The organism is Bellilinea caldifistulae (assembly GCF_001306055.1).
Taxonomy (GTDB): Bacteria; Chloroflexota; Anaerolineae; order Anaerolineales; family Anaerolineaceae; genus Bellilinea; species Bellilinea caldifistulae.
On the sequence record NZ_LGHJ01000007.1, the window covers coordinates 1 to 98,644 of the forward strand.

Annotated in this window: 81 protein-coding genes; 14 read left to right on the top strand and 67 right to left on the bottom strand. The window is 43.4% G+C overall.

Going from position 1 to position 98,644, the window contains the following annotated elements; all coding sequences use genetic code 11:
• The 7 genes from AC812_RS01940 to AC812_RS01970 form a co-directional block, all read left to right on the top strand.
• The coding region (locus AC812_RS01940; RefSeq protein WP_157235377.1) for an ABC transporter substrate-binding protein at positions 1-1,822 on the top strand (1,822 nt) is incomplete at its 5' end.
• Between the two features lie 144 nt (positions 1,823-1,966).
• Positions 1,967-3,163 carry an ABC transporter permease gene (locus AC812_RS01945; protein WP_061916598.1) on the top strand — a complete coding sequence of 399 codons (1,197 nt, stop codon included), beginning with the start codon at positions 1,967-1,969 and terminating at the stop codon, positions 3,161-3,163.
• Positions 3,164-3,172: 9 nt separating this feature from the next.
• Positions 3,173-4,165 carry an ABC transporter permease gene (locus AC812_RS01950; RefSeq protein WP_061916595.1) on the top strand — a complete coding sequence of 331 codons (993 nt, stop codon included), beginning with the start codon at positions 3,173-3,175 and terminating at the stop codon, positions 4,163-4,165.
• Positions 4,162-5,196 carry an ABC transporter ATP-binding protein gene (locus AC812_RS01955; RefSeq protein WP_061916592.1) on the top strand — a complete coding sequence of 345 codons (1,035 nt, stop codon included), beginning with the start codon at positions 4,162-4,164 and terminating at the stop codon, positions 5,194-5,196. Before AC812_RS01950 ends, AC812_RS01955 begins: the two co-directional genes overlap by 4 nt.
• Positions 5,189-6,184, top strand: coding sequence for an ABC transporter ATP-binding protein (locus AC812_RS01960; protein WP_061916589.1), 996 nt, complete (start codon positions 5,189-5,191; stop codon positions 6,182-6,184). Before AC812_RS01955 ends, AC812_RS01960 begins: the two co-directional genes overlap by 8 nt.
• Positions 6,177-6,863: a GNAT family N-acetyltransferase gene (locus AC812_RS01965; RefSeq protein ID WP_061916586.1), complete on the top strand. Its 687-nt coding sequence runs from the start codon at positions 6,177-6,179 to the stop codon at positions 6,861-6,863. Before AC812_RS01960 ends, AC812_RS01965 begins: the two co-directional genes overlap by 8 nt.
• A 200-nt stretch (positions 6,864-7,063) precedes the next feature.
• On the top strand, positions 7,064-9,967 hold the full coding sequence (locus tag AC812_RS01970) for an EAL domain-containing protein (protein WP_169787245.1): 2,904 nt from the start codon (positions 7,064-7,066) through the stop codon (positions 9,965-9,967).
• A 36-nt stretch (positions 9,968-10,003) separates the two neighbouring features.
• Here the strand turns inward: AC812_RS01970 and AC812_RS01975 are convergent, their stop codons facing one another.
• Positions 10,004-12,253: a sodium-translocating pyrophosphatase gene (locus AC812_RS01975; RefSeq protein WP_061916670.1), complete on the bottom strand. Its 2,250-nt coding sequence runs from the start codon at positions 12,251-12,253 to the stop codon at positions 10,004-10,006.
• A gap of 241 nt (positions 12,254-12,494) precedes the next feature.
• On the opposite strand from AC812_RS01975, the gene AC812_RS01980 reads away from it, so the two are divergent.
• Positions 12,495-13,061 (top strand): class I SAM-dependent methyltransferase, encoded by a 567-nt coding sequence (locus tag AC812_RS01980; RefSeq protein WP_061916580.1) that lies wholly within the window; start codon positions 12,495-12,497, stop codon positions 13,059-13,061.
• Between the two features lie 25 nt (positions 13,062-13,086).
• A complete protein-coding gene (locus AC812_RS01985) occupies positions 13,087-14,097 on the top strand; it encodes a DUF2270 domain-containing protein (RefSeq protein WP_061916577.1) in 1,011 nt (336 codons plus the stop codon).
• Positions 14,098-14,101: 4 nt separating this feature from the next.
• Here AC812_RS01985 and AC812_RS01990 read toward each other — a convergent pair whose 3' ends face one another.
• From AC812_RS01990 to AC812_RS02290, 60 genes are all read right to left on the bottom strand, one after another.
• Positions 14,102-14,842, bottom strand: coding sequence for a response regulator transcription factor (locus AC812_RS01990; RefSeq protein ID WP_061916574.1), 741 nt, complete (start codon positions 14,840-14,842; stop codon positions 14,102-14,104).
• Positions 14,817-17,258 carry an ATP-binding protein gene (locus tag AC812_RS01995; RefSeq protein ID WP_061916572.1) on the bottom strand — a complete coding sequence of 814 codons (2,442 nt, stop codon included), beginning with the start codon at positions 17,256-17,258 and terminating at the stop codon, positions 14,817-14,819. Before AC812_RS01995 ends, AC812_RS01990 begins: the two co-directional genes overlap by 26 nt.
• The gene (locus AC812_RS02000) at positions 17,255-18,160 is read right to left on the bottom strand and encodes a hypothetical protein (RefSeq protein ID WP_061916570.1); all 906 of its coding nucleotides are present in this window, start codon (positions 18,158-18,160) and stop codon (positions 17,255-17,257) included. Before AC812_RS02000 ends, AC812_RS01995 begins: the two co-directional genes overlap by 4 nt.
• Positions 18,161-18,255: 95 nt before the next feature.
• Positions 18,256-19,578, bottom strand: a complete 1,323-nt coding sequence (locus tag AC812_RS02005; protein ID WP_061916567.1) for a hypothetical protein — start codon at positions 19,576-19,578, stop codon at positions 18,256-18,258.
• 33 nt (positions 19,579-19,611) lie between these two features.
• Complete coding sequence (locus tag AC812_RS02010) at positions 19,612-20,748, bottom strand: S1C family serine protease (RefSeq protein ID WP_061916564.1); 1,137 nt, start codon at positions 20,746-20,748, stop codon at positions 19,612-19,614.
• A gap of 183 nt (positions 20,749-20,931) precedes the next feature.
• On the bottom strand, positions 20,932-21,300 hold the full coding sequence (locus tag AC812_RS02015) for a hypothetical protein (RefSeq protein WP_061916561.1): 369 nt from the start codon (positions 21,298-21,300) through the stop codon (positions 20,932-20,934).
• Between the two features lie 126 nt (positions 21,301-21,426).
• The gene (locus tag AC812_RS02020; protein WP_061916558.1) at positions 21,427-21,993 is read right to left on the bottom strand and encodes a D-glycero-alpha-D-manno-heptose-1,7-bisphosphate 7-phosphatase; all 567 of its coding nucleotides are present in this window, start codon (positions 21,991-21,993) and stop codon (positions 21,427-21,429) included.
• A 23-nt stretch (positions 21,994-22,016) separates the two neighbouring features.
• Positions 22,017-23,621, bottom strand: a complete 1,605-nt coding sequence (locus AC812_RS02025; protein ID WP_062158757.1) for a polysaccharide biosynthesis tyrosine autokinase — start codon at positions 23,619-23,621, stop codon at positions 22,017-22,019.
• A gap of 97 nt (positions 23,622-23,718) precedes the next feature.
• Positions 23,719-24,909, bottom strand: a complete 1,191-nt coding sequence (locus AC812_RS02030) for a glycosyltransferase (RefSeq protein ID WP_061916552.1) — start codon at positions 24,907-24,909, stop codon at positions 23,719-23,721.
• Positions 24,906-26,243: an ArnT family glycosyltransferase gene (locus AC812_RS02035; protein ID WP_061916549.1), complete on the bottom strand. Its 1,338-nt coding sequence runs from the start codon at positions 26,241-26,243 to the stop codon at positions 24,906-24,908. Before AC812_RS02035 ends, AC812_RS02030 begins: the two co-directional genes overlap by 4 nt.
• A gap of 3 nt (positions 26,244-26,246) precedes the next feature.
• Positions 26,247-27,455, bottom strand: coding sequence for a glycosyltransferase family 4 protein (locus AC812_RS02040; RefSeq protein WP_082149079.1), 1,209 nt, complete (start codon positions 27,453-27,455; stop codon positions 26,247-26,249).
• Between the two features lie 9 nt (positions 27,456-27,464).
• Positions 27,465-28,394, bottom strand: coding sequence for a glycosyltransferase family 2 protein (locus tag AC812_RS02045; RefSeq protein WP_061916543.1), 930 nt, complete (start codon positions 28,392-28,394; stop codon positions 27,465-27,467).
• Positions 28,387-29,805 carry an O-antigen ligase family protein gene (locus AC812_RS02050; protein ID WP_061916540.1) on the bottom strand — a complete coding sequence of 473 codons (1,419 nt, stop codon included), beginning with the start codon at positions 29,803-29,805 and terminating at the stop codon, positions 28,387-28,389. The genes AC812_RS02045 and AC812_RS02050 overlap by 8 nt, the downstream gene beginning before the upstream one ends.
• On the bottom strand, positions 29,805-31,004 hold the full coding sequence (locus tag AC812_RS02055; RefSeq protein ID WP_061916537.1) for a glycosyltransferase family 4 protein: 1,200 nt from the start codon (positions 31,002-31,004) through the stop codon (positions 29,805-29,807). The genes AC812_RS02050 and AC812_RS02055 overlap by 1 nt, the downstream gene beginning before the upstream one ends.
• 15 nt (positions 31,005-31,019) lie before the next feature.
• Positions 31,020-31,805 carry a sulfotransferase gene (locus AC812_RS02060; protein WP_061916534.1) on the bottom strand — a complete coding sequence of 262 codons (786 nt, stop codon included), beginning with the start codon at positions 31,803-31,805 and terminating at the stop codon, positions 31,020-31,022.
• Between the two features lie 60 nt (positions 31,806-31,865).
• The gene (locus tag AC812_RS02065) at positions 31,866-32,783 is read right to left on the bottom strand and encodes a glycosyltransferase family 2 protein (protein ID WP_061916531.1); all 918 of its coding nucleotides are present in this window, start codon (positions 32,781-32,783) and stop codon (positions 31,866-31,868) included.
• 1 nt (position 32,784) lies between these two features.
• A complete protein-coding gene (locus AC812_RS02070; protein ID WP_061916528.1) occupies positions 32,785-33,780 on the bottom strand; it encodes an NAD-dependent epimerase/dehydratase family protein in 996 nt (331 codons plus the stop codon).
• Between the two features lie 12 nt (positions 33,781-33,792).
• Complete coding sequence (locus AC812_RS02075) at positions 33,793-34,899, bottom strand: acyltransferase family protein (protein WP_082149077.1); 1,107 nt, start codon at positions 34,897-34,899, stop codon at positions 33,793-33,795.
• A gap of 10 nt (positions 34,900-34,909) precedes the next feature.
• A complete protein-coding gene (locus AC812_RS02080) occupies positions 34,910-36,001 on the bottom strand; it encodes an acyltransferase family protein (protein WP_082149076.1) in 1,092 nt (363 codons plus the stop codon).
• 12 nt (positions 36,002-36,013) lie between these two features.
• Positions 36,014-37,315 (bottom strand): NAD(P)/FAD-dependent oxidoreductase, encoded by a 1,302-nt coding sequence (locus AC812_RS02085; RefSeq protein WP_082149075.1) that lies wholly within the window; start codon positions 37,313-37,315, stop codon positions 36,014-36,016.
• Positions 37,316-37,371: 56 nt separating this feature from the next.
• On the bottom strand, positions 37,372-38,478 hold the full coding sequence (locus AC812_RS02090; RefSeq protein WP_061916518.1) for an acyltransferase family protein: 1,107 nt from the start codon (positions 38,476-38,478) through the stop codon (positions 37,372-37,374).
• Between the two features lie 66 nt (positions 38,479-38,544).
• The gene (locus AC812_RS02095) at positions 38,545-38,796 is read right to left on the bottom strand and encodes an acyl carrier protein (protein ID WP_061916515.1); all 252 of its coding nucleotides are present in this window, start codon (positions 38,794-38,796) and stop codon (positions 38,545-38,547) included.
• 25 nt (positions 38,797-38,821) lie between these two features.
• Positions 38,822-40,399 (bottom strand): amino acid adenylation domain-containing protein, encoded by a 1,578-nt coding sequence (locus AC812_RS02100; protein WP_061916513.1) that lies wholly within the window; start codon positions 40,397-40,399, stop codon positions 38,822-38,824.
• A 43-nt stretch (positions 40,400-40,442) separates the two neighbouring features.
• Positions 40,443-41,732, bottom strand: a complete 1,290-nt coding sequence (locus tag AC812_RS02105) for a cation:proton antiporter (protein WP_061916510.1) — start codon at positions 41,730-41,732, stop codon at positions 40,443-40,445.
• On the bottom strand, positions 41,732-42,952 hold the full coding sequence (locus tag AC812_RS02110) for a glycosyltransferase family 4 protein (protein WP_082149073.1): 1,221 nt from the start codon (positions 42,950-42,952) through the stop codon (positions 41,732-41,734). The genes AC812_RS02105 and AC812_RS02110 overlap by 1 nt, the downstream gene beginning before the upstream one ends.
• A gap of 6 nt (positions 42,953-42,958) precedes the next feature.
• The gene (locus AC812_RS02115; protein ID WP_061916504.1) at positions 42,959-44,056 is read right to left on the bottom strand and encodes a glycosyltransferase family 2 protein; all 1,098 of its coding nucleotides are present in this window, start codon (positions 44,054-44,056) and stop codon (positions 42,959-42,961) included.
• The gene (locus tag AC812_RS02120; RefSeq protein ID WP_061916501.1) at positions 44,053-45,270 is read right to left on the bottom strand and encodes a glycosyltransferase family 4 protein; all 1,218 of its coding nucleotides are present in this window, start codon (positions 45,268-45,270) and stop codon (positions 44,053-44,055) included. The genes AC812_RS02115 and AC812_RS02120 overlap by 4 nt, the downstream gene beginning before the upstream one ends.
• The gene (locus tag AC812_RS02125; protein ID WP_061916498.1) at positions 45,267-46,256 is read right to left on the bottom strand and encodes a glycosyltransferase family 4 protein; all 990 of its coding nucleotides are present in this window, start codon (positions 46,254-46,256) and stop codon (positions 45,267-45,269) included. Before AC812_RS02125 ends, AC812_RS02120 begins: the two co-directional genes overlap by 4 nt.
• Positions 46,257-46,267: 11 nt before the next feature.
• Positions 46,268-48,115: an asparagine synthetase B family protein gene (locus AC812_RS02130; RefSeq protein ID WP_062158761.1), complete on the bottom strand. Its 1,848-nt coding sequence runs from the start codon at positions 48,113-48,115 to the stop codon at positions 46,268-46,270.
• A gap of 13 nt (positions 48,116-48,128) precedes the next feature.
• On the bottom strand, positions 48,129-48,860 hold the full coding sequence (locus AC812_RS02135) for a sulfotransferase family protein (protein ID WP_061916492.1): 732 nt from the start codon (positions 48,858-48,860) through the stop codon (positions 48,129-48,131).
• Between the two features lies 1 nt (position 48,861).
• The gene (locus AC812_RS02140) at positions 48,862-50,046 is read right to left on the bottom strand and encodes a glycosyltransferase (protein WP_061916489.1); all 1,185 of its coding nucleotides are present in this window, start codon (positions 50,044-50,046) and stop codon (positions 48,862-48,864) included.
• Positions 50,046-51,611 carry a glycosyltransferase family 39 protein gene (locus tag AC812_RS02145; RefSeq protein WP_082149072.1) on the bottom strand — a complete coding sequence of 522 codons (1,566 nt, stop codon included), beginning with the start codon at positions 51,609-51,611 and terminating at the stop codon, positions 50,046-50,048. Before AC812_RS02145 ends, AC812_RS02140 begins: the two co-directional genes overlap by 1 nt.
• 57 nt (positions 51,612-51,668) lie before the next feature.
• Positions 51,669-52,868 carry a sulfotransferase family protein gene (locus AC812_RS02155; protein WP_061916482.1) on the bottom strand — a complete coding sequence of 400 codons (1,200 nt, stop codon included), beginning with the start codon at positions 52,866-52,868 and terminating at the stop codon, positions 51,669-51,671.
• Positions 52,869-52,876: 8 nt separating this feature from the next.
• Positions 52,877-54,085, bottom strand: a complete 1,209-nt coding sequence (locus AC812_RS02160; RefSeq protein WP_082149071.1) for an ABC transporter ATP-binding protein — start codon at positions 54,083-54,085, stop codon at positions 52,877-52,879.
• The gene (locus AC812_RS02165) at positions 54,085-54,930 is read right to left on the bottom strand and encodes an ABC transporter permease (RefSeq protein WP_061916476.1); all 846 of its coding nucleotides are present in this window, start codon (positions 54,928-54,930) and stop codon (positions 54,085-54,087) included. Before AC812_RS02165 ends, AC812_RS02160 begins: the two co-directional genes overlap by 1 nt.
• Positions 54,931-54,959: 29 nt before the next feature.
• Entirely contained in the window at positions 54,960-56,480 is a 1,521-nt protein-coding gene (locus tag AC812_RS02170; RefSeq protein WP_062158765.1) for a sialidase family protein, read from the bottom strand.
• 52 nt (positions 56,481-56,532) lie between these two features.
• Complete coding sequence (locus tag AC812_RS02175; RefSeq protein ID WP_114676102.1) at positions 56,533-59,160, bottom strand: sialidase family protein; 2,628 nt, start codon at positions 59,158-59,160, stop codon at positions 56,533-56,535.
• Positions 59,161-59,207: 47 nt separating this feature from the next.
• A complete protein-coding gene (locus AC812_RS02180; RefSeq protein WP_061916468.1) occupies positions 59,208-60,260 on the bottom strand; it encodes an acyltransferase family protein in 1,053 nt (350 codons plus the stop codon).
• A gap of 12 nt (positions 60,261-60,272) precedes the next feature.
• Complete coding sequence (locus AC812_RS02185) at positions 60,273-62,027, bottom strand: bifunctional sulfate adenylyltransferase/adenylylsulfate kinase (protein ID WP_061916464.1); 1,755 nt, start codon at positions 62,025-62,027, stop codon at positions 60,273-60,275.
• A gap of 94 nt (positions 62,028-62,121) precedes the next feature.
• A complete protein-coding gene (gene nadE, locus AC812_RS02190) occupies positions 62,122-63,114 on the bottom strand; it encodes an NAD(+) synthase (RefSeq protein ID WP_061916461.1) in 993 nt (330 codons plus the stop codon).
• Between the two features lie 19 nt (positions 63,115-63,133).
• Positions 63,134-65,092 (bottom strand): asparagine synthase (glutamine-hydrolyzing), encoded by a 1,959-nt coding sequence (gene asnB / locus AC812_RS02195; protein WP_061916458.1) that lies wholly within the window; start codon positions 65,090-65,092, stop codon positions 63,134-63,136.
• Positions 65,093-65,098: 6 nt separating this feature from the next.
• A complete protein-coding gene (locus AC812_RS02200; protein WP_061916456.1) occupies positions 65,099-66,655 on the bottom strand; it encodes a class I adenylate-forming enzyme family protein in 1,557 nt (518 codons plus the stop codon).
• On the bottom strand, positions 66,652-66,912 hold the full coding sequence (locus AC812_RS02205; protein WP_061916453.1) for an acyl carrier protein: 261 nt from the start codon (positions 66,910-66,912) through the stop codon (positions 66,652-66,654). Before AC812_RS02205 ends, AC812_RS02200 begins: the two co-directional genes overlap by 4 nt.
• A gap of 34 nt (positions 66,913-66,946) precedes the next feature.
• Positions 66,947-68,602: a B12-binding domain-containing radical SAM protein gene (locus tag AC812_RS02210; protein WP_061916450.1), complete on the bottom strand. Its 1,656-nt coding sequence runs from the start codon at positions 68,600-68,602 to the stop codon at positions 66,947-66,949.
• A 44-nt stretch (positions 68,603-68,646) separates the two neighbouring features.
• Positions 68,647-69,852, bottom strand: a complete 1,206-nt coding sequence (locus tag AC812_RS02215) for a glycosyltransferase family 2 protein (protein ID WP_061916447.1) — start codon at positions 69,850-69,852, stop codon at positions 68,647-68,649.
• Positions 69,853-69,866: 14 nt separating this feature from the next.
• Positions 69,867-70,643 (bottom strand): acyltransferase, encoded by a 777-nt coding sequence (locus AC812_RS02220; RefSeq protein ID WP_061916444.1) that lies wholly within the window; start codon positions 70,641-70,643, stop codon positions 69,867-69,869.
• A 103-nt stretch (positions 70,644-70,746) separates the two neighbouring features.
• Positions 70,747-71,898, bottom strand: coding sequence for an SIS domain-containing protein (locus AC812_RS02225; protein ID WP_061916441.1), 1,152 nt, complete (start codon positions 71,896-71,898; stop codon positions 70,747-70,749).
• Between the two features lie 35 nt (positions 71,899-71,933).
• Complete coding sequence (locus AC812_RS02230) at positions 71,934-72,908, bottom strand: GHMP family kinase ATP-binding protein (RefSeq protein ID WP_061916438.1); 975 nt, start codon at positions 72,906-72,908, stop codon at positions 71,934-71,936.
• Entirely contained in the window at positions 72,905-73,837 is a 933-nt protein-coding gene (locus AC812_RS02235; protein WP_061916435.1) for an NAD-dependent epimerase/dehydratase family protein, read from the bottom strand. Before AC812_RS02235 ends, AC812_RS02230 begins: the two co-directional genes overlap by 4 nt.
• Before the next feature lie 14 nt (positions 73,838-73,851).
• On the bottom strand, positions 73,852-75,366 hold the full coding sequence (locus tag AC812_RS02240) for a sugar transferase (RefSeq protein WP_061916432.1): 1,515 nt from the start codon (positions 75,364-75,366) through the stop codon (positions 73,852-73,854).
• A gap of 485 nt (positions 75,367-75,851) precedes the next feature.
• The gene (locus AC812_RS02245) at positions 75,852-76,613 is read right to left on the bottom strand and encodes a LamB/YcsF family protein (RefSeq protein ID WP_061916429.1); all 762 of its coding nucleotides are present in this window, start codon (positions 76,611-76,613) and stop codon (positions 75,852-75,854) included.
• On the bottom strand, positions 76,610-77,608 hold the full coding sequence (locus AC812_RS02250) for a 5-oxoprolinase/urea amidolyase family protein (RefSeq protein WP_082149069.1): 999 nt from the start codon (positions 77,606-77,608) through the stop codon (positions 76,610-76,612). The genes AC812_RS02245 and AC812_RS02250 overlap by 4 nt, the downstream gene beginning before the upstream one ends.
• Positions 77,586-78,263: a 5-oxoprolinase subunit PxpB gene (gene pxpB / locus AC812_RS02255; RefSeq protein ID WP_061916668.1), complete on the bottom strand. Its 678-nt coding sequence runs from the start codon at positions 78,261-78,263 to the stop codon at positions 77,586-77,588. The genes AC812_RS02250 and pxpB overlap by 23 nt, the downstream gene beginning before the upstream one ends.
• A 51-nt stretch (positions 78,264-78,314) precedes the next feature.
• Positions 78,315-79,577, bottom strand: coding sequence for a glutamate-5-semialdehyde dehydrogenase (locus AC812_RS02260; RefSeq protein ID WP_062158767.1), 1,263 nt, complete (start codon positions 79,575-79,577; stop codon positions 78,315-78,317).
• A complete protein-coding gene (proB, locus tag AC812_RS02265) occupies positions 79,570-80,703 on the bottom strand; it encodes a glutamate 5-kinase (protein ID WP_061916423.1) in 1,134 nt (377 codons plus the stop codon). Before proB ends, AC812_RS02260 begins: the two co-directional genes overlap by 8 nt.
• A gap of 15 nt (positions 80,704-80,718) precedes the next feature.
• On the bottom strand, positions 80,719-82,188 hold the full coding sequence (locus AC812_RS02270) for a phosphoenolpyruvate carboxykinase (RefSeq protein ID WP_145962558.1): 1,470 nt from the start codon (positions 82,186-82,188) through the stop codon (positions 80,719-80,721).
• A gap of 328 nt (positions 82,189-82,516) precedes the next feature.
• Positions 82,517-83,821: a citrate (Si)-synthase gene (locus tag AC812_RS02275; RefSeq protein ID WP_061916421.1), complete on the bottom strand. Its 1,305-nt coding sequence runs from the start codon at positions 83,819-83,821 to the stop codon at positions 82,517-82,519.
• A 22-nt stretch (positions 83,822-83,843) separates the two neighbouring features.
• The gene (locus tag AC812_RS02280; protein WP_061916419.1) at positions 83,844-84,590 is read right to left on the bottom strand and encodes an amino acid ABC transporter ATP-binding protein; all 747 of its coding nucleotides are present in this window, start codon (positions 84,588-84,590) and stop codon (positions 83,844-83,846) included.
• Positions 84,574-85,461, bottom strand: coding sequence for an amino acid ABC transporter permease (locus AC812_RS02285; protein ID WP_061916416.1), 888 nt, complete (start codon positions 85,459-85,461; stop codon positions 84,574-84,576). The genes AC812_RS02280 and AC812_RS02285 overlap by 17 nt, the downstream gene beginning before the upstream one ends.
• A gap of 67 nt (positions 85,462-85,528) precedes the next feature.
• The gene (locus AC812_RS02290) at positions 85,529-86,419 is read right to left on the bottom strand and encodes a substrate-binding periplasmic protein (protein ID WP_061916413.1); all 891 of its coding nucleotides are present in this window, start codon (positions 86,417-86,419) and stop codon (positions 85,529-85,531) included.
• Positions 86,420-86,906: 487 nt separating this feature from the next.
• Between AC812_RS02290 and AC812_RS02295 the strand changes: the two genes are divergently transcribed.
• Both AC812_RS02295 and AC812_RS02300 read left to right on the top strand, forming a co-directional pair.
• The gene (locus AC812_RS02295; protein ID WP_061916410.1) at positions 86,907-87,554 is read left to right on the top strand and encodes a 50S ribosomal protein L25; all 648 of its coding nucleotides are present in this window, start codon (positions 86,907-86,909) and stop codon (positions 87,552-87,554) included.
• 146 nt (positions 87,555-87,700) lie between these two features.
• On the top strand, positions 87,701-90,616 hold the full coding sequence (locus tag AC812_RS02300) for an EAL domain-containing protein (protein WP_061916407.1): 2,916 nt from the start codon (positions 87,701-87,703) through the stop codon (positions 90,614-90,616).
• Here AC812_RS02300 and AC812_RS02305 read toward each other — a convergent pair.
• From AC812_RS02305 to AC812_RS02325, 5 genes are read right to left on the bottom strand one after another with little or no spacing between them, the layout of a single operon-like run.
• Complete coding sequence (locus tag AC812_RS02305) at positions 90,613-91,209, bottom strand: CoA pyrophosphatase (RefSeq protein ID WP_061916404.1); 597 nt, start codon at positions 91,207-91,209, stop codon at positions 90,613-90,615. The genes AC812_RS02300 and AC812_RS02305 overlap by 4 nt on opposite strands.
• A 20-nt stretch (positions 91,210-91,229) precedes the next feature.
• Positions 91,230-92,084 (bottom strand): tRNA (adenine-N1)-methyltransferase, encoded by an 855-nt coding sequence (locus tag AC812_RS02310; protein ID WP_061916402.1) that lies wholly within the window; start codon positions 92,082-92,084, stop codon positions 91,230-91,232.
• A gap of 7 nt (positions 92,085-92,091) precedes the next feature.
• Positions 92,092-92,355, bottom strand: coding sequence for a hypothetical protein (locus AC812_RS02315; protein ID WP_145962557.1), 264 nt, complete (start codon positions 92,353-92,355; stop codon positions 92,092-92,094).
• A gap of 29 nt (positions 92,356-92,384) precedes the next feature.
• Entirely contained in the window at positions 92,385-93,485 is a 1,101-nt protein-coding gene (mnmA, locus tag AC812_RS02320; protein WP_061916397.1) for a tRNA 2-thiouridine(34) synthase MnmA, read from the bottom strand.
• A gap of 1 nt (position 93,486) precedes the next feature.
• Positions 93,487-94,671, bottom strand: a complete 1,185-nt coding sequence (locus AC812_RS02325; RefSeq protein WP_061916394.1) for a cysteine desulfurase family protein — start codon at positions 94,669-94,671, stop codon at positions 93,487-93,489.
• 141 nt (positions 94,672-94,812) lie between these two features.
• Between AC812_RS02325 and AC812_RS02330 the strand changes: the two genes are divergently transcribed.
• Genes AC812_RS02330 through AC812_RS02340 form a run of 3 tightly spaced genes read left to right on the top strand, consistent with a single transcriptional unit; the run spans position 94,813 to position 98,011 of the window.
• Positions 94,813-96,237 (top strand): phosphoglucomutase/phosphomannomutase family protein, encoded by a 1,425-nt coding sequence (locus AC812_RS02330; RefSeq protein WP_061916391.1) that lies wholly within the window; start codon positions 94,813-94,815, stop codon positions 96,235-96,237.
• Positions 96,234-97,043, top strand: coding sequence for a TatD family hydrolase (locus AC812_RS02335; protein ID WP_061916387.1), 810 nt, complete (start codon positions 96,234-96,236; stop codon positions 97,041-97,043). Before AC812_RS02330 ends, AC812_RS02335 begins: the two co-directional genes overlap by 4 nt.
• Positions 97,044-97,102: 59 nt before the next feature.
• Positions 97,103-98,011 carry a polyprenyl synthetase family protein gene (locus AC812_RS02340; protein ID WP_061916385.1) on the top strand — a complete coding sequence of 303 codons (909 nt, stop codon included), beginning with the start codon at positions 97,103-97,105 and terminating at the stop codon, positions 98,009-98,011.
• Positions 98,012-98,120: 109 nt separating this feature from the next.
• Here the strand turns inward: AC812_RS02340 and AC812_RS02345 are convergent.
• Positions 98,121-98,644, bottom strand: a 524-nt coding sequence (locus AC812_RS02345) for a transposase (RefSeq protein ID WP_157235380.1), incomplete at its 5' end; no start/stop codon positions are given.

The following is a 98,644-nucleotide window of genomic DNA, read 5'->3' on the forward strand; positions in this document are numbered from 1 at the left end:
AGTTGTCAAAACGGAAGTGGTTGAAAAGGTTGTTGAAGTTGAAAAACAGCCTACAGAAGAACAGTCCTTTTCCACTCCGCATCCAATTCTATCTGATGTGCGAGTGCGGCAAGCCATGGCTTACTGCACCAATAAGGACGAAATCATCCAGGCGGTGTATCCTTTCCTCTCACCGGAAGAGCGGAGCGAGTTGGTCATGGATACATTTATCCCCAAAAATCACTGGGCTTATGCCGGAGATGAAAATGTGACCATTTATCCATTTGATCCAGAAAAAGGGAAAGCCTTACTGGATGAGGCTGGCTGGACGGATGAGGATGGTGACAACGTCCGCTTGAATGCGGAAGGCGAGCCGTTGATGTTAGAACTGTTGTTGACCGAAGCTCCCCACCGTAAAATCCTCGCACCAGTCTGGCAGCAGCAAATGAAAGCATGCGGTATTCGTATCACCGTCAATCATGTACCGTCTACCTGGTTATATGGTGATACCACAGGTCTGGCTCGCCGTGAATTTGAGCTGACCGACTATGCCTGGGTAGGTCAATCCGATCCGAGCGGTAGAACATTGTACGCTTGTGATCAGATTCCCACCGCCGAAAATAACTGGGAAGGCCAAAATGTTATGGGCTGGTGTAATCCAGTCGCTTCTCAGGCCATTGTGAAAGCCACCAACACTCTGAATCAAGAAGATCGAAAAGAGCCGTACAAAATCGTCCAGCAAGAGTTCACCAAAGATATGGTGTCTCTGCCCATCTACAATCACCTGGAAATTTTTGCCTCAAATCCGAATTTGAAGGGTTTCAATCCTCAACCGGGAGAGGAATACTACACCTACAATGTTGCAGAATGGGAAATTCCGGGTAAAGATACGATTGTAATTGGTTTTACGCAGGAACCTGCCTCGATGTTTGCACTGGTGGAACAGGGTGTATCTGCCATAATTGCCAATTCCCTTATCCATGGGCTGGCGTTCTCGACGGTCAATTACGACTTCCAGGGAATTGCTCAGAAGGTGCCATCCACCTTGGAGAGTGGTTTGGCTCAAAATCTGGATGTTGAAGTCAAGGAAGGTGACCTGGTTTATGATGTAGATGGCAATCCTACCGAACTAAAACCGGGTGTTGAAGTTTATAACGCAGCCGGTGAGGTGGTGAACTTCGATGGTACGCCCCTCATGATGAAGCAGTTGACCGTAAATTATCAGTTCCGCGATGATATGGTCTGGTCTGATGGTACGCCGGTCAGTGCAGCCGATTTTGATCTGCGCTTCAAGATTGATTGCGACGAGAACTCAGGGGCAACTTCGTTCAACACTTGTCGTTCTATTCAATCCTATGAAGTCAATGATGCCGGTTACACCGTAACCTATCTGCCAGGAGTTCAGGACCCGCTTTACTTCCGAGCGCTGATGGATCCACGTCTCTCGAATGTGTATCCTGCTCATCGAGTTCTTTCGGATGGACGTAAACTGGCCGATGTGCCGGCTGAAGAATGGGCCACCTTGCCAGAAATTGCCGAATTTCCAATTGGTGTGGGGCCGTATGTTTTGAAGGAATGGGTCAAGGGAGAAAAAATGGTATTTGAGGCCAACCCTTACTACTACGGAGGATCTCCCAAGACAAAGACTATCGTTATCTCGATCATCACTCCAGATAATGCCGAGGCTCAGTTGCTGGGTGGACAGGTGGATGTGCTTGACAGCACGACCCTCAATACCATCTCGGACACAATGAGGAAGGCGGCTGACGAAGGCAAAATCAACCTTTACACATTGCCCGGCGGTACCTGGGAACACATTGATATGAACCTATATTTGCCGTAACCCCTTTTTATAAGAAGGGATTCGGACAATCGGTGTGGCGCTGCAGGGCGCCACACCGACCCTGTAATCGAGTTCTGGGGGGGTGACCCTGCACGCCCTTCAAGAAGTCCATTACAGGAACCCCGAAAGTAAAGGAGAACCTCTATGCTTGGGTATATTGCTCGCCGTTTGGTGCAGATGGTGGGTGTGGTGTTGATTTCAGCAGTTGCGACCTATGCACTCCTGAATCTTGCGCCGGGTGGACCAATGACCGGTTTACGTCAACAGCAACAAGGCCGCAATCGCATCACCGCAGCGGATATTGCCCGAATCCGGGCTTATTATGAGCTGGATCTTTATTTACCGGTGCGCTTCAGCCGCTGGTTGATCGGCCATCCTCGCGGACCGATTACAGTGGGAGGAACAGAGTGGTTTGCGAATACACCTATTGGCTGCCGGCAACCCATCGAGAAAAATGTCCGTAACGAGAAAGGCAAAATCGAAACAAAAGTTGTCGGATGTAATGAAAATGTATATTTACGAGATTTAGAGGGTAGAAAAGTCAGCCGCGGGATTTTGCTGGGCGATTTTGGGGCATCGTGGAAACTTTTGCGAGACCGCCCGGTAAGCGATTTGATTATGAGCCGTCTCCCGAAAACGATCGAATTAATTGGTCTCTCCACTTTACTTTCTTTGCTCCTGGGAATTCCTCTGGGAATTTATTCAGCTGTTAAACAGTACTCTCGTTTTGATTATATTTTCACATCGCTGGCATTCCTCGGATCTGCTATGCCGACCTTTTTCTTCGGTATTTTGATGATCCTGGTTTTCTCCATTTTGCCAAAATCGGCGGGTTTACCTTATCTCCCGCCGGGTAGTGCATCTGCGGTAAGGGAATATGTGGTTCCCCTTATTGGAACTATTCAACCTGATACCATTGCCGACCGACTGATGCATCTGGTTTTACCAGTAATTACCTTAACGATTGTCAGTGTGGCTTCGTGGAGCCGATTTATAAGGGCAAGTATGCTGGAGGTATTACGGCAGGATTATGTTAGAACTGCCAGAGCCAAAGGGCTCAAGGAAAAACTGGTTATTTTGAAACACGCCTTGAGAAATGCCTTAATTCCCTTTGTAACCATTGTGGTTTTTTCTATCCCGTCTTTGTTCGGGGGTGCCATTATCACTGAAACGATATTTTCGTGGCCCGGGATGGGACGATTGTACTTTTTGGCGCTGGGTGATTCAGATTTCCCGGTAGCGATGGCAATTTTGTTTATTACTGCTGTTTTAACCGTGATTGCCACCTTGATTCGAGATCTGGTTTATACCCTTATTGATCCGCGCATTCGGTACAGTTAGGAGACCAGCATGGCTGCTCAAGTTGACTCGATTTCGCTTTTGAATGATTACCCCAAAGAAGAAAGTCCGTGGAGGTTGGTTTTTCGCCGCTTTCGGAAACACAAATTGGCGATGATTTCGCTTGGGGTAATGTTAGTTTTATTCTTGATTACATTATTTGCCCGTCAAATTGCGCCTTTCGAGGTGGATGAAATTACGGTTGGTAATTATTTCCTAAAACCGGGATCAGTCCAGGAAGCCACTGGCAGAGTTCATCTGCTTGGAACGGACAATCTGGGGCGTGACTTGTTCTCGCGTTTGATTTACGCTGGAAGGATCTCCTTAACGGTTGCTTTGCTGTCTGTGGTGATCTCCAGCATTATTGGAGTAACAATTGGAGCAATATCGGGATACTATGGCGGTTGGGTAGATAATCTTTTAATGAGAATCGTTGAGTTTTTTCTCACAATTCCTTCGCTTCCCATTCTGTTGATAATATCGGCAATGCTCTTGAAGAATCAGGATGCGATTCCGATTCCCCAGTTTTTGTTGGAGTTAGCCGGTAAACTCATGTTGTTGGAGGTTAGAGAAGCACGACAAGCCGTTTTGATCATCCTCGTTCTTGCTGGTTTAGGCTGGCTGACTTCTGCTCAATTGATGCGGGGAATGGTGCTCTCGCTTCGTAATCAGACCTTTGTGGAGGCGGCGAAAGCCATGGGAGCAGGCGGCGCCTGGATCATCCTAAGACACATGATTCCCAATGCCATGGCGCCTATTATTGTTGATGCTTCATTAAACATGGCGAATTATGTTGTGGCTGAGGCTGCACTCTCTTTTCTCGGTTTCGGAATTCAAGAACCTATTCCGACATGGGGGAATATGCTTTCGGCAACCCAGGCCTACATGCTGGATATGCCCTGGCTGCCGTTGATTCCCGGTTTGCCAATATTTTTATGCTCGCTGGCTTTTAATTACATTGGGGATGGTCTTCGAGATGCCCTGGATCCGAGGTTAAAACTATGAAAATTCAGAACGAACAACCCGTACTGACTGTGCGGAATTTAAAAACCCATTTTTTCACCGAAGATGGTGTGGTAAAAGCGGTAGATGGGGTTGATTTCGATCTTTACCCCGGAGAGATTTTGGGGTTGGTTGGAGAATCGGGCTGTGGAAAGAGTGTAACTTCTCTGTCTATCCTGAGGTTGGTCGGCGTTCCCGGGAAAATTGTAGATGGGGAAATCTGGTTTGAGGGAAAAAATTTGCTTTCGCTGACGGAAAATGAGATGGTTGCGATGCGTGGAAATCGCATGTCAATGATCTTTCAACAACCACAAACCAGTTTAAACCCAGTGTATAAAATTGGCGATCAGGTAGCTGAGGTTTTTACCATTCATAAAAATCTGCCCAAAAAGGAAGCGTGGGATAAAGCGGTTGAATTATTACATCTGGTAGGTATCCCCGATGCCGAGAAGAAGGCGCATGCCTTTCCTCACGAAATGTCGGGCGGGCAGGCTCAACGGGTGATGATCGCTATGGCGCTTGCGCTCAACCCGACCCTGTTAATCGCCGACGAACCCACTACTGCATTGGATGTGACCATCCAGGCGCAGATAATGGACTTAATCCTTGAATTACGCGAAAAAATGGGGACGTCGGTTATTTTAATCACCCACGATCTTGGAGTAATTGCAGAGATGGCCGATCGTGTTGCAGTGATGTATGCAGGTCAAATTGTGGAGCAGGCAACTGTTCAAGAATTGTTTGCCAGGCCGCACCATCCTTACACGAAGGGATTGATGGGATCAATTCCGGTGCTTGGAAAAGTGACCCGACGGTTGGAGGTTATACCGGGTTCTGTTCCTAACCTGATTAATTTGCCGCAAGGATGCCGGTTCTCACCACGCTGCAAGGCTAGAATTGAACAGAGTCTGGAAATTTGTTTACACGAGAATCCCATGCTGGTAGAAACGGGTTCCAATCATTTGTGCCGTTGCTGGTTATATGACGGGCAGATGAAAAGCGCGGGTGATTTAATGGAGGCAAACCATGAATGAGCCTTTAAAGACGCATACTGCACGTATGGAATTAATTCAGGTGCGCAATTTGAAGAAATATTACACGATTCGAGGTGGTTTCTTTCAGCGGATTAAATCCTGTGGCAAAGCGGTTGATAATGTATCTTTTGACATTTTTGACGGTGAAACTCTTGGACTGGTTGGGGAATCGGGTTGTGGTAAAACAACAATCGGTCGAACCATGTTGCGATTGATCGAGCCGACTGGTGGTGAAGTCTACTATGAGGGGAATAACATATTCAATCTTTCGGGTGGAGCATTACAGGCGATTCGTCGGAACATGCAGATCATTTTTCAGGATCCCTTTTCATCGCTTGACCCGCGAATGCCAGTAGGTGAGTCGATTATGGAAGGGATGCGAATCAATCGGATCGGTACGCGAAAAGAGCAATTTGATATGATGATTGATGTGCTGCGGAAGGTGGGGCTGGAAGATTATCATGCACGGCGGTATCCTCACGAGTTTTCTGGTGGACAACGCCAACGAATTGGAATTGCCCGGGCGCTGGCGTTACGTCCACGTTTCATTATTTGTGATGAACCCGTCTCCGCTCTGGATGTTTCCATTCAGTCTCAGGTGTTGAACATTCTCAAGGATCTTCAGGAAGAATATGGCTTGACTTATTTATTCATCGCTCATAATCTCAGTGTTGTGGAGCATATTTCAGATCGGGTGGCGGTAATGTATCTTGGGAAAATTGTTGAACTGGCTCATCGAGCTGAACTCTTTTACAACCCCTTACACCCCTACACTCAGGCGTTGCTCTCTGCTATTCCAATTCCTGATCCTGCAGTCAAAAGAAAGCGAATCACCTTGAAAGGTGATGTACCCAGTTTATTTAACCCGCCAAAAGGTTGTCGTTTCCACCCCCGTTGTCCTTTTGCTAAAGATCAATGCTTAGTAGAAGCCCCGCCTTATCGAGAGGTGCAGAAAGGACATTTCGCAGCCTGCTGGTTGAATGAATAATGGGCGTATAATTTTCACTGTGGAATCAGAGATTGTCATTCGTCCATACCATCGGGGTGACCGCGAGATGGTGTTGAATATTGCAGCAGACACGGCTTTTTTTGGTGAGCCGGTTGAAAAATTTATGGAAGACCGTCGGATATTTTTGGATGCTTTTTATGTGTACTATACCGACAAAGAATCGGAACATTGCTGGGTTGCAACGCATGATGAAAATGTGATTGGTTTCTTAACGGGTTGCTTTGATACACGTATTCAGCGTGAATATACCGCAAAAGTTTTGGAACCCCAAACTTTTATAAGGCTTCTCGGTGGAAAGTACCGGATTGGCAAAAAATTTATCCGCTACCTGCTTCGCTACTTCTCAACCAAACTAAGATCGCCAAAAGATGATCTGGATTTATCTCAATATCCGGCCCATTTCCATATCAACATAGTAAAAGAGTGGCGGGGTTACGGAATTGGGAGAAAACTGATCGAAAGTTATCTGGAACAATTGAGGTCAGCGAAAATCGGCGGAGTTCACTTGCAAACAACGAGCTACAACAAAGTGGCTTTGATTCTTTATAAAAATATGGGGTTTGAACTTCTTCAGTCAACTCGTTCCCATTTATGGGAAGGTCATGTAAATGAGCCAATATATGAACTAACCTACGGATTGAAACTTTATACAGGATGAGAATTTACAACTTTATGCAAAAATTAATTTGCATATCCTTTACAATTTTGATAGGATGATGTATAGGCAATTGCACGAAAGAATGATAAATAGAATTAAAGGGATTGGTGGAAAAAATCAATTGCCTGTAGAGATAAGTTGAAAATGGACTTATGATTTCTCTAATTCGGAAGCGAGGGTCAAACAGCATTCGCAGCCAGATGCGTATGATTGTTCTGTTGCTGCTTGTTGCTTTTTTGATCATTGATGGACTGGGAATCTGGTTTTTTATATACCGGCTTGAAAAAAACACCTGGAAAGAAAGACAAAATGAAGCTGTAGTCAACGCCAGTAACACAATTTCACAAACATTAAGACAGGTTCGTTCTGCCCTCTTCTGGCTTGGAAACTTTGGTGATCCGGCAAGCCTGCAAGATCCGGTGGTTATTCGAACCCTGACAAGTCAGCTACCTGACTTACTGGAATTTGTTTACTTTGATCGTAATGGTGAGTTGCTATCGAATGTTTCTTTTGATGAAGTATCTTTCCTTGGGACTTCTGAGCAGGTCATCTATACTAACTGGTTTTTACAGGCAAGAAACAACAAGGTCTTTATTGGGAATGTTCAATATTCCTCAACAAATCAACCTTTTATTATTTTTTCTGCGCCAGTTTTCAGGAATGGCAATATTATCGCAGTAAGGTTGAACGCTGAATTCTTGAGAGAAGTAATTGAAGGTATACAGATTGGTGAGCAAGGTAAAGTATATTTATTGGATCAAGACGGTTCAATCATCGTTCACTCAAATCCAGAAGTTGCTGATGATCAACTAAATATTCGCAATCGGCCCGAGATAGTAAATATTTTTAGAACAATCAACCGAATTTGGGAAGGCGAATATGTCAATTTTGAGGGAGTATCAGTTTCAGGGGCCAGCATGCCAATCCCTGAATCCAGTTGGATATTAATTGTTGAAGTGCCTTTATCCGAAATCTACCAAAACACTCGACTCGCTGCATTTTTGGTGATTGGCGGCATGGTGCTTCTTGGATTGATATTATTTCCTATTTTTAATTTTTGGTTTGAACGATTGTTTATGGAGCCATTGGGTGATCTGATATCTGGTTCGAGAAGGATTGGTAAAGGGGATTTGGACTATCGAGTTCCCGATTTGCCAACTGCGGAATTCAATGACCTGAGTGCCTCGATCAATCAGATGGCGGCTGATTTAAGGGAAAGAGATACAGAGCTTCAAATTCAGTATCAAACCTTACAGCAGGAAATAAAGGATAGACAAAAAGCGGAGGATGCCCTTCGAATCTTAAATCAAGAATTAGAGCGGCGCGTTGAAGAACGAACTCAGCAATTAGTGGTGATAAATGAGAATTTGAAGAACGAGATTGAGGAAAGGGAAAGATTGGAGCGTTTATACCAGAATCTAGTTGAAAAAATGCCAGCGGTATCTTATGTGATGAATCTTGAAAAAGAATTCTCCTTTACTTTTGTAAGTCCTCAAATACAAGTATTGACCGGATGGGATCCGAAAGATTGGATTGACATCGAAGATTTTCGATTGAAGTGTATTCACCCAGAGGACGTTCATGAATTTGTGGAAGCCTTAAAAAGATCCATAAAAAATCACGAACCGTTTCATCATGAATATCGTCTCATCCATCGAAATGGGGATGTTGTTTGGGTAGAAGATTTTGCTTCTCCATTATTGAATGGCAATAATATGGTTGAATCTTATCAGGGGGTGATTCTCGATATCACCAACAGAAAGAAAGCCGAAGCCGAGTTAATTTACAACGCTTATCATGACGTCCTGACTGGTCTTGTTAATCGGGCTTATCTTGTTGAGAGATTAAACCAGATATTATCTCGTCGGCATCCGTTCAGCGAGCAGCCTCTGTTCAGTTTGTTATTCATGGATTTGGATCGGTTTAAGATTATCAACGACAGTCTGGGGCATCGAATCGGTGATCAATTGTTGATTGAAGCAGCCCATCGGTTGCAAAACAACCTCTTCCCAACAAGTACTCTTGCGCGTTTTGGCGGAGATGAATTTGTCATACTGGTGGAAGGGGAAGATCCTCGCCGGGATGCGGTCCAGTTGGCGGACCAAATTTTACTTGATTTTCAATCGCCGTTTTTACTTGATGGTAAGACCCTCTTTACGACTATCAGTTTGGGATTAGTGATTGATAATGGGGAATATACAGAACCGGATGAAGTACTTCGAGATGCGGATATTGCCATGTATCGAGCTAAAGCCCGCGGAAGGGCATGTTATGAGGTGTTTTCTAAACCTCTGTTGGATCAGGTTATCAATCGGCATCAAATTGAAGCCTTGCTGCGCGACGCACTGAAGAGAAATGAATTTAATTTATATTACCAACCGATTGTTGCGCTAAAAGATGGTCGAGTGGTTGGATTTGAGGCGTTGATTCGATGGATCACACCTCAGCACGGTTTAATTCAACCGTCTGAATTTATCTCATTGGCAGAAGAAACCGGGCTTATTCATCAAATTGACCGTTGGGTGATGCATGAGGCCTGTCGTCAAGTGCAGCAATGGTATCAGTATGGTCTATCTTCTTTTCCATTCACCGTCAGTGTAAATTTGTCAGGGAGTCTGTTGCATCAGGGAAATGTGGTTCAAATGATCAGTGAAATACTGGCAGAAACAGGTATCTCCCCCCAATCTTTGAAAATTGAATTGACGGAAAGTGTATTTTTAGAAACTAGCCCTTCCGTCAATCAGCAGATTCAAAATATTCGTGATCTTGGGATCCAATTACAAATTGACGATTTCGGCACAGGATACTCATCCTTGTCTTATCTTCAGCGTTTTCCAATAACTGCGATCAAGATTGATCGTAGTTTTATCAGCAGAATTGATGCACAATATTCGGGGACGGAGATTGTTCAGGCAATCATTACCCTCGCAAAAGAGTTGGGTTTGGAAATTATTGCCGAGGGAATAGAAACCGTCAGCCAGCTTCACTGGTTGAAGGAGGCTGGCTGCGATTATGGACAGGGTTATTTGCTCTATCGCCCGATGGACGCCGAATCTACAGAAAAACTTCTCAGGAACATTGGAAAAGGCGATGAGGTCATGTAAAGTGTTTTGACTTTGGGTGCAGGTTAAGTTACGGCATTAATGTAAGAACATGCCGATCAGTCCCTGACCATTTCCAAAGGCAACAATTAGACCCGCAAAAACCACCGAGACCATAGACATCAACTTGATCAAAATGTTCAATGAAGGTCCGGCAGTATCTTTGAGCGGATCGCCGACCGTATCACCCACAACAGCGGCTTTATGAGCCTGGGAACCTTTTCCGCCAAATTCTCCAATTTCAATGTACTTTTTAGCGTTATCCCATGCGCCCCCCGCGTTAGACATGGTAATCGCAAGAGCAAAACCCGTTGCAAGGGTTCCGGCGAGTAAACCCAACACCCCGGCAATCCCAAAGATGACACCAACAACTACCGGCACAATGATTGCAGCAAGCGCAGGTGCAATCATTTCTTTTTGGGCAGCAGCTGTACTGATAGCAACACAGCGGGCATAGTCGGGTTTTTCTTTCCCCTCTAAAATACCGGGTGTTTCGTGGAACTGCCGGCGAACTTCTTCAACCATTCCGGCGGCGGCTCGTCCGACCGCGCGCATTGTCATAGACGAAAAAATGAAAGCGGTTCCAACACCCGTGAACAGCCCAGCTAAAACAGCCGGATTAAGCAATGTCACATTGTAGTATTCCATGAAGTTTTGCATCGTCATTTGGGTTACATTGACCACCTGATTGCCAATGACGACCTCATTTACACCGCGCAATTCAGTAAGCACCAGCCGTACTTCTTCCAGGTAGGCGGCTAATAGCGCCATTGAAGTCAAGGCAGCAGAGCCAATAGCAAATCCCTTGCCAATTGCGGCGGTGGTGTTACCGACTGCGTCCAATTGATCGGTGCGTTCCCGCACAACTTTATCCAACCCGGCCATTTGCGCATTTCCACCGGCGTTATCGGCAATTGGCCCGTAGGCATCTGTGGCCAGGGTGAAGCCCAGAGTAGAAAGCATTGCAACCGCAGCAATACCAACCCCATAAAGACCCATCAATAAATTGACAGCTCCACCGGCTACATAGTAACTGAAAATGATACCAACTACAATCGCTGCGATAGGTAGTCCACCCGATTCCATGCCAACAGCAAGGCCTTCAATCAAGGCAGTTGCCGGGCTGGTGTGAGCCTGTGCCGCGATATCCCGGGTGGGTTGAAACGCATGGGAAGTGTAATATTCGGTAGCTTTACCCACAACAATGCCCACAATTAATCCGGCAAGGATACACAACCAGATGGCAAGCCAATTGGGAAGACCCAGCAGGAAAACAATTGGAAGGGAAAGTACGGCAATTCCAATCGAACTCAGGTATAAACCACGACTTAAAGCGCCGATTAATGCGGCTTGATCGGCATCTTCACGCGTCCTCACCAGATAAATTGCGAATATGGAGAGTAATATCCCGAGGGCAGCCAGTGTAATTGGGGCGGAAATGTAGGCTAAACCGGCTTGCAATTCGGTCTTGCCATCTAAAAAAGCCACCCCAGACAGGCCGACCGCGGCTACACCTAGGGCTGAGGTGGCCAGGATCGAACCAGCGTAGGATTCATACAAGTCTGCACCCATACCGGCAACATCACCGACATTATCTCCAACATTGTCAGCAATTGTGGCGGGATTGCGGGGATCATCCTCGGGGATATTGGCTTCAACCTTACCAACCAGATCGGCGCCAACATCGGCGGCTTTGGTATAAATTCCACCCCCAACCCGGGCAAATAAAGCCTGAGTAGAAGCACCCATACCAAAACTCAACATGACCGCAGTGATCTGGGGAAGGGGATTTGCAGCGAGACTGATGAAACTTTCGGGAAGAAAGACGGGGAATAAATAATACAACAATAAAAACCAAACCGTAATATCCAGTAGGGCAAATCCTACGACAACCAATCCCATCACGGCTCCGGCACGGAGGGCAACCTGCAAACCGTCATTGAGGCTTTTGCTGGCAGCGAATGCAGTGCGTGCAGAAGCGTTAGTGGCGGTTTTCATGCCGATAAAACCGCAAAGGCCGGAAAATAAACCACCAGTGATAAATGCAAATGGTACGATTGGATTTTGGAGTTTGAAGTAAGACAGGATCAGGAAAATTCCAAACAAGACAGCAAATACAACGCTCACCACTCGATACTGGCGGGATAAATAAGCCATCGCACCTTCACGCACGGCCTGAGCGATGAACTGCATCTTTTCGTTTCCTTCGGAAAGTCGCATCATTTGCTGGTAAAAAAGGCGGGCAAATCCTAAAGCAATGATGGCTGCGACAGGTCCAAGCCACCACATCGGGGGGATGGTCTCGCGTGCAGCAAGGATTTGTTTGTTTAAAACATCAAGAAGAGGGTGCATGGTATTAATCTCCACCTAATTTGTATTATTGATTTAATATGTCTAACAATTTAGCGAAAAAATTATAATGGAAAAATCTTAATAAATCAAAGTTTGTAGAGGAAAATTGACATTATTTTTACCAAACAAACACCGCTGAGATATAATCTTAAAAATTTGATTTATAGGGTAGTCATTGATGTTCAAATTAAGACACTTTGATTGGTTGGCTCCGATTTATGAAAAAGTTATCTCAGGTGAAGCCACCGATAAATTGAAGGAGACCCTCGATTTAAAATCCGACCAATGGATATTAGATGCTGGTGGTGGGACAGGCCGTATTGCTGCCAGTTTACGGGGTGAGCGAAGAAAAATTATTGTTGCAGATATTTCTTATAAAATGCTTTGGCAAGCCCATCAGAAAAATGAATTGCTTTGTACAGTTTGTGATGCAACAAAATTACCTTTTGAACATCATTTTTTTGATCGTATTGTTATCGTAGATGCGTTTCATCATATTCCCGATCAACCACAGGCAATGAATGAAATGTGGAGAGTTCTCAAACCCGGTGGAATTTTGACCATTGAAGAGCCGGATATCTCCCACACAAGTGTAAAAATGATTGCTCTAATGGAAAGAGTTCTACTGATGGGAAGTAAGTTTTTGAAAATTGAGGAGATGGTCAGGATGATTGAATTTCATCAGCCTCAAAAAGTAATGGTGTACAATGAAAATCATTCCTATTGGATCACTGCAATCAAATAATCCACCATGAAAGGCCAATTTAACCATGGCAGATGAGAAAAAAGAACCAGTTTGGAAATTCAGGGGATACGAACTGCGACCATCCGAGTTTACCACTGCGATGGTGCATTATTACCGTGCTGAAATTCAACGGAGTAATGTGTGGCGGACCAGGCTTGACTCTACTACAAATTGGGCAGTGGTAACTACAGGAGCAACTTTATCGTTTGTTCTCTCCAGTCCAGACAATCATTTTGTCATTATCCTCTTAACTACCATTTTGATTGCGGTTTTTTTGTGGATGGAAGCCCGTCGCTATCGGTATTATGAGTTATGGAGTTATCGAACACGATTATTGGAAACAGATTTTTTTGCCGCGATGTTAGTTCCGCCATTTGCTCCGCATGCAGAGTGGGCAGAGAGTCTGGCGCAGTCTTTGTTGCAGCCCGACTTTCCAATCACGATGTGGGAGGCGATTGGGAGACGTTTAAGGCGTAATTATTTTTGGATATTTATTGTTTTGCTGGTTTCGTGGATCATAAAAATTGGGTTACATCCCTATCCTCTGACCAGTTTCCAGGAATTTATCCAAAGATCAGCCATAGGGGGTATTCCGGGGGAAATTGTGATTGCCGGTGGGGTATTATTTTATCTTGGATTGATCCTTCTTGCGGTATGGACAGCCCGTTTTCATCAGGCGAGCGGAGAAGTATTACCCAAGTATGATGTCTTCAGTCCTCCCGAAAAATTTTTCCCTCGGAGGCCAGAGTTTGCGAAAAGAAAACAGTTGTTGGTGTGGATTGTCACAGACATACCCGATCAAATCTCCAGATCCATCATGGAAACAATGCACCGTGGAGTTACCTCAATCAGTGGAACAGGCATGTACACAAAAAAAAGCCATTCAATCTTAATGGTGGCTGTTACTGTGACCGAAATTGCCGAGTTGAAACGAATTGTCCAAAACATTGACCCGCAGGCATTTATTGTAGTCAATCCTGCGCAGGGAGTTTTTGGCGGAGGTTTTCAGCCGTTGACCTTAGATGAAGAAAAATGATCCCCTAACTGGATTGAATTTCAGCACTTTTGGACTGTGAGTCTTTCTGATTCTGGTCAGAAAACCAGTATCCGACTCCCCATTTTGTAATGATGTAGCGTGGATTGCTGGCATCCGGTTCGATTTTTTCTCGAAGATAGCGAACATATAAGGAGAGACTGGCAATGGCATCTGTGTAACCTTCTCCCCAGGCTTCTTTGAGAAGATCTTCGTGAGTGACCACTGCGCCAATGTTACGAACCAGACAGGCCAAAAGACGATATTCGGTGGGCGTCAGGTGAAGCATTTTACCGTTACGGTAAACATGTTTGGTCTCCAGGTTGATTTTCAAAAAACCATCATCATACTCCAAAATTGACGGAGCGGGGTTGGTCGGGGTTTTTTTGCTACGCTTAATCAGCGCGGAAATACGAGCCTCTAGTTCCCGCAGGCTAAAAGGCTTACGGACATAATCATCTCCGCCAACTTCAAATCCTTTGACCAGATCTTGTTCGCGGCCTTTTGCAGTTAAAAATAAAATGGGTGCTTCAGTAATTTTCCTTAACCTTTTGCAAACTTCATACCCGTCCTGACCCGGCATCATGATATCCAAAATAATTAAATCTGGCCGATTTTTCTGAACAGCAAGAATTGCTTCGTTGCTATCATTTACGCCGATGACCTCATAACCGCGGGGCGTTAAATTGACCCTTACCAGTTCGCATAAAGTTTCGTCATCATCAATCATTATGATTTTGGGTTTCATCGGGGTTCTCCATAATGGGTAAGGTAAATCGAAAACAACTTCCTTTGCCGGGTGCGCTTTCAACATCAATTTTGCCACCCAACGATTCCGTCAGCATTTTGGCAACATACAGACCGATGCCGTGCCCGTACACTTCCTGAGAATCGCCGCCAGTTGCTCGATAGAAGCGGTTGAAAATCAGAGCCTGTTTGTCTGGCTCTATCCCCAGCCCATGATCAACCACGCGAACTTCCGCAGTACGATCATCGGCTATGCTCAGGATTACAGATATTTCACTATGCTCAGGTGAATACTTAACCGCATTATCCAGCAGATTGCTGAAGATGGAGTTAAGCGCATTTTCATCCGCCATCACCCAAACAGGTCTCGATGGTTTATGTATTTCAATGCGGCGGTTTGGTGCAATGATGCGCCATTCTTCTACCAGGTTTTCGACGACAAAGGTCAAAGGCAAGGGGCGCAATTCAACTTGAAATTGATGGGTTTCAAGTTGATGAACATCCAGGATGCGATCCAAAAATTGAGATAAGCGCTGGCTTTCTGCAGAAAGTGTATCCAGGAATTTTCGGTCAGGCAAGGGCTCATTCTTTTCTAGAGTATTGGCTATCAATTCGCTGATAGATTGAATTTTTGTTAAAGGGGTGCGCATTTCATGAGAAATTGAGGAAATCATCTCTTCTTGAAGCCGGTTTAACTCTTCTCGTTCGGTTATATCTCTTAATAACACAACAGCACGGGAGGGGGTCTGATTCTCTTCAAAAACCGGCGCTGCGGAAAGGTTAACAATGCGGCGTTTTGATTGATTGGGGCTAACAGGAATGGATTCCATCGTGAAGGAGGAGTTGTAATTCCACGCTTTATTTAATTCATGGAAAAACTGGATACAAGTCTCATTTGTAAGACCAAATACTTCACAAAAGTTTGCCCCGATCACGGCGCTTTCTGGCAATCCCACCTGTTGGATTGCCGCTGGATTTGCCGTGAGAATGTTGCCATTTCGGTTTATCGTAATTAACCCATCTGTTACCGACTCGATGATCAGGTTGGTTTGTTGTTTTTCTTTATAAATTTCTTGAAACAAGCGAACGTTTGTTAAAGAGGTGGCAGTGTGATCGGCCAGTAGAGAAAGGATCCAGTGGCTGGTACGGTCAAAGGCTTCCACCCGGGAGCTTTCGGTGATGATAATCCCCATCAACGATCTACCATGGGTTATATAACAGGACAACTGTGAAGCGGAAGACTTGAAGATGAAAGGGAATGACAATTCAAGACCATTAGTGTGTTCCAAAAAAGAGACCGACAGCGCTTCTTCGAGAATTTGTCGGGTGCGATCGGGGTCAATTTCATCCCCATTCACTCTTTGAATGAACTGCCCACCGTTAAAATTGACGAGGATTACCCCTGCTTCCGCCTGAGTTATATCCAGAGCGGTTGACAGGGTCAGTTCGACCACTTTTTCAGCATCCAGTAAATTGTTTAAGACCTGACTGGTTCTTTGGATCGTGGAAAGCTGGGAAATTTGGCGTTCTAAGGCATAGTCGGTTCGAGTGTAGCGGAAAGCCTGTTCAATTGCTTTTTCAACGGCGGGTACAAATTCGTTCAGTCGTTCAATATCCTGTTCGTAAAAGTAGCCGGTAATTTTGTTGATCAGGATGATGCGCCCCATCTCGTTGCCGTTTGATTGGTACATCATTCGGCTCATCACACATGTGATGGTGTTGGGAGGGGGAAGGTTTTCGATCAAGATGGAGTTGGGATCATCAAGATTATTCAATATGAATGATTCGTTTTGAGAGAGAATATAACTTCCCAGGGTTGGGGATTCTGTTTCGGATCTGGTTCTTAAGGCGGCTCGGCCTTTGGCCGTATAAATTTGCCATTGTTTGGTAATGGGGTTTTGTAAAACAAGGCAGACCTGTTGAACACGAATAATTTGATGAACCTGCGTAATAACGATTCTGGTGATTTCTTCGAGGTTAAGGGTCTGACTCAAGAGAGTTTCACGGTTTCTTAACGCAATTTTCAAAGAAGTTCTTTGCCGCACGGAATTGGATAAATCTCCAATCACCAATGCGGAGATAAACAAAAGCAAGCTCACACCGACCCTTTCGATGGAATCGAAGGTGTAGCCATAAGTTTGAATTACAAAAGGAATCTCTACTAAAAATAAACTACTGAATATGATTGCACCAATTAACCCTGCAATTACTCCAAAGAAGTATGCCATTGAAATTACCGGTAACAAAGAAATCAAGTGAGAAAATGATGATGTGCTCAAATTGTCGGCTAGATTAAGATGATAAACGCCGATGAGTGCCATACTGATGAACGAAACAAACAACAGCGCAAGATCGCGGGGGCGAATGCGTTGAGGTAGCTCTCTTTGAGATGAAAGATGGTTATTCGTAACGCTCATAAATAGAATGGTTGGATCATCAAAATTGAAAATGCCAGATTCGCGGCAAATCCGACGTAAAGATTACGCCACCGATAGACGATAAAAACCGTCACGGCGGATAAGATAAATTTGTATATAAAGGTTATTACACCAAATGAGAGCATGCCTGGGTTTCTGGATAGATAAACCAAAGCGGGTAAGTAAACAATGAGATTTAAAAAACTTATCCAGAGAATGGTCTTTTTGAGGGAAATTGCTTTTTCGTCAAAGAGTAAAGAAAATAACTTGCCTCGAAAGAACAATTCCTCGGCAGGTATGATTAGACCGCTAAAAAGACCAAATAACCAGACGAATTTTTCGGTATTCAGTGCCGGAAGGGGGAGGTTGAAATTGGGTAGAAATCGTGCAACCAGCAGGGCATGTAAAGCCAGCCCTGCTCCCATAAAGGCGCCAGAGGCTATATGAAGAAATGGATGATGAGGAGTAAGACTATATCTGCGAGCCTGAGGCAAATTCCTTTCAAAGATCCATGCCAGCATGATCCAGGCAATTATTATTGCTGTTAATGCTCCCCATCCAGATAAGGGGAAGATGACCGGGGTAAGATCGGGATTGGTAAACCAAGTGAAGGTGGAAAGGGCAGTTAGGACCAGAAAAAATGCTAACACTAGAATATTCTTTTGAGGCAGTCCGATAAAAAATTTATTGAGACTTTGTAAATATAAAACAGGTGAAAATAGATAGATCAGCAACAAATTGTGAGACTGCCAATCTTTAATGAAAGGAAAGATCATCAATAATCCAACTGGAATGGTAAAAATAAGAATTAAAAGATTGCGCCATTCTCGGTTTTGTTGAGTAGTGAGGGCCTGGCGATGTCCCCGTAAATCGTTGCGGATCTTAAGAAGCAATGCTTCCATGTTGTTCGATTTTGAATAAGTAAATAACCATGACTATATTATTAATAATTATACTCGGAACTAAATTATGGATGCACACCTTGAGAAATGGACTGTTATTCAATCAATTCCCATAATACTGGTCTGTTTTTTATATCTGAAATTAACCAAACATTGCTGTGGTTGTCCTGAGCTACCAGATCAAACTTGTTATCCCCCAGCAAAACCCAGCCGGTTGGGGTGAGCAGAAAAAGTTGATTAATCCTGAAACAAATGACAGAGCCGCTTGATGTGAAAAAGATTTGTGGTTGGGCAAACCCTTCTAGGGACGAGACCATCTTCAGAGTTGTTCCCGTGTAATGAAACAGAATATATTGAGTTACAAGCCCATTGAGATTGATCAGTTTCGCCAAAAACCAGGGGGACTCTGAGTGGTCCATCCAAACCTGGCTGATTCGATAGGTGGTATTTTGGGGGAGATTTTGGATTTGTGGCGAAAAAATTTCACTCCAGGCCTGACCATCGTATACCCAAATACTTGTTGGCGTTGTGAAGAATCCGCTTCCGTCAGAACTGAAGATGATGCTCGTTATGCAAGGGTTTTCCTCCGGAAAATCGCTTCTTCGCCATGTTTTTCCGTCAAAATAAAAAGGAACAGAGCCACCAACCTGGCGAGAGTCTTGCCAGTAGCATGCTGCTGTCCAAATATATCCATTAGAAGGGTTGGAATTGATCGTGAATATGGACTCAACGCCGACTTTATATGGTAATTGGATGCCGATTTCATTGGCCGTGAAGATTCGCCAGTTCTCACCATTATAAAATCGTACATCACTGGAGGTTGCCAGCCAAATTTTTTGACCTTCGTTAAAAAATGAAGTTCTTTGTTGGGGTATTGGTGGATTAGAAAATTTTGCTGGTAATATCCATCCTTGTTCTTTGCGGTATTCAGTGGTCGTTTGACCGTCCCATCGGAAAATTGAGGTTGAATTATCGGTGAGGTACCAAATTTGTGAGCGATTGTCTATTCCAACGGGTGTATTTCTGAATCGTTTGATTGGGGTTTGATTTTGATCCAAATCAAGAATTGCCAGACCGTACGAGCCCAACAAAAAGATTTGATGATTTCTTACAGCAAAATTTTGGATAAATCCTATTTGAATTTTATCGAGCCGAAATTTTAATTTGATTAAGGGGGCAGGATCATTCTGGTAGGATGTTTGGTTCAGAACCACCTTCTCGTCAGCATGAGTTTGGTCAACGTTCAAGGGAGAGTAAAAACTAATTAGAGGAGTATTGATCCATAAATTAATTGCTCCACCTGCATTTTTGATGGGCGATGCAATAACCAGGATAGTTAGAATAGAAAACAGGGCAAATAAACGAATTCTTTGGAGCAAGAAACATCTTAACCAACCCGCTGAGATACCCAATTTCATTATTGAATTGTACCTCAGCGGGCGAATTTTGGTTTACCGAGAAGTTCCAAGGGTTACATTCAATTCGAAAATTTTTCTTTGCCGGTAAATTTTGATCGTTACTGTGTCTCCCGGTTGTTGAGCAAATAGCGCATTTAGATAAGAGCGCTGTTGATTAATTTCCAAATCTCCGATTTGCACAATAATATCGCCCCTCTTTATACCGCCGCGGTCAGCTGGACTACCGGGTTCCACACTGGTTACATAAGCGCCCCATTCAACTGGCAGCTGATACCTTCGGGCAATCGTCGGATTGATGCCCTGCCAGGTAATGCCTAAATAAGGTCGAGCAAAATAACCTCGGGTGATGATTTGTTCGCTGATAAGACGAACGGTATTAGAGGGAATTGCAAATCCCAGACCTTCTGCAACGGTGGTTGTCCCCATACCGCCCCGTACAATCAGAGTGTTGATGCCAACAATTTCCCCATTGAGGTTTACCAATGGACCGCCCGAATTCCCCTGATTGATTGCGGCATCGGTTTGAATTAAGTCTTCCATCGCATATCCCTTGCCGGTGTCTAATACTCTACCAGTTGCGCTGATCACCCCTACCGTTACGGTGTTGCGAAATTCACCAAGGGGTGAGCCGATTGCGATCACGGTCTCACCGGGGTTGAGCCGATCGGAATCACCAAAAATGGCAACGGCCGGCATCTGGCCCTCTGCTTTCAACACCGCGAGATCTGCATAAATATCCGCATTAATTAAATTTGCTTTAACTTGCTCGCCATTTGAGAGGATTACATAAATGTCACTGGTGCCTTCGACAACATGATAGTTTGTCACAATATGGCCTTCTTTGGAAATGATTACTCCGCTGCCGCTCACTGTTTCATCTGGAGCCTTTCCAAAGAAGGTCATCTGACCGGGAATCGTACCGACTACGGTCACTACGGCTGGAGAAACCTTTTCTACTGCCTGAGTGATAGACGTTTGAATGTCTGTTTGAGAAAAATTTAAAATCGAAGCTGTGGGGATTTGAGTATCTAAGATGGGCTCTGTCGAGGAATTATTTTTTGAAGTTTGATTGAGGACAAATAAGCCTCCACCAATTGCCCCAAAGAATGCACTGATACACGATAGCACCACAGCTAAAATGCCGATGACTAATCCTTTACGAAGAGACATATCCTGACCTCCGAAGAAGGATTATATGCCGACATTGTTAGGAAATTATTAATAGATTATTGAAAGAGTATATAAAATTCTCCAAAAATGATCGAAAAATTGACCAGATTGTGGCGATAATTGGAGGGATTGTTGTTCTAAAAGCGGAAAATTACTATTGATTTTTATTCATTCATTGTTGTGTCATTCAAAATGGATTTTTTTCAATTGATTACGAAGTTGAATTATCTGGTCTGTAACGTGTTGAATATGGGCGAACAATTCTGCGTTGTGTTTAATCCCTTCGTTGATGAGTAGAGCGGCTGCCTCGGAGCGGCTCTTTGCAATTTCGGCTTCGACCAACATATCCAGATGTTTCAATGTTTCATCGTTAACCCTTACCATGACCACATTACCTCTGGATTGTAGGGCTTCGCCAAGTGTTTGTCCGATATTTTCCACCTGTTTCCATGCTTCACGTAAAGGATCAGAAGTTTGTTTACCAGATTTGGGCATTTCCATTTCAGGATTTACTTGATCTTTTTGAGATTGTTCATCGAAATGCTGGTACATGTATGTAATTTTCACTCCTTTGTAAGTGTATTACATGTAATATTATAACACATAAAAAAATCAATTTAAATTAAAAAACGCGAATTCGATAGAATCGCGTTTTTTTTCTGAAAGCAAAAAGGGGTATTAAAAGAGGGTTTTGATTATTTCGAACAAATTATTAAGGACACGAACCTTTTTTGAATAGGGCTGCTGTTTTATATAGGCGATCTGGTCTTTACCTCTTCCTGTGGTTACCAGATATAAATCAGGAATACCAGCATTCAAACCGGCTTCAATGTCCGATTGAGCGTCGCCAATCAGGATTGAATACTTCAAATCAATTCCGAATTGCCTGGCCGCTTCAAAAATCATGCCGGGTTTAGGTTTTCGACAATCGCAATTTTGTTCTGGTGTATGCGGGCAGAAAAAAACCTGATCAATCATCCCCCCGTTGTTCAGGATTTCTTGTTGAATTTTCTGGTCTATCTCCCGGTATTGTGCAAATGTCAATAAACCCCGTCCGATGGCGGATTGGTTGGTGATGATAAAAATTTTTGGACGGTTTGGAGTTCGATTAATTATCTGAAGAGCGCGTAACGAAGATGAATAAAACCTGACATCTTCCCAACGACAAACATAACTGGCCCGATTATGAATGATTACCCCATCTCGGTCCAGAAAAATTGCCTGCAGGTGCGAATGATTTCTCAAAGACTTGACAGAAGGTGTAGATTTTATGGATTCTTTACTGAGTTGCCTTTTACCTCTTTACTCTCCATCGTCTTCCCGTTTGAACTCTCTTTTTTAACCCCTGCGTAGTAATAATGGCTGTAATAGGACGCACTCTTAGGGGAAACGCCATTGATGATATAACCCAATATGTTGGCATTGGCTCGATTTAGTTGGTCTTTTATTTTTTTGAGTACATCCCGGCGGGATTTTCCTAAACTGATCACCGCCAGTACTCCATCAACCCGGGCCGAGAGTACAAGAGAATCGGAGATGATAAAAGGCGGACCGTCAATAATGATGACATCCGCAATTTCCTTCAGCATTTCCAGAGTACGAAGCATTTCCTGAGACCCCAATTGTTCAGAAGGATTTGGGGGAGTTGTACCCGAGGGAAGTAGGAATACCTGATTTTTGAATAATGGGATCAGACACTCTTTTCCAATCTTACCGTCCAGTAATAAGTCACCCAACCCTTTTTTGTTTTTTAATTCGAATTTTTCATCCAACTCCGATTTATAAAAGTCAGCGTCAATGATGATCACGCGCTTTTTTGCCTTGGCTAAAGAAAGAGCCAGGTTGATAGCAATGGTCGTTTTCCCCTCCGAATCACCAGGACTGGATATTAACAAAGTTTTGATGGTGTTTCCCAGTCCGAGAAATTCAAGATTGGTGCGGAGCGAACGAAATGAATCGGTGATGGGTGAAAAAGGCTCTTCGTTGACATAACTGAGGGTCTCAACATCTTTGGGAAAGCGAGGTATCTCTCCTAATTGAGGCTTCTGAATAATCCTATCAACTTCCTCCGAGGAATGGATCGCCTGGTCAATCCATTCAATAATATAGGCGCTTGCTGCAGCCAGGGCAAATCCGATCAATGCTGATGTCAATACGGTGATCAAGCGGTTGGGTCCTATCGGCCGGCTGGGGATTTCGGCTGGCTCAATCACACTAAGGGTATTCAACGCTCCTCGAGAGCTGCTGGACAATAAACGCCCGTAGTTTTCTTGAAGACTGGAGAGCTTGTTTTCGAGCGCGTTGATTTTTTGTTGGGTCTCGGTAATCAGGCTGGCACTGTTCAGACTTCCCAATTCAATTTTGAGTTTTTCTATTTCTGCGGTGGTGTCCGATATATTTTTTTCGAGGGTGGTCAATTGTTGTTCAATAAAGGATTGCCTTTCCAAGTCATTATCCTGCATACCGGAAGGGCCGCGCTTGATGAGCTGTTTTGCAATTTCAGAGGCAACCGCTTGAGCGCGAACCGGATCGGAATCTGTGACGGTAATTTCAATCAATTGAGTATCCGGTAAGGCGCGTGCTGTGTAGGGCGGTATCCAGGTGAGATTCAATGACTCCATCACTGCCTTTCGTACCGGTTCACGGGTTGCCATATCGGCATAAATGGAAGCCAATTGTTGTTCTAAAAAGAATTGTGAGGTGTTTGGGTTGGGGTTTGTGAGGGATTGACCAATAATAAGTGTTGTTCTGGATTGATACATGGCTGGCTGACCCAGCGTGATAATAAAACTGGCTGCTGCAGCAATCAGGGAAGCTGCTAAAATCATCCACCACCACTTTAAAAGCGGGGCGTAGTATGGCTTTAAGTCCATTGTTGATCCTTCTCTAAATTCAATCGGTAACCCTCAATATCACCAAAATTGTAACCGGTTTTTTTTATAAATTCTATAAAATTTCTATAGAAATTGCTTATAATTTGGTCTCTGTGGTCTGACGATATAAATCTTCGAGTTTTTTTGCCACTTTCTTCCATGAATGTTCTCTTTCCACATACTCTCTTCCGGCGTTGCCAATCTGGTTTCCAAGTTGAGGATTAGATAACATTTTTAAAATCGAATCAGCGTAGTGCTGAGCATCTTCTGCGATCATTACTTGAACACCATCCGAGACGTTTAGAGCAGAAACAGCCAGGGGCGACGCAATGACGGGGGTAGCGCATGCCATTGCTTCCAACACCTTATTTTGAACACCTGCGCCATAGTTGAGCGGCGCAAGAGCAATGGAGGCTTTTTGAAGATAAGGCAGCATTTCGGGAACCGTTCCGGTGATTTTTATCTTGGGATTGACAGAGTACTGTTGAAGGGATGATGGCGGATCTTTCCCGACTACCCATAGTTCAACTTCTGGATTGATCTTCCAGACAAGGGGCATTATCCGGTTGATGGTAAATAATGCCATGTCAATATTGGCGTGATAACTCATTTTTCCGCTGATAAGAATCACATTCTTTCGCCGTGTCTCTGCAGGTGGAGGAGAAAAATAATCTGTATCGACTCCATTGGTGAGGATCTCAACCGGACTGGAAGGCGAGAGTCGGATAAATTCATCTCGATCTTTTGATGAGGTCACCAGAATTTTATCGAATTGTGCGGAAAGGTAGCGTTCATACTTTTCTGTTCGCTGGAGTTCAAATTTCATTAACCAGCGAATGAGTTTTTGGGGGTGATTTTTTTGAGTTTGGCGGAACAGCAGGGTAATCGAATCGACGCTGTCCCAAATAATGGGAATACTAACGAGATTTTTGACTGCAAGTCCGTACTTTGCACCTCTTAAGTGTTCCACATGGACTACATCAAATTCTTGGCTAGCGAGGATTTTACGAAGATTTTTTGATAAATCCTTGCTCCAACTATAGACGGCTTGAAGGGGTTGATCGCTAGGCAAAGCAGACAGGCAGTTGAGCATGGATCTCCAAACTGGCAACTTAAAACCAAATAATTCGAGGGTTTCGGCGCTGATAAGTTTTTCTGATGAGAATTCTCGTTCTTCCAGGTATAAAAGAGTAACCTTATGTCCAAGATTTAAAAACGATTTTATAAAATTGAACGAGCGAACTCGAATGGGGCTGGGGGTGTAAGGTACAACAAATAAAATATTCATGAGTGTTTGAAGGCTTTGCCGTTTTGAATTTTTAGGAATAACTCAGAAACTCCAACTGCTGCAAATAAAATCAAAACCGCATCCACCGGTAAACGATATCGAATTAAAGTCCAAGTAAAAATATGAATAAGGCTGTATATGACAATAAAAAGAAATATCAAAAAGACCGGGGAATATATATTTACCTTTTTTTCCCCCTTCCTCGCGAGAGTAGTGATGATGCCCAATAGCATAAAAGGCAGGAAAAGTCCAAAGCTCCCGACGCGAGAGATGTTGCTCAAAATTGAGGAGTGGGGCGATGGCCAAAACATGAAATAAACAGGGATACGGCTCAAGGACAATAAAATATAGCGGACTGGCTCTTGAAAGACAAACTGCATGCCTCGTTTCAACAACTCGCTATCGAGCGCTGCTTCATTCAGACCGTACAGCTCTTTGGGCAATAAGTCCAGGTAGGTGGATTGGGTCAATATTCCCTCAAAATGTGTGCCATAAATGGGATGATTTGCCCAGTAAAATGCAAAACCTGCGTTCGTATTCAGTAAAACAAATTGACCGAATCGCTCGTAGTTATAGATCGTAAATGGCAGGATAAACATGAGTATTACAAGAAAACTGATCGCACTAAATCTTATGGTTGATGCGAAATATTTTTTCTTGAGAACAAATAGGAGCCACAAATACAAAAAGGGCAAAAATAAAATAAAAGCCTGTCTCAACAGGATGGTCAAAGATGTTGAGATTCCTAAAAGAATTGCAAAAAGAATGGATTGACGGCGATTTTGCATAATTCTATCGGAGTTTCTGGTAATCCAAATGGAAATCAGCAGGATTACTAAAATACCGGTTATGTAAAAAGGTTCGGTCATTAAGGTTGCCGAATAATAGACAAAATAAATATAGACGGCTGTAATTGCAGCAGCTAAAAGACCAACAAATGAATTAAAAGATAGTTTTCCAATGGAAAAAATTAAAACAGGGTGTAAAACTCCAACAATTAGTGCCTGCATTAAGCGAACCATCAATGGATGTGGGCCGAACAGCCAGTAGATGGCTGCAACAAAAAAGGAAAAAAGATAACTCCAGTGGGCAGTGGGTTCACCGGCCTGTGTTGCTGGCCACCAAGGGCGGTCAAACGTAAAACCCCAACCTTGCGAAAGGCGGATACCCAGTGTGTGATAACTGATTTGATCGGAAACCCCGGGCATATCATTGATTTGATTTCCAAGAAATAAGGCTGCCCCAATTCGCACCATCACAGAAAGGGTGGTAATTATGATCAAGATTTTTAAGGTGTTTTTATTGTCACTGATCCAAAGGTAAAAGTTTCGCATAGTTTATAATTGGTAAATCTGATCGAGTTTTTTCAAAACAGCTTTCCAGTCGTAAAGTTTAGTTACCAATTCTCTGGCATTGTTTGCCAATCGAAGTTGTTCGTCAGGAGTTTCAATCAGGTGTTTCACTTTTCTAGCAAATTCAGCAGGGTCGTCCGCCACCAACACATGGGAGCCATTTTCAGCGGCAATGCCCTCCAGCCCAATGGTTGTGGTCACCACTGGGATTCCTCTTGCGAAGGCTTCCAGTATCCTTACCCTCATTCCACCCCCAGCCAGAACAGGCACGACCATCACAGTAGAATTTTCCAAATAGGGGGTCAAGTCCTCAACATAACCAGTTATATCTATATCTGTTCCGAAGGGTTCGGCAAGAGAGAAAAAGTCTTTTGGAGGATTTTTTCCAATTACCGTCAAAGTTACATTGGGTATTTTTTCTTTGACTAATGGAAATACCTCCCGTAGGAACCACCTGATTCCGTCAGCGTTGGGAGGATAGTTTAGGGAGCCAATTGTCAAAATTTGATGAGTGTTCTGTTTCCGTTCCACGGGTTGAAGTTCCTGGGTGTTTACTGCAATTGGGATAACATGGATTTTGGACTTGAGAAAATCACCATCGGAATTGGGGAGTAATAAACTGCGGTCAAATTCGGTTACGGTTAGCACATGATCTACTCTTTGAACCAGCTGCAACTCGTAATTTTTTAGTTTTTTTGCCTCTTGGGCAAGAAATGGACGTAATAATAGAGGGGAGGATGAACGCATACGCTCCAATATAATCCAGGTAGCGTTATGCGCATCGAAGATTGTTTTTAAGTCTGGAGAAATCCCGTTCGGGCGTAAGATAAATTGCGCCATATTGACCTGGTCAATGTGGATTACATCAAATTTTTCATCAGTTAGCAGATTCTTAATAGCGCCAGCCATGGATGAACGATAGTCTCTTTCGATTAAAAAGGGGGTTCTTTTTAGTTGACTGATTAGCAGTGAATAAGCATCACGTAGTTTTGTCCGTCGGAGAGATATTGGGATAACATTCTCGCATATTTTACGAATCTCGGGTAGAAATTTTTTTTCTTCTAAGCGAACAAAAGTTACCAATGTGATGGAATGACCCCGTTCTGCAAGATACTTAAGAACATGCCAGGTTTTGATTCGAGGACCGGCATCAGGAGGATAAGGAACGATTTGTGTAAGAAACAGGATTTTCATTGGATTGATTTATAAACGAGGAAGTGAAGAAATTAAGTATTTATAATTTTCTCGAATTTGTTTTTGGTGATCCTTTTGCCGAGGGGTGATCCTGGCGCTTATTGGAGAAAAAGAAATTCGAATCAGCGATGCAACCAGCAAAATCAATTTGTAAATACCGGCTGCAACTTGACCTTGATGCTTCTTGAAAAATTGAGTTTTCGCCCGATAAAGTTGTAAAAACATCTCTCTGGCAAATTGCGAAGTGCTTTGACCTCCATAGTGAATTACTTTCGATTGGGGCACCCAATAACACTCAAAGCCCGCCTTGGCCAGTCGGTAACAAAAATCCACCTCTTCGGAATACATGAAGAAATTCTCGTCGAGTCCCCCTAACGAATCCCAGGCGATTTTTTTAATCATCATACTTGTTCCCTGGATAACATCGCACTTGTGAGGCAAATTTCTGTTCCAGGTTGTTTGTGGATAAAGACCGATTGGAATCAGTTTATCCAGATGGAGTAACCGCCAAAGTTCTCGAAATAAGGTGGGGAATGGATAACAGGACATTTGAAAACTGCCATCAGGGTTTTTCAGGTAAGAACCCACTGCACCCGCAGAAGGATTTTCAGAAAGGAAATAAACCAGCTCTTCGATTGCCTTATCTTCAACAATCGTATCCGGATTAAGCAACAAAAGATACTGTCCTTTTGCAATGGTGGCGCCCAGGTTGTTTGCAGCAGCAAACCCCAAATTTTTAGAGGATTGGATGACAGGAATTTGCGGAAATTTTTGTTGGAGAGAACAAACGCTGTTGTCGATGGAGTTGTTATCCACAACAATGATTTCAAAAGGAACTTTACATGAATGCCCAACCAAACTTTCGATACAACTGGTCAAGTAATTTTCTACGTTGTATGAAACGATAATTATCGAAACAATTGGATCGAATTTATTCATTCGCTTGAAAATTCTGCTTTTTCCTTAATTCGATAAATACCAAAGCACCCATAAAAACCCAGCCCAAAACACTTGCCCGGAATCCTTCCATGCCCACATTGTAGACAAAGGGAATAACCCAATCACCAAACATACCTGCTGCTAACACTCCACCCACTCCCCCTAACGCAGAGTAAACAAAGGCATATTCAAAATTTTGGTTTTCGATTAATTTTCTGGCGCGCCATCCGGATGAAAAAATTTCGAATATGAGCCAAAAATAGGCAGCCAAACCCAGAAGTCCAATCTGAGCCACAATGTCAATGTAGTTATTGTGTGAATTGAAACTGACCGAATATCCCAAGATTCTGTAGAAAGGTGTAAAAAAGTAATAGTTTGAAGGCCCCAGCCCGAAAATGGGATTTGCTTTAATAATTTCCCCTAAAATTTTCCATGCCTCAAGCCGGGTGACTAAACTATACTCGTTATCACCGCCCATAATCAGGTCGTTGGTAAACTGCGAGGAGATTAAGAAGAGCAATCCTCCAAGGCCTATCAACGGAATGGTCAATTTCGGTCTGGTAAAGAGAACCACAAAAAAGACTGCTACTAAAGCTGGAAACCATCCTGATGTCCAGGATTGTTTCATAATAAACAGATTGTAAAGTATTGCAATGGCGCTAAAGCCTAATAAAATTCGTAATTTCGGTGAAAGACCATGATTTAAGTAAGCCTGACCGAATGTCAAAACCAATAACCAGAGCCAGAATAGACTGTCCAAAACTGCTCGTTGAAAAAAACGATTGACATAAGGGCGAAATGGAGGGATAAGAAAAGCAAAATTATAAATTCCTCCCAGGATGATAAATACCCAAACCGTGGCTTGCAACCACTTCAGGTCGGTTAATCGGTGGATGGTAACAATTAAGGTTAGGGTTAGCAAAATAAATAACGACAGACCGCCCAGTTGGGAGAAAAGTGAGGCGGATCTGCCCGGATACCAGGGTAATTGACCAAAGAGAAAGGCAATTATCGCCACTATAATCAATACAATTGACGGTTTAATTACAGCCGCAGGTAACAGGCGAATTTGTTTTTGCCTGGTGAGCATATCGAATACCCATAATCCAATCATGCCGATTGAAACAATCATGGCACTATTGATACTGGTTTGGGTGCCTGTGCTGATCCGAATAGGTACGATAAGACTTGCCATTATTAATATCGGGAAGCCGGCGCCGGGCCATTTCAGGAGTACCAATGCACCGAGGATCACCACGAAAAACCCGATAAAAAAATAAGCCAGTAGATTGCCCATCGCCAGCATCGGCGAGAGAATGGCGATAAGAATTAGCAAAACCGGGATCACAATCCATTTGAACAAAGGATGATCGGGATTGAAAAATTGAGCTGAGTTTGGAATGGATTTCATTATGAATTGGTAAGCGAATTTATCGTCTGGTTTAACTTTTGTCCAATGACACGCCAATCATAAACTTTTTCGACTAACATGCGCCCTTCCTGCACAATTTTTTCTCTAAAGTTCTGGTCTTGCAGGATTTGAACAGTTTTATTTGCAAAATCTTCAGGGGTATTTGCCAGCAAAAGATGTTGACCATGGTTGACTTCCAGCCCCTCCGCACCTTTTGGGGTTGTGACCACAGGGGTACCGACTGCCATGGCTTCCAACACCTTCAGACGAGTGCCTGCGCCATGGCGTAATGGTACCACACAGGCAGCGCACGAAGATACCAAAGCATGAATATCTTCGACAAACCCGGTGAAAATTACCTTGCCTTGATAGTCGGGAAGTTTGTGTGTATCCACGGCGTCATTCTTCCCCGTAATTAGAATTTCGCAATCGGGTATTGATTTTAGGATGAGGGGAAAAATATCAGAAAGGAAATAATCCATCGCGTCGAAATTTGGCCAGTAGCTCAAGGAGCCATTAAAAATCAATTTATGATTGAATTTATGGATGGTTCGAGGTGGGGACAACTTAATTTCTATACCGTTTGGAATTGGAACTATTTTTTCTTTGCTAAGATCAATATATTCAACAGCACGGGATTTATCCAGGTCCGAGCAGACCAAAGCCAAGTCAAATTTTTGGTAAAGGTGATTTTCGTAATTCTTAAACTTCCGGTAAGCCAGATAACGCCTTTGTTTTTGGAAAAAACCCTGAGCATTTATGTACAAATCTCTTAACATCAAAGCTAATAAGTTGTCCATATCCACAACCCGAAGGGTTTTGGTAATTTGTAATGCATATGGAGCGGTTACAAATGTTAGAGCAAAAAGCAAATCGGGTTTCCATTTCCTGGCAAATTCTTGTACGGCTCCAGCCATTTTTGCGGAATAACCAGCAACAACTGCGCTTGGTCGAGTGGAAAAAAAGCCCAGCCACGTTTTGAATTTTGAATAATGAAACGGATTTTGGTCAACGATGATTACCTCTTTGCAGTATTGATGAAGATGTTCAATCCATTCGTCTTTCACATCCATGTCTTTAAACGATATCACCGCAACCTCGTGTTCCTGACTGAGGCTGCGGATCATGTTATAAGCCCGGATTTTGCTTCCTTGAATGGGGGGATATGGGAACCAGGTTGATAATATCAGAATTTTCATCGTTATTGGGTTTTATTAATCTTCAAAAAAGGTTGACCATTCGGTATTCTGAAACTTGATTTTCAAGTCTTCGTAGTTTTGGATAATTTCCGAAAGAGGTTTTTGGATTTGTTTAAAGGTTTGGGCTTGAACTGGATATTCTGGGAGACCTAAAAACTGTTGGATTTTCTGAATTTGTCCAGTGGTATTTTCAGAAAGGTCTTCATAAATGACTTCAATCATTGGATGGTCTTTAAAAAACGAGTCGGCTTCCTGTTCCCATTGGCGTGTTTGAATAAAATCCTTCAAAAGAGCATCGTAATCGAGTTGGTAGGATTGAAGATGAGTTTCTTTACCGTTAGTATTGACCCACTGGCCAGTTTTTACCGCATTCTCACGGGAAAGATGGGTTCTGAGAATGTTTCTTCTTTTGATATGAATGATGCGAATATCTTTTTGATTATTGATAGTATGCCAGATTTGGGCAAAGGGATTTTCTCTTGCATGGTAATAAAATAACTTAAAGCCCAATGCTTGATATTTGGCTGGTATTTTACGAAAGACAATTTCCTCAAGAAATTTTTGAGGATCGTTTTGATAAACTTTGACAATTCTTGTAGTGGTTGGGAATTCCGGGTGGTCAAAATCAATTGCATCCTGGTTGCGAAATATTTCCCCTAAAACCAAAGCGGCAGGATGAGAATTGAGCAGACTTCGTAGAAAGTTACTTCCAGTGCGGGAGCGTCCCAAAATAATGAATTTTGTATAGGTGCGGGTTGTGGGGAAAAAACCAAATTCCCATGCAATTTCTTTTATTTTCATTCGTTGTTTATGGAAAAATTGTCTCATATTGACCCATGAGGTAACCGATGGTGATAATGGTTAATCCAGAATTTTGATTTTTCTTCTAGCCCCGAAGTGATTAGAGTAAAAATCAATCATGCCCTGTAACAAAGCATTTCGGTGAGGTTTTTTATTTTTCCAACGAGGTAGAAAACTCCATGCTAACAAAGTTCGAAATAATGCGATGTTGACGCCAACTCGATCTGAAAAAGAGGCACGGTGTTTGGAGAGCGTCAACAAGCGATTGCGAGTGGCGTAGTAGGTAACATTTGGGGAGGGTTGATAGTTTCTCTGCACGCCTTTGTGCCAGATTTTTGCTTGAGGAACCATCCACACCTGCCATCCGGCAGAACGAGCACGAATACACCATTCGGTTTCTTCCCAATAATAAAAATATCTTTCATCAATTCCACCGACCTGCTCAATCACTTCTCTTCTAATCAATATGGCACATCCTGAAATCCAATCCACTTGGATTGGCTGGATAAATTGCCCCTGATCCTGTTCATTTTGACCAATATGGATTGCCTGCCAACTTTTGGTAATTTTTCCTCCGGCGCTTTGAATTATTTCAGGTTCATCAAAATGGTAAACCAGAGGCCCTAAAATCCCAGCTTGCTGGTTAGAAATACCAAATTGGATTAAGTGCGAAATTGAAAGAGGATCAAGGATGGTATCTTCATTCAGGACGAAAACCCAATCAGCGCCAGCCTGTAAGGCGGCGTGGATTCCTGCATTGTTGTTGCCAGCATACCCTTTGTTTTCGGTTAGTCGAATAATTCTGGTTTGAGGGTATTGATCACAAATTGCTTCAACCGAACCGTCAGAAGAAGAATTGTCCAGTACCCAGGTTACAAGATTCGGATAGCGGCAATTTTGTAGAGAAGATAAACAGGCTAGGGTATCGTCTTTTCGATTGGTGTTGAGAATAATAATGCCAATAAGAGGATCACTCATTTTACTCTAGCCAGACGGCGGGTAAATTTTTACGGATTTCAATGTGCTTGAATTTTTGGGACTGGCGAGAGCCAAATTGCTTGACCCACGCAGCCATTGCATTTAATCCGTCTTCCAGTGAGGTGACAGGACGCTTACCAAAAACTCTTTGAATTTTTTCATGAGACGAATAGGCATCTTTGACTTCGTTACGGGGTGGCAGATGAAGGATTTGAGGTGACACGCCCATCGCTTTGGCTACGGACAATGCCAGCTCATTAACCGAGTAAGGCTGATCAGCGCCGATGTTAAACACCTGGTTATAGGCATCAGGAATTTGAACGGACTCCGCGATAAGCGGGGCAACATCTTTTATGTAACTGAATGCCCGGGTTTGAGTACCGTCCCCAAATATGGTCATCGGCTTGTCTTGTAAGATCTGGTTCATAAAGATGCCAACAACATTTCTATAACGGTCACCAATATTTTGTTTTTCCCCATACACATTATGAGGGCGGAAAATGATGTAATTCAAACCAAACATGTCATGGCTGACGCGTAACTCCTGCTCGACCGCCAATTTAGATATTCCGTAAGGGTCTTCTGGATGAGGGGTATCCTCTTCGCTCATCGGCAATTTGGGACTTGCTCCATAAACAGCAATGGAGGAGGTAAATACAAAACACTTAACTTCGTGATTGATGGAAGCATTAATCAAATTAATACTTCCGAGCAGGTTATTCGTGTAGTTGAAGTGTTTGATAAAGTGGCTCAACCCTTCGGCTGCATAAGCAGCCAGGTGAAAAACATAATCAAATTTTTCTTCTTGAAAGATATGATGGATGAGTTGTTGATCTGTAATGCTTCCGTGAATAAAGCCAGCTCCTTTGACGATATTATCTTCAAAACCACCTGAAAGGTCATCCAAAACAATCACATCGTATCCACGGGCAATCAATTCCTCGCTGACATGCGAACCAATGAATCCCGCACCGCCGGTAACTAAAACTTTTGTCATTTATACCCTCATTTATCCAAAAAGATATGTGTAGATTGGTTTCAGGAAAGAATTAATGGTCATTTTCATCAAAACCAATGGAATTGATAATCCAACAACGACTAAAATCAGGAAGAAAAGGAGGGGAAGCCCCAATAATTGTGGAAAAAAGTGATAAATTCCCCGCGCAGCGATTATCAAGAAAAGAGAATGAGCAAGAAAAACCCCAAAAGATTTCGGTCCTAATTCTTCGATCTTTTTACTGAAAGGGAAGCGAATGTTGAAGAAACCAATAAAAGCCGATAAAATTGCTGCGGAATACAGGTTGTCTATGAGCGTCTCATGGGGGCCGATCCATGTTTGACCCGATTGGATTAACAGCCACTCCCATTCGAAAATACCCGCGATGAAGAAAACAACAGAGATGATCAATAAAAGCCAGCGTATTTTGTGAAAATTTTCCTTGATCTCAATTTGACGAAAGCCAATGATCATTCCGAATGAAAACCAAAATATATGACCAATGAAAAACCACCCCGAGTTAATGAAGGAAAAGAAGGGGGTAAGGGGCAGGTTCATACCAATAATCACGGGATAATCCGCCAGCTTTGTAAGTGCTTGTAGCAGGGCAGTGGATGCTAGAAGGATTTTCCAGTTCCAGTTGACCAGTCGGATCAACACAGGGGACAAAAGATAAAGAGAAATGAGTAACGGAACAAAATAATAGGCTTCGGCAGCCTGACCGGTAAGGTACATGCGCAATAATTGGATTAGAGTATAACGGGTATTTTGGAGTGCATTGAAAATGATCATCAGGGTTGACCATAACAAGTATGGTATTGCCAGATACTTGACACGGCTGACAACAAAATTCCAATCTAAGGCTCTCTTTTTGCCGGCGCTAAATGCTGCAAAAAAACCCGAAACCATCAAGAAGGCCGGAATACTCGGAATTATCCATTGTTCCAGCGTTCTAAGAAGAAAGTAAGTAGATGAGTATAGTTGAGAGAAGTCCGGTGAACTAAGGGCGGTATACCGATGAACCCACCAAAACATAGCAACATACGTCCACCCAATCGAGTGATTGATGACCACATTAATAATCGCTATACCATTCAGTAATAAAAACCGTTTTGACATAAAGGATCATTCACCCAAACAAGTAACCATAAATTGGTCGCAATTTTGTAGAAAAAATAATTTGCATTCCCAACAAGGGTATTCCAAGACCGGCAATAAAAATCAAGGCAAAAAAGAGTAGATGATTGGGTAAAATCCAGGGGGTAAATAAATAGATCCCTCTTGCAAAAATTTCCATGACCGGAACGTGAGCCAGATAAATTCCAAAAGATTTTGCACTGAGAAAATTAAAGGTCTTATTGAAAGGTAATTTGATCTGATCGCCGAGAGATAAAAAGAAAAGCAAAATAGCAATCTGATAAAACCCATCAATGATTGTTTCCCGGCTCTGGAGTGGACCCTTAAAAACCTCCCACTCGATGAAGCCTGCTATCAAAAAGAAGATGGAAGCCAGACCAAAAACCGTATTCATTCTTTGAAGCGATGGTTTGAATTTTGATAAATGCAATCCCGCCACTATTCCTGCTGAAAACCAGAATACTCTTGTGATAAATATCCATTTGGGAATTTGAGGTAATGATTGGATCAATTCCCCCTGAAATCCCCAAAGTGATAATGTGACCGGTAAATGAATAAAAACTTGAATCAGACCGGTGACAATCAGTAGAACTTTCCAGTTTTTCCTGGCTGCGAAGATAAGCAATGGGGCAATCAAGTACAGTTGAATAATGAGTGGTACATAATAATAGGCAGGAGTTGTTGAACCAATTAATAAATTGGTCAAAATTCGTCCGGGGCTAAAACTTTTTCCCTCCACCAAACCCAGACCAAGAAAAAAGATTGACCAAATCAGATATGGAATCAGCAGTCCTCTAATTCGTGTAAAGGTTTGTTTAAAATTGAATTTGGAGGTATGCCGTCCTGCCAAAAAAGCAGCGAAATACCCGGAAACAAATATAAAGGCCGGGATACTGAAAACAACCACTTGTTCAACCGCCCGTAGAAAATAAAAAGATGGACTCGAGGCGAGGGCTTCGATAGGGATGCTGATTGGGTAACGATTACTCCAGGAAAACATGGAGGTCATTACCCAACCGGCACTATGAAACAGGATCACGCAAAATGCGGCGATACCATTGAGGTAAAGAAGGTTTTTGCTCAGAGGAGATCCTTTTTAATCCTGAGATAGTTGAGTAAATTCCGGTAAATCATCAATCGGAATACTGGTCAATTTTGACCGGAGAAGGTGATTCTCGGTTTTCTCGACGGTTTCAATATACTGCCTCATGGCGGCCAGAACGGGAACTTCCTTACGGTCGTAGACCTCTCCTTGAAGGAGACGAAGGACTTCTAGTCGGTACTTTTTGGATTGAATAAAGTGGGTGAAAAGGGGCAGCAATTTGTAATAAAGTCGTATGAATTCATACCAGACACTTACTCCTGCTCTCATTTTTACTTCGTAAGGTTTGAAAGCAGCTTCGCTGAAATCGCCGGTTTCGAATGCTTGCTGGATGAATTGGGAACCGTATTTTGCCGAATACAAGGCGATACTGACGCCAGAGGAAAAAATGGGGTCAACAAAGCGTGCAGCATCCCCAACCAGAATGAAGCCATTCCCTACAAATTTTTCCATCGAATATGAATAGTCGCCTTCTTGTTTAAATTCGTTGATTCTTCGAGCTTCAGAAAGAGCGTATTTCAACCCCTCATTTGAATTTGCGTATTTGTTGAAATAACCCTCTACATCTCCTTTGGATTCCATAAATACTTCCTTCTCGGCGACAACACCCATTGAGGTGATTTTATCGGTGATCGGGATTTGCCATGCCCATCCTCTTTCCACCGGAAGGAAGTAAATATGGATAAAGTCTGCTGTTTCCGGTTCACCGCGATTTACATTCTCAAACCAGGCATGAACTGCGTATTGATTGAAAATTGGATCCTTTTTCTTTATTCCCAACTGTCTACCCAGAAGCGTGTTTCTTCCGCTTGCATCAACAATCATTTTAGCGGCCAAGTCAACTTCCTGGTCGGCAATTTTCACGCGCACGCCAGCAGCGTACCCTTTTTCATCAAACAACACCTGTTTAACTGTAATTCCCTGATAAACTTCGCTTCCAAGTTTTTCGGCGTGTTTGAGTAAAAGTAAATCCAGTTTTCCGCGATCAACATGGTATGTGTAGGGTTGATTGATACCCTCTTGGGGAAATTCATCAAACCAAATATGAGAAGCGCCTCTGCCTTTAATATCATGCCATGATGCACCATACTTGTGCGGAAAACCTTCTTTTTCCAGGATGGGAAGAAAGCCGATTTCCTTGTACACCCGCGTGGAGGACGTAACCATTGACTCGCCCACATGAGGACGCGGATGGATTGCAGACTCGAGAATTATGTTCTTGATGCCGGCCATGGAAAGATAACTTCCCATGACCGAGCCAGCAGGACCACCACCGATAATTATTACCTGATTCATTTTATGCCTCCGCTTAGAGTGTTGAATAGAGTTATTTCAATTCGACAGGGCGAAAATTAACCCCATAAATAAGAATAGATGGGCTTGATCGGAAATTTTCTCGAGAGGTGCATCATCAGTAATGGGATAGTGATACCCATGAAAACTAAAATTCCGAGCAAGATCACGGTTTGACCCAAAAGAAAGGGCAAAACATGGTAAATCAATCTGGCGCAGATTTCAATCACAATGACATGGCTCAGATAAATTCCATACGAATTGGCTCCTAAAACTTCAATATTGGAGGAAAGAAAAATATTCTTCCCCATAATGACATAAGCTAGAAGAAGCAGCGAATACAACCATTTGGTTATGAGGGATGACTGGGAATTAATCCAATCGTTCCCACTTGCATTAATCAATAACTGGAATTCGATCTGTCCAAAAATCACGAAAAATGCAATAAGAAAAAGAATCCACCAGCGATGATTTTTTAAAAATGATGTAATTTTTTCACGATAAATGAACAGTGATAACCCGGCTATAAACCACAATAAATGGGAAAGAAGGTAACCGCCTTTGAATAAGTTTAAAAAGTTCAATGATTGCGGCAAGCTAACATTCAGAATCTTGAAGTACCAGGTAATACCGGATAGAAATTGGAGTAAAAACCCGATTCCGACGGCAACAAGAGGAAATTCCTTGACGGCACGAAACAGGAATGGAGATAATAGAATCAATTGGATAATTAGTGGAACGTAATAAAAAGGACCATCCGCCTCGCCGAGAAGAAATACCCTGGCCAATTTTGTGAGGGAATAACTATCGCCTTCCATTAGCCTGAATACAACTGTAATTGATGACCAAATGATATAAGGAATCAACAGATAAATTATTCGTTTTTGGAGAAACCGGTAACTCTGGCGGATTGATTGATGATTGAGGGAAAATCCATATAGAAAACCGGACACAAACAAAAAAGCGGGTACAGCAACACCGGCAATCTGATCGGTTATCCTGAGAAAAATTGAAAAAAGATTGGGAGAGAATAGGGATTGGGGGGTGGCATTGCTCACAAAGCGGTGTCCCCAGAAATTGATGGCTGTTATTGCCCAATAAATAGAATGATGATATACAGCAAAAAGGATGGCAATTCCATTGAGCAAAAGCAGTTTTCTTATCATTAGAAAATTATCCACCAGCAGCAGAAAATGAGCTCCACCCTGCTTTTCTGCCAGCCAGAAAGGTTATTAGTGCTTTGCTGCCAGTTTTTGATCAAGATAGCTGCTCAGCGCATTCACGCTCATAAAGTTTTCTATTACCACGTCTTCATCTGGGACGGTGAAGTTAAATTTTTCTTCGATGAACGCTACCAATTGAAGAATTCCGAGAGAATCGATTATACCCTCGGCAAGCAGGTCTTCATCGTTGTTAATCGTCTTTTTCCGGCCTTTGGCAAGTTCGTTAAGAATAAAATTGTTTATGATCATTTGTGTTTCCATTTCCAGTCCTCCGTTTGGTTTAAAATTAAAAATTTTTAATCGCTCTTTCTTGCAATTCCCGCCTGTTGATTTTACCGGTTGATGTTCTCGGAAAATCATCGGATATAACGATTTTGGCTGGAATTGCGTAGTTTGGCAATCGCCCGGAAAGGTGTTTAACTAAGTCATCCTCACTCAATTTCTCTCCTTGAACCAAAATGATGGCAGCTTCAATTAAATTGCTGCCTTCAACATCAGGGACGGGATAGGCCGCGGCTTCATGTACGGCGGGATGGGACAACAATGCTGCTTCAACCTCATCCAGTTCAACCCGATAACCCCTGGTTTTGATCTGCCGATCCTTTCTTCCCAAAAATTTGTAATTTCCGTCAGGCATTTTTTGAACCAGATCGCCCGTTCGATAAAAAATATCTTCACAATAACCAAACATCGAGCGCCGGAAAAATCCTTTTTCGGTCAGATCCGGTCTTCCCCAGTAGCCTTTCATGACCGTCCCGCCCCTGATCAATAATTCACCGATTTGGCCGTCAGGTAAAGGTTTCCCTTCAGTGTCAATGACCAGGTCCTCTGTGTTTTCACAAACAATGCCAATCGGGATTGGCTCATCGGAGTCTTCCGATAAAGGAGCGACATGGTAGTAGGTACAAACATTGGTTTCGGTAGGACCGTAAAGATTTGAAAAGCGCGCCCATGGGAGTGTCTTCATAAGATTTCTTAGATGCTTGGTTGGGAAAGGCTCGCCAGCAAATAAAACCCATCGTAAAGACGAAAGGTTCTTTGAATCAAGCCCGCCCCTTTCAAGCATTTGAATCAACGCAAAAGGTACGGAATACCAAATTGTGATTTTTTCATCTTGAATCCACCTGGCCATGCTGGCAGGTAATTTGGTTATTCCTTCTGGAATAATGACGGTGGTGGCGCCGGCGATTGCGGCAGCAAAGAAATCGAAAGTGGAAAGATCGAAATGGAGTGGGGCGTGATTACTGATGTGATCAGAGGATGAGATTTGATAAGTTTGCACCGCCCATTCTGCAAAAGAAAGTCCACTCCGGTGAGTGTGCATGATTCCTTTGGGGGTGCCCGTTGAACCGGAGGTATAAAGGATATAGGCCAGATCCTGTTCAACCAGATTTATCGAGGGTTGTGAGGATGGATGACGGAAAATTTGATTCCAGGAATATGAAGGAACATTAATTTCTACGTCATTTTGAATTCCAATGATTCCCTCGAGAGTTGTCTTTTCGATGATTTCCTTGAGGTTGTCTTTTCTGGATTCGTTCGTAATTAGGAAGCGAATTTGACAGTCATTTATAACAAAGATGAGGCGATCAATGGGTGCGAATGGATCTAAAGGCACATAGGCGGCACCTGCCGACAAAATGCCATAAATGGCTACGGCAGAGTTGATATTTTTATTCATATAAATTCCCACGCGGTCACCCCGTTTTACGCCCAGATCAACTAAGAAGTTTCCTAATTGGGCTGAATTTTTAGCTAATTGATCATAAGTTAATTCTTCCTTCTGAAAACGGACTGCTGGATGTCTTGGGCGTAATAGAGCATTTTCATAAATTGCAGAATGCAAGAGGTAGCGGTAGCTCATTTTTTCCTCGCGTATTCGTAAGTTAAACTACAAATCTACTGATCTACTGAATTGTGGAAATCGAAGGATCATTTTCTGTGAGCGATATTGATTTTTTTTCACCCAGGAAATAGGTCATTAATGGGCCGGCGGCCACTGAAGTGATAATGGCGGTGATAAATAAAGAAACAAAAATTCGTTCATCAATTAATCCATTGGAAAGACCGATCCCTGCAAGAATAATTCCAGTAGCACCGCGCGCATTTAATCCACTGGCTATTGCAAATACGCGGCGATTGATTTTCATACCGGCTATTTTTGCGCCTAAGAGGACGGAGAGAAATTTTGAAACAATAGCGCTAAGTAGAATAACTGTGAGCAGGGTAAAGTCAAAATTAATAATAAAATTAGCTTTCATACCAATTGAAACAAAATAGATTGGTGCGAAAAATGCCATGACAAATTGAGAGATGACGGTATGGGCTTGTTCTGCTTCGGGATGTTTCCCCGCAACTACCGCCCCGAGTAAAAATGCCCCTAAAAAGGCGTGTATTCCTAAAAATTCTGCTACGGATGCGACTAATAAAATGGCTAAAGTAGTAAATGCTATAAAACCACTTGGCCACGAGACGGATTTTCTAATGAATCTCAGAGCTTGCGGCGCAAACCTTCTACCGAAAGTCAGCATTAGAATAAAAAATGAAAGGATTAAGAAAATAGTTTGATCAGCGCCGAGAGAAATTTCCCCAGCCTGGGGGCGATGAGTAAAACTCAACATGATTGCAAATAAAGTCCATGTGATTGAATCGTCAATCACCGTGGCATTGAGGGTGATTAACCCAATTTCTTTTTTTAGAAGACCCAGATCCTGAAGAATTCGTATAATAACAGGATTGGCGGTGTTCGCCAGGTTAATTCCAATGAACAATCCAAAAATAATCAAGTTTTTCTGTGCAATCGGTCCCCAAAGGGCTGAGGGAAGCAGATACACCAGTCCAACTCCAAACGCAATGGGAAGTATTGTGCCAAACAAACCAATAAAAAATGCGTATCGGCCAACATGATTTGTGTTTGAAAAATTAATCTCGAGGCCAGCAATGAACAAGAAAAATAGCATTCCCATTTTGATGGACGCATCACGTAAAATACCAACTTCCAAAGAAGATTGGAAAAGCCACTCAAAGAAATCGGGAAATAGCCAACCGAGGATAGTTGGACCAAGTAGGATGCCGCCAATCAATTCACCTAACACAGAAGGTTGTCGAAAGCGCCGCATGGTTTGTCCCATGACTAATGCGCAACCCAACATGAGAGCAATTTGAAGAAAGAACTTAATCAAATCTTGATTACTCATTAAAGTTGTGGTTTTCTCTCGACGGAATTAATAAAATTGCACTCGATATTCCTTACAGCCGCATCCCAACTCCACTTTTCCTGAACGCGCCGATACCCATTTTGACCATATTCAAGTGATGTTTGGGGATTTGAAAGAAATTCAAAAACTGCACGAGCAAAGATTTCTTCGTTTCTTTCGACCAGTCTTCCGCTGATTCGATCCTGGATGGTTTCAAGTAATCCACCTTCTTTTACTCCAACTACGGGGGTTGCACATGCCATTGACTCGAGAGCAACCAGTCCAAAAGGTTCTCGATGTGGGGCATAAGCCGTCAAAACCGCCTGATTATATAATTCGACCAATTTTTCGTCGGGAATGCCTTCTAGGAATTGGACTTTTACACCAAGTTGATTGGCGAGATTGTTCAAGTAGTGAAATTCTTCCGGGTTTGAAAAATTACTTGAGATAACCAATATTGGTTGGTGATGAGGGGGTATTAAAGAGATTGAGCGAATAATGAAATCAAATCCTTTTAGCGGGGTTAATGAGCCAACCGAGATGATCATATTCGTCTTTTGGACCCCCGTAAGGGGTTTGAACTTATCCGTGTCCACGCCCAGGTAATTGACTTCAGCATGGATTTGATAAATTGACTGGACCTGAAATTTCGTATAGCCAGAATTAACATATACATGACCGGCTTTTTGAATATTAAAAAGATCATTACGTTTCGCCATTGCTTTGTAATAGATTAAAAAGGGATCGACTCGGTTAATGGCTTTCCGCAACCTTGTTTCATCTTTGTAATATGGGCGTTGAGGGGCTTGTTCATAAAGAACTCGAAAGGGTTCATGGCAATAGTAAACGTTGGGTAAATCGGACAGGAATCTTATGAGCGAGGGGGTGTTTTCAAAACGACAAGGTTCAACGAATACCAGATCCGGTTGTTGATTGATGATGTCTTGTGCAATAATTTCATTGAGTTTCCTTAGTCTGACCAAATCGGAAACTCGGATAATTGAATTCAATCTTCCCCAAGGGGAACGGAATAATTTCCCGGATCGAAAACCGTAGACATTATGAGACTTTACCAAAGGACGTATGTCGCAAAAATCGTGATCGGCGCTTGAAAGGGAAAACACGTTGATTTCATGACTTTTGGAAAGTCTTTTTACGATTTCAAACAAAGATCTTTTTGCCCCGCCTGATGATAAATTATGATAGATCGCTATTTTCATAGGTTGTCAATTCGAGAAGGGAGACACAGGGGCGGTTTCCGGTCGTAAATTTTCTCTAAATTTGAGGATGGAATGCAAAATAAGGGGGCTAATGGTGTACATCAATCTGATAAGATAAGTTTTACGATCCTGGGGACAGAGGAGCACGGCTTTTGACAACCACTTTTTGAGATAGATTTTTCCGGCTGAATTTTGGATGAGACGTTTTATTACTGCAAGTCTGATCAATCGGTTTTGTTCGCAGGCAGGGATTTGAGAAAAGGCGGGATGAGACATTAATTCTTCAATTTCTTCCTCATTTAAATTTAGATTGATGAACAGATCGTAAAATACATAAACTCTGGTTTCCTGTTTGCATTGATTGAATCTCGGTAAATCAATCATTTTTCGCCGGCAATATTTTAGAGATTGGTTTTTTCTATCGTTCCCGGTTGTAAGCGTAATGTTTGTTTGATGAACGCGGTAATAACATATCTGTTGATTGAGATAACCGAACAGGATAAACTGAGATAAGCGGGTAAAAAAATCCCAGTCGGGTCCAATGACAATCCGTTGATCAAATTCAATTCGTGACGAGAGCGTTTTTTCACTCCGTAACATAACGGTCATGGGTGGGCCGAACACATCGGAAGCTCTCACAAGTTGTTCGAATAGATCACCCTCAAATGGGCCTCGCCTGTAGTTGGAAAGAGACGAGAGAATTTTATCGTTTGAATCAACATAAAAGCCATCACAATAAACCCCATCTTTTTCTGGATGTTGATTCAAGTAACTAACCATCAAGGCTAAAAAGGAGGGATGATAGAAGTCGTCAGCGTCTAAGAAAGCAAGAAATTCTCCCTGAATATGAGTAAGTGCGTGATTACGGGCAGCAGCTTCTCCGGAATTCTCTTGATAAAAAACTCGTATGCGTGGGTCTGTAAATTCCGCAATGATCTTTCCGGTTTGATCGGTAGAGCCGTCATTAATCAGGATTAATTCCCATAAATGATAGGTTTGATTTAGCAGGCTTGTAATGGCTAATCGGATAAATCTTTCTGCATTATAGGCGGGCATCATTACTGAAACCAAGCCAGCCTTCAATGATGGGGTAAGCGATGTCATTTTCTCTGTTCTATAACTTGATTGATGATAGAGATGATGTTTTCAGCGGTTTTTCTCCACGTATGCATTTCCTCGGCTTCCATTCGTGCTTGCTGACCAAGTGATATCGTTAATTTGCGATCGTTGGCCAGTAACTTTAGCGCGTCAAGAAGGGCTTTTTCGTCACACGGGGGGATGATCAGTCCGGTTTTGTTATGAACGAGGGTTTCAGGCTGTCCGTTTTGACCAGAGGCAATGATTGCCAGACCAGCAGCTTTATAGTCAAATAACTTTAGGCCAGAAAATTCACTCCAGCCGCAATAAGGAGATAAACCAATTTCGCAAGTTGCCAGGATTTCGGCATATTCCTCTGGTGATAATGAGCCAGTAAAGGTAACTCGATCCTCAATGCCCAACTGTTTGGCAAGGGTTTGGGTCTCTTGCAAATCGCTTCCTGAACCAATCATAAACAAGTGGGCGTTTATTCCGCTCCTTAACAATTCTCGAAAAGCATTAATGGCGAGTTTCGTGCCGTGCCACGGAAAAAAACTTCCCAGATAGACAATTCTAGTTTCGGCTTGAGGATTTTTATTCTGAAAATTTGCCAACTCGTTTCTGCGAAGCAGATTGACTAAAACGGTTCCGTTCTCAACCACGCTTATCTTGTCTTGAGCTACACTCCATTTTTCGATCAAGTTTTTTTTCCATCCCTGACCAGAGGCGATGATGTGGGTTGCTTGTCCGAGCGTAAAACGGAAAAGGGCTTTGGAGATTATTAACTGCAAACCACCCGGTATTTGCCCTTTGGATTTGAGATCAAGCAAGGGGTCTCCATTAAATTCCAGAATCAGGGGGAGCCCCCTTTTTTTTGCAGCAAGCAGGCCTCCGTAGCTCATCCAACTAGTTCTTTCGTATAGCCAATCTATACCACTTAAATTTTCTAAAATTACATCAGAAAAACGCTGACTTTCATAGTAATTCACATACGGAAGGCGAGAAAGGGTTTGAAATTTTCGAATGGGGCGTTCAAGAAATTTTTTTTGTCCATTCCGAATACTCGAAAACTCTTTTAAATCCTTGCTGATCCAATAATCGTTTCCCATTCCACCGATAAACAGGATTTGATGCCCCATCTCTTGCCATTCGTGAACGATATGACGAATATGATTGGCGGGGCCATCAAATGGGGGAGTGCGAAGTTCGGGGCTCAACTGGGCAAGGTAACCAATTTTCATTGCAGTGCGACTTCTTCAATACTCTTCCGGATATTTTCTCTAACCAAAGCGCTATTACACTTCTCCAAAACGCGATCACGAATATTTTTTTGCTTTTGAATCTTTTCATTGTTAGAAAGATTTTCATATTCTAAAATTTTGCTCCCCAATTCTCTGTCGGTAAAAAAAAGATTCTCTTCGGGGAGTAATTCTTCTGCTCCTGGCCACTGATGTGCAAAACAGTAACAACCACTTACAATGGCTTCCATTGGGGAAACCTGTAGTCCTTCCGAGTAACTGTTTGAGATGAAAATATCCACCTTTTTATAGAACTCTAAAGGGTTTTGGATGTGTCCATAAAAGGTAACTTTATTGTCGTTACCCAAACGCACGGGCAAATTGATAACTGCATCATGGTAATCGAGGAAACGTGGGTGAGCCCCCCCTCCAATATGTAAGTGATATCCTTTTTTATCCAACCCCAATTCATAAAAAGCCAGAATGAGTTCATAGACTCTTTTTCGGGGAGTAAGATGTCCTAAAATTCCGATATTTTTCTGGAATATCCGTGGTTCATAAGGAAATCTTTCTGGATTTATTGCTTCAGGTAGCACACAAATTTTCCGCTCATTTCCGGGAAAACGAGCATTAAACTCCCTCCGCTTTGCTTCACTGACCAAAATTATTTGGTCTACCTTTGACCAATCTACTTGATTGGCCCACTGGTAGAGTTCATAACGATGTAATCGCGTAACAATTGAGGTTGTCTTTGGAAGTTGGGTGGCAAATGCTAACAACTCGCTTGCCCACTCAAAAAAAACGACTTGGTGATTGGATAAAAAATTACGCAATTGATATTCAAATTGTTTTTTTTGAATCCGCTCACGAAAGAACGGAAACTTAATTTTTGGGGGTTCAAAGACATCTACAGCATGATGTTTTTTTAACTCCTGATAGATTTCATCAAAAAAAGCCCATGTTTCGTTAATAACAATACCGATTTTCATGCTTTGGATCTTCAATCTATGTAGTATTTATGCCAGAGTTCAATAGCCATCAACGCCCCAATTTTTACGGCATTATTTTTTCCACCCATGTGATCCTTAACAACTTGGCGGATGCTTTCTGGTTTAAAGTAACCCCTTTCCAGAGAAATGGAAGAAAGAAGTGTTTGTTCAACCCATTCGCGCAGTGCAGTGCGAAACCAGGTTTGATAATCTTTGTAAGGACGATGTTCGGGACCAGCGAGCCAACCGAATCCGGCTTTACGTAGGTGCCACTTGATAAACTGGCCATTTCGGATCATGACCTCGCGGGCACAATGGGTCAAAGGTAAGTGATCGCGTGGGGTTGGAATGCGAGCCAGCCGGGGATATGCACGAATAAAACTATCTATCATCAACTTCCTCTCAAAGGCAAGATACGGCGGCACGGTCATCGAAAACTCAACCAAATCATTATCGGTAAAGGGCAGCCGGATAATTGCCCTATCTCTTGCCACAAGGACACCATTGATGGTCATGCGAGGAACGCGTTGGGTAAGATCAAAAAATAATCTTTGGGTTGCCATTTGTCTTACTCCGGCGGAGCGTACTCCCTGTTTGTAATCTTCAACCAGACCATCTCCAACGTCTCTTAAGAAAGATTCAGTGAATAATCCCGCGTGTTCCGGGATGTCAAAGGTGAGAACACGATAGTCGCGGTAGGCTTGCAAATGCTCGTGTATCTCTGTTTCGCGATCATAATCAGCCCAAAATCGAGGACGCAAGCCAAAACCGAACATGGCATCACCCATGAAGCCTTTGTAAATTATCTGAGCAATTTGAGTTTCATCGGCCAAATTGGCAATGGCATGAAGATTGACCAGATTACCCATGCCGTCGGTTAGCTTGACCGCTTTTTCGCCTTGTTTCAACAGCCAGTCAGGCTTCAGTTCAAAAAAGTGATGTGGTGTTCCAACTACGCCGGCCGCCTCTTTTGCATAACGGGCATCATCCGACCCCGGTATACTCCACGTAAAAGTATGAAGGTTAGAAGGACCTAAAATATCGGCAAGAACGGCTAATAAAAATCGAGAATCTAAACCACCTGAAAGCATTATCCCTTTTGCCTGACTGCCGCCGATCTGTCGTTGAACAGCCTTTTTAATTTCCAATAAAAATCGTTCCTGATAAGAAGGTGGCTCACAGAAAGGGTAAATATCAAGAAATTGAAAATGAAAGTATCGCTTGAGGGTTAATTTACCGTTTTGATATTTCAGGATGCTACCTTGAGGAAGCAGATTTACATCTTCGAGTAAGGTATTTTGATGTAAAAGGTGGTCAAATGTGAGGAATTCTTGAATCGCAACTCGATTCACACGTCGCGGCGTAGTCTGATCTACCAATATTCCTCTGACCCCAGAAGCAAACAAAAAATTCGATCCAAAATTTGCATAATAGACTGGATGTAGTCCCAGCCGGTCGTTCATAACAATAATGGTGTTATTTCGATTATCAAAAAATGCTGCAGAAAAAGCCCCATTTAATTTAATTGAAAAGGAGTCGCCTTCGAGTAAGTACAATCCGAGCAGAATTTCTTCATCTGTTTCACATTCAAAATTGTGTTGATTAAGTAAATTTTTCAATGGTGTCGTATCGTACAATTCTCCTTCAAAAACCAACCCAACGTTTTTGTTCTTATCCCATAAAGGCTGGTGATTTTGATTGAGAATCCCCAATGAATTTCTTCCCAAACCCCACCCTTGTCCACTTTCAAATTGTCTCAAAAAGCGATCCTCCCAATCCAATGCAACGGACATTTTCTCAATGAGGGTCTGGCTTTCGTTTGTTGATATATCTTTCTTAAAGCCGTAAATTCCCGGCATGATCATTTACCTTTCAAACTAAAACTTCATCAAACATTGATTCGAATGGCGTACCCAAATACTTTGAGCGGATCTGCTCAAAATTTAAAACCACTTCTCTTAGGTCGTCGCTGGTATTTTTTAAGGTCTTCCCTTCAACGGGAAATGGATCTACACCTAAAAAGTCAAAAACCTTTGAAAGAACTTGATCCCGGTTGATTAGCAAATCCTCGTACACCATTTTTAAGGTGGGCAAATTGAGCTTTTTTGTGAAATTAGTTAATTCTTCATCTGCCTGAATTCTTTCCAATAAGTATTGGTGAAAGACTTGCGGGTCTATTTCAAAAGCAGGCAAGCGTTCTTTTTCATTGTATAAATTCCAATTACCGGTAACATCATGCAAGCGCCTGGCATTGATTCTGGAAACTACGGCTTTGACTTGATTTCTTCGTTGCATTTGGATAATACGGACTTTTTTTTCAATCAACAATTGCATAAAGGAGCTTTTATCCAAAATATCCACTAGCTTGGTCTTAAAACCTACAGCACCATATTTCGTGACCAACGGCGGACTAAAAAATCTTCTTGCCCATTCAATCTGATCTTCTCCGCTTGCCCCTTTTTGCTTCATCACAGCAAAACGTTCATAAACAGATTGAATTTGAGGATGGGATGTCAAAAGGCTAATCATGTAGGTGCTGCCATCCCGTTCTATGAATAATATTACGTATGGGGTGACTTGCGAACGTAAGAAAAATTTACGCATGTTAACTGTCCTCAATTTGAGAATTAAGTAACGGAACCGGGCTTTTCAACACCGATTTCACCAACACGGTAAATGCCCCAAAATTTTTATACAAAGTCGGAAGGGTAAAAAGCGCTTTCCAGGCAGATTTGCGTGCTTTTGAATAGTTGTGATTGTGATAATAGATAAAAGCCTGGTTTAAAGCTGCCATTCCGATAATTTGACGGGATTCTTTTTTCAAATCACTCAGTTCTTCTGGAAGATTTTTATAAATACGTTCTAAAAAAGAAACGGGATCCTCCGTTTTTGGAAGGTCAGTCCAACCAGAAAATATATTTCTTAGTCTCAGGTAGCCTTCCTCGGATAAGGTTGGATCAAGTTTCAGCGCCATTCGAATGTGTTCATGAGCAAATCGAAAATCGGATGATAAAAATCCATGTGCCGCGGCTCTCAAATGCGCATGAGCATAAGCTTTAGGTTTCATTTTTTGCCATTCCTGGCTTAAATTGGGGTTAGTAAAGGTTTTTTCCAAAACGGCTAAATTGGCTGTGGTCATTTGCTCACCGTTACGGGTCATTTGTCCAGTGTGAAAGCGGTATTTAGACACTGCAACTGGAACAACTTCCATGTTACACCCCTCGATGGCTAATCTCAGCCAATAATCCCAATCCTCATAGGAGCGTAGCGTTTCATCAAAATAACCAATTTTTTCTTGCCATTCCTTTTTGATCATGACACTGCCGACATGAAAAGGATTACCCAGAATCAGGTTTTGAATGGGAGAAGGGAGAAAGGTTTCAAATTTTTTTGGTATAACCTTCCCACGTTGATCAATGAGTAAAGCATGGCCAGCGACAAAACCCAACTCTGGATTCGCTTTAAACTTATCCATTAAAAGCTCAATTTTTGGGGGTAAAAACATGTCATCCGAGTCAAGAAATGACAGATACTCACCTGAGGCAGCGCGAATGCCAGCGTTCCGTGCACTGGAAAGCCCTCCATTTTGTTTGTAAAGATATTTGATTTTAGGATTATTGTAAGAATGAGCCACTTCTTGTGTGTTGTCGGTTGAGCCATCATCCACAACAATAATCTCGATGTTGGGATAGGTCTGATTTAAACAACTTTGGATGGCTTCTCCCAGGTAATAACCCTGGTTATAAGCTGGGATGATGATTGTTACAAGCGGTGTGGTGTTGTTTTGCATCAATCAGCGCTTCCGATCAAGAGGCCATCTGAATATTCAACTCTTCGGATCGAGGTTGGCAATAACAGATTGATATCTGTTAAATCTGGAAATGCCTTGCTCCGAATTGATGAAAAATATGCAATAATCGCATCCCCTTTGGTTATTTCATTACTCATCTGGGTCATATATTCCTGGAAATTTGGATTGGGTATCTGCCGAGTTAGATCTATTTTGCGGGGAAAAGGGGCAGAGATTTTACCGGTCAATAAATAAATTCCTTCTGGAGAATTGGTGTAGATAGTTAAATCCGAAGGAATTTGCTTCAATTGATTAATTAATTCGGATTCGCGCCAATTTTGATGCGAGAAACCAATACCCAACTTATGATAATTCTGAAAAACAGATATTCTTTGTGTAAAACTAATCATGCTAAACGAGAGGACAATCAGGCTTATGGATAGAATCTTAAAAACAGGCGAAGTTCTTAATACATTAAAAAAATGTCCAACCCCAGCAGTCACCAATAACCCCGATGCAACAAAAAAAGGGGAAAGGATTCGATCGTCCAAAGGTGTGTTTGCATCAATAAAGGAGATAGAAATCAAAAGAAATATAAGATAAATGATTGAAAACATTATCAGTATCAAGAAATTCCATTTCGTTTCTTCCGAAAAATTCTTGTAACGTTTCTCCAGAACAACCAGGAGAGGAATTGCAATTAAAACCAGGATTCCTGACTTGGCTATCCCCGGTAATCCGAGAGGGATCAAATACCAGCTGGCAATTGTGTCGAGCCCTTGTTGAAGTTGGTTTATCCCGATGGGGTGAAAACCAAAACTGCGGTTGGCAAGGTTTCCACCAATTATGATCGTCCACATTACCCAAACACTCAATAATACCACCCCGGGTGTGGCTGCGTAGACTGCGGTTATAAACCTGTCAAAAAATTTTCCCTTATGATGTAAGAAGATTGCCCCTGTTACTGAAACGATTAGCGCCACACCACTATAACGGGTGAGACATGCTAAACCGAGCGAAACACCACCAATAAATACCAAACTTTTGCTTTCTTTACTTAATCCTTTGGCAATCAGAAACAAACCCGTAAAACCCGTTAATAGAAAAAGCGCCTCAGACCATGCCATAATATGGAGGTTTAAAATCAGCGGACTTATCGCCAGCGGAATCAATAAGACTACGGATAAAGAAGGCATCAATGAATGGGTTAGCTTCCGAAGATACAACCAGAATAGAATCAAATTGCCGCTTAATATCGCTAAATGAAGCCATCGGGTGGATTGAAGAAGAGAACTACCTGTAAGCCCTCCAAGGGAAAGAAAAAATGGATAAAGAGGGGGATAAAAAGTAAGAGCCTGATCGGGAGGATTTCCATAAGGAATGGTTAATCCTTTTGCGGATAATAAATTATTGGCTACCCCAATATATGCAGCCGAGTCGGGAGATGTTCCAATTCCCCATTTTGTGGAGAAAATTAAAAATCCACAAGAGACTAAGATAGCTGTCAGGAGAAAGAAAAGGTTGATATTAGACACACCCGAATTAGTTATTTTTTTGATAGCCATGGTCTTTTGGAAAAATTTTTTAGCGTAAAATCAAAAAGATCATTAAGCCTAAAGTTTTTACAATTGAAAAGGTTTCAGAAGAATAGAAAGAAATTTATTTCCGATACCATTGAACTTTTGGTTTTCCTCAGAAATTAACCAGTACAGTGTCCTCTTTTTCACTATTGTCTGTATGAGGATTTTTAAAATATAGGCTATGGTCTTAATCCGATCCAATATATTCGTACCAAAATATTTTGATTTCATTGGCTCACCAAAAAATATTGTAGCAACCGGTTTTTCTTCAGTCTCTTTTTTCCAAAATCGGATACCGTTTTCAGCGATTAATGAAACCTTTTTACTGTAAAAATGAAAATGAATTTGTTTAGGAAAATATTCACCAAGGTAGGGAAAATTTCCAGTTAAGGGATATCCATAACGTAACAAGTGTATACCAATAATCCCTTCAGTATAGCGGATCATTTCATCACTTAAGTGGTTTTTCCAGCTGTACGCTCGATTTTTATCAACAGGTTGTTCAACTTTCTTCTTCCACGGTACATCCTGACTATTTACTTGCTTTCCTGTAGTTGAAGTGTTAAGCATGGATTTCTCGTAATTTTCTCCAAGAAATTCACATAATTTCTTTAGCTCGAATTCCGTCTCTGCAACAAGGTCTTCAAAACGCAATGTATATGAACATTGATCTTTGGTAAAAAATTCATTACTCAATTCATCCATTCGTTTCCAATAATCAATTGCTTCAAAAAACGTCTTTGCACCCCACGGAACATTCATCAAGGACAATGCTACATCTCGAGGGTCGCGAATTATGCGAATAATTGGCGAATCGGGAAAGTATTCGCGTACTAAACCTAAGTGCTTAATATGGTCGGGTGTTTTTTCTACCCAACGAGACTTTTTTAATGAATGCATATAGGGTAAAACAATCGAGTTTAATATCGCAGGAACCCCAGGCTGTTGATCTTTCAGATACTCATAAATTTGTTGTTCTGATCGATGATACTTTTCTAAAATACTAATCCTTTGGGATGTGTTGGCAGTAAAATTTGTAAAGGTTATTGACTTGATGAAGTCCAATGCATTTTTTGGCCAATGAACAGGATTAACGAGATTTTCTATGTTCTCAAATGCCAATCGTTGGAAAAAGTGAGTTTCTGGCCCGCAACTCATTCGACTATGAGCAGCCAGCATAGCAGAAAGTAATGTGGTTCCTGATCTCTGAACACCAACTATAAAAATAGGGGGAGATTCCATTTTAAAACCTAATTAATCTTCCAGGAATGATCCAGATAAGCTATTCCATTTATTTCATTCCCGCCCCTTACAACAAGGTGATTAGCATTGTTCTTTCTATCGTAGAATGTATACCCGTCAGAATGAAAAATGACAGCATCAAAAGTATAGGCGTTCGGAAGTAAGTTAAATTTTTGAAATTCAATATCAACATAACCATCCCCCTCAAAATCTCCAGTGGGAATACCGTCCACATCCGTCCGAATTCCAGTAACCTGATGACTATTCAAAATGTGTATTACGACATTGAATACTGGATTTTTTACCAAGGTGTTTGTGTGATAGTAGAGACGAATTTTTACCTTATCCCCAACATCAAAGATTGTTTGTTTCTCTTCATTTTCATTCAAAATTTCTAATTCTTGGATTGTTATTTCCCCAGTCCCCCCCCGTATAAAGTCATTATATTGTTCATAGGTCTTGAGTAAGGATAAACGATAAATATCAATTGCTGATTCTGTATCACCATCATAAATCACCTTTCCTTTCTCAAGAGCGATTGAGCGAGGACAGAGATGACTGATCGTGTGTAAGTTATGAGAAACAATAATAATGGATACTCCCTTGTTTTTTAATTCTTGAATTCTCACCTGACACTTTGTTCTAAAAGCCAGATCGCCAACGGATAATACCTCATCTATAAGCAAAACATCAGGTTCTAAAAATGCTGCTACAGAAAACCCTAAGCGCACCACCATACCAGAACTGTAACTTTGTACAGGCATATCTAAGAACTCTGATAAACCGGAAAAGGAAACAATTTCATCAAAACGCTTATTGATTTCCTTCTTTGAAAATCCCATCAAAGATGCATTGATATATATATTTTCACGGCCTGTCAACACTGGGTTAAAGCCGGCTCCCAGTGCAATCAGAGCCTGCACTCTCCCGTTAATATTTATTTTTCCTGTGTCAGGTAAAATCAATCCACCTAGCATTCGAAGAAGTGAAGTTTTGCCCGCACCATTGTGACCAATTAATCCGACTGTTTCGCCAGGTTGCACCTCAAAAGAAATATCCTTTACTGCCCAGAACTCATCTTTACGCAAGTTCAGATAGTTTCTTTCCCTCCCAATCAATTCACTTCCCATATCAAGAAGGCCATAATACAATGACCTCCGCATGCTTCTACAAAATTTTTTACTTACTTTATCAATGCGGATAATTGGTTTTGTCATTATGTCCCCAATTTTTCAATGAGTATTGGTAGTGATATACGATAAAGTAATAATGAAAAAAAGAAAACAACAATTGTAAGTATTAAAACGATTGTGACATGAAGAAGATTATCTATATAACCCACAGTTATTAAGTTTCTTGTGGCAATCAGGATTGGGCTGACAGGATTGATGATACTTATCAACGAAAAAGGGAACTTTTCAGGTAAGGTGTAAACTACGGGTGTTGCAAAAAATAACAATTGCAATACGATTGGAAGAGATGTCGAAACATCTGAATATAACATACCAATCGGGGTAATCAATATTCCAATTACTATTCCAAGAAGAACAAGAACAAAAATCCCAAAAGGCGCTAAAAGAATCCCCCACTGAATTTGAATTTTATAAAAGATCAAAACACCTATGATAATGATCATCCTGATGACCACATTGAACATGACACTTAAAAAAGCCGAAAAAATCAAAGCTTCTCGCGGGAAAAAAATTTTTACAATATAAGGCTTTGCGTTTATGGTGGCCTTCAATGGTGCATTTACACTGTCCGCAAAAATTTGCCATAATGTTGTTCCAATCAGGACATATGCTGGATAAGGCAAATTGATCGTACTCGTTGAAATTATGTTCCTGGACTGAAGTAAGATAAAGATTACAGAAGTGATTATGGGAGGAAAAAAAGCCCAAAAAACTCCCAAAAGGCTTTGTCTATATTGTGCGGAAATATCTCTAATAAATAGCCTCCAAGCCAATTCACGAGATAAGAATAAATCGCGGAGAATAGAACTTAAGAGCTTAAAGAGTTTTGGTGTTGATTTCTCCGAACCAGAAATGATGGTGTATTCCATCGCTTGTTTCTTCACAACTCTTACCTTTCTCATTGATGACGACTGTGTTTGTGGCGTAGAGCCAAAAAAGCAACAATTATTAGAACCGGGAAAATTGCGCTTATGTATATATCGCTCCCCGGATTTTCAGTTGGTTTTATTGGTGAAAATGTGGGAATTACGGTTGCTTCTAATTTTGGTGCATCTAATTCCGGTTTAGTTGTACTTGGAGTTTCCTCAACCGTAACTGTTTTCCCTATCATGGGATTAATTATTGGCCATGGACTCGGGGGGAGAGACGGCGCATCGGAAATTATGCCGGTCATAACATAAATTTCATATATCTGACTACCATACCATGCAGCTACAATAGTATTGCCATTTACAATGGTAACGGTTGGATTGGTCATGTTCGTATCTCCCCCAAAAACAGAGGCTATGGTTGGCTTGCTCCAACGTTCATTTCCGAGATATACACTATGCCACAGACCTAACCGAGAACCATAGATGTCGTATCCTTCTCGAACTCGATTGGCGATGAATGTATGTAATCTACCTTTGCTGTCATTCGCAAATTGAACCGCGCCATTATCCCCAATCAAGATGGGAAATACATCAAAAGGGGTTGTCCATGTTTTGCCATGATCATAAGAGTACATTGCACCACGATACGCTCGAAAACCGCCCTCCCAAATGGAAACCAGTTGCCCCGGCCCAAGCAGAGCCATGTTATTCCAATCTCGCTCATATTCGTTTTCCAGGCGAACACTCAAGGGGAATGGGTTTGCCCAGGTTTTTCCATTGTCCTCCGAATAGGTGAAATAAACTGCCTGCCCGTTTCCGGAGCGGTCCCATTCAGTCCATGATAAGTATATAAATCCAGGTGGCTCCAGTAATATGCGAATATTACTCCCTCCCCTTTCTGGATCTGCGAATTGGAAAATGTCTCTGGGTTCAGACCATGAAACCCCTTTATCTTGGGATGTCAGGTAAGAAATTGCCCTTCCCTGAATTCCACCCGTCCCGCTGGCATAAGCGATATGCAGCCCTTGCTCAGGGTTGTATGCTATATCTGCAGAATACTGCTGACCAGTCAGGTTGGCATCTAATTTAATCGGTGGAGACCATGCATTCAAATTGGTTGCTTCCCAACTGGGTACCTGACGGTAATTCAGTGCATATCTTGGAAAATCAGGGAGAGTCATCCAAATTAAATGAATTGTGCCATCTTCATCAATTACAGCACGCGGGAATACTGAGATTGGATTGCCATCACTCAATGGCGAAATATATAAATCAATGGGGCGGCTCCAAGTTTTCCCGTTCCAAACGGAATACATGATCGTGTCCGCGCTATTTCCCGGTGTAGGTCCGGTTTTTTCTGCCCAAAACAAATGGGCCAGACCAGCCGGGTCTGCTAAGAGAAATGGATCGGTTGAAGTCATCTCAGAATTTGAAATATTCACAGGTGGTTGCCAGTCAATATCAGGAGCTTGAGCCGTAACTTTCGTCATGGGTTGAATAAACCATACGAAAATCAAAAACAATAAAAAGAAAAATTTGCTGATCATCATGAATTGGAAGGAGAGTTAAACTGGAAAAGGGGGCGTGATTTTTCTTAAGTTAGCCGGCGGTTTTCTGCCAAATGTGATAAAGAACAATCGCAGCAATCACCAGAAAAGAGAACAAAGCTCCAATTACTATTCCAATAGTTGGATTGATGATTGAAGCGGGCGCAGTGTTGATTACGCGGGGTGTCTCAGTCGGAAATATCGCAGCGGGTTCTTGTGTAGTAGCGTTAATAACGGGTGTTTCCAAATTATTTTCATTTCCAATGCCTGCTTGAGGGGTTTCAAGTAAGGGTAAGTTTTCAATCTGTTGTTCAGTGAAAAGTAAATGATATTCGGAGCGATTATCCAATATATTCATGGTTGTTGCCGATAGTGCCACTTCTAAAAATCCATTGGGTGAAAAGATACCTACCGGCGAGGATGAACTTGAGTTCAAGTCAAACTCAATTTCTTTCGCCTCGCCCGCAATCCAATTGTTTTCCCAAATCAGGTGTTGTAAAGAAACGTTATTATCATTTCCTCTTAGTAACTGAACCAAATGGATACGACCACTCGCGTCAATGGCAATTGACGGTACCCCGATTTTTTCTCCGAGAAGCGAAGGCATGTTTGCCCTAACCCAACTGTCACCCTTACTCGAAGAATATTCATGCCATATTTGGCTCTGACTGCCTGAATTTTCCTGCCAAAACCGATGAATGACACCGTTGGGACTGTGGTAAATTCGACTCCAAATTACGGCTGCATCGGAAATCCTGTCTGGTTCTGTCCAGTTTTGACCACCGTCAATAGAACGGCTGTAATACAAGCCAGTTGGAAACAAACGATTTGCCGCAATTTGGTAATTTACCCAAACCAGATGATATGTGGTTTCATCTAAAACAACCAGTTGCGGGTTGTTAACCGCCTCAAATCCAAGGGTTTTAGCGTTTAGAATTTTGGCTGGTTGTGTCCATGTCAGTCCCCCGTCATTTGAAGTGGTGATGTAAATGCCGCGCTCCTCATTAAGTGGAACGCAATAAATCACAATCAGTTTTCCGGTGGGTTCAATCAGGAGGCCAGGCGAATCAGCAGCATAATTTGAATTTGAAAGCAATACGGGAACACTCCACGAACTGGTCATAAAAGCCTGATTAGATGGAGCAGAAGAAAAATAAATATCCCCCTTTAAACCATCTCGCCAAACCAATAGCAAGTTGTTCGTGACAGGATCAAAATTTGCAGAGATGTGATCAATAAATTTGTTTGGTGATTGATGAATCAGAATGGGTTTAATCCATCGGCCCTGGGCTTCCCGTCGAGAATAAAAAAGGGTATCTGAAGGGATGCTGGGTTCGCCCTCGTTGCCTGAACTCCAAAACACATGTGGTTGTCCCTGAGAATCAGCTGTCATTGCAACAGTTAGAAAATTATTATTGCTTATGGAAACCGTTTCCGGGGAAATCCAGGAGGTGTTCTGCTCAAACCAGGAATCTAAATCGCTCAAATTGCGCTTTTTCCACCAAATATCACCTTGTTCCAGGTCGGCGCCAATCAAATTCAAGTTTCCTTCTTGATCTATGAGAATTTGCTGACCGGTTAGTGTCAAAATGGTTCGTGTTAATGGATCAACCACCTGAAGCATTTCGGATTGTTGCTTTGATTTGCTCCAGCGGTTTCCGTCCCACGCAGTGAGCAATACCTGATCACGATTTACGGTCATCAATATCAGGTACTGGTTGGTGTATTCAATTAATTGGGAGGATAAAGCGCAGCCAGGAATATCCTCCATCATCCGTTTTGGCTCACTCCAGGTTATTCCTTTGTCTTCTGAGTACTGGAAAGATTGAGAGCAGCTGAAACCGGGTTGTCCGTCTTGATAAACCAACATGATTTGGTTTTGAAGTAGTGCAATTTGGACATTATAGGGGGTAGTAGCACTAGGGCGATTTTGAGGGCTGACAACTTCAACAGGCTCTTCCCATTCGTTCCCTCCAACCTGGGATCGGGCAAAAAATACCGTTTTCAATGGCCGATTATCCCAGGCAACGTAAATTTCCTCGCCTTCTGCATCATTGTGAACCGCAATTTGAACGTTTGCCGATTCACGGCCAAGGGCACGAAAATATCTAGAACCATATATCAAGACCGCGGGCTGCCAGGATGAACCACCTGAGCTGGATTTACGATAATACACCCCCGCCGGCCGATTATTTACCTCTTCCGTTTGAATAAAAACCAGATGAACCGCACCATCGAGGGTGACAGAAACATCAAAGAATACAACACTCTCGGCAAGTATGGTCGAACCACTCCATGCACCCGGGCTGCTAAAATTATCCCCAGTTGCCCGGTTGTAATACAGCTTGCCTTCCTCGTCAATCCAGAAAGCGTGCATTTGATTATTGGATCCAGTGTAAAGGCTTGGAACATACAAGTCGTTTGGGGCGCTGACTGGTTGAGGGGATGTCCAATCCGATCCATTTCCCTGGACATACATTAGATCATCAAACTCATCTAACCAAAAAACATGAAGGAGACCTTGGGGACTAACGACAAAGGATGGGGAAGATGATGAACCAGACCGGGAAAGATTGACCCCCTCGGACCATGTTTCTTCAACCTGAGCAATGGTCTTTTTTTGAATCCCTGAAAGACCAATCATTATTAGCAACACCAATACGATAATTTTTCGATTCATCCCAAGTCCTTTGAGAACCGCGTCAACATCGGTATTTAAATTTCCTTCTATCCGAACACCAACCGATACATCGTTCTTCCTCTATTCTTTTCAACCCATTCCATGAACAAAAGCGGAAGGAAGATAGTAATTGCCGCAATCACCATAACCAGCAAGGGCTGAATAGCCAATAATTGTTTTGTGCCAATTTGGATAACTGTAAAAAAGATTAGATTGATGATGATGAGATTAGTAAGATAAATACCGTAAGACCTTTTCCCTAACCTCTCAAAAAAACGCACAAATGGCATTTGTTCCCTTTTTACAGTGGTCAACCAGATGAGTCCGAATAAGGGCACAATAATTTCAATTAGCGGGAGGGATGTAATGCTCAACTGGGTTGACACTGCAAGTGAAAATAAAACAAGCGTTATGACAATCAAAATAAATACATTCGTTTTATTACTCAAAGTTTGTTTGAACCATTCATACCGAAGACCAAATATTACGCCCATTGGATAGAACACACCCCACAGAGCAAGCGGGAGGCGAATTATCGGTGGAGCGAAAAATCTCGCCCATTCGGGCAGGATGCTCCCAAATATGTCCGGCCGAAGCAAGATAACTAAAAATGCCTGATATGTAAAAAAAGTCAGAAAAATCAACAAGGGGGATTTCTTTGTCAAAGTGATCAGGAAGGGTGCAAAAAAAGTAAAAAAGAAAAGCAACGGAACAAAATTATTGGGGTAGCCAACGATCAAGGATTTTACATATCCAATTAACGAATCCTGCTCACCAAATAAAAAATATACAACTACATAAAATACCAAAGACCAGATGAGATAAGGCAAAGCAATATGGAGTAAGTTGTTTGGGATCAGGCGATACATGGCTTTCAAGCCTTTTCCCTGCGCTGCGTAAGCAAAGTAACTGCCGGCGAGAAATAGAAACAATGGCACAGCAAAAATCCCTAATTCTTTTATCGGAATCAACAGAGATTTTTGCCATTGAGGAATGCCCACCCCTTGATTTCTGGCAAACTGAAACCCAAGGGTGATGGAATGGTTAATGACCACAAGCAGTATTGCAATGCCACGCAGAGCAGGGAAATTTCTATTCACAAATGCGCACCTTTATTTGTGACCATTGTTTGATTTTGCGATTTCAGGGGCTAAAAAGCCGCGCTCTTCAAGAAATTGAACTATTCGATGAGCATTTTGGAGTGGGGAAGAATTGACCGTTTCGAGGGTAATTTCGGGATTAATCGGTTCTTCGTATGGATCATCAACACCGGTGAAGCCGGTTAATTGACCACGACGAGCTTTTGCATAAAGTCCTTTCACATCCCGGCTCTCACATAGGTCTATAGGAGTATCCACAAACACTTCGATAAATCTTTCACTTCCCACCATTTTGCGAACCTCATTGCGCGCGGCACGATAGGGGCTGATAGCAGCACACACAGCCACACCATTATGCCGCACAATTTCACTTGCAACAAAACCAATCCTGAGAATATTTGTATCCCGGTCTTCTCTGGAAAATCCCAACCCCTTTGATAAATGAGTACGAACAACATCACCATCCAAAAGGGTGATCTGGCGTCCCCGTTCTAACAACAACGTGGTGAGAATTTCTGCGGTAGTGGATTTTCCGGCTCCGCTCAAACCGGTAAACCAGATGCAAAAGCCCTGTTGATGCCGTGGTGGATAAACCTGTTGCAAAATCTGGGCTGTTTCCGGACGGGTGAACCAATCCGGTAACAAAACCCCCTTTTCAAGATAATCCTCTCGAACCTGAGTGCCGGATATATTGAAAACCCGTGCACCTTCAGGAACTTTACTGATTTCTTCGTAACGATCTTCATCAGGTAAATAGACCAATTCTTTGAATTCAACTGGAGAAACCCCGATCTCATCTGCGTATTGAGCCAGTAGCGTTTGAGCTTCGTACGGGCCGTAGAAAGGATTCCCATAGCTATCTTTACCCGGGCCGGCATGATCCCTGCCGATGATGAAATGAGTAGCCCCATAGTTGCGGCGGATGATGGCATGCCATAATGCTTCGCGCGGCCCTGCCATTCGCATGGCCAGGGGTAGCAAACTCAATAATGTCCGATTGGGATCATAATAATTATTTACCAAGGTGCGGTAAACCCTTACTCGTGTGTAATGGTCAACATCTCCGGGTTTGGTCATGCCCACAACGGGATGAATAAGCAGACTTCCATTTACTTCATCAGCAGCCCGTTTGGTTAACTCTTCGTGTATTCGATGCATTGGGTTGCGAGTTTGAAAAGCCACCACATTTTCATGGCCCATTTCAGAGAGTTTTTTCCGAACTTCCAAAGGTGAAAGCCTGAGATCTGAAAAGTCATGGTTGGCAGGTAAGTTAATAACCTTAAGTTTCCCCGAAATATAAACTTTACCCCAATGAAGCATTTCTGAAATCAATGGATGTCGAGGATCCGTTGTTCCCAAAACAAGCCGGGCTTCTCGTTGAGCATCCCAATGGAAAACCTCATTAATCTCCATGATCGCCAGAGTATTATTCCGTGAATCACACAAGTTAATCCGATCGGCAAAGGAGGGCAGGTCTTTTTCGTCAATTGGCAAAGTAACGGGGATTGGAAACAAAGTCCCGTTTTTCAATCGCATTTCTGTGAGGACCCGTTCGTAATCCTCTTTCCCCATAAATCGGTCTAAGGGGGAAAACGCTCCTACTGCCAGTAATTCAAGATCACAAACAGAGCGGGGGGATATCTGGACAGAGGGCAAATGTTTGGATTCTTCTATGAGAGCTTCTCGTTCCTCGCCTTCTGCTAACAAATTGATCAATCTACCGCCAAACGGTGCGATTAGTTCAGTTTGTGTTTTTGTTTTAGTCATTCGATATAATCCTTTTTAATATAAAATTCAGGGTAAGAAGCTATGCTCGTAATATTGGAACTCCATGTTAAGGCAGCTCTCACCCTGTTGATGGTCAATTGCAAGGGTTTATTTGTAAGGGGGAGAGTCGGAGGTACTCTGTTGTCCTCTTCTTTTGTAGAATGTCCAGAGCTACTCGGTGCACTTGATCTTCACTCAGGTTGAGTTGTTCGGCAATTTCCTTTTCCGAATACCCATTTTCAACACCATACCAGATCAGATCCAATATCTCGAAGGGGAGACGGAAGAAAAATTCCTCTTGAGTGCTACCTGCGCTATAAGTATCCGAAGTGGGGGGTCTTTGTTGGATTTCGGATGGAATTCCCAGGTATTTTGCCAATTGATAGACCTGGCTCTTGAATAAATGAACAATGGGACTGAAATCCACACCGCCATCGCCGTATTTCACAAAAAATCCCAGGTCGTGCTCGTTTTTGTTCGCAGTACCTGCCACGGCGTAATTTTTTCTTTCAGCGTTATAGTAAAGCATTGCCATTCGGGTGCGCTGCTTGAAATTTGATGCCGCCATAATTTGCAAAAACTCTGCTGTTGGAATTCGTTTGGTTATTTCTACCCCTTCCGGAGAGACAACCGTCAAATAGAACACATTTAAAGTTTGTTCTTCTAATAAACTGCCCGGAAGGGTGATCTTCGATTTCCAATTTCGATCAAATTGAGGGACAATACGACGGATAGCTTCATCTCTCCTTTGATAACAGCCTGCGCCTTTCAATGCTTCTGATATATCCTCAGTAATGGTATCAATTCCCAGCGAATTAGCCAATTCCATGGCTAGTTGTCTGCTGTCAGGGCTGGATTCCGATTCTGGTAAAAGTATCCCAAGCACTTTCTGGCTACCCAAAGCTCTCACACACAAAGCGGCAACAACCGATGAATCAATTCCTCCACTGATACCTACCACGACCCCACGGCGATGCAGATCCTGGAAAACAGTATTCCTTATCCATCCAGAAATTCGATCTGCTTCCTGTCGCACATCCAATTGAAGCGAATTTTTTGAAAAAACGGGTTGACTTGAATTCGTCATTCTTCCTCGAAGAGGCAATTCAATTTTGGATTTTGTCAATTATCTTGATTGGAGCAGATGTTGTTTGATTTAGAGAACCATTCCGAAGAATGAATTGATCAAACAGGAGCAAAGTAGAAATAATCCCCACAACTACCATCTCCTCAATTTCACTAAGCTGATTTTCGTTGGAAGCTTTCAGGAATAGTTTTTTTACAGCAAGTTTATTAAACAAATCACTTTTTTGAAGATTTTCTTCACTCACCAGATCGGCCAGATATTCAGGTTGATGGTTACTAAAGAAAGAGGATTTTATTGGAGCGCGATATGGTTTCTTTTTGCGTTTCCAAATTTCTGGCGGTAGAAAACCACTGGCAAATTTTCTTAAGAGGTATTTTTCGTTCAATCCTCTCAACTTATAGCCGTCGGGCAATCGGTTGCAAAACTCAACCAGGCGATAATCCAAAAACGGGAAACGCCCTTCTACGGAATGAGCCATTGCCGGTCGGTCACCTTGAGACGATAAAAGATAAGGGGACATAAAGGTGACAACTTCCAGATATTGAGCCTGTGCCAGGTGCGACCATTGTTCAAAATCAACCGGGAGATGGATTTCATCGTAATTCATGCTTTCAGTAAGGGGATCCTTAAGAAACCTCAATGATCTTGCGGTATTTTCCCAGCGGATCAGGTGAGAATAGAATGGAGAGTCGGTTTCCATCAACTTACGCTGAAAAAATGCCATCAAGAAGTCAGCCGAGCCCCTTAATCGTGGTATGTCTGGATACAATTTTTTGAAAAGCAAAGGGCGAAAAGCAGATGCCGGATCTCTGGCAACAAATCTGCGAATTTTCATTTCCTTGAATATATCGTAGCCGGCAAGAAATTCATCCGCTCCCTCACCGGTTAGGACAACTTTGTACCCATGCTCCTGGACAAGCCTGGAAAGTAAAAACATCGGAGCCGGGGAGGTGCGTAATACAGGACTTTCGGTGTGCCAAATTACGTCTGGAAACACCCTTCCGATGTCTTCTGGTGTGCACTGAACAACCTGATGCCTTGTGCCAAGATAACGAGCCATTTCTTGTTGAAAATCACTCTCATTAAATTCTTCGTTGCTAAACGCAATTGAAAAACTATCCAACGGGGTTTCAGTATATTTGCGGATAATTGCTGCAATGGTTGATGAGTCCAGGCCACCGCTCAAATATGCTCCTACTGGCACATCTGCTCGAAGTCTGATCTGAGTAGCATCAATCAACAAATCAACAAATTGCTCAAACACCTCAGTCTCACCGATCAGGCTCTGATGATCCTCCGCTTGAAAGGATAATTGCCAGTACGGTTCGATAATCATTTTATTTTCCCGGTATAGAAGGAAATGGCCGGGCGGAATTTGTTTCACATTTTCGAAGGACGTACGTGGTGGTTGCACTGCCCAATAGGTAAAAACTTGACTTAAGGCATGTTTGTCTAATTCGAGATGAAAACCTGGTACCGCAAGGAAGGATTTAATCTCAGACGCAAACATAAGAGTGGTTGAGTCACATGTATAAAATAAAGGGCGTATTCCAAGTCGATCCCTTGCGAGTAATAAGGTTTTTGTGCGGCTATCCCATATCGCAATTGCAAATTGACCATTCAAAAAATTCAGACAATCCGTTCCATACTCTTCATAAAGGTGCACAATTACTTCGGTATCGGTCTTCGTCTTGAAGCGATGTCCTTTTTGTTCAAGAGGAGGTCTTAATTCAACGTAATTAAAAATTTCCCCGTTGAAAACGATCCAAATGGTATCGTCTTCATTTGAAATTGGTTGTGACCCGCCGGCCAAATCTATGATGCTCAATCGCGCACTGGACAGACCCGTTTGTTCGTCCCGATAAATACCAAATTCATCTGGTCCGCGGTGATGAAGTGCCAGAATCATATTCTTCAACACCTCGAGAGAAATGTTGTTGGTTGGTTCATAATGGAATATTCCACTAATTCCGCACATGATTTTCTATCGAAGCTCGGTCTTCTTTATTTTTCCGGATGATGTTTTTGGAAGTTCATCTACAAATTGAACAATTTTGGGAATCATAAAATCTTCGAGGTGGTTCCTACAAAACCGAAGCACATCTGTTTCTGTAAGAGAAGAGTTGTTTTTAACAATGAACGCTTTTATGGCCTGTCCAAGCAGAGCATCTTCCACACCAATAACGGCAACTTCATGCACTCCCTCGATTTTATAAAGGACATTTTCGACTTCCTTAGGTGATACTTTTTCTCCGCGGCTTTTGATGACATCATCTTTGCGAGCGACGAAATAAAAAAATCCTTCTTCGTCCATCTTGAAAAGGTCACCCGTGTAGCATAATCTTTCCCCGGGTATCCTCCCCGGCCGAAATCGTTGTGCAGTAAGTTCCTCATCCCCCCAATACCCACGCATGACATGCCTTCCGCGCACCACCAGTTCTCCAACCTCCCCAGCGCCTAGCCGATTTCCACGTTCGTCCTCGATCCAAACCTCAGTTCCGGGAATTGCAATCCCAACCGAATCGGGTTTCGTATCAAGATAGGAGGGGGGGAGATACAGGGTTCTTTTGGTTTCAGTTAAACCGTACATTGAATACAATCGAACATGCGGAAAAGTATCTCGAATTTTCAAGATATGGGCGGGCGGAAGTGCTGCTGCTGTGTTGGTCATGTACCGAAGACTGGATAAATCGTAATCATCCAAATCCATATTGACCAGCATGGAAAAAATGGTCGGAACACCCGGAAAACCGGTTACCTTCTCTTTTTCAATCAAGTTAAGGATCTGGGCAGGAAAACTGAAACCCTTTTCTAAAACCAAGCGCCCCCCAAAAGAAAAAACCATCAAAAGCTGATAGAGGCCGTAATCAAAGGACAAAGGCAGTACATTGATCACGACATCATCTTCAGTATTCCCGATGTAAGAAGTAATGGAATTTACGGCAAAAATAATATTGCTATGATCCGACATTACACCCTTTGGCTCACCCGTACTGCCAGAGGTGTAAATCAAACAGGCCAGGTCCAGGTCAATATTTCTGGCAGGGAGACGGGTAGGGGGGTAAGTTTTGAGAAATTGTTCCCATGAGAAACATGCTGTGGTTGGTTCTGTGGTTGGTTGGTCGAGAAGCTCTCCTTCTTTAGCAATTACAACGAAGAATTTTATACTTGGGCAAGAAGCACGCATTTCCTCAATTGGAATTTTCTGGTGAGGGGATACAACCAAGGCAGATACACCACAATTATTGAGGATATAAACCAATTTATCGGTTTTGGTGGTGGCGTTGATCACAACAAAGACCGCGTCACATTTTAAAATTGCAAAAATCCCAATCACCAATTCAACGCTATTTTGCATGAATAGCGCAACCCGATCTCCTCTTTGAATTCCATTGAATCTCAGACCGTTTGCGATACGATTAGCGCGGTCTTCTATCTCGGCATAGGTGAGACGCTCATCCCCACATACAAGAGCCACTTTTTCAGGAATTCTATCCGCACTTTTTTCCAGAAATTCCTGAACCAACCGAAAGCAGGTCATTGAGAAACAACACCTTTCATCCGAAGGTAATTCGCCAGATTCCTAACCGAATCGAAGTTGGCCGGAATAATTTCCCGATCCTCGACCCGAACCCCGAATGTCTCTTCGACATAAGCAACAATCTCCATGACGTTCATCGAGTCAACAATACCATTTTCAAGGAATGAGGTCTCTTCAGAGTAAGGATATCCATCGTTTGTAAACAGAATGTTTTCCGCAATGTAGTCTTTGATCTTTTGTTCAATAGGTTGATTCATCATAAAACTCCCAACGATTGAGGTAGGATGATGCTTACGACTCGCTTTTCCCGGTTTGCCACTGGAAATGCTGCAGACCGACACTGATCGCTGATTTCATAGTAGAAAAATCAGAGAAGACCATTTTCAGGTATGTCAAAATAGGGCCAGGTCGAAGTGCCCACTCCCGAAAAGCGCGTTTTTGCCAGTAAAGGAGTTTTTCAGCCGGCAAACCGGGATAATCCAACACGGTGCCTTTGTCCATATCCACCTGTTCCCAACGCGTTCCGGGGCGGAACCAATTTTCCCGAACGACTTCAAAGAAAAACGGCGTTCCAGGATAGGGTGCAGCCACATGAAACAAGGCGATATCCAGAGGAAGTTTTTTCGAAAACTCGATGGTTTGACGAATTGACTCTTCGGTTTCGGTTGGCAAACCTATAATGAAGTATCCCCAATTCTTGATGCCGGCTTTCCTGGCCCATGTAAGGGATCTCAGAGCAGTTTCCGGATAAGCACCCTTTCGTGCATGACGTAATACTTGCTCGCTGCCCGATTCTATTCCCCAGGTCATCAAGAAACATCCCGCTTTTGCCATCAGATTGAGCATTTCCTCGTCCACGTAATCAACCCGGCTATTGCAAGTCCATTTCATGTTGATTTTGGCATCAATCATTGCTTTACAAATTCCGATAACCTGATCGCGATTTGCCGTGAACAAATCGGCATACATGTTCACGTTATTAATTCCCAGTTTTTTCAACACCCACAGTTCTTCAAGAACCTTTTCTGGGGAACGCAAACGAACGGTGTACTGATAACTCACATGCTTGATGCAGTAGATGCAACCAGCGGTACAGCCACGACTGGTGACAATAAAGGTAAAAGGTCCTTTCATCAAAGGCATGACGTACTTTTTATAGGGCAACATTTCGTGTAGTGGAATCGGGAGATCGTCCAGATCCTTGATGAAGGGACGGTTTTTGTTTAATATGATCTCATCCCCCTTGCGCCAAACAATCCCCTTGATTTCATGCATATTGACGGTTCCGTCTGCATTCAGAGCAGGGCGGTATTCAGGATCGTGCTCATTAATCAATTTTTGTATGAGGGGAGGCCGTTCATCAATTTTCCCTTCTAGATGATCAATCAGGTCTCGAAGGGTCAAATCCGGTTCTCCGACCAGCCCAATATCCAGAGCGGGGTAGGGGCGCATTGTTTCTACGGGAATCGGTGTGATATGCGTCCCGAAAACCATGGTTGTCGCCCCTCTGGCTTTTGCAAGAAAAACACCGTACATGTCATTTTCAAGTGTTGGGGCGGTGAGTTGTGAAAGATAATACTTTGGCTGATATTTTGAGATCAGGTTAGCAAATTCTTTCCAGCCCATTCGTTCTGCATTCGCATCAATAATTTGAACCTTATAGGTAGGCACGAGCAAAGCAGCCATCTGAGCGAGCGAAACTTGCGGCCACACCATGTTCTCTCTCGTTCGTCGGCCAACCCGATGTTGAGTCCGAATCCACAAGCCACCATCTGGCGTTGGAGGATTGACCAGTAAAACATCTACAGCGTCTTTACCACGCGGCTGGCTTAATAGACCGTTACGCACGATGTCATCGGCGTTGGGGAATTTTGCCATTTTCAACGGAGCTACTCGATGTGCCCCCAGATTTTTGTATTTCATTTCCATTTGCGGCTTTTCGTTCATTTTTTTTACCTCTCTAAACCCGTAATAAGTTTGAAACCGAAAAATTAACCATTCAAATCTTGACGGATAAGTAACTCGCGCTGACTAAGGTCTTCCAAGACCCGCATCAATGCCCAATAGAGAATAAGTTGAACACCAACAAGAATCATCATTGCGCTGCCAAGCAAGTACAACCAGAGTCTCTCAATTTCCCATCCAGAAATACCTAATGTCAGGCTAACGATACTGAGAACCAAACCGGCTAAAAAGGTTATGCTGCCTAATAAACCAAACCGGCTTTCCAGGGGCTTTTTAAAAATCGGTTTACCAAACAACCCTTGCCGGATATTCTTTTTGTAAAAAAGGGACACCAGGTAATTCGACGTTGCACCGAGGGCAAAGAGTGCCACTCCGGTTACTCCTGCAACCATCCCTGCAAACAAAGCGGCCACTCCCCATGGGCCAATCGTGGTATCCCCGGACAATCGAGCAACAATTAATCCGAAAATTGAGAGTAATGCGAGGAAAACACCTGCCAGTCCCATGATCCCCAAAACCCGAACTGGGTTATAGGCCATTACTGTCCACACCATAGATTGAAGGAAAAGCAATCCATCCCGTATAACACTTAACTTGGATCGTCCTATCCGTTCGCTGTATGGGATAGGAATTTCACACATGCGAATACCTTCATGAACTGCTCGGGTGCTCATGACAGGCGTTAGATTTAACCCGTTTGGCAAAGGATAAATCTGGGTTAAGATTTCTCGTTTTACCACCCGCATTCCGCTTGCCGAGTCGGTAATTTTCTGCCATCCCAGCATGGTCAATAAACCAGCAAAGAAAATATTGCCCACTCGGCGGGTTGCTGGCATTTGACTTTGTTCGCCTGCCATTCGCGAACCGATGACTAAATCCGCGCCATTGAGAGCTTGTTCACAAAGCAAGGGGAAATATTCGGGCGGGTAGGTGCCGTCAGCATCTAAGAAACCAATGAGCTCACCTTTAGCTCTGGAAAAGCCGGTCTTTAATGCCCCGCCATAACCTTTGTTGACTTCATGTTTAATAATGACCACATTGTCATCTTGGTCCGCAATTTTCTGAGCAATAACGGCAGTGTTATCCTTTGAACCATCGTCAACCACCAAAAGCTCGAGATCATCTATGCCAACTTTTCGGAGAGCCGGTCGAATTGACAGAACTCTTTCCATGATTTCAGCAATACCATTTTCTTCATTATAAGCAGGAATAACAACGGATAAGGTGCACACCTCTTACCATCCTTTCAAAAATAAACCTTTTTATCGGCGGATAATTTGACTTCTCCACTCTCTCGAATGACACGGGCAGGAACACCGCCAACAACTGTATGGGCGGGAACATCCTTTGTAACAACTGCCCCCGCTGCGACAATAGCCCCCTTTTCAACGCGAACCCCGTCCGTGATAATTGCACCCGCACCTAGCCAGACATCATCCTCTATGGTGATTCCCTCCGCAGTAATTCCCTGATCTACAAAAGGTAATTCGGGATTGCTGAAAACATGATTGACCGCTAACAATTGTGTGAACGGTGAGGTGAACACGCGATCTCCAATGTTTACACCCCCTTGCCCTCGAATAACACTGTATTCTCCGATAAGACAATTTTTTCCAATTTTTATTCCTGAGTTGGGTATTCCGCGAAAATTATAGACATGCAAGATGGCCCCATGCATTACGATGGTGTTCTCGCCAATTTGAATTCCATTGGGGCAAGCATGAAGATAAGCCCCCTGGTCGAGGTAAACCCCCTGGCCGAGATGGATTTTGTCTGCAAACCGCAAACGTACCCCATTTTCAATTGCCGCCAGACCATCCATGCGCATAATCAACCGATATAAAACCGCACGAAGTGCGATTCCGATAATTGTCGGCACCCAACCGACACTCAGGTATAAAAATTGTTCCAAAATATAGCGGAACGGATTTGAAGCCTGACGGCTCAAATAAAGACGGATTGAATTATTCTTTGAAGGGGTCAAATTTGAATGATGGTTTTTCAAAAAGGCATGCTCCGCCATTACGACACAGGATCGTAATGGCTATTGCAGTTATTACCCCTTGCCGGATGGTGTGTTACCTCACACGCATACGGTAGGTTTTTTCGTGAAGAGATAAACCTTCTTACTTTTCGATTAAATGTGCAGCGGCCAAAATGGAGGGGGTTAATGAAGTTGCCATTTTTGAAACATAATCCAGGTCTTCTTTAGAGAATTCGCCACCTTGAGGGTGAACAAGGGTGATTGAACCGAGCACCCGATCGTTTACTGATAGCGGAACAGAAACCGCAGATCGGCTCTTGGCAGGATCGCCATCCCAAGGCCTTCTCAACCACCGTTCATCTTTCGACGTATTACTTACCAGCGCTGGCTTGCGGTTCTTAATTACCCAACCTGCCAAACCGTGCTGGCTGATTTCAGCCAGTTGTTCCATTGGGGGGTTTGACACCTGACCTTCACGGACAGTCGCACCTGCAATCACATTTCCCTTTTGATCCAGTAAAATCAGTGTTCCACTGCTTGCTCCAGTGCTACATAATGCAATTTGCAGCATGTAACCCAAACTATGTTCTTCTGTGACAGAGGGAATCATTTTTACATCTGGATTTCCCTCCACATCTTCATTGCCGTGAATTGCGCTATCGAATAAAGATTCAGCCAGTGATTTTGGCTCTTTTAGAGGGGTATCAACCGGTTCAGAGAACTGAGAGACCGTAATTTCTGCCATCCTTAACAATGAATAACAGATGACATGTTCAATCGAAAGGTGCAGGTCCTCGATATGCTGGACATTCTGAGAAGGTACACGAATTTCCAGATTGGCAATTTTTCCAAGTTTTCCACCGTTGTAACCAGTCATACCTACGGTAAAAGCACCGACCTTATTGGCTAGCTCAACCGCATGGATTACATTCTCAGAATTACCACTGGTTGAAATCCCAATGACGATATCATTGGGCTGAACAAAATTTCTTAATTGATCCACAAAAACATTCTCATATCCATGGTCATTTGCAAGGGCTGAAAAGATGGACATGTTATCGGACAAGCCAATCACCTTGAAACCGGGTAAATCAGGGAAGGCGGTATTTTTGGCCAGGTCACATACAAAGTGAGATGCGGTAGAAGCGCTTCCGCCATTACCCATGATGAAAATCTGCCGGCCGTTCAATCGCGCATTGTGAAGAATATGCACCAATTGATCAATTTTTTCTGCAGGTAGTTTCTGAATTGTTTGATCTAACTCTGACATATATTCTCGAATGTACTCGATCATTTCAACCTCCTCCAGACAATGCAGCGTTCAGTCTGCTAGCGTCGGTAATTGAATATGGTTTTTGAACCATCCGGTTCAAGTCGAATGGGTACTTCGCGTAGACCATTCAGCGAACTTCGTACCGCATCACGTTTTTCGTAAGGACAATACAGAAGTAAAAAACCACCTCCACCGGCTCCGGTCACCTTACCGCCTAATGCTCCGGCTTTGCGGGCAGTTTTGTAAATCTCCTCGATTTGACCGTTACTGATTTTGCTGGCGAGTTGTTTTTTGTATTGCCAGCTTTCGTGAAGTAGAGTCCCGATTACATCAATGTTTCCCTTTTCGAGTTCTTCTTTTGCAACATAAGCCAATTCTTTCAACTGACGTAAAGTTTTTTTATTTTCATGAATGTTATCTTGTTGTTCTGAAAGGATGCTTGCCGCTTGTCTTGTAGTACCGGTAAAGTACAACAGAAGGTTTTCATTCAAACGCGTCATTGAAACTTCATCCAACGGCAATTTATAATTACACACCTCACCGCTGTTTGAAAATTCAAAAAATCGCAATCCTCCGTAAGCAGCAATATACTGATCTTGCACTCCTATTGGTTTCTTCAGAATGTCAATCTCAATTTCACAAGCCTCTCTGGCCAATTGTTCAGCATTGATGGAGCAATTAAGGTAAGTGTACATCGCGTGAAGAGCCCCAACAGTTACGGTACTGGAAGAGCCAAGCCCTGAACCGGAAGGAATATCACCCATGGTAGTGATCTCCACCCCTTTGGTGATTCCAACTTTTCTCAGGGCTTCACGAATCAATTCATGTTGGAGGTCATTGATGTCTTCAACAATTTCAGTTCGTGTGTAACCAACGCGCAGAAAATCATCAAACCTGCGCTTTATGGTTACAAAAATGTATTTGTCAATCGCAGATGACAAAACACAACCTCCTTCTTCCATGAAGTAAGAAGGAAAATCCGTTCCCCCCCCAAAAAAACTGATTCGTAAGGGAGTTTGAACAATAATCAATTCACCAGCTCCGTTTGTCTGAAAAACTCGACCGTTTTACTGAGACCTTGCAGGAGTGAAGTCTTCGGTTTCCAGCCCGTTTCAGCCTGAAATTTGGTACTATCCAGATAAATCCTTCGTGTTTCGCCCAACCTCGCAGGACCAAATTGAACCTCTTTTGTGTAATGGGTGATTACTTTCAGACCCTCAAAGATTTGAATCACGTTAGTTGGCTGCCCTGTTCCAAGGTTGTATACATAGCCACCGGAATTTAAAGAGAGAGCAAGGCGATTGGCTTCAGCAACATCGTCCACAAAAACAAAATCCCTCTCCTGCAATCCATCACCATGAATAGTAACCGCTTCATTGCGAGACATCTGGCCAGTAAATATGGCTACTACGCCGGCTTCACCTTTGGGATCCTGACGAGGACCATACACATTCGGGTAACGAAAAACGACATAATCCAATCCATACATCACGCGGTACATGTACAAATAAAGTTCAGTCATGTACTTGGTCGCACCATACTGGCAAATCGGCTGAATGGGATGTTCCTCGTCGCAAGGAAGATACTTTGGCTCGCCATAAACCGTTCCTCCAGAGGAAGCATAAATGAATTGCCGTACATCATATTTACGAGCGCATTCCAACACATTCAGAGATCCCTTCACATTTACATCCGCATCATAGAGAGGGTCAGCGACAGACCGCCGTACATCCATCTGAGCCGCATGATGATTGACAACGTCAGGGCGCTCCTTCTCGAATATCTGGGAAAGGTTTGAACTGCGAATATCCAGCTGATAGAAAGTGGCTGCAGGATTGATGTTGGTGTATCTGCCGGTCACCAGATTGTCTACAATGACAACATCATGCCCATCTTGAAGGAGCAAGTCAACTACCGTTGACCCAATAAAACCAGCCCCGCCTGTTACAAGAATTTTCATGATGGTTAGCCTTTCTAATATGCGCCGCGTTTGCTGAGTATAGCGGGTATGGTTTGGATGATCAACTGAATGTCCATCCAGATGTTCCAGTTGCGTATGTAATACATATCAAAACGTACCCGTTCTTGGTAACTGACATCCGAACGGCCCGAGACTTGCCATTTTCCGGTGATGCCGGGTTTTACAGTCAGCAGATTGATTCCCCATTTTTTATACTCTTCCAATTCAGGGGCTGTAATCATTCGTGGTCCAACCAGGGACATCTCGTTTCTCAGAACATTAAACAATTGAGGAAGCTCGTCCAGACTGGTTTTTCTTAAAATCCGGCCTATCCGGGTAATTCGAGGATCGTCTTTGATTTTATGGTATCTGACTAATTCCTCTTTTTTTTCTGGATACTGTTCTAAAACATCATCCCCATTGATGACCATGGTTCGAAATTTGAAGGCATCAAATTCTTTCCCATTTACTCCCAGAACACGCCTACGATGGATAACCGGGCCGGGAGAATCCAGTTTAATGGCTACTGCAATGAGTAGAAGCAGAGGGGATATCAATATGAGTAACGGGATAGACACCCCATAATCTAATGCAGCTTTTAGCACTTGTTCACTACCGGTCAATCTCACTTTGTTGACTTCCACAAGTGGGACCCACGCAAATTCCCGAACGCTCAAACCTGTTGTGATGATCTCGTAAAGGCCGGAAGATATTCGCAATTTGGCTTTATCCGAGGTTCCGAATTTTTCAAAAATATCCAGTAATTCTTCGCGGCTTAAGGCACTGCTGGTGAGAATCACTTCATCAATGCGATGCCTTTCGATCAAGTCCCCCAATTGTCGAATCTCTCCCAAGATTCTAAGTCCTTTATCGTTACCTGTTGGATTGTCGGTATTTGTGACAAAACCAAGCAGGCTCAATCCCGAATGACGAACATCGCTCAATTGTTGAGCCATTTCGGCAGATTCCTGGTTGTAACCTACAATTACAGCCCTTGATAAGAAGTAACCATAAGTTCTCAAGAAGTAAGCCACACGCCGGAGCAGAAATCTTCCCAACGCCGTAAAGAAAAATGCCGAAAGCCAAGCTATCAAAATCCAACCCCGCGCAAATACAATGCGAGGCTCAAAATAGCCAACTGCAATGACAATAATCATCGCAAGGGTATTTGCTTCAAACAGCAGATGATATTCTCGCACCCCGCCAAGTAAGTTCTCCCGTTTATACAGACCCCTCAGTAGAAAAACTGCCAGCCAGGTGGGTATAATCAGTAAAATTAATCCTTCATAATAGTCAACAGATGTCAGGGCTCTTGGATCGAATATGGGCAAGGTCAACTCAAACCGAATTAAGTAAGCAAACCGGAGACCCAATCCAATATTCAAACCATCGCTGATCAACAATATCACACTAAACAGCAACCACTCCCAATAGCGTGAACGAGTTTTGGTAGCAGTAGTAGATAATAAAGTCTTTTCACGGATTTGGTCTTTGGTTAATTCTTTTTCGGTCAGGTAAGAGGAACGCATAAAGACCACCTTATCGAATTTCACATAAGCCGATTTGGAGAAGTTCTAAAGGATTGATAAATTTCCAAAATTCGGCGAGATAATAAAATTAATAATCTTTATAAAAATTGTACAACACCCAAAAGCCCAGTCAATCTTTTATAAACAAATTCTAAAAAAAGAATAAGAAATACCAAACCAACTATAAGAATTGATGCGTAAAAAAGTATTATGAAAAGTTCAGAAAAAAGGGGGAGGGGGGATTAATAGATTAAATGCCACGAATAATAAAGTCTTTTTGGCAGTTTTTTCCCGATCGAAACCATTCAAAAATGTGTTTAAATCACGTGAAAAACGATTCGATGAATCAAAAATGAGCCAATGGGGCATGGATCGGATAAAATATATACCCAATATAATATATCTTATCATGGGTTATACAAATGTTTTACCCTTTTTGTGTGTCCAAATGGGTCTATTTAGCCACAATTCGGCTTAGGAATCTTCTACCCAGCCAAACTTTTAATGAAAAACCCTGCTTCTTCTAAAGCCAATCGCACTCTCCAAACAATTTCTTTAGCACTCGGAGAATCTCCGTGAATACACAGTGTGTCCACCTTAAGGGTTGTGTTTGAATTTTCCGATTGGATTGCAATCCCCTCGCTTGCCAAACACACGGCTTGTTGAGCAGCTTTCAGCGGATCATGGATGATTGAGCCAGCCCAACCGCGTGGCATTAACCTTCCATCTTGAAGATAACCACGCTCTATAAACCCCTCATTTGCCGTTTTCATACCATATTCCAACCCCATTGTTACCAAAACCGACCCGGCCAGACCGACAATGATTAATTCACGGCTAAAACGCCTGACTGCAAGGACAATGGCCTTGGCTACTTGAGCATCCTCGGCTGCCTGATTGTAAAGCGCTCCATGTGGTTTAACGTGGGTCATTTCTGCGCCACTCGCCCGAACGAAACTCCACAAGGCTCCAATCTGGTACAAAACCATCGCTTCCACCTCTTCTGGTGCCATTTCCATCTTACGCCGCCCAAAACCTTGCAGGTCCGGATAACCGGGATGTGCGCCGATTGCCAGATGATGTTTAACCGCTTTCTCGACCGTTTTTTGGATTACAACTGGATCACCCGCGTGGAAACCACACGCCAGATTAACTGAACTCAGAAAAGGCATCAGATCTTCGTCCATTCCCAATGTGTACCGTCCAAAACTTTCACCCATGTCGCAATTAAGATCAATCGTTTTCATTGAATAGATCCAGCCCTTTCCCAAAGTTCCGAGTTGTATGGATCAGTATCCAAAAATTCGAGCCTTCGACTCAAAACCATATACGCTTCTCTTGCTTGTTCAGGAGAAACCGAGCAAAACTGAATCTGACTTCTGAGAGGTTCGCATTGCGCTAACAGGGGTAAATCTGCCCGTATCACCACACCTATAATTGGATAACCACCGCTGGTTGGAGAATCCGCCATCATGACAATTGGTTCTCCATTGGGGGGAATCTGAATTGCCCCAGGGAGCATTCCCAAGGAGATCAAATTGCCCGAGAAATTCACTGTTAATGGTTCGCCTTGCAGTCTGTACCCGCTTCGGTTAGACGAAGAAGAAATCACATAAGTTTTCTGAAAAAACGAATTATAAACATCTTGATTGAACCAACTGGAGTGCGGCCCAACCACAACTCGGATAACAGGATCGGGTTGATAGTATTGAATCGCCTCGATTGAAAAAGAACGATCGCGTATCCCTTCCTGGCCCTTTACGGGTTCGCCAATTTTCAATTGATCCCCCTTCATGAGAAAGCGCCCAAACCCACCGCCGAAACCACCCACCAGGGATGTTGAGCGCGACCCCATGAGAGGCTTTACATCAATTCCTCCATGAAATGCAATGACTGCCCACATCCCACCCCCTTCGTGATCAACTTGGACGATTTGACCCGATTGCACTGCGATGGATTGCCACAGGCTCATCAATTGTCCATCCAGTCGAAGAGAAAACCCTTTCCCACACACGGCCATCAACAAATTTTTCAACGCTCGAAATCGAAAACCGCCCAATCCGATCTCAATACACGCCAATTCATCTGGATTTCCAACCAGCCTGTTGGCTGCTCGCAAGGCGAATTCGTCCACTGCACCGCTGCGCGGTACTCCAAACTGTCCCCAACCATATCGCCCCAAATCCTGGATTGTCGAGAAATAGCCGCCGTCTAAAATTTCAATCATGGCTAATGATGTCATTCCCAACAGGTATAAATCGTAGTCGGTCCCCTGGTTTGAGCAAAAAATAGGGAGCTTCTTCAGGATTGAACAATTGCACAGGAGTCCAACCAATCAATTGCCAGCCGCCAGCCGATTCGTTTGGATAAATTCCAGTTTGATTTCCAGCAATGCCCACCGAGCCGGCTGGTACACGGGTTCGGGGTGAAGAAAGACGCGGGGTGGCAATCCTTGGATTCATTCCGCCAAGATACGGAAAACCGGGACTAAAACCCATCATGAATACTGTATATTCCCCCTCACTATGAAGGCGGATTACCTCGGCGGGAGTTAAGCGGTTGTATTCAGCCACAAAATCCAGATCAGGCCCATAATCTCCCCCATAAATTGTTGGTATCTCTATCATCTTGCCTCGACGATAGAATGCCATCTGTATTCGATCTAGCCCTTCAAATATCATATTGTAAAGAGTATCTAAATCAACCTGAAAAGGGTCAAATTCGATAAGCAATGAGGCATAGGCGGGAATCAATTCCCTGATTCCATGGATATTTGAAAGGCGCAACCATTCACTTAAGTGGTGAACTCGCCGATTCACCTCGAAATCAATTTTATCTCCAAGAATGACCAGCAATCCGTATTCACCGAATGGCTCAATGTGAAAATGGGTTCTCATGGAATTAAACCCGATTTTGCGTTTGTGTTCAAAACGCGCGATCAAATAGGGTCAGCGCCGCACGTGACCGTCACCCACAATGACCCACTTGTATGATGTAAGTTCCTTCAATCCCATCGGTCCACGCGCATGAATTTTTTGCGTCGAAACCGCAACCTCGGCACCCAACCCCAATTGTCCTCCATCAGTAAACCGAGTACTGGCATTAACATAAACCGCGGCCGAGTCCACTCTTTGGATAAACATTTCGATATTTTCTGGGCTGGTGGATAGTATACCATCGGAGTGAGCAGTTGAATGCTGTTCAATGTGCTCTATGGCTTCATCTATATTATCCACAATTTTTACCCCAAGCACCAGAGATAACCACTCTGTATCAAAATCCCCTTCCCCTGCCACTTGATATACCCTCGATGGTTGTAAATTGAGCAGCTTTAAAACGGATTGATCTAAACGAAACGTCACGCCGGCATTACTCAATTGCTCAAAAACCTTGGGTAAAATTGTGCGAGCGATACCACGATGGACAAGCAATGTATCCAAAGCATTACATACCGTTGGTCTTTGAACTTTCGCATTGAAGATGACCTCAACAGACTTTTCAACATCAGCGCTTTCATCAACAAATAAATGGCAGATTCCGATACCGCCAACGATTACCGGTATCTGGCTATTTTCTCTACAAAATTGATGTAATTTTGCACCACCGCGAGGAATAATCAGGTCAACATAGGATGGCATCTTCAGTAAATCCAGTACATAACGACGCTCAGGACTCTCAATCAATTGAACTACCTGTGAAGGTAAACCCTGCTTTTGCAATGCCATCTGGATGATTTCTACCAATGCCCGGTTGCTCTCAATCGTTTCACTCCCTCCCCTAAGAATAACCGCATTACCAGACTTGAGCGCAAGGCAAGAAACATCAATTGTCACATTTGGTCTGGATTCGTAAATCACTCCCAAGACCCCGATTGGTACCCGCAGTTTACGAACTTGCAGCCCGTTTGGTAACACTTGTTCATCCAAAATCTCTTTGAGCGGGTCAGGCAGGTCTATGACTCGTTGAATATCGGCTACTATTCCTTCCAATCGAGAAGGAGTAATCAATAGGCGGTCTATCATTGCATCTGAAAGACCCTGCTGACGAGCATTTTCCACATCTTTTTCATTGGCCGCCAATATATTGGTTTGTTTCTCTAACAACAATTGGCCAATATCCCGTAAAACATTATTTCGTTGTTCGGTCGGGGTTATTGAAAGTATCCTCGCACTACTCCTGGCTCGTTTTCCGATTTCACTTAAGTCAACCATTGCAATTCCTCTCGATGGATTGGATCATCACTAAATTATTGCGGTGGATTACCTCATCCCCGTAGGTATACCCTAAAATTGTTTCTATTTCGGTGGATTGGTGTCCGATCAATTTTTCCAAATCACGAGCTGCATAATTGGTAATGCCCATTGCAACCGAACTGGCCTTTCCGCACAACACTTCAACGGCATCCCCCCGTTCAAAATCCCCCGACACTTTGGTAATCCCAATGGGCAATAAACTCCGTCCTCTAATCAGAGCCAGTTCTGCACCTGCATCAATGTAAATTTGTCCGTTGCCTTTTGCGGCAGTCAGAATGTATCGTTTTCTTGCTTCTATTTTGTTTAATACAGGTGAGAAATAGGTACCGATTGGCTCGTTATTGACTATGCGCAATATATTAAGTGGCACACTTCCGGAAGCGACTACGACAGCACAGCCTGAGCGACGCGCCAGATCAGCTGCTTGAAGTTTTGTAATCATACCACCTGTACCCACCCCACTAACACTGCCACCAGCCGCAGCCCACATTTCAGGAGGTATTTCAGCGCTCTCGATTCGACCGAATAGTCTTGCATGAGGATTTCGACGTGGGTCTTGATCATAAACGCCGTCCTGATCGGTTAGTAAAATCAACAAATCCGCCTCGATCAGACTTGCCACCTGAGCAGAAAGATTGTCGTTATCCCCAAAACGGATTTCTTCAGTAGCGACGGTGTCATTTTCATTGATGATGGGTATAACAGATTGATGGATCAGCGCCTCAAGGGTGCTGCGAGCATTCAGGTAACGCCGCCGGTCAGTTAAGTCTGCTCTGGTGAGCAGCACCTGGGCAACTTTTTCTTCGTAGATGGCAAAAAAGCGTTCGTACATTTCCATCAAACGAGGTTGCCCAATTGCAGCCAGCATTTGTTTCGCGGGTATGAATTTAGGTAATTCAGGGTACCCTAAAGCCTCTCTGCCGGCGGCGATTGCACCCGAGGAAACCAGCAAAACCTGAATCCCGCTTTGTTTTAATTGACAAATCGCTTTGACCAGATCAATCACCCTCGGGGGCGAAATGTGCCTTCCACCCGCTGTAAGTGTAGAAGATCCTACTTTTATTACGACTCGCTGATAATTCATTGGGCTTGTTCGATCCTAAGAGATGAGTTTCAATAAAGCCTTGGCAGCCATCAAAGGACCTTCCTGTTCCTTACCAGGGACACCCAGTTGGGTTCTTAATTCTCCGACAAACACATTTTGTTTAAATAACTGATCAAAATATCGGACAGCCAATTCTTCATGCAAATCCTGATATTGAGGCGGGCCGAAGATATTTGCAAAGTAACTGTGCACCAGACCCTTTGTGTTGGTAGTCCCCTTACTCATTACCGCTCCGGAGCGGAACACTTCAAGTGCATCTTGAGCATTTTCAAAACGGCGAATAATCGGATAGTCCTGATCAACCACCTCGTAGTTATTGGCATACAAGAATACATCCACTGGGTAGCCGCGCATGACTTCATCATACGTCGTAATCGGGATAACTACCCGAGCGTTGGTCTGATCCGGATTCATAATAATCGTGCGGTCAATTTGCCCCCACGCATAACCCGACTGAAGGTCATCCAATCTCACAAACGCCCCAATTTCTGTACCAAAACCTGCAACTTTTCCACTCGAGTCAATTTGAAGAGAGCCCATATCATCTGCAATGGGAATTAATTCTTCAACCTCATCACCGGCTATTTGTCGTAACGCTTCCAGAGTTTCAGATTTTCCAGCACCTGTGTCTCCTACAATTAACACATTGGATTCCTTGCCTGAGCGCATGCGTATGTGAAAATAAGCCCCATGATAAGGCAGCCGGCCTCTTTTCATCACAATAATATTATGCAAGGTCAACACCATTTTCTTTAGATAACCAAAATATCCAAATTCATCTCGACAAGGCACGGCAGCTACCAGCATGTGATTTTCTTCGTCGTCGTAGAAGATCGTTTGACTTTGACCCTCCATTAATCCGGGGATTTCTGGAACGCCAAACAGGTATATGGCATCGGGTTGCTGAGTAATCTGGTCACTCTCGGCCAGCTCAAATAAATTACATAAAGAAAATCCCAGCTCAAAGAAGCGCATCGAAAAATAGATCATGACAACCAGATCACCAACCTTCGCTGGATAACAGACCCATTCTTCCGGATCCAAATGCAAGCCCCGTACCGGATTGAAATTTACCCGCTCGAACATGCCTTTTCTTTTGTTTGAAGGTGAGTTGAAAATCATTGGCGGGTAAATCATGATTTGTCGGATAATCGAGATGTTTTTTAAGGCGGTATAATCGCCATTCGGGTATGGAATTGGCGCAGGTAATGCAATTGCGCCAATTTCGACGCCCGCACTCACCTGCCGATAAACACGCGGATGACTTCCGGTAATGTTTTCCTGAATATCCCGATAAGTGCTGCGCACAACATGCATCAACCGCTCAACCGTTTCGGCAAAGGTGCGGTAAGGACGCCGATCCATTTCATCCAGCGTTCGATCGCAAATCAGGACACGATGGAGACTCCGCCAGTAGTTGTATAAATTTTCAACAAAATCATAGATTAAATCGCGTTCGGTCAAGAACTTCCTGGCCGGTTCATGAACTTTAATCACCAAATCGGCGGGTAACTTGACCAGAAAGCGAAAAGTATCAATCATTTCGGTAATCGCCTTTTCGGAAACCTGACGATTTGGGAACAAATTCAAGAATCGGGATTCTCGCTTTTGTAAATGGCGTATAAAATCCCACAATACATCCCGGAACAAAGGACTGGTGAGCAGCTCCTCCGAATTCTCACAAATCTTCCCCCGTAATCTCAAAACAACTTTACCATCGTACATTTGATAGGACAATGCTTCCATTTTTGCTCCTCGCCTGAGTGAAAATTTTGAAATATGTTTATTGCTGTCAAATGATCCCCACCCGCTCTTCTAACATCTGAGTCGTCAAGGATTTCGGGCGTTCAATCGGCTTGCCCAATGCGCGTGCCCAAATCGCATGGGCAGTCAGCCCTAATAATCGGCTCACGCCAAACAAAACGGTGTAAAAATCAACCTCCCGCACCCCGTAATAATACTGCAGACAGCCGTTGATTGCGTCCACATTCGGTCTTGGATTTTTGATCTTCCCATTTTCTCCCAGAATGGAAGGGGCCAGGCGGTAGACCTGCTTAACCAATTGGAATAATGGATCCTGAGGCAAAAATTGTTCCGCAAATTCCATTTGGGCGGTGAAGCGTGGATCAGTTACCCTCAATACCGCATGGCCGTAACCAGGGATCACATAGCCCGCCGACAACTGATTGCGAATGTACCCCTCCAATTCTTCGTCTGAGGGTAACCTTTGAAAATGATCATACACATTCAGCAGCCACCGAATACATTCTTGGTTGGCAAGCCCATGCAACGGGCCAGCCAGGCCATTCATTCCAGCGGCAGAAGAAAGGTAAATATCGGAGAGCGCTGAACTGACCAGATGGGAGGTATGAGCGCTCACATTGGCGCCTTCGTGGTCAGAATGGATGACAAGATACAAACGCATCAATTCCTGATACTCCCAATCCGATCCCTTACCAATCATTTGCGCAAAACTGGCACTCCAATCCAGATTGGGATCTGGGGGTTCTACCTTGCCGTCCTTGTACTTCCAGCAGTATATGAACGCAGCAATTTGAGGAATTTTCGCCGTCAGATTCAAACTATCTTCTAAATAATATTCCCAATACTGCGATTTCTGCACGCCTTCCAGGTAAGCTCTGGCAAAGAGGGATTGTGGCTGCAACGCCATAATTGCCTGACTGAAAAGCGTCATCGGATGGGTTTCAGGGGGCATTGAACAAATAACGTCCCAAACATATTGGGGTACTTCTGACCGGCAACGCCAGATTTCTTCCACCTCTTCTGCTTCTTTTTGGCTCGGCAATTCGCCGGTCAAGAGCAAGTGATACAAGCCTCCCGCCAGCGGCATTCGAGAGTTTTTTGCTTTTGGTAACAATGACAAAACCTGAGAAATCGTGTACCCCCTTAGACGAATCCCCTCATAGGGATCAACATAAGAAATATCACTGATGCTGATTTGCACACCCCGAATACCGCTGAGGATTTGTTCTATGGTTACCTCTCCAACCACAAAGTTGCTATATTCTTTTTTCAACCGCTGAATCCGCTCCATCCATCGCGGTATCTGTTCTTGAATTTTCTCCTTGATAATCATCCCGACTCCCACTTGTTATGAGTTAATGACTCAAAATTTGAGAAAGAAAAGCCCTACTGCGCTCATGAGCCGGCTGGCTGAAAAACACCTCCGGGGTTGCCCGTTCGATTATTTTTCCATAATCCATGAAAATCACCTCATCTGCGGCTGCGCGGGCAAAACCCATCTCGTGTGTTACGACCACCATCGTAATTCCCTCTTCAGCCAGGTTCAGCATCACATCAAGAACTTCCTTGATCATCTCCGGGTCAAGCGCACTGGTGGGTTCATCAAACAACATAATTTTCGGATCTTGAGCAAGAGCACGGGCAATTGCAACACGCTGCTGCTGTCCACCCGAAAGTTGAGCCGGATAGAAACGGGCTTTATCCGCAATTCCAACTCGTTCTAGATGATGCATTGCAATTGCTTCGGCTTGAGATTTTGGAATTTTGCGGACAATTCTTTGCGCCAGGGTCACATTCTCCAAAACGGTTAAATGAGGATAAAGGTTGAAATGTTGGAACACCATACCAATTTGGGAACGAATGGCGTTCAATTGTCTTTGATTTCCGGTGATTTTCTGCCGCTCGATCCAAATCTCACCTTCGGTAGGAGTTTCCAAATGATTTATACATCGCAAAAGGGTGGATTTACCCGAACCGCTCGGGCCGATGATGACAATCACTTGTCCTCTACGAACCGTCAGGTTAACCCCATCCAACGCTACCAAACGCCCAAATTTTTTCCTGAGATTGATCACTTGAATCATTTCATGCGTTGCGTTCATCTTGTCTTACTCTTCTTTCTATCCATTTGACCAAAGCAGATAACACTACCGTCATCATCAAGTAAAGTACTGCAAGGGTGACATAGGCTTCTTGATATTGGAAAGACCTGCCAGCATACAACTTCGCGATTTGGGTAATATCCCTCACTGCCAGTACCGATACAAGCGAAGAATCTTTCAACATTGAAACGAAATCATTCCCAAGAGCGGGTAAAACATTCCTAATTGCCTGCGGAAGGATAATAAAACGCATTGCCTGCCAGTACGTCATCCCTTGTGCGCGGGCAGCTTCCATTTGGCCTCTCCCGATGGATTGAATTCCAGCCCGGAAAATCTCCGCCTGAAATGCACCATAAGTGACAGAAAGAGCAATAATAGCACGGGTCGTCATTGGCACTGAGCTATTTTCCAGTTGTATCAACGGCTGGGCAATCAATTGCAAGCCTATTTGGGAAAACCACTCCCCAATCTGGTTCAAGAGACCGACCCCAGCAGGAACACCCACAAAAGCGATGAAAAATATCAGCACCAGCATGGGTATTCCGCGAATTAACTCTACATACAAAGTACCCAGGTTTTGAATTACTATATTGTGCGAAATACGCCCCAGGCCAGTAAATAAACCCAAAACCAGGGCAATTCCATATGCAACCAGTGTTGTCTGAACAGTGACACCAACACCAGCCCGGATGAAGTTGAAGGCATCCTGATAACTGGGACGAGTCAAGATCAAATGCGCCGTCAGAACAAAAACCCCAATCAATCCAACAGTCCACCAGGGAAAAAGACGGATCTTTTCTCTTATTTCAGCCCCAGTCAATTGAGGAGAGGCAATTTGCTGTTTTGCTTCAATAGTCTCTTTCACCGCCATACCTTTATCCTCTCATTGGCGTTGGTTGTAACTTTTTCAGCCACAACCAACGCCTTATTCCTCAAAACTATTTAATGTCCTCTTCGGTTACGTTAAAGGATGGGCCAAAATACTTTTCGTTCAACGCCGCCAGTGTGCCATCCGCTTTCATCGATTCAAGAGCCTTATTAACCGGTTCAACCAACGGACTACCCTTTGGAAAGACAAATCCAAGTTCATCACTGGAAATCGAAGGGCCGATCAGCTCCAATTTATCTGCGTTTTGACCCGAATACCCCATCCCGACAATTTCGTCAATAATGACTGCATCCACATCCCCAGCTATTAATGCTTGAATAGCAAAGGGGAATTGCTCAAAAGCCTTGATTCGTCCTTCAGGTAAAAACTTAACAGCAGTTTCATAATTGGTAGTGCTGACCTGAGTTCCCATGATTAAAGCGTCATTCTGAGCAAATTCCTCAATGCTGGTGAATCGAGACTCACCTTTTCGAACCAATAACCGTTGTTGAATCTGAATATATCCTATAGAAAAATCAACAATTTTCTGACGTTCAGGTGTATTGGTAATTCCATCCGCTGCTACATCGAATTGGCCATCCGAAACGGCCTGAATCATTCCATCCCAAGCTGTTTCAACAAATACAGGGATACAATGCAGGCGGGTACAAATTTCTCGCCAGGCATCGTAATCCCAGCCTCCCGGTTCACCAGTTTGAATTGAAATGTAGTTAAAGGGAAGATAGGCATTTTCCACAGCAATGGTGACTTCACGGCATCCCAAATCCACAATAGCTGTTTCTGCTGTTCCCAAACAACCTTCTGGCTGAGAAGGCGTGTTAATGCTTGGGCTTTCACCAACATCTCCAGTTGAAGTTGAGCTGGTATCCGCTGGACTTCCACAAGCGCTCAAGAACAGCACGATTGCCAATACAAAAACCTTAATAAGTGAATTTTTCATCTCTGCCTCCTTTGGTTTTCGATACTTTATATTATGATATTATTTATCCAATTTCAATAATTGATTTCTAACTCTCGCACCTCCAGGAAAATTGGTTATAAAAAAACCCTCCCGTTTGGGAGGGTTTTTGTTCTCAATTAACTGGTGTTAACCATTAAGGCTAAGCGCCAAAAACCGCTCCCTGTTTGTAGGTTCGGTTCTTTGGGGTACGCTTAGCATTGGTTTGGAAAAACATAGCAATTTTATAGCACCATTGACAGGATATGTCAAGAACAATTTCTGGCATTTTCCATCCAATTTTTCAGGTGTTTCGCTCAGGCTTATACTTTTAAGTACCCGGTCAGATTTCTCCTGACAAAAACCAAAATTTTTCCTTGACGGTTATCCGACATACGACTAAAATAATCCGTCGGCTGTCAAGTCGAAAATCTAATTCATAGAGCGAGGGTAACCTGTCAAGGTGAGAGGCGCTCGAGGACGGAAAAAAATGGAAAAGCTCGTAATTCAGGCAACTCGGCGATCGGTAACCGGTAAAAAGGTGGGAGCACTTCGAAGAGAAGGCAAGCTACCCGGCGTACTTTACGGTTATCAAACAGAATCTACTCCAATCCTAATGGAGCTGCGTGATGCCAGTCGTGTGCTTGCCCACGCATCATCATCTCAATTAATCACAATCAATTTAGATGGAAAAGAATTTGCCACTCTGGTCCGCGAAAAACAACGTGATTTCATCAAAGGCACACTGCTCCACGTTGATTTTCAGGTGGTTTCTTTGACGGAAAAGATTCGCACCAATGTTGGCATTGAACTCAGCGGCACATCTCCTGCCGTCAAAGATTACAACGGCGTTATCGTGCAGGAATTGGATGAGATCGAGGTGGAGGCTCTTCCACAGGAACTGCCCGATAAGTTTGTCGTAGATATTTCAGGTCTAGCGAAAATTGGTGATGCGATATTTGTGAGGGACTTAACGGTTCCCAGTAGCGTCGAAATCCTCAACGACCCGAATGAAGTGATCGTCATAGTCACCGGTGCTGCTCCTGAAATCAGCGAGGAAGAAGAAACCGCCGAGGAGATCTCGGAGCCGGAAGTCATCGAACGCGGCAAGAAAGAAGAAGTGGACATCGAAGACTAAAACAATTCTTGATCAGGATTGGCGAGCAGCACAAATCGGTTTTGTGCTGCTCTTTTATTAAAATCTACAACAACCAACAGAGAGCCTAACGGCACAATCCTTGCACCTTCCCAAGCAAAATTCAACCTCAACAAAGGTTTTCGCAAATGTCTCATCAAAGCCATTATCCTTTCTCGATTGATCTACTTCTCAAACTCAGCGAAGACGCTGTTCTGGTTTTTTCTCCCTTAACAAAGAAAGTAATTCGCTTTAATCATAAACTTGTTGACTTATTCAATGGGGAAACCATTGACCATATTCTTCTGGAGCGGTTGTTTTTCTCCAATCCTGCCGGTCGTGATGTGATTACCGCTCGGAGTGGCAGCATAATTCGGCTTAGAAATTTCAAAATCGGCAAAGATAACCGCCATCTTGAAGTTCGTTTGAAAAATATCGAGGATAAAGACCTCGGAAATTTAACCATTGCCATCATCAAAGACTTGACCCAGCAATTTAAGTGGCAAAAAACTCAGGAAGCTCTCTTAAAAATTGCCGAAAGCGTTGCCACCAGTAAGGATTTATCGGATTTACTGGTTCAATTCCATAACATAATTCGCCAGATAATGCCCGCCAATAATTTTTATGTGGCACTTTACCATCCCGATCAAAATCAGATCTCATTCCCGTATTATGTAGATGAATTTGATTCCCCACCTCTACCTCAACCCCTGGGCAGGGGGTTGACCGACTATGTTATTCGCAGGAAAACTCCATTATTGGTAACGCCGGAAATCTTCGAAACCTTATTAAAAACCGGGGAAGTCGAAGCGATTGGCGCACCCTCAATTGACTGGTTAGGAGTACCTCTCCTAGCCCGGCAAGTAATCATTGGCGCAATGGCAGTTCAGAGTTACCAACACGAAATTCGCTACACACAGGAAGACCTCCAATTTTTGACCATTGTTGCACCTCATCTTGCGAATGCCATCCTCATCAAGCAAGCAGAAATCGAACAAAAACAACAACATGATTTAATAAAAAGTATTTTCGACAATTCACCAAATGCCATCGTTTTAACGGATTTGAAGGGAAATTTCATTGATTGTAACCCCGCATTTACCACACTATTGAACGTTCAGTCAAAAGATAGAATTATTGGGAAAAATGCACTTGAATTCATTATTCCCGAAGACCACCAAAAGGCTATTCGATACTTCAATCAAGTCATCGCTTCTCACACACCACTTGAAGATGAATTCACTGGATTGACTTTAGATGGTCAAAGGTTAATTTTAAAAATAACAGCCTCGCCCATTAAAAACGAGAATCAACAACCCCAATATATCGTGGGAATTTTCAATGATATTACACAACAGCGAACTTCTGAAACGGCCCTCAAAATCAGCGAGGAAAGGTACAAGCTCGCTTCAGAAGGCGCGAATGATGGGATTTGGGATTGGGATCTTCTGGCTAATCGCATTTATTATTCACCCCGCTGGAAGAAACTCCTCGGTTATTCCCCAGATGAGATGTCCGATTCCCCCGAGGAGTGGTTCAACCGCATTCACGAAGATGATCTACCAGGCGTGAAATCAAACTTAGAAGCTCACTTATCAGGATTGATACCCCATTTCGAAACCGAACATCGCATTCGTCACCGCGATGGTGAATATCGCTGGGTACTCGCTCGAGGAATGGCCGTGAAAAGCGAGTTTGGCAACCCTCACCGTATCGCCGGCTCTTTGACCGACATCACCCGCCAAAAGGCGAACGAAGATCAGCTTATTCATCAAGCCTTGTACGACCGTCTGACCGGCCTGCCTAACCGCATCTTATTCATTGAAAGGCTCGATCAAGCGATCAAACGTTCAAAAAGGCATGAAGAACCCACCTTTGCAATTCTCCTTTTAGATTTGGATCGCTTTAAACTAGTCAATGATAGTTTGGGTCATCGTGTGGGAGATCAAATGATTGTCGAAGTTTCCCGCCGATTAGATGAATGCCTGCGGGCAGAAGACACCATTGCGCGACTGGGTGGCGACGAATTCGCCATTTTACTCAATGACCTGCACGATCCGTACGAAATTATCCAAATCATCAATCGCATTCAAAGGGAAATAAGCCGTCCGCTTGTTGTTGAAGGGAATAAAGTCTTTACCACTTGCAGCATAGGGGTTGCAATAGCCAATCCCGATACGGATTCCACAGAAGCCATGATGCGCGATGCCGATACTGCCATGTACGAAGCCAAAGCACAAGGAGGAAACGGCTATATGATTTTTGATAAAGTTATGCATGCTAAAGCCGTAACCCTATTAGACATGGAAACGCACCTGCGGCAAGCGCTTTCCAGAGGCGAATTGGTGGTTTATTATCAACCCATCTTTGATGCTTTCACCCAAAGAGTGGTTTATGTTGAGGCTTTGCTCCGCTGGAATCATCCCAAACATGGAATTGTACTTCCCAACCAGTTCATTGATCTGGCAGAGGATACTGGTTTAATCCTTCCTATTGGTGAATGGGTTCTCCGGGAGTCCTGTACCCAACTCAAGAAATGGCAGGCATCCGGGATGAAAAATCTGAAAGTCTCAGTTAATTTTTCTGCCCGGCAATTCCAGCAAACCGATTTACCCTCAATGGTGCGGGACGCGCTTGTACAAACTCAACTCGACCCCGCCTCTCTGGTTATTGAAATTACGGAAAGTCGCAATTTTTCACAATTCGAGAAATTCGAAACCATGTTGTGGGAACTTCGCGGTTTAGGTGTAAAAATATCCATTGATGATTTTGGAACCGGTTATTCATCGTTGAGCACCATTCAACGATTACCGGTCAACACCATCAAAATCGGACAAAATTTCATCTCTCAAATAGGGGTACAAAAAGAAAATGACTTAATCATCCAATCCATGATTGAAATGGCGCATCGCCTCGGGTTAAGTGTCATTGCCGAGGGTGTTGAAACCGAAGAACAGCTGACAGCCTTGAGAAGATTTCATTGCGATATGATCCAGGGTTTTCATTTTAGTAAACCTGTAAAAGCAAATGAGATCGAAAATTATCTGAAACCAGCGGATTATTAATCGTTTGTTGAGACCAGACCGAGTTTTTCCAAAAAATCTAACAAAATTCGAGCAGAAATCCCCCACAATTGCTCCCCGTCATAAGGTCTGTAAAACACGACACCTCGCCGAAGACCAAAAGGCGAAAGCCAGTCCCGAATCACAAAATTCTCCTTCTTGATGAGCCAATCTAAAGGAATAGTAAATACCCGGCTGACTTCACTGGGATTAATTTTTAAAGGGACTGGCCATTGGATTTGGGCGACTACCGGAAAAATGGTGTAGCCAGTAACCGATTCGTGCGGCAAAAGCTGACCCAAAACCTGAACATAGTCTGGTTTCAAGCCAATTTCCTCTTCAGCCTCTCGCAAGGCAGCCGTCAAGGGGCTGTCATCGGTTGGTTCGATCGCTCCTCCTGGAAACGAAACCTGTCCTTTGTGGTCATTGACCGAGTCAGACCTGCGAGTGAAAAGGATGCTCCATTGGCTCTTTTCGTGGATCAAAGGCATTAAGACCGCTGCATATTTTCCCTTCACCGGAAAAGAGCGAACTGGATAGTTTATTCTTGAATTGAGACGACTCTTAATTTGTTCGGCTGTCAAAGAAATTTTCATTTGAACCGACCACGTGCAAATCAATCCTCAATGTCTTCTTCGCCGCCCTCTTCTAAATCATCTATTGAATCATTTGTGTTTTCGAGCAAAACCGGGCGCGCAAAAATCAAAAAACCCGTGTGAGCAACCATACGATCAACAGGACGGAAACGTTCCGGCTCAGGTTTGTAATAGCGAAGCAAGACTTCACAAACATCCACAAAAGCAAAATCAAATTGACGTAAAGCCAGTAATAACCGAGAAACCTGATTGGCTGTGGGTAGAATGCTTCCAAAAAAACCGCCCAATTTTAAGGCGCTCCGCGCATGATGAATATAATCATACGGATTTGGTAAATCCAGAAAAAGCGCATCCACCCCCTCTTCATCAAAACCTTGTTCAGCAGTCAATTCCCGCAATTTGAATTCAACACGATCCTCAAGACCCAGTCGGCTGATATTCTTGCGAGCCAGTTTTTGCATCTCTTCTCTGGCCTCATAGGTGATCACTTTACCGCTGTTCCCCACCGCAAACGCCATAGCAGAAGTCAACGAACCTGACCCGGTTCCGGCCTCAAGAACAACCTGTCCTTCACCAATCCCCATCTGGATAAGGATAAAACCAATATCTTTTGGATAGAGGATTTGAGTATTCCTGGGTAATTCTTTTAACAAATCTCCCAAGGCAGGCTGCAACACATAAAACGGATTGCCCAGATGGCTTCTAACACGGCTGCCCCACGGTTTACCGATAATGTCATCAAATCGAACAATCCCCCGATGCGTCTGTAACTCACCGCCTTGTTTAATTCTGACGATAAAACTCTTGTGACGCAGCCCAACCAGCTGAGCCAAATCACCATCATTCACCGTTGTACCATGTAAATTCCAGGTCAAAGTTCCCTCACAATTTTTTATTCGTTTTTCGTTCTGGTTCAACCTGAACAAGGCTAAGCCAGTATCCAACTGCTAAAGTAACAAAGCTTCCAATGGTCGCCGGGCCAATGTTTAATTGTCCAACCTTGAAAAATTCCCATCCAACCAGTCCCCCCAACCAATGGCCACCCCAAAAACCAATCCATGCAAAGACCAGGTAAAGCCCAAGCCTGATCAGGCTTCCGCCACGCCAGAGATGAAATACAGATCCATAGAGGGTGGCAATGACCATTCCTAACAAAACCGATTGAAAGATCATTTTTATGCCTTTTCTTGGATGATAAAGGGAATTGCCTCGCGAATCATTCCCCCGCCAATGACTTCATCCCCTTGGTAAAATACTGCCCTTTGACCGGGGGTTACATCTCTCACGGGTTGCTCAAACTTTACGTGAACGCGATGATCATCCATGATTTCGATGATTGCGGGGACGAAACGAGCCTTATATCGAATCTTGACCTCAGCGGAAAAGCAAACCGCAGGCGGATTCTCTTCTATCCAGTTTACACCTTCAGCAATCAAACCGCCAAACCGTAAATCGGTTTCTTTCCCCACAATTAAGAGATTCTCCTCGACCTTTTTGTCAACCACATAATAAGGATGCGGCAATTGAAGTCCTAAACCTTTTCTTTGTCCAATTGTATAAAATCCCAAACCCTCATGCTCCCCCACTACTTGACCTCCGGTCGTAACGATTTTTCCAGGCCTGATCACGTCTGGCGCGTTTCGTCTAAGAAAATCTCGATAATCCTGACCCGCCAGGAAACAAAGATCCTGACTATCCTGCCGTTCCGCAACAGGCAAGCCAAAATCTCTAGCTAATTGACGGACCTGGGGTTTTGTAAATTCTCCAACAGGTAACAGAGTGTGTTGCAATTGATCTTGACGAAGGACACTCAAAACGTACGATTGATCCTTGTTTTCATCCAGACCTTTTAGAAGCTTTACGGTTTTGCTATTGGCTACACGCAATCTTGCGTAATGACCGGTAGCCATTTTTTCAGCACCCATCGCCTGAACATGTTTCCACATATAATCCCATCGGATATATCGGTTGCACAGAAGGCAGGGATTAGGGGTAATTCCTGAACGATACCCTTCAAAAAAATATTCCACCACAACTTGCCTGAAAATTTCCTGAGCATTGATCGCGTAAAAGGGAATTTTCAATTGTGCAGCAACGCGTCGGGCTTGAGCCATGGAGTCGGGAGTACAACAGCGGTTGCTATCTTCTTTTCCCGGCTCGCTCCACAATCTCAGCATCACGCCAAAAACTTGATAGCCCTGCTCCTTAAGTAATGCAGCTGCAACCGAGCTATCCACCCCTCCGCTCATTGCAATAGCAACTTTCACGTCCTTCATCTTATCGGCCTTTCAACTCTAACGACATTTTTCGGATTTTATGAACCAGTAACGGTAATACGCTTACAAATTTTTCGACATCTTCTTGAGTGGTATATTTACCAACCGTAACCCGCAAAGATCCAAGCGCTAAAGGTGGAGAAATACCCATCGCCAACAGTACTTCCGAAGGTTTTGGATCACCGGTTTTACAGGCCGATCCGGATGAACAGGCAAAACCAGCAGCATCCAGAAGAATCAATAACTGATTTCCATCAACACCCTCAAAAACAAAACTGGCGTGATTGGCCAACCGCAATGTCGGATGCCCTGTCAAGTGGGAGCCTTTGATATTATCTTGTACCGAGGAAATTATACGGTCGCGGAATTGAATCAAGGAGGCGTGTATTTTCAAGCCCTCAGTCTGAGCCAGCTCAAAAGCCTTTGCCATCCCAACAATGTAAGGCACATTTTGAGTGCCCGAACGAATTCCATTCTCTTGCCCCCCACCGGTCAACATGGGAAGTATGGGTGTGCCTTTTCGAATGAACAAGGCGCCAACCCCTTTTGGCCCATAAAACTTGTGAGCGCCAAAAGCAGCCAGATCACACCAATCTTCGAGCCCCTTCAAAGGCAAATGAGCTGCCGACTGGACAGCATCTACATGAAAAGGTACCTGGTAATTTCTGCAAATTTGCCCTAACTCTGCTACCGGGTTGATCGTACCAATTTCGTTATTTCCGTGAATCACCGAAACAATTGCCACATCGCGGTCAATAATTTTTTGGAGGTAATCAGGGTCAACCATTCCAAAGGAGTCAACCCGTAAAAATTCCAGGCGAAAACCAAAATGATCCGCCAGTTGTCGGGCAGTATGAGAAACGGCATGATGTTCAACCGGGGAAATGAGGATCCGATCTGCTCCGTATCTTAATTTCCGCTCGAATGCAACACCTCGTAGAGCCAGGTTATCGCTCTCGGTACCGCAACCGGTAAACACAATTTCACTGGAAGAAACCCCCAATAATCGGGCAATGGTTTCACGGGCACCCTCAAGAGCAGCTTCTGCTTCTTGACCGAAAATGTGAACCGATGATGGATTACCAAATTGTCGGGTGAAATAGGGAAGCATCGCCTCTACCACCCGATCATCTACTGGTGTTGTGGCCGCATAATCAAAATAGATCTTATCCAAAGATGCATTCATCATCACAATCCTAATTCAGACAATCCGTGTAGATTATAGCACGCTTATTCTTGGACATTTATTTTGTGTCTGATTAATCACCTGTTATAATTGAAGGAGATTGTTATTATTCTCACATGCATCTTTCAGGAGGAGAACTCCATGACGACAAAAATCAAGTTCGGAACCGATGGCTGGCGAGGTTTCATCGCCGAAGATTATACCTTTGCCAATGTTCGACGTTGCGCACAAGGATTTGCAAGTTACCTGATTGAAAAAGGTAAACACGGACAGAGTGTTGTCATCGGTCATGATAAGCGTTTTCTCTCAGAGAATTTCGCGCTGGCTGCCGCGGAAGTGATGTGTGGCAACGGGTTTAAGGTGTACTTAACTCAAACCGCTACACCGACTCCGGTGATTGCATTTTCTGTGGTCAATAAAGGCGCAGCAGGCGCTATCAACATTACCGCATCCCACAACCCTCCAACCGACAATGGTTTCAAAGTTCGAGACGAACACGGGGGTGCCGTTGATCCGGAAGGTCTGAAGCAAATCGAGTCCTTAATTCCCGACTCAGAAACCAACGTGAAACGGATTTCAGCAGAAGAAGCCGAAAAGAACCAGTTGCTGGTTCGTTTCGACCCAGCCCCAGCGTACATGGATCATTTGAAATCCCTGATTGATGTGCAGCCCATTCGCGACGCTGGATTAAAAATCCTGGTTGATCCTATGTGGGGCAATGGAGCCGGTTGGTTTCCTCAAATTTTAGCCGGGGGTAAAACTCAGGTCATTGAAATTCACAACCAAAGAAACCCTATTTTCCCCGAAATGTCTCGTCCCGAACCCATTCCACCAAACATTGATGCCGGCTTGAAAGAAACTGTCAAACAAGGCGCGGATGTCTTAATTATCACCGATGGAGATGCTGACCGGGTTGGCGTTGGTGACGAAAACGGCCGCTTTATAAATCAGTTACAGGTTTACGCGCTGCTGGCATTGTATTTACTCGAGGTCAGAGGAGAGCGCGGGCCTATCGTCAAAACCCTTTCAACCACCAGTATGCTTGAAAAACTGGGGAAAATTTATAATATTCCCGTCTACGAAACAGGGGTGGGTTTCAAATATGTCGCTCCAAAATTCCTTGAAACCAACGCGCTAATTGGTGGTGAAGAATCGGGTGGTTATGCTTTCCGTGGTAATGTACCCGAAAGAGACGGAATCCTCGCCGGTTTATATATCCTGGATATGATGGTGCGTTTGAACAAAAAACCATCCGAATTGATTGATTTACTCTTTTCCAAAGTAGGTCCCCATTATTACGATCGGATTGACTCGCGATTTACCGGCGACCGAGCCGAAAAAGAGAAAATGATTCTTGAAGCGAAACCAACAACGATTGGCGGCTTAAAGGTTACTGGTTTAAATACTACTGATGGTTTTAAATTCATGCTGGAAGACGGTGGATGGTTGCTGATACGATTTTCGGGAACAGAACCGATCATCCGCGTATATTGTGAAACGACCCATCAAGATCGCGTAAAACCAATTTTGGAAGATGGCTTAAGACTTGTTGGGTTGCAAAAGTGATCGTTTATCAAGACACACATTGTCATTTGAACCTTAACCAATTTGATAATGATTTGGAGCAGGTCATCCAGCGAGCTCAGCAGCAAGGCGTTAACCGGATTCTAGTACCTGGCATTGATATGGAGACCAGCCGGCGAGCGGTTGAACTTAGTGAAAAGTTTGACCCGGTTTTTGCTGCGATTGGGGTTCATCCCAACAATGCAACTTCGTGGGAAACTGGCAGCCTACCGGGCTTGCGAGAACTGTGCAGCCATCCAAAGGTAGTTGCCATTGGCGAAATTGGTTTGGATTACTACCGTGATTTTGCCGAGCCGACCCTTCAGATGGAAATTTTTACATCTCAACTGGATCTGGCATTGGAAACCTCTAAACCCGTAGTGATCCACAACCGAAATGCCTTACACGATCTTATGCCCATTCTCTCCGAATGGGTAAGCAGATGGCATCGGTCGGATAAAACCCAAGGAAAAAAGCCGGGTGTTCTTCACGCTTTTGACGGTGACCTTGAAAGCGCCATTCAAGCCATCAATTTCGGTTTTTACATTGGAGTAGCTGGGCCGGTCACATTTTCCAATGCCAAAGAGCGCCAAAGAGTCACAAAAGCAATTCCATTACAAGCGATGATTGCCGAAACCGATGCTCCCTATCTGGCGCCTCATCCTTTTCGCGGAAAGCGGAATGAGCCGGCATGGGTAAGTCTGGTTGTCCAAAAAATCTCAACGCTTAAAGGGCTTTCGCTGGAAGAAACTACCCTTACGCTAGTGGATAACGGTAACTACTTATTTGGATGGAGATCGTCTGATTGAGCACTACAACATCCTTTATCATTCCCGTACAGGAACAGATCCATCAAGTGGAGAACTTGATGGAATCTCAAGCCGAAGGTCACCATGCCGACTTACAAGCCGCCCTGAGGCATATAATTACATCCGGTGGAAAACGCATTCGCCCCACCGTCACTTTACTGGTTGGAAGAATGTTAGGCGCAGCGCAGGATAAGTTGATCACACTGGCCGCGGCCATTGAACTGTTACATACCGCCACTCTTGTCCACGACGATTTGATTGACGGGGCACTTTTACGTCGCGGTATCCCGACTCTCAATTCGCAGTGGTCGCCTGGCGCAACCGTTTTAACAGGAGATTTTCTTTTTGCACGGGCAGCCAAACTGGCTGCAGATACCGAATCCATACCGGTAATGAGCCTGTTTTCCAGTACACTCAGCGTCATCGTCAATGGAGAAATTTCTCAACTGTTTTCCAGCCGCTGCCAGGCAGACCGGCAAGGCTATTATCAGCGAATTTATGCTAAAACCGCCTCATTGTTCGAAACATCAGCCACATGTGCTGCGTTGATCAGCCCTGTTACGGAAGAAACCATCCAGACCATTCGAACCTACGGCTTCAATATTGGGATGGCTTTCCAGATTATGGACGACGTCCTTGACTTCATCAGCGACCCGTCCAAGTTGGGTAAACCGGTCGGGAGTGATTTAAAACAGGGTTTAATCACCCTCCCCACCATTTACTACATCGAAAATCATCCAGAAGATGAAATGGTTCAACAAATTTTAGATGGGCACTGCCCGCATTATGAAGAAGAGATCCAGAGCCTGGTTGAGCGTATTCGCAACAGCCCGTCAATTGACCAATCTATTGCCGAAGCAGAACGTTATGTCAATGAGGCATTTTTGTGCTTACAAAAGTTACCGCCTTGTCCTGAAAGAACTCACCTGGAAGAATTGACCCTTTACATTACCCGCCGGGAGCTTTAACCCGAGACGAAAAAGGGGCTGTCTGGAAAGAACATCTAGGCAGCCCTTTTGGTAAGGAAAAACAGGTCAAATAAACCCGTTTTGACCAGCAAAAAAAATTGGCTGTTGATCAGGCAGCCAATTTTCGTAGATTGTGGGCTATGCTTACCAGCCCCCACTCGGTTTTGACCTTCTCTAACCCGCGCAGGTGGAATCGCCGGAAAGCCATGTTGTGTTTGATCTGTCCAAAAACCGTCTCGACCTCAATCGAGCGTGCAGCGCGCAGCCGCTGTCCCTCCGCGCTGGTCAGGTTCTCGCGTGCTTTGCGGCGGTATTCCAGTAAGCGGAAGGAGATGCGCATCTTGCGGTTGCCCGTGGCTCGGGTGCACTGGCTTCGCAGCGGGCATTCGGCACAGTCGAAACATTCGTAGGTGTGCCGCTGGCTCTGGTAGCCGTTGTCGCTGGTGTAGCGGGAGGTGTACTGAAAATGCAGGCGTTTGCCCGCCGGGCAGATAAAGGTGTCGCTAGCTGGGTCATAGGCAAAGTGTTCGGCACGGAACTGGTGAGCCCGCAGCACCTGCGGGTTGCGGTAGCGGTGGGTATCCTGGTAGAAGGTGTTGTACTTGAGGAAGTTCTCGACATGGTGCTGCTCCA

Coding starts and splice junctions, on each gene's coding strand:
- AC812_RS01945 (WP_061916598.1), top strand. CDS start 1,967: ATGCTTGGGTATATTGCTCGCCGTTTGGTGCAGATGGTGGGTGTGGTG.
- AC812_RS01950 (WP_061916595.1), top strand. CDS start 3,173: ATGGCTGCTCAAGTTGACTCGATTTCGCTTTTGAATGATTACCCCAAA.
- AC812_RS01955 (WP_061916592.1), top strand. CDS start 4,162: ATGAAAATTCAGAACGAACAACCCGTACTGACTGTGCGGAATTTAAAA.
- AC812_RS01960 (WP_061916589.1), top strand. CDS start 5,189: ATGAATGAGCCTTTAAAGACGCATACTGCACGTATGGAATTAATTCAG.
- AC812_RS01965 (WP_061916586.1), top strand. CDS start 6,177: ATGAATAATGGGCGTATAATTTTCACTGTGGAATCAGAGATTGTCATT.
- AC812_RS01970 (WP_169787245.1), top strand. CDS start 7,064: ATGCGTATGATTGTTCTGTTGCTGCTTGTTGCTTTTTTGATCATTGAT.
- AC812_RS01975 (WP_061916670.1), bottom strand. CDS start 12,253: ATGTGGTGGCTTGGACCTGTCGCAGCCATCATTGCTTTAGGATTTGCC.
- AC812_RS01980 (WP_061916580.1), top strand. CDS start 12,495: ATGTTCAAATTAAGACACTTTGATTGGTTGGCTCCGATTTATGAAAAA.
- AC812_RS01985 (WP_061916577.1), top strand. CDS start 13,087: ATGGCAGATGAGAAAAAAGAACCAGTTTGGAAATTCAGGGGATACGAA.
- AC812_RS01990 (WP_061916574.1), bottom strand. CDS start 14,842: ATGAAACCCAAAATCATAATGATTGATGATGACGAAACTTTATGCGAA.
- AC812_RS01995 (WP_061916572.1), bottom strand. CDS start 17,258: ATGAGCGTTACGAATAACCATCTTTCATCTCAAAGAGAGCTACCTCAA.
- AC812_RS02000 (WP_061916570.1), bottom strand. CDS start 18,160: ATGGAAGCATTGCTTCTTAAGATCCGCAACGATTTACGGGGACATCGC.
- AC812_RS02005 (WP_061916567.1), bottom strand. CDS start 19,578: ATGAAATTGGGTATCTCAGCGGGTTGGTTAAGATGTTTCTTGCTCCAA.
- AC812_RS02010 (WP_061916564.1), bottom strand. CDS start 20,748: ATGTCTCTTCGTAAAGGATTAGTCATCGGCATTTTAGCTGTGGTGCTA.
- AC812_RS02015 (WP_061916561.1), bottom strand. CDS start 21,300: ATGTACCAGCATTTCGATGAACAATCTCAAAAAGATCAAGTAAATCCT.
- AC812_RS02025 (WP_062158757.1), bottom strand. CDS start 23,621: ATGGACTTAAAGCCATACTACGCCCCGCTTTTAAAGTGGTGGTGGATG.
- AC812_RS02030 (WP_061916552.1), bottom strand. CDS start 24,909: ATGAATATTTTATTTGTTGTACCTTACACCCCCAGCCCCATTCGAGTT.
- AC812_RS02035 (WP_061916549.1), bottom strand. CDS start 26,243: ATGCGAAACTTTTACCTTTGGATCAGTGACAATAAAAACACCTTAAAA.
- AC812_RS02040 (WP_082149079.1), bottom strand. CDS start 27,455: ATGAAAATCCTGTTTCTTACACAAATCGTTCCTTATCCTCCTGATGCC.
- AC812_RS02045 (WP_061916543.1), bottom strand. CDS start 28,394: ATGAATAAATTCGATCCAATTGTTTCGATAATTATCGTTTCATACAAC.
- AC812_RS02050 (WP_061916540.1), bottom strand. CDS start 29,805: ATGAAATCCATTCCAAACTCAGCTCAATTTTTCAATCCCGATCATCCT.
- AC812_RS02055 (WP_061916537.1), bottom strand. CDS start 31,004: ATGAAAATTCTGATATTATCAACCTGGTTCCCATATCCCCCCATTCAA.
- AC812_RS02060 (WP_061916534.1), bottom strand. CDS start 31,805: ATGAAAATAAAAGAAATTGCATGGGAATTTGGTTTTTTCCCCACAACC.
- AC812_RS02065 (WP_061916531.1), bottom strand. CDS start 32,783: ATGAGTGATCCTCTTATTGGCATTATTATTCTCAACACCAATCGAAAA.
- AC812_RS02070 (WP_061916528.1), bottom strand. CDS start 33,780: ATGACAAAAGTTTTAGTTACCGGCGGTGCGGGATTCATTGGTTCGCAT.
- AC812_RS02075 (WP_082149077.1), bottom strand. CDS start 34,899: ATGTCAAAACGGTTTTTATTACTGAATGGTATAGCGATTATTAATGTG.
- AC812_RS02085 (WP_082149075.1), bottom strand. CDS start 37,315: ATGAATCAGGTAATAATTATCGGTGGTGGTCCTGCTGGCTCGGTCATG.
- AC812_RS02090 (WP_061916518.1), bottom strand. CDS start 38,478: ATGATAAGAAAACTGCTTTTGCTCAATGGAATTGCCATCCTTTTTGCT.
- AC812_RS02095 (WP_061916515.1), bottom strand. CDS start 38,796: ATGGAAACACAAATGATCATAAACAATTTTATTCTTAACGAACTTGCC.
- AC812_RS02100 (WP_061916513.1), bottom strand. CDS start 40,399: ATGAGCTACCGCTACCTCTTGCATTCTGCAATTTATGAAAATGCTCTA.
- AC812_RS02105 (WP_061916510.1), bottom strand. CDS start 41,732: ATGAGTAATCAAGATTTGATTAAGTTCTTTCTTCAAATTGCTCTCATG.
- AC812_RS02110 (WP_082149073.1), bottom strand. CDS start 42,952: ATGAAAATAGCGATCTATCATAATTTATCATCAGGCGGGGCAAAAAGA.
- AC812_RS02115 (WP_061916504.1), bottom strand. CDS start 44,056: ATGACATCGCTTACCCCATCATTGAAGGCTGGCTTGGTTTCAGTAATG.
- AC812_RS02120 (WP_061916501.1), bottom strand. CDS start 45,270: ATGAAAATTGGTTACCTTGCCCAGTTGAGCCCCGAACTTCGCACTCCC.
- AC812_RS02125 (WP_061916498.1), bottom strand. CDS start 46,256: ATGAAAATCGGTATTGTTATTAACGAAACATGGGCTTTTTTTGATGAA.
- AC812_RS02130 (WP_062158761.1), bottom strand. CDS start 48,115: ATGCCGGGAATTTACGGCTTTAAGAAAGATATATCAACAAACGAAAGC.
- AC812_RS02135 (WP_061916492.1), bottom strand. CDS start 48,860: ATGCGTAAATTTTTCTTACGTTCGCAAGTCACCCCATACGTAATATTA.
- AC812_RS02140 (WP_061916489.1), bottom strand. CDS start 50,046: ATGCAAAACAACACCACACCGCTTGTAACAATCATCATCCCAGCTTAT.
- AC812_RS02145 (WP_082149072.1), bottom strand. CDS start 51,611: ATGGCTATCAAAAAAATAACTAATTCGGGTGTGTCTAATATCAACCTT.
- AC812_RS02155 (WP_061916482.1), bottom strand. CDS start 52,868: ATGGAATCTCCCCCTATTTTTATAGTTGGTGTTCAGAGATCAGGAACC.
- AC812_RS02160 (WP_082149071.1), bottom strand. CDS start 54,085: ATGACAAAACCAATTATCCGCATTGATAAAGTAAGTAAAAAATTTTGT.
- AC812_RS02165 (WP_061916476.1), bottom strand. CDS start 54,930: ATGGAATACACCATCATTTCTGGTTCGGAGAAATCAACACCAAAACTC.
- AC812_RS02170 (WP_062158765.1), bottom strand. CDS start 56,480: ATGATCAGCAAATTTTTCTTTTTATTGTTTTTGATTTTCGTATGGTTT.
- AC812_RS02175 (WP_114676102.1), bottom strand. CDS start 59,160: ATGAATCGAAAAATTATCGTATTGGTGTTGCTAATAATGATTGGTCTT.
- AC812_RS02185 (WP_061916464.1), bottom strand. CDS start 62,027: ATGACTAAAACAAAAACACAAACTGAACTAATCGCACCGTTTGGCGGT.
- nadE (WP_061916461.1), bottom strand. CDS start 63,114: ATGACGAATTCAAGTCAACCCGTTTTTTCAAAAAATTCGCTTCAATTG.
- asnB (WP_061916458.1), bottom strand. CDS start 65,092: ATGTGCGGAATTAGTGGAATATTCCATTATGAACCAACCAACAACATT.
- AC812_RS02200 (WP_061916456.1), bottom strand. CDS start 66,655: ATGACCTGCTTTCGGTTGGTTCAGGAATTTCTGGAAAAAAGTGCGGAT.
- AC812_RS02205 (WP_061916453.1), bottom strand. CDS start 66,912: ATGAATCAACCTATTGAACAAAAGATCAAAGACTACATTGCGGAAAAC.
- AC812_RS02210 (WP_061916450.1), bottom strand. CDS start 68,602: ATGAACGAAAAGCCGCAAATGGAAATGAAATACAAAAATCTGGGGGCA.
- AC812_RS02220 (WP_061916444.1), bottom strand. CDS start 70,643: ATGGCGGAGCATGCCTTTTTGAAAAACCATCATTCAAATTTGACCCCT.
- AC812_RS02225 (WP_061916441.1), bottom strand. CDS start 71,898: ATGATCGAGTACATTCGAGAATATATGTCAGAGTTAGATCAAACAATT.
- AC812_RS02235 (WP_061916435.1), bottom strand. CDS start 73,837: ATGAAAATTCTTGTAACAGGCGGGGCTGGTTTTATTGGGTCAACGGTA.
- AC812_RS02240 (WP_061916432.1), bottom strand. CDS start 75,366: ATGCGTTCCTCTTACCTGACCGAAAAAGAATTAACCAAAGACCAAATC.
- AC812_RS02245 (WP_061916429.1), bottom strand. CDS start 76,613: ATGAAAACGATTGATCTTAATTGCGACATGGGTGAAAGTTTTGGACGG.
- AC812_RS02250 (WP_082149069.1), bottom strand. CDS start 77,608: ATGACATCATTAGCCATGATTGAAATTTTAGACGGCGGCTATTTCTCG.
- pxpB (WP_061916668.1), bottom strand. CDS start 78,263: ATGAGAACCCATTTTCACATTGAGCCATTCGGTGAATACGGATTGCTG.
- AC812_RS02260 (WP_062158767.1), bottom strand. CDS start 79,577: ATGGTTGACTTAAGTGAAATCGGAAAACGAGCCAGGAGTAGTGCGAGG.
- proB (WP_061916423.1), bottom strand. CDS start 80,703: ATGAATTATCAGCGAGTCGTAATAAAAGTAGGATCTTCTACACTTACA.
- AC812_RS02275 (WP_061916421.1), bottom strand. CDS start 83,821: ATGATTATCAAGGAGAAAATTCAAGAACAGATACCGCGATGGATGGAG.
- AC812_RS02280 (WP_061916419.1), bottom strand. CDS start 84,590: ATGAACGCAACGCATGAAATGATTCAAGTGATCAATCTCAGGAAAAAA.
- AC812_RS02285 (WP_061916416.1), bottom strand. CDS start 85,461: ATGGCGGTGAAAGAGACTATTGAAGCAAAACAGCAAATTGCCTCTCCT.
- AC812_RS02290 (WP_061916413.1), bottom strand. CDS start 86,419: ATGAAAAATTCACTTATTAAGGTTTTTGTATTGGCAATCGTGCTGTTC.
- AC812_RS02295 (WP_061916410.1), top strand. CDS start 86,907: ATGGAAAAGCTCGTAATTCAGGCAACTCGGCGATCGGTAACCGGTAAA.
- AC812_RS02300 (WP_061916407.1), top strand. CDS start 87,701: ATGTCTCATCAAAGCCATTATCCTTTCTCGATTGATCTACTTCTCAAA.
- AC812_RS02305 (WP_061916404.1), bottom strand. CDS start 91,209: ATGAAAATTTCTTTGACAGCCGAACAAATTAAGAGTCGTCTCAATTCA.
- AC812_RS02315 (WP_145962557.1), bottom strand. CDS start 92,355: ATGGTCATTGCCACCCTCTATGGATCTGTATTTCATCTCTGGCGTGGC.
- mnmA (WP_061916397.1), bottom strand. CDS start 93,485: ATGAAGGACGTGAAAGTTGCTATTGCAATGAGCGGAGGGGTGGATAGC.
- AC812_RS02325 (WP_061916394.1), bottom strand. CDS start 94,671: ATGAATGCATCTTTGGATAAGATCTATTTTGATTATGCGGCCACAACA.
- AC812_RS02330 (WP_061916391.1), top strand. CDS start 94,813: ATGACGACAAAAATCAAGTTCGGAACCGATGGCTGGCGAGGTTTCATC.
- AC812_RS02340 (WP_061916385.1), top strand. CDS start 97,103: ATGGAATCTCAAGCCGAAGGTCACCATGCCGACTTACAAGCCGCCCTG.